The organism is Glutamicibacter sp. TV12E (assembly GCF_052441935.1).
GTDB lineage: Bacteria > Actinomycetota > Actinomycetes > Actinomycetales > Micrococcaceae > Glutamicibacter.
On sequence record NZ_JBQVVF010000001.1, the window covers coordinates 2,055,310 to 2,170,196 of the forward strand.

Sequence of the window (114,887 nt, forward strand, 5' to 3'; positions counted from 1 at the left end):
GAGCACCGGGAAAGGGGAGCGCGGCCAGGTCACCGCCAGCCCCCAATCGCTGTAGGCGGCCTCGTCCAAGGCATCCAGGACCGGGGCAAAGTGCCGGTCCGTGCTGGTGGCGTTGAAGTCGCCGGCGGCAATGATCTTGGCTGAATCATCGGCCTCGACATAGCTGGCCAGCGAGGCGAGCATGGCATCGCGTTCATGATGTCCGGTGGGCCTGGCCGAAGCGGCATGCACCGCGTACAGCCGCACGTCGCCATGCTCGGTACTGACATCAACACGCAAGGCGCGATTCCAGCCCAGCCCCAGGTCCAGTGGCTGTGCATTCTTCAATGGGTAGGCGCTCCATACACCCACGGTGCTGACCATGTACCGGTAAGGGTGGGTTTCGGACAGCTCCTGGCTGATCTGCTCTTCCTGGCCCTGCCCGATCTCCTGCAGAGTGATGACCTGCGCCCCGGAAGCGGCCAGTTCCCGGGCCGCTTGCAACCCCGCCGACTCGTGGACATTTTGCGTGGCCACTTCTAGCGAGGCTTGCGGCGCGTACTTTGCATGCGGAATGAAGCTGCTGCCAAAAAGCACCGACCACACCACTACGGGAACCAGCAATCCGATGAAGCTGGCTCGTCCGCGCACCACCAGGGCGATGACCAGCAACACGGGGATCCCCAAGCCTGCCCAGGGCGCAAGATTGTCCACGACCAGGCCAAGGCCCAGGATGTCGGGGACCTGCTGATGGAATACCATCAGCCCTGCCAGCGCTAAGCAAAGCAGGACAAAGAAGACCCTCGCGATAATCAGCGGGGCCGAAAGGCGTTGGTGCGATGCATGAGACATAGGACTTAAACAGTGGCACAAAATACTGTGGGAATCGTAATTTTCAGCTGGAGAAGTGCCCCGGCGATTCCCCATAGTCACTACGATGGAAATAGCGCGCCGAGGATGCCGCGATCATGCACCTGCCTAGAATTGAGAACTGAATGACTGCCTACCTATCCGGCGGAAAATTATTATTGGCGATCCTCGCTCTGGCCATGGGCGGCTTCGGCATCGGCGTTACCGAATTTTCGATGATGGGCCTGCTCCAGGAAGGCGCCCTAGACCTCGACGTCAGCAACTCGCAGATGGGGCTGATGATCAGCGCCTACGCCATTGGCGTGGTGGTCGGCGCTCCGGTGCTCACCGCGATGGCTGCCAAGATCCCGCGCAAGCGCGCGGTGCAGCTCCTGATCCTCTTTTTTACCCTCGCGAACCTCTCCTCGGCCTTCGCTCCCGACTACAACACCATGCTGATCACCCGCTTCCTTGCCGGGCTGCCCCATGGCGCGTACTTCGGACTGGCCGGCGTGCTGGCTGGAAGCCTGGTGCCTGGAACCATGCGTGGCCGCGCTATTGCTTGGGTGATGCTCGGGCTCTCGGTGGCCAACGTCGGCGGCGTCCCGCTGGTCACCATGCTCGGCCAGCAGGCCGGCTGGCGATCCATGTTCTACATCGTCGCGTTCATCGGCCTGGCCACCGCGGTACTGATCACCCTGTTCGTTCCGTGGCGCAAGGCTGAACCAGGTGCCAGCATCCGACGCGAACTCACCGCGCTGAAAAGCCCGCAGGTGTGGCTGGCCATGGCCACCGGCATCGTCGGCTTCGGCGGGTTCTTCGCGGTGTATTCGTACATCTCGCCAACGCTGACCGAGGAGTCCGGCCTGAAGATCACACTCGTCCCGATCGCCCTGGCCCTGTATGGGCTGGGCATGGTGGTTGGTTCGCTGATTGGCGGCCGCCTGGCGGACTGGTCGGTCTTCGGCGCCATCAAGCTCTCAAGCGTTTTGATGGCCGCGACCATGTTGGTTTTCGCGGCTGTGGCCAGCTGGGTGATTCCGACGATGATCATGGTCTTCGTGCTGGGCGCCGTGGGCTCGCTGCTGATTCCGAGCCTGCAGACCCTGCTGATGGACTCGGCTCCGCATGCCCAGTCCTTGGCAGCTTCGTTGAACCACTCGGCGCTGAACGTTGCCAACGCCTTGGGCGCCGCCCTGGGTGCTGCCGTGATTTCGGCTGGTCTTGGCTACCGCGCGCCATCGTTGGTGGGCGCGGGCCTGGCAGTACTGGGTCTGCTGATCGCCATGATTACCCAGGCGCGAGCAAAGAAGGTCGGCTTGCTCGTGGGCCGCGAGGCCATCGCGGCCCACGAGCGCACCGTGATCGACTAGTTTCTAGCCCTGCACGGCGGAGATGTTGAACATCCACACCACGCCGAACTTGTCGCGAAGCTGGCCGAAGGAGTCGCCCCAGGGCGCTTTCTCCAAAGGCACCTCGATGGTGGCGCCGGCCGTCAACGCTTCCCACCACTTGGTTAGAACCGCGTTGTCGGCTTCGTCGGTGGCATCGCTGCTCAGGGCAATCACCCCGTTGCCGCTGACGTTCATCTCCGGGGGAGTGTCTGAAGCCATCAGGTGGATGCCGCGTTCCACGAAGAGTGACGAGTGCATGATCAAATCTGCGGTGGCGGGGTTGCCATCGTTCATGCCTTCTTGGAAGGTCATCATCGATAGCTCGCCGCCGAGTGCTGCGTTGTAGAATTCCATGGCTTCGCGGGCATCACCGGCGAAGCGAAGGTACGGGGTCATTCCAATGGCCATGGGATCGCGCCTTTCACTGACTTCTTGGCGGAGCCGATCGGCTCCGAGATCATTCTTGCATCGCTGAGGGACATTTTGAATAGGCGCGATGTGATCAGCGTCTCCTATAGCCGATTTGGTGTTTTTCCAGGACCTCCGGTAGAGTTTTATCTCGGTTCAGCGGTGGGAATACCAAAGGGACCAGCTCTTTTTGGGGGTATGGCGCAGTTGGTAGCGCGTCTGCATGGCATGCAGAAGGTCAGGGGTTCGAATCCCCTTACCTCCACCAAATGAAATAAAAATCTCCCGGTCATCTGACCGGGAGATTTTTGTATTCCAAGCTGTTCGAGGTTGCGTCGAAGCTTTAATTGAGCTCTTGCCGTGGCCATGATCGTGCAATGACGATTGCCACTTCAGTCTCTAGTTCCGGCCGGCTTCAAGGTCGCCAAAAGCAACGGCGAGCAATTCAAGGATCGTGCGTTCTTGCGCGCCGTCCGGTTCCGCATTGTTCCGCTATTCGGAAGCCTCGGACATTGCCCACGGCCCATTGCCGAGCATGCAAGAAGGGATGCCGAAAATTAAGCGGGAATGGGGCATGTTGCCACCATTCCCTGCACGAATCGGGGCAGAACCGAACCTGCCGAGCACCCTGTCATATCGTGACGCGGCCGTCCGCAGCGTGCATCGTTGGCTGATCGAAGGAGTCACGCCAACAAGTTCGCCACGAATTGATGTTGCAGGGGATTCTCCAACTATCGGTCGTGACGAGCTCGGCTTCGCGAGCGGTGGTATCCGACTGCCACAGATCGACTGCCACTAGGACTGTTCCGCGGATCTGAATGTGCTGCCTCGCCGCTTGAAGAGCTCACGGGCACCTTCGAGCCTTTCAACGAACAGACCCTGGCCTCGCTTTACGCATCGGAACAGGACTATCTCGAAAAGCTCGCAGCGTCGATCAGTGCTGCGTTGGAGGCAGGATTCATCCTGCCTCCTGATGCGGACAAGCTTCGCAAGGAGGCGCCAGAGGCTTACCGGTCGGCTGTCGCCCGCTAGGATGGCGTTTCCTTCGTAGCGGGAATCCAGCGGTAGAAAGCAGACATTCTTGTTCGCTTCCTACCGCTTCTTCTTTGCCGGTTGCATCAAGGTCTAGGCTGGGACTACACCTACCAGTTGGAGTAGCTTATGCCGCGCACCGAAATTGACCTCGACATCCCAGATCTCAGCGGCCGGCGAGCTGTTGTGACCGGCGCCAGCGATGGCGTAGGAATCGGCATCGCAACCCGGCTCGCCGCAGCCGGCGCCCACGTGGTTCTGCCTGTTCGAAATAGGCAAAAGGGCGAATCTGCAATCGGCAAGATCCGCTCGACTGTCCCGGCGGCCAGTCTCGAATTGCAGTCCATGGATCTTGCATCGCTGGATTCTGTTGCTGCCTTTGGCGCCGCCATGAATGAACATGGCTCACCGATCCACATCCTGGTCAATAACGCTGGCGTCATGGCGCCGCCAGATCGTCAAGAGACCAAAGATGGTTTTGAACTTCAGTTTGGAACCAACCACCTAGGCCACGTCGCTCTAGTCGGTCACCTACTGCCATTACTCAAAACGGGTAAGGCTCGCGTGACCTCGCAAGTAAGCATTGCCGCTAATGAGGGATCCATAAATTGGCAGGATTTGAACTGGGAGCGGTCGTACCGCGGACAGCGTGCCTACAGCCAGTCCAAGATTGCTTTGGGGCTCTTCGGGCTGGAACTGGATCGGCAAAGCAAAGCGCACGGGTGGGGGATATCGAGCAATCTTTCTCATCCAGGAGTCGCCCCAACAAACCTGCTGGCGGCTCGTCCTGAGATTGGGCGAAGCGCTGAAACCCCATTCCGCAGAGTGATTCGATTCCTCTCGGAAAAAGGACTAGTTCTGGGAACCGTTGAGACCGCGAAGCTTCCTGCACTCATGGCTGCAGCTGCTCCGGAAACCGCTGGAGGTGAGTTCTTTGGACCGAGCGGATTCCTCCATTTGGGCGGTGGCCCGGCGAAACAACCGTTGTACTCCCGGCTCACTTCGGAACCGGAAGCCCAACGTGTTTGGAAGGTGTCTCAAGAAATGGTTGGAATGGATTTTCAGGTGAACTAGCGTCACCATTGTGCGGATTCTTCATTTTGCATCCGTCGTCGACATCATGCGGGAATGTCTTCAATGTCCGGTGGAATGTCCTGGCCATCAGGCGGACTGCCGCCACTGTCTGGCGGCCGATTGAGCCAATCTTCAAATGTGCGTACCCAGTCGGCTTCACTCATGTGCTGTGGGTAAGGCTTATGCGCAAAACCGGTCGCTGGCGGTGCCGTGGACCGGTACTTGATGCCCATGCCGGTGTTGATCAGCATTGAATGTGGTCCGCTCTTGAGGACGAATTCCTGCCATCCTGGGGTTTCCTTGGCTTGGTTGCACAACTTGCAACGACCGTCGGAATTGATCACGCAGGTATGTCCGCCTAAATAAGCTTGGGTGACATGGTCGATTTCCTCAATCGTTCCGTCGCAGAATGGGGTGCGGCAATGTCTGTCGCGTATTTTGACGAATTTCTTCATTTTCTCCGGGAAGATCCTCGCTTTGGAATCCATCGCGATCAGTTCCTTGTCACCCGGGGCGGTATACAGGCGGATGAGTTCGATGGTGGCTTCCAGCGTTTCAACGAAAGCCGGTGAGCGAGTGGCGGCCATGTCAGCCAGGGTCATGTTGTTCATGATCTCCTGGCCGGCAACCAGCTCACGGGCGTACTGGGGAGCAATGACGCCGTAGCCTTCCAGGTGGGCGGGATTCCTGTCGCCGAGAAAAAGCGTCTTATCTGTCATTACCAAGCCAAGAGTTAGGGTGAGTGGAACCTTGGCCTCGGGGTTGGTGCAGAAACTCGAGAAGTAGTCTGCCTCTATCTGCGCCCGGGTGCGGGAATCGCCCTTTGCTTTGAGGCTGCGAGCCGTGGCTTTCATGTCATTCTTCATGGCGATCCCCGCGCTGATGGGGATACTGCCGTTCACACGCATCATGCCGGTGCGGGAATTAGGCGTGAATTTGACGAAGCGCTTTTCCTCAGCAGATTTCTGTTCCTTGCACTGCTGGTCCGAAGCGTAGGTCAGGGTGAAGTCGTAGACAGCGTCACTGATTTTCCTATTGCCCAGGTTCTCAAACATCTTCGGATTCTTGGCGAAAAGGTCGTCGAATTCTGTTCGGCGTTCTTCCTTGACGGAATGCAGCGGGGTGAGAATAGCCCGAATCTGGGCCTCGGTGAATTCGCCACGGCTATATGCAGCGGCCAGATGTGGAGTGCTTTCGAAGAGGATCCGGCAGTTCTCTAAATACGTTTGGTAGCCATGGGGGTCCGTGCGGCGGGCGAGTGCAACGGCGGCAGCTGCGCCACGGTTGAGCTGACTGCAGGCTTTGCTTCCGGGATGCTTTTCGGAATTGGATTGCACCACGTCAATTTCGAGCTGATGAGAAAGTGCAGCTTGGTGGTAGTTCAATGAGGCCACGGTGGATTCGAGTTCGGAAATGGCTTCGGCGCACTCGAATTTAGTTCCATGTTCTTCAAGGTATGCCAGTCTAGTTTCCAGCGCTCCGATCACGGCATGGATGGTGCCGTGATCTGATGGGTCGGGATGATCCCCCGAGGGGGTTACTATTTCGGACATATTCTCATTTTACGCTGGGTAGTCGAATATGTCTTCGAAAGTTTAATTATGTGTGGATAACTTTTAGAACACGATAAAGTCACACATCAAGTAGTGATTAGCTGGGCATTGATGGCTGAATATCGGCATGGAATGGGCGGTGGATTTTTGGGTCAGAGAACGGCGCGGACCGAAGCTTCGAAACTTGCGATGTGGTCGCGAGCCAGGGTGCTGGCAGTTTCAGGGGCTTGATCGAGGACTGCTTTGAGCAGCGCCTGGTGCTCGGCGATATGCGCGTCGATGCTCGGCAGGCGATCGAGGGTGAGGCACCAGATGCGCGTGGCGAGGTTATCGAGCCGGATGAGGGTCTCTTCCAGGTGGTGGTTGGCGGCGGCCTGGTAGATCAGGCGGTGCACGGCCAGGTCGTTTTCCATGAGGCTGCGCCGGGTCTCGTCGCCGGTGAGATGGGAGATGGTGCGGAGGGTCTGCTCGATTTCGGCCCGGACTGATCCGCCACCCAGCGCGGCGGCTCGATCGGCCGCAAGGGGTTCCAGGGCTAGGCGCACTTCGGTTATGGCGGCGAGCTCGGTGATATCCACGCGCGTGGCGAAGGTTCCCCGGCGCGGGTAGGAATGGACCAGATGGTCGACTTCGAGCCGCTTGAGCGCTTCGCGCAGCGGGGTGCGGCCGATATTGAGCTCCTGGACCAGCTGGGCTTCGTTGATCGGCTCGCCCGGGGCGATATCCAGCATGATCAGGCGGTCGCGCAGTATCTGGTAGGCGCGATCTGAGAGGGATTCGCTCATGGGGACTCCTCCTGCGGTGCGTAGCATCAAAGTAATTTTCGCGTACCCATTGACCGGGTTTCGCTTTCTATCATACAGTGAATCGCAGATTGATATATCAGTTGTCGGCAATTCATACATTGCACGCGGTACTGTCGAAGATTGGAGATTCACTGTGGCTGATCTGCTGCCTGAACACCCGGAGTTCCTGTGGGCGAATCCGGACCCCAAGAAGTCCTACGACGTTGTGATCGTCGGCGGTGGCGGCCACGGCCTGGCTACCGCGTACTTCCTCGCGAAAAACCATGGCATCACCAATGTCGCAGTCCTGGAAAAGGGGTGGCTGGCCGGCGGGAACATGGCCCGCAACACCACCATCATCCGCTCGAACTACCTGTGGGATGAATCGGCCGGCATCTACGAGAAGTCGCTGAAGCTCTGGGAGCAGCTGCCCGAGGACCTGGAATACGACTTCCTGTTCTCCCAGCGCGGCGTGATGAACCTGGCCCACACCCTGGGCGACGTGCGCGAATCGGTGCGCCGCGTGGAGGCGAATAAGCTCAACGGCGTGGACGCCGAATGGCTCGACCCCTCCCAGGTCAAGGAAGCCTGCCCGATCATCAACACCAGCGACAACATCCGCTACCCGGTCATGGGCGCAACCTGGCAGCCACGTGCCGGCATCGCCAAGCACGACCACGTGGCTTGGGCCTTCGCCCGCAAGGCCAACGAGATGGGCGTGGACATCATCCAGAACTGCGAAGTCACCGGCTTCATCAAGGACGGCGAGAAGGTCACCGGCGTGAAGACCACGCGCGGCACCATCAACGCCGGCAAGGTCGCCCTGGCAGGTGCCGGGCACTCCTCGGTGCTGGCCGAAATGGCCGGATTCGAATTGCCGATCCAGTCCCACCCGCTCCAGGCCCTGGTCTCCGAGCTGTTCGAGCCGGTCCACCCGACGGTGGTCATGTCCAACCACATCCACGTCTACGTCTCCCAGGCCCACAAGGGCGAACTGGTGATGGGCGCCGGGATCGACAGCTACAACGGCTACGGCCAGCGTGGCGCTTTCCACGTGATCGAAGAGCAAATGGCCGCGGCCGTGGAGCTCTTCCCGATCTTCGCCCGGGCGCACGTGCTGCGCACCTGGGGCGGCATCGTGGATACCACCCTGGATGCCTCGCCGATCATCTCCAAGACCCCGATCCAGAACCTGTACGTGAACTGCGGCTGGGGCACCGGCGGATTCAAGGGCACCCCGGGCGCCGGCTTCACCCTGGCGCACACGATCGCCCACGACGAGGCGCACCCGCTGAATGCCCCATTCAGCCTGGAGCGCTTCGAAACCGGCCACCTGATCGACGAACACGGCGCCGCAGCCGTCGCACACTAGGAGCAGCCATCATGATGCTAATTGACTGCCCGCACTGCGGGCCACGCAACGAAAACGAATTCAGCTACGGCGGCGAAGCCCACGTGGCCTACCCGGAAAATCCGGCGGAACTCACCGACAAGGAATGGTCCCGCTACCTGTTCTACCGTGGCAATAAAAAAGGCATTTTCGCCGAGCGCTGGGTCCACGCCGGCGGCTGCCGCAAGTGGTTCAACGCCCTGCGCGACACCGTCAGCTACGAATTCCTGGCCGTATACGGCGCCGGCGAGGCGCAACCGCAGATCGACACACTTCAAGGAGGCACCCGATGAGCAAGCCGCAGCGACTACCTGTTGAACTGCGCTCACGCGCCCGGATCGACAGCGATCAGCCTCTGGCCCTGAGCGTCGACGGGCAGCAGCTTTCCGCTTTCCGCGGGGACACCGTCGCCAGCGCCATGCTGGCCAACCAGATCCGCCAGTGCGGCCCATCGCTCTACCTCAAGCGCCCGCGCGGGATCCTTGCCGCTGGCGTGGAAGAGCCCAACGCGCTGATCACCGTGGCCGCCCGCCACAAGGGCGAGGTCAATGAGTCCATGCTGCCTGCCACCACCGTTTCGGTGGCCGAGGGCACATCGGCCAGCCTGCTCTCCGGGCTGGGCGTGCTGGATCCAGGCACCGACTCGGTGTACTACGACCACGTGCATGTGCACACCGATGTCCTGGTGGTTGGCGCAGGACCGGCAGGCTTGGCCGCGGCCCGCGAAGCCTCGCGCTCCGGCGCCCGGGTGATGCTGCTCGATGAGCGGGCCGAGGCCGGCGGCACCCTGCTGGATACCGCCGGCGAGCAGATCGACGGCGTGGATTCCACCGCCTGGATCGAATCGGTGGTCGGAGAACTGGCGCAGGCCGGGGAAACCACCCACCTGCAGCGCACCACGGTCTTCGGCTCCTACGACGCCAACTACCTGGTCGCCGTCCAGCGCCGCACCGCGCACCACGACGGCCCAGCGGCCCCGGGCGTCTCCCGCGAACGCATCTGGCACATCCGTGCCGGCCAGGTGGTGCTGGCCACCGGCGCCCACGAGCGTCCGGTGGTCTTCGAGAACAACGACCGCCCGGGCATCATGCTCGCCGGGGCCGTGCGCAGCTACCTGAACCGCTACGGCGTGCGCGCCGGGCAGAAGATCGCCGTATTCACCACCAATGACTCGGCCTACGAACTGGTCGGCGAACTGGCTGCCTCCGGTTCGGTGGTCGCGGTGATCGATGCGCGCCGCAGCATTTCCGCCGTGGCCGCCCAGGCCGTGGCCGACGGCGTCCAGGTGATCTCCGGATCCGCCGTGGTGGACACCGAGGCCAACGAGTCCGGGGATCTCGCAGCGATTTTCGTGGCCGAGCTGGACGAACAGCGCGAGCTGGGCGAAGTGTCCCGGATCGAGGCCGACGTGCTGGCCGTGGCCGGCGGCTTCAACCCGGTGGTGCACCTGCACTCCCAGCGCCAGGGCAAGCTGAACTGGGACACCGCCATCCACGCCTTCGTGCCTGCTGATGCTGTTGCCAACCAGCACCTGGCCGGTGCGCTGACCGGGCGGCTGGATACCGCCAGCGCCCTGTCCACCGGTGCCGCCACCGGAGCGGCGGCAGCCACCGCCGCCGGCTACAGCACCATCGCCCGCACCCCCGAGGCGCTGCCGGTTGCCGCCGGCGAAACCCGCCCGGTGTGGCTGGTTCCTTCGCGCTTCGGCGACGACGCCGCGAACTACAAGTTCCACTTCGTCGACCTGCAGCGCGACCAAACCGTGGCCGACGTGCTGCGCGCCACCGGGGCAGGCATGCAGTCGGTGGAGCACATCAAGCGGTACACCTCGATCTCCACCGCCAACGACCAGGGCAAGACCAGCGGCGTGGCAGCGATCGGCGTGATCGCCGCGGTGCTGGGCATCGAGAACCCGGCACAGGTGGGCACCACCACCTTCCGCGCCCCCTACACCCCGGTGGCCTTCGCTGCCCTGGCCGGGCGCAACCGCGGGGACCAGCTGGACCCGGCGCGCATCACCGCCATGCACTCCTGGCACCTGTCCCACGGGGCCCAATTCGAGGATGTCGGGCAGTGGAAGCGCGCGTGGTACTACCCGCAGGCCGGGGAGGACATGGAAGCAGCGGTCTACCGCGAAGCCAAGGCCGTGCGCGAATCGGTCGGCATGCTCGATGCGACCACGCTGGGCAAGATCGAAATCCGCGGGGCGGATGCGGCCGAGTTCCTGAACCGCATCTACACCAACGGCTACACCAAGCTGAAGGTCGGCATGGGCCGCTACGGCGTGATGTGCAAGGCCGATGGCATGATCTTCGACGACGGCGTGACCCTGCGCCTGGCCGAAGACCGCTTCCTGATGCACACCACCACCGGAAATGCGGCCACCGTGCTGGATTGGCTGGAGGAGTGGCTGCAGACCGAATGGCCTGAGCTGGATGTCGTGTGCACCTCGGTGACCGAGCAGCTGGCCACCGTGGCCGTGGTGGGACCGCGCTCGCGCGAAGTGATCGCCAAGGTCGCCTCCTCGGTGGACGTGTCCAACGAGGCCTTCAAGTTCATGGCCTTCCAGGACGTGGTGCTGGATTCCGGGATCGAAGCGCGCATCTCGCGCATTTCCTTCTCCGGCGAGCTGGCCTTCGAAATCGCGATCCCGGCCTGGCACGGGCTGAAGGTCTGGGAGGATGTTTTTGCCGCCGGGCAGGAATTCAACATCACCCCGTACGGCACCGAAACCATGCACGTGCTGCGCGCCGAGAAGGGCTTCATCATCGTCGGCCAGGATACCGACGGCACGGTGACCCCGCAGGATGCCGGCATGGACTGGGTCGTCTCCAAGGTCAAGGACTTTGTGGGCTCCCGCTCCTACTCCCGTGTCGACAACCAGCGCGAAGACCGCAAGCACCTGGTCTCGGTCTTGCCGGTGGACAAGTCCTTGCATCTGCCAGAAGGCGCCGCGCTGGTCGCGGTGGAAGAACTTGGCGCCGAGGGCATCACCCCGATGGAAGGCTGGGTGACCAGCTCGTACAATTCGCCGGCCCTGGGCCGGACCTTCGGCTTGGCGCTGATCAAGAATGGGCGCAACCGCATTGGTGAAACCCTGCGCACCCCGATCAACGGCCAGCTGGCCGAGGTCACCATCGCAGAAACCGTCCTCTTTGACCCGGAAGGAAGCCGTCGAGATGGCTAGCAACACCTTGATTGAAGCCCGCCGTTCGCCCGCCGCGCACCTGCAGCAGCTGATGGCCGAGGCCAGTGTCGCCGGGGGATTGAACCTGGGCGAAGTCGCCTTCACCACCCAGGTCTCGGTGCGCTGCGCACCGGGCAGCGCCGGCTACGGCGCGCTGGCCGAGGCCACCGGCGTGGGCCTGCCGGAAAAGGTCGGCCAGGTCGCCGGCGAAGCAGGCAGCGTGGGCGTGCTGTGGCTGGGACCGGATGAGTTCCTGGTGACCGCGCCGGAAGATGCCGCCCTGGCATCCAAGCTGGAGGCAGCCCTGGGCCAGGAGCCGGGGCAGGTCGTTGACCTCTCGGCCAACCGCAGCGTGCTCGAGCTCTCCGGAGCCAACGCGCCGCTAGTGCTGCGCAAGAGCTGCCCGGCAGATCTGCACCCGCGCAGCTTCGCGGTGAACCAGGCGATCACCACCTCGCTGGCCGGCATTCCGGTGCTGCTGTGGCGCACCGGCGAGGAAAGCTGGCGGATCATGCCGCGCGCCTCCTTCACCGAGCACACCGTGCACTGGATGATCGACGCGATGCTGGAATTCGCTTCGGACCCGGTGGACTAGGACTGATCGCCCAGCGCCCGATAGGTGCGCTGGGCATCCACCGAGACCACCGTGTCCAGGCCGCGCAGCTGCGCGGCCACCTGCTCGCTGCCCTCGCCAATTATCTGGCCCAGGGCGGCGAGCACTTGCTTAACCCGCAAGCCGTGGGCCTGCAGCTCATCGACGATGTCCTCGGGCTGGACATTGTCCACCAGGGTGATCACGTAGATGTGCACTTGGGTGCTGGACATGCCGCTAGCCTTCCGCGCTGGCCGGGGCCTGGGCCAGCCCGGCTCCTGCGTCCGCGGCGGGCAGCTGCACGTCGCGGGACTCGGCCACCAGCTTGTCCCACAGTTCCTGGGCGCGCAGCCCGGTGGATTCTGCCAGCAGGGCGGCTACGCCGGCCACATGCGGGGTGGCCATGGACGTGCCGCTGATGGTGTTGTAGCGCTGGGTGCCGGGCCACGAGGAGTAGACATCAACTCCGGGGCCGGCGATATCCACCTCGCCGCCCTCGGCGGCCAGCGCCTGCGCCGAGAAGTCGGCCACGGCCAGCTTCGAATCCAGCGCCGCCACCGCCATGATGTACGGGCTGTTGGCCGGGGCGCCGACAAAGCCGGGGTTGCCGGCTGAGCGCTGCGCATTATTGCCGGCTGCCGCAATGATCAGCGAACCCAGTTCCAGGCTGCGCCGCCCGGCGGTGACATAGGGCGGGTGCACGGTTTTCACGTCCGCGCCCAGGGACATCGAGATGATCTCGCACTTGTTTTCCAGCGCCCAGTTGATGCCGGCCAGGATCGTCGAGTCGGATCCCGAGCCATCGGTGCCCAGGACCTTGCCGGCGAAGATATTGGCTTGGCTGGCGACCCCGTAGCCCGGTCCTTGTTCCGGGGTGCGCGGTCCGCAGGAACTGCCGATGCAGTGCGTTCCATGGCCGTGGCCGTCGCTGGCGTCTTCGCCTTCGACAAAGGACTTGGCGGTGATGGTTCGCCCGGCGAAGTCAGGGTGGGCGGCATCAAAGCCGGTGTCCAGCACCGCCACATTGATGCCCCGGCCTGTGAAGGAGCTCAAATCCGCGCCTACCGCCTGCAGTCCCCAGGTGAACTGCTCCGTGTCCGCGTAGGAATCCTTGGCGCCGGCTTCGGGCAGGATCCGGTAGACCAGTTCCGGCACGACTGCCGGGGGCAAGTGGTGCCCGATGCAGCGCTGGCGGAAGTCCTCGAGCTGATCGGCGTTGCTGGTGACTACCGCGATGCCCAGGGCCGGGTAGTACTCGCTGATCGAATATTCCTGTTCGCGCAAGAGCTGCGGAACTTCCTGTTCGCGTGCCTGGGCGGCGATGCCGGCAGTGGCGGCATCGGGTGCATCGGGTGCATCGAAGATGAGCACAAAACGGCCGGGAACTTCGGTGGCTGCCGTGCCGGGTGAGTGGGTGCTGAACATGGCGGGCTCCTTGATGATTCGGGGACGCTGCCCTTGCGGGTACTTCGCACTGTACAAGGGGCCCGGGACAATTAACCATGCCCGAGCAAAAACTCCAGCAAGCTTTTACCTGGCGCCGCCCAGCGGCGTGCGGGAGTATCGCGCCAGGGAATTCCCAACCCGTCAGATGATGACTACAATCAGAAGTGAGTTTAGTCATCGTTTATTGCTGGAGGAACATCAATGCCTGTGGTGCCCCAACCCGCCGGGCGGCGCGAGCGCAACAAGCAGGAAAAGCTCGAGCGCATTACCCAAGCCGCCAGCGAGCTTTTTGCCCGGTACGGTGTCGATGAGGTCACCACGCAGCAAATAGCCGAAGCCGCCGATATCGGAACCGGCACGCTGTTCCTCTATGCCAAGACCAAGGGCGAACTGCTGCTGCTGGTGCAGAACATCCACTACGCGCAAGCATTGGAGCGAGGAGTGCAGGCCGCGGCCGCCACCACGAAGACCCTGGACGGGCTGATGGCGCTGCTGGAGCCGATCGTGGAATGCAATCGGGTCCACACCGAGAATGGCCGCACCTACCTGCGGGAAATGGTGTTCGGCGATCCCAGCGAGCCGCACCATGGAGAAGCACTGGAGATTGTTGCGCAAACACAGCAGGCCGTGGCCGGCCTGCTGTGCGAACGCGAAAACCTGGATGAGACCGCCGCGGCCACCTTGGCCCAGGTCGTCTCGTCGATCATGTTCCTGTCCATGGCCGCATCCGCCAATGCTCCAGCTGCGGTCGGGGAAATTCTGCAGGGCATCCGGGCTCAGATTGAAGCGATCCTGCCTGGCTAATCAGCCGGCGAGGAATTCCGCGGCCCGAGGGGCGAACTGTTCCCAGTACTGGAAAACTCCGCCATGCCCCGAATCCGGGTAGATGATCAGCTCGGAGCCCTTGATCCGCTGGTGCAGATCCACCGAGAGTATCGAGGGGACCATTCGATCCCGGTCCCCATTGGCGATCAATGCGGCCCCGGTGAACACCGAAAGATCCGAGGGGGCAGAGCGGCCATAGCGCACGATGGCCTTCAGCTGCGTGCGAAGGGCCTTGAGGCTGACCTTGGCATCGCGATTTTCGGTGCGCTCATTAATGCGCTGGATGAAGTCTTTTGCCTCCCGTTTCCCGGACCGGTTGCGCTCAAAAAACAGGAATTCCTTCGGGTCCGCGCGGGCAATGGCCGAGCGGAGAATATCCAGGCAGGACACTGCCGCAACCTTGTCGATATTGCGGCCGCCGCGAGGCCCTGTTCCCGTGAGCACCAGTTTGCGCACCAGCTTCGGGTGCTTGACGATCAGATCCTGGACGATGAATCCACCCATTGAAAAGGCGAAAGCGTCAATCTGCCCGTATCCCAGTGCCCGGATGAACTCATAGGCATCATCGGCCGCGGCCTCGATGGACCCGGGCACGCGGCCCGAAGAGGCCCCGACGCCACGCTGGTCGAAGGCAATCACATGGCGGTGCTGGGCGATGGCCTCAACGATTCGTGGATCCCAATTGTCCAGATTGGCGGCCAGATGGACAAAGAACACCACTGGAATCCCACCCCGGGGCCCGAGCTCGCGGTAGGCGAAGCGCACGCCATTGGCAGTCGCAAAGCTGGTTGGGGCTTCGGCATAGGGGCTAGGCACCGGTGATCACCGCTTTTCCCCGGAAACCGCCCTGGGCCAGCGCGCTTATGGCCTGTGGCGCTTGACTGAAGCCAAAAGTCTTGCCCACGACCGGACGCAATACCGAGGAATCAACGAGTTGGGCGATCTCGCGCAGCTGTTCTCCGCTGGCATCCATGAAGAGGAATTCGTAGCCCACCCCGAGCTTCTTGGCCTGCTTGCGGATCTTGGCGCTCATCGCGGCAATGGCCAATCGAGCGAGGGGATTCATCCCCGCCTTGCGGGCAAATGCCGGATCCGGCGGACCGGTGATGCCCACGGCCTTGCCGCCCGGAGCCAGGATGCGCAGCGACTTTTCCAGGTTCTCGCCGCCGAGGCTGTCGAGGACCAGGTCAAATCCCGACAGTTCCTTTTCGAAGTCCTCGCTGCGGTAGTCGATCACCTGATCGGCGCCCAGCTCTTGCAGGAATTGGGCATTTTTTGCCGAAGCGGTGGTGGCCACGTGGGCGCCGAGGTGCTTGGCAAGCTGGATGGCGATGGTTCCCACTCCGCCGGCCCCGGCATGGATCAGGACCTTCTGGCCCGGCTGGACCTTGCCGCGCACCACGAGCGCCTGCCACGCGGTCAGGGCGACCAGGGGGAGCGAGGCGGCCTCGGTGGCGCTGAGGGTGGCCGGCGCCAGGGCGACATCATCCTGGTGGATCGCAATGCGCTCGGCAAAGGTGCCGATGCGGTGATCGCGCGGGCGGGCATAGACCAGGTCGCCGGCCTTGAACCCAATGACCTTGGAGCCGACCTCCAGCACCGTTCCGGCGGCATCGTGGCCCAGGATGAAGGAGGGCTTGTAGGGCAAGATGGCCTTGAATTCGCCGTCGCGGATCTTCTCGTCGAGCTGGTTCACTCCGGCGGCCAGAACTTTCACGAGGACATCGTTCTCGCCCACGCCAGGCTCGGCGACCTCCGCCAGCTGCAGTGGTTCCCTGTACTTCCGGACAACAAAAGCTTTCATCGGCTGATCTCCTGAGAAATTGGTGACTCAAGTCAATTATGAGTGTACTCAGATATCTAAGTCAAGCGTGGTTCCGGCCACGTTCCTCCACGGATGGTGAACGGCGCAAAAGCTGCTTGCCAAAGATGGCCCCGGGGTGTGAGTATCAGAGGACAGGTACTGCCCATTGGCCGTGGACCAAAGCAAAGGGGTGTTCTCTTGGCTGAAGAATCGATCGTTGTCCTGGGTGCCGGGCTTGCCGGCGCCACGACCGTCACCGAGCTGCGCGACCAGGGATTTGCCGGGCCGATTACGCTGATTGGTGACGAACCCGACCTGCCCTATGAGCGCCCGCCGCTATCCAAGGGGTTCCTGCAAGGCAACGAGGAGCCGGCAGGCTTCACGGTGCATGATGCCAACTGGTACCAGGAGCACAACATCACCCTGCGGCTGGGTGTGGCAGCCATCAGCATCGAGACCGCCCGGCGCCAGGTGCTGCTCGCCGATGGCAGCTTTGTGGATTACGATCGGCTGGTTCTGGCTACCGGATCGCGGGCAAATCTCGGCGGCGATGCGCCCCTTGCCGGCTACGACCTGCCCGGGGTGCACACCCTGCGCAAGCTTTCCGATGCGAAGTCGCTGCGTGCCCAAATCACCGACGGGGCACGGGTCTCCGTTGTGGGTTCGGGGTGGATCGGCATGGAAGTTGCCGCCAGCGCCCGCCAGCTCGGGGCGCGGGTGACCGTCTATTCCTCCTCCAAGGTTCCGCTGGCTTCGGTGTTCGGCGAGCGCTTCGGCCACCACCTGCTGGAGCTGCATCAGCGCCACGGGGTTGATGTGCGCACCGCCAAGGTCCAGGGCATCGAGCAGGTGGACGGGCACCTGCAGGTGCTCTCCGATGCCGGTTCCTCGCGGGCCGATGTGGTCCTGCTGGCCATCGGCGCTGTGCCCAATGTGCAGCTGGCTGAAACGGCGGGGCTCGAAGTGGACCAGGCGGTGCTGGTGGACGCCTCGCTGCGCAGCAGCGACCCCCGGATCCTAGCCATTGGGGATATCGCACAGGCCGCCCATTCGGTTTTGGGCCGGCGGGTGCGGGTGGAGCATTGGGACAATGCCATTCGCCAGGGCAAGCTGGCGGCAGCCACCTTGCTGGGCCAGGAGAAGTCCTATGACTGGCTGCCCTACTTCTTCACAGACCAGTTCGATCTGGGCATGGAATATGTGGGGTACAGCGATCCCGGGGACGAGACGGTGATCCGCGGGGATGTCGAGAGCGGGGAGTTTCTGGTGTTCTGGCAAAACGGGCAGAAGATCACCGCGGCCGCCAATGTGAATATTTGGGATGTCAATGATGGCCTGCGGGAATTGGTGGGGCGGGAAATCCCGGCCGAGCGCCTGGCCGACCCGCGGATCGAGCTCGCTGACCTGTAATGCCGGCGAAGAGAAGGGGGAGGTGCGGCTGATGAGCACCGTTGTGGTGGGTGTTGAATTGGGTATGCCGTCGGGGGTGCTGGTCACCGCCGCGGAGCTAGCCCGTGATCTGAAGGCCCGGTTGATCTGCGTTCACGCGCAAAGCGGCCGATATGTGACCGAGAAGCTCGCCGAAGGGGACCTGCTGGACTCCGCCGATCCGGTCGGCGAGGACTTGGCGTGGGAGTTGTCGCTGTCGATTACCGGCACGAGCTTCGAAAGCTATGCCGTGGCAGGGGACCCCGCCAAGGTTCTGGCCGCGGTGGCGGAACAGCAGGAGGCGCGGATAATTGTGGTGGGCACCCGGCGTTCGGGATTGCGCCAGAAGGTCGCAGAACTGCTGGATGGCTCCATTGCGCTGGCACTGGCCCAGAAGCAGCAGCGTCCGGTGCTTGTGGTTCCGCTGCTCGGTTCGCACTAGCTCTCGAAGTACAGGTGCGCGTGGGCGGCGCAGCCCGGGTTGAACAGCGCCTGGCAGTGCGGGCAACAGGAGGCGCTGCGATACTCGTTGACGGTCAGTTCGCTGTGGCAGACGCCGCAAAGCACCGCGGGCTGGTCGAATAATTGCGCTGGCCACGGTTGGGCCTGGTGGCCGGCCAATTCGGCATGGCACAGGTGGCACGGGAAGTAGGTGCCGCAGCAGAAGTGCTTTAGCGCAATCACGTCGCGCAGCTGGTGGTAGTGCGCGCAGCGGGTTTGCCCGTCCATCTGCACGCCGCGCAATTTCACGCCTATATCCATGGAGCCTCCTGCCGAATCTGTCGGGCTTGTGCAAAAAAGCACGCCGAATGTGCACAATCTGTGTCCCACTATGCACCGTTTCGGCTATCTTTGGCGATGTGATCCGCGCCATACTCGCTGTTGAAGTCTAGTTCCAACGGGGCAACTAGCAAGGGCGGAAGGAACCCACTGTGGTCAGTGAAACCTCATCAAAGTCCGAGCGCAAGGGATTGCGCAGGGTCGTTGCGGCCTCCATGGCCGGCACCGTCGTCGAATGGTACGAGTTCTTCCTCTATGCCACCGCTGCCACCCTGGTTTTCAACAAGATCTTCTTCCCGGATAACGGCAACGACCTGGATAACATCATCAAGGCCTTCCTGACCTACGCGGTAGGCTTCATCGCCCGGCCGATCGGCGGCATCGTCTTTGGCCACTTCGGCGACAAGTACGGGCGCAAGCACCTGCTGCAGGTGGCCATCGTGCTGGTCGGCGCCACCACCTTCCTCATGGGCTGCCTGCCCACCTTCAACTCCATCGGCTATGCGGCACCGATCCTGCTGATCGTCCTGCGCTTCGCCCAGGGTTTCGCCGTCGGCGGCGAATGGGGCGGCGCGGTGCTGCTGGTGGCCGAGCATGCGCCGAACAAGGAACGCGGCTTCTGGGCCTCATGGCCGCAGGCGGCGGTGCCGGTGGGCAACCTGCTGGCCACGATCGTCCTGCTGGTGCTGTCCTCGGCACTGAGCAACGAGGCCTTCCTGGCCTGGGGCTGGCGCGTGGGCTTCTGGCTCTCGGTCGTGATCGTGATTGTTGGCTACTACATCCGCACCCGCGTTTCCGATGCTCCGATCTTCAAGGAGGCCAAGGCGGAGCTGGAACAGAATGCCGCCGCCGGATATGGCGTCAAGGAAGTCTTCAAGCGCTACCCGCGCGGCGTCTTCACCGCGATGGGCCTGCGCTTTGGCGAGAACATCATGTACTACATGGTGGTGACCTTCTCCATTACCTACATGGCCACGCAGCTGAAGATGGATACCTCCACGATTCTCGGGCTGATGCTGATCGCCCACGTGATCCACGCGATCCTGGTTCCGCTGGTGGGCCGGTTTACCGATACCCGCGGACGCCGCCCGGTCTATGGCACGGGCGTGATACTCATGATGATCTGGGGCGTGGTGGCCTTCCCGCTGTTCAACACCGCCAACCACGCGATCATCTTGTCCACCATCGTGCTCGGCCTGGCGGTGCACGCCCTGATGTATGCCGGCCAGCCGGCGATCATGGCCGAGATGTTCCCGACCCGGATGCGCTACTCGGGCGTATCGCTGGGCTACCAGGTCACCTCGATCGTGGCCGGTTCCATGGCACCGATCATTGCCACCTGGCTATTGAAGGTCTATGGCTCGTGGGTGCCGGTGGCTGGCTACATTGTCTTCGCGGCGCTTCTCACCCTGGTAGCCGTGTACTTCATGAAGGAAACCAAGGGCGCCGATTTGGGCGCGATCGATGAGGCGGACCGCTTGGCTACAGATGGCGAAGTGGAAGCGGCAAAGCATCTGAAGATGCAGAAATAGCCTTTCTTGCGCTAATTGGCTCGCAGCAGTGCCCGCTCGGAAATGACGCCGCACAGCAAAAGAGTCTGGCAGGCAAGCAAGACCGGCACATATCGCGCGAATCCACCGGAACCATCCAACAGCCAGCTTGCCGCAAGGTACATGACGATCGCGACCGTGAGGTGCAGGGCCAAGGAGAGCAGCCGTTGTCGTTTTGTCGCGCCCTGCCATGCAGGGATCTGGCCGGTTTCGGAATCATCGGCGCTGTTGGCCAGTCCAAGGAATTTCAGCAACATGCTCCTGCTTTCGGCCGCTTAGTCATGAGGTTGTTCTATTTCGAGCTTAGCGAGATCATGATCGAAATCGAATCCTACTTTTGGATGAGGCCCTCGATGAGCTCGGAGCACAATGTGCACGGGCGGCCATGGCTGCGGACTGCCTCAGCGAAGCCATAGAATCGTCGCCTGAGACCGCAACACCATGAGGGAGCTTTCATGCAACCGTGCAGACTGCATATTGTCGGTGGCAGCGGGAGCGGAACCACCACACTGGGCCGTTCCATCGCCGATGCCTGGTCTGTTCCCCATGCGGATTCGGACGATTACTTCTGGGTGCCTACCGACCCGCCCTACACGCAGCAGCGAAACCCTGCCAGAAGGGTGGAATTGATGCTGGAGATTTTTGCGCGGCGTTCGGCCTGGGTGCTTTCCGGCGCGATGAGCGGCTGGGGAGACAGGATCCTGCAACGATGCGATGCCGTGGTGTTCTTGACGCTCAGCGCACCAGAACGCTTGCAGCGCATCAAGCAGCGAGAAATCATCCGAAGAGCCGGCGAGGAGATCAATACCGGGGCTTTTGGCGAATTCCTGGCCTGGGCCAGCAATTATGATGATCCAGAATTCAGCGGGCGCAGCCGCGCACGGCACGAAGCTTGGCTGAAAACCTTGGATCGACCGGTGCTGCGCCTGGACAGCACGAGCAACGTGCAAGAGCTGCGTGACGCGGTGCTTAACTGGGAACCTGGTTGCCGAAGGGGAGTATGAACCAATCCCCATTAGCCGCCGCATCATTCAGAGCCCGCACGGTCGCCTGAACCGCCTTGCTGCGCAGCGCCTCCTCGCGGCCCACGAGCCAATATTCGGAGAGGTAGCTGAACTGGTCATGCAAGACCGGAATCAGATTCGGATAGTGCTTGGACAGGAAGACCGGGAGCAGCCCGAGCCCCGCATGGTTCATCGTTGCCGCGTACTGGACCGCAATGCTGGTCGAAGAAATCGCACGGTGCATCGGCGGCAGGTGGCTGGTCGCCTCGTCCAGCTTATCCACGGTCAATGCCGTATCAATGTAGTAATTCAAGCTGTGGCCTGCCAGCTCCGACAGCTGGTGTGGGGTTCCGTGGGCTTGAAGATATTCGGCCGTGGCGTAAAGCCGCAATTCATAATCCATGAGCTTGGTGGAGGCTGCCTTGCGCACGCTGGGCTGCCCGATGACAATCTCCAAATCCATGCCGGTGCGCGTCTGCCGGGCGCGGGTGGTTTCCGAGACAATTTCGAACACCAGCTGCGGGTGCTTTGCCTGCAGCTTCGCCAAGGCGGGCGCCGCCAGATGCGCGCTGAAGGCATCGGGCGCTGCCAGCCGCACATGCCCGGCCAACGTGGGGGAATCCTCCTCGGTGCTGATGGCGGCCACCGCCTGCTCGATGGCTTCGGCACTGGCCATGGCCCGGCGGCCCAAATCCGTCAGCTCCCAGCCATTGGGGGTATGCGCCAAGAGGTGGCCGCCCATGGCCTTTTGCAATGCGTCGATGCGCCGGGAGATCGTCGAGTGGTTCACCCCGAGAACCGTTGCAGCCGCGGTGTACCGGCCCAAGCGGGCCACGGTGAGCAAGGCAATCAGGGATTCAAGATGGCGGTAATCGATCTGGCGGTCCATGGAACCAGTCTGCCATGTGCGCTGGCGCACACCGCACTTGCGCAATTGGCATGCTTCGAACCATTGAGCGCCCGGCATCCAGGAACCTACGCTGGCCCCAGAAGACAAAACTCGATGGCGAGGGGAAAACCGATGAGCAGCTACGCATGGATCGGGCTGGGCAATATGGGCGGGCCAATGACCGCCAACTTGGTGTCGGCCGGGCACACAGTGAAAGGCTTTGATCTCAGCGAACAAGCCTGCGTCGCGGCAGAGCTGGGAGGGGTTCAGATCGCCGGATCCATCGCTGAGGCCATGGAGGGTGTCGATGCGGTCTTCACCATGCTGCCCAAGGGCGAGCATGTGCGCGCGGTTTATGAGGGCGAAGCAGGGATCTGGGCCCACGCGACGGACCAGATGCTGCTGATTGATTCTTCCACCGTGGACATCGAAACCTCCCGGTACATCCACGAAGGCTCGGCGCAGCGCGGACTGGGCTTTGTGGACGCCCCGGTGTCCGGCGGAATTTCGGGTGCCGAGGCAGGAACCCTCGCGTTCATGCTGGGCGGGGAGGCGCAGCTCATGGAGCGAGCCACCGGCTACATAGCCCCGATGAGCGGACGGACCATCGTCGCCGGGGCCGCCAGCATGGGCATTGCCGCCAAGATCTGCAACAACATGATGCTCTTCATCGACTTGATGGCCAGCGCCGAGGGATCGCAACTGGCTGAAAAGCTCGGCCTGGATCCCAAGGTGTTCTGGGAGATCGCCTCGGTTTCCTCGGGGCGGTCCTGGGCCCAGCAGACCTGGTACCCGGTCCCGGACATCATCGACACCGCCGCGGCCAACAACAATTTCGAGGCCACCTTCCGCACGGATCTGGCGCGCAAGGACGTGGGCCTGGCCCTGGACGCGGGCGAAAGCACCGGAGTGCGCCTGCCTGCGGCAACCTTGGCCAGGGACCATTTTGATGAGCTGATTGCCCAGGGGCTGGGGGCCAAGGACTGCTCGCTGATCGTCAAGAACCTGCTGCCCGATGAGCCGGTGCGCGGCTGGAACCCGCAGCAGGAGAGCTGAGCATGAAGCCGATCCGGGCCGCGGTCCTCGAACAGCACGGTAACCAGCGCCCCTATGCCGAGCACCGGCCGCTGGCCCTGCGCGAGCTGCAGCTTGACGAGCCAGGGCCCGGCGAGGTGCTCGTGCGGATTACCGCGGCAGGACTGTGCCACTCCGATTTATCGGTGATTGACGGGAACCGGCCGCGGCCGGTGCCCATGGTCCTGGGCCATGAATCGGCAGGCATTGTGGAGCAAGCCGGGCACGGGGTGGATCTTGCCGTGGGGCAACAGGTCATCTCCGTGTTCCTGCCACGCTGCGAAAAGTGCGCTGCCTGTGCCACCGGAGGCAAGCTGCCGTGCACCGCCGGAACCGAAGCCAATACGGCAGGATCGCTGCTTTCCGGCGCTCGCCGGCTGCGCATGGATGGCCAGTCGGTCCACCATCATCTGGGGGTATCGGCCTTCGCTGACTATGCGGTGATGGATGCGCGCAGCCTGGTGGCCGTCGGCAGCGACGTGCCGCCGGAAGTTGCTGCTGTGCTGGGCTGCGCTGTGCTCACCGGTGGCGGTGCCCTGCGCAATGCCGCCGGTGCCAGCGGGTCCGAGGATGTGGCCATCGTCGGGCTCGGCGGAGTGGGCATGGCCGCCTTGCTGGTGGCCGTAGGGCAACGCACCACTGGCAGGATCCTGGCCATCGACGCCAATGAGGACAAGCTGGCCGTGGCCCTTGAACTGGGCGCCGACGCGGCCTGCACACCGCAAGATCTGGCTGGTCGCAGCGCAGAAATTGTCATAGAAGCCGCCGGGCACCCACGGGCCTTTGAAACTGCCCTGGCTGCCACGGCCGCGGGCGGAACGCTGGTGACCGTCGGGCTGCCGGCGCCCGGGGCAATGAGCGCTATCGAGCCGCTGTCCCTGACTGCGGGTTCGCGCACCATCGTCGGCAGCTATATGGGTTCGGCCCTGCCAGCGAACGACATTCCCTACTATGAGAGCCTCTGGCGGGCGGGCAGGCTCCCGGTGCAGAAGCTGGTGCGCACCCGGCCGTTGGAACAGATCAACGAGGCGCTGGACGAACTGGCCGAAGGACGCTCGGTGCGCCAGGTGCTGCTGCCGTGACTAGTAGAATCGAGGGGTGACTGATTCGACCGCCGGCCCACGGGCACTGGCAACTCTGACCGATATCCGGGTGTTCGACTACCTGTGTGCCGCTCCGGCCACACGCACCCAGATTTCCGCGGACCTGGGAATTTCCAAGCCCACGGCATCCCAGGCGATCTCCCGCCTGCAGGAGAACGGACTGGCGATCGCCATTGACCGTCCGGCTGAGACCAAGCGCGGCCGAACCCCCGAGCGCTACGCGCTGTGCAGCGAGTACGGGCATGTGCTGGCCTTGTGCCTGCAAGCCGAATCCCTGCAGGTTCGGGCCACCGATCTATCGGGAACGATCCTGGTTGATCGCCTCTACCCGTTGACCCCGCACAGCAGCGCCGGGGAAGTGGAAAAGATGGCGGCCACCGAAATTGCCCGGGTGCGCAAGCAGCTGCGCTCGCCGTTGCTGGCCGCCGCGGTCAGCCAGGCCGCACCGGTGTTGCGCGAGGATGCAGAACGCGTGGTTCCCACCGTGATTTTCCCTGCATCCGGCGCCAACTTGGCCGGGCTGTTTGATGCCAGCGTTCCGGTGGTCTTGGATAACGACGTGAACTGGATGGCGGTTGCCGAGGCCGAAAGCACCGATGGATCGTTGATGATGCTGTACATCGGAGCGGGTTTGGGGGCCGGGCTTGTCATCGACGGAAAACTTCACCGCGGACGCCATGGCACGGCCGGCGAGCTGGAGAACCAGCTGCTGGGAGAGAAGAACCTGCGCGAGGTACTGGGCGAAGTGGGCATGTTCCAGACCCGCATTCTCTGGGAGCGACTGGCAGACCAGCGAACGTGGCCGGCGTTCTTGAAGCCCTTGAGCCAGGTGCTCGCAAATCTGGTGGGGTTTGTCGATCCGCAGCAACTGGTTGTCACCGGCCCGGCAGTGACCGAGGAATTATGCGCGGCGCTGGCTGAAGAGGTCAATGGCAGATTGCTGGTGCCAGTGACCGTGCGCCCCTCATCCCTTGGAGTGCAATCGGCCGCCCACGGCGCGGTGGCCGGTGCCCGGGACATCGCCTTGGAAAATCTTTGGGAAAACTACCGGGAACGTTGACCAAACGCCGGAAGCTATATATCGTAAAGAGTCCTTAAAATTTCTTTGCAACGTTGGGGAGAATCCTGATGGCATCATCTGCCGCACCGGCATCCAAGTCGCAGTTCGCTGCCATCGGCCTTGACATGGGCGGATCATCGATCAAGTACGCCTTGGTCGGAACCGACGGAAAACTTGTCGAAAGCACACTGAACAAGGCGATCACCCCAGAAGGCGCGCATCCTGAGGCTGTCGCCGGAGTCATGGCGCAGATTGTCCGCGACCTGCAAGAGGCCACTGGCGAGGATCTGGCGAGCATCCCTGCTGGGGTTGCCGTGCCCGGAATCGTGATCGACGGAGTGGTGCATTCGGCCGCGAATATCGACAAGGCCTGGATCGGCTTGGATGCCACCGCCATGTTCAGCAAGGTGCTGGACCGCGAGGTCTACCTGCTTAATGACGCTGACGCTGCCGGCATGGCAGAGGTGTACGCTGGCGCCGGCTCCAAGGACGGTGCGCCGCTGAAAGGCAGCACCCTGCTGCTGACCCTGGGCACCGGAATCGGTTCGGCCTTCTTCCGCGACGGGGTGCTCTTCCCCAACGTGGAATTCGGGCACCTGGAGATCGACGGATTCGATGCAGAAAGCAAAGCCGCCGCACGCGTAATGCGCGAAGAAGACTTGAGCTGGGACGAGTACATCGCCCGCTTGCAGCGCTACCTTTCCCACGTGGAATTCCTGTGCAGCCCTGACTTGATTGTCATCGGCGGCGCAATCTCCGAGGACCACGAGCACTTCTTGCCTAAGCTGGACTTGCGAGCAAAGCTCGTTCCCGCAGAATTCAACAACGCCGCCGGGGTGCTGGGCGCCGCGCAACGCGCCATGCATCCGGGCAATTAGGAACCACATGCATACGATTGACCCGAACGCCCAGATCAAACTCGTTGCCGTCGACATGGATGGCACCTTTTTGGACGGTGACGGTCAAATCCCCGATGAGGCTTGGGGCGTGATCGACCAGCTGCAGACCCGTGGCATCAAGTTCGTGCCTGCATCCGGACGGCAGTTCGCCACCTTGCGTGAGCAATTCGCCCAGCTCGGAGAGATCGCCATCATCGCCGAAAACGGCACCGTGGTCATGGATGGGGAGACCGAAATCTACTCCAACATCATTGATCGCGCTTTAGTGAACTCGGTGATCGAGACCGTGCGGCAGCAGGACGCGCTGGATGCCGGACTGGTGCTGTGCGGTCGCCGCACGGCCTACGTGGAGCGCCAGGACCAGAAGTTCGCCGACGCTGTCGCGCCGTACTACCGTGCGGTGCAGGTGGTTCAGAACCTCAATGACGTTGAGGACGAGATCATCAAGATGGCCGTGAACGTGGGCACCAGCAAGGTCCAGGAAATGGCGGCCGCGCTCGATGTCCCTCTGCAGGTGGTCATCTCCGGAAGCCACTGGGTGGATGCCATGAACCACGGGGTGCACAAGGGACTGGCACTAGGCGCCCTGCAAAGGGAACTGGGCATCAGCGATGACGAAACTGTGGTGTTTGGCGACTATCCCAATGATCTGGAAATGATCAAGGCTGCCACCTATTCCTTCGCCATGGCCAATGCCCATCCCGAGGTGGCAGCCGCAGCGAACTTCACTGCGCCGGCTAACACCGAATACGGTGTCCTGCAGGTGCTGCGCGCCTACCTCGATGGGCGTACGCAGCTCTAGCAGGCAGCGGATTTCCGGCCGGCTACCGGGCCAGGTAGTGACCCAGCCCGGCCAAGGCGGCACGCACCCCGGTGGCCAAGGAGAGCTCGTAGTCCGGCAGGAAGAAGGGCGAGTGGTTGACCGGCGGAGCGTCTTCTCGGGCGAGAAACCCGCCAAAGAACCAGTACACGTAGGGAACCGAGATCTCGTCGCCCAGCGCACCGAAATCCTCCGAACCCATCGCCGCAGGCAGGTCTGAGACCTGTTCGCCACCCAGTTCATCGATGAGCGCCTGCCTGACGCGCTGCGTATGCTCGGGGTTGTTGTGCAGCTTGGGGAAGGAATTCAGGGCTTCGATTTCCGGCTCCGGGGCGTTGGATGCGGCTGCTTCGGCCTGCACGATGCGCTTGACCCCGTCCAGGATCTGCGCGCGGGTCGGCTCGTCGAAGGTCCGGATGTTCAGCGTGAATTCCGCCCGGTCCGGAATGATGTTCTCCTTCAGCCCGGCATGGAAGGACCCGCAGGTGAGCACCGCTGGACTCTGCGGGTGCAATTCACGCGATACCAGGGTCTGCAGGCGCGTGATGGTGTGGGCGCCCTGGACGATCGGATCAATCGAGTCCTGCGGCTGGGAGCCGTGGGACTGCTTGCCATGCAGCGTGACCTTCAATGAATCGGCCATGGCCATGGCCGGGCCGCTGGTGAGCCCGATGGATCCGGCGGCGAATGGGAAGACATGCTGCCCGAGGATGATGGAGGGCATCGGGGCCTTGTCCCAGAGCCCGTCATCGAGCATGGCTCTGGCTCCGGCGCTGGTTTCCTCTCCCGGCTGGAAGATCCAGACGATGGTTCCGCCCCATGCCGCAGTCTGCTCGGCCAGCCGGGCGGCTGCGGTGAGGGCCGCGGTGACGTGGGTGTCATGGCCGCAGCCATGCATCACAGGCACATCGGTGCCGTCGGCAAGTTGGCCGCGTGCCGTCGAGGCGTAGTCGGCCCCCGTATCCTCGGCAATTGGCAGGCCGTCGGTGTCGGCACGGAAAGCGACCACCGGGCCTTCGCCATTGCGCTGGATGCCGACCACTCCGGTTCCTCCGCAGAGGAAGTTTTCGATGCCCAGGGCATCGAGCTGCTGGCCGATATAAGCGGCCGTCTGGTGCTCCTGCATGGACAGCTCCGGATGGGCATGCAGGTGGCGGTACATCTGGTGCATGAGCCCGGCTTCTTCGTCGGTCAGGACGGTGCGCAGGGCGGCGGGGTGTTCAGTAGTCATGGTGATTCCTCTTAGTCGGCAGCTGGGGCGTGGACGGCGTTGCGGTCGCGTACGATCCACGACACGATGATGGAGAAGAGCACAACCAGCGCCGTGCCAAACAGGGCAAGGGATGGAACCAGCGGAATCACCACGAAGTACATGAGCAGCGACAGGGCAATGGCGACGATGGTTGGACGGACCTGCTTCATGGCGACGATGGCCTGGACCAGCACTGCTCCCATCAAGGAGGGCAGGATGTAAAGGCGGGCGACTTCGATCATCTCGGCGGGGATGATCGAGACCAGCCATGATCCGAAGATGCCGACGAAGACCAGGAGGCTGGTCAGGTGGACGGTAGCCGCGCCACCGATGGCCATCACCGAGGCCAGGTCGCCGCGCCGGGTGCCGGGCTTGGCGTCGATGGCCGACTGGGCCACGATGGCCGCGGGCAGCAGCTTGTTGGAGATATTGCCGATCATGAAGGCCTGGTACATCGCGGCCGAGCCCAGGATCGGGAAGTAGGTCAGCGGCTCGACGAACCAGAAGATCCCGAAGGTGGCCGCGACAGCGGCGAAGGCCACCCAGATCATCGAAGGGCTGATATCGAGTCCTGCGAAGAAGACCAGGTAGATCGGGCCGAGCAGCGAGAAGACCAGGCCTGCGGCCATGGTCAGCGAGCCGTAGCGCGTGGTCTGCTGCTCGAAGCGGGCCATCGAGGCATCCGCTTGGGTCATTGCTGGAGAGCTCATGGGTTCTGTCCTTTCAATTCCGCTATGCGGTGTGCATCAGGTAGCCGGCTGCGATCGAAATCAGGATCGCGAAACCCAGGGCCCATTCCTTGAGCCATTTGGCGTTGAGCACCTTGGCGAGGAAGAGGAACAAGGCCATGGAGGTGGCCGATATCAGCACCAGCGTCATATGGATGCTGGATTTGGGGATCTCGGCGATGGTCAGCATGCTGAATGCCCCGAGCAGGGCCGCAGTAGGAATCAAGGCCATGGCCGCAGGGTTGCGCTTGGCCAGGGTCTTTCCGCCGCGCTTCAGGATCGGGGTCAGCAGCAGGGTGCATAGCATCCACATGCCGCCCGAGAGGCTCATGGCCATGAAGGCCACGGCGAAGACCTGCTGGGTGTAGGTATCCCCGCCGAGCATGGAGCCCATGGATTGGGCGGCCAGATTGGCGCTGGCCGTTTCCGTGGAAGCGGAGCCGATCAGCCCGATGCGCACGAGCACCGCAGGGGTGCCGAACAAGGCCAGCAGCGCGATGGCCACCAGTACCACCGAGAGCGAGGGGCCGATCGAGGCGACGGCGCCGGCGCGAAAGGCCTCCTTGACTTCGCGCACCGGCATGTCGATATGGGGAGCCGCGGCCTTGGCGGCCCGGACGTAGAGGATGGTCTGGATGAAGATCACGGCGAACACGCCCAGTGCGCAAAACCATAGGAAGGGGCTGTTGGCGATGGCCCAGATGTCCGTCGAGCCTGGATCGCCGGCCGAAAGCGGGAAGTGCATCGGAACTCCTTTGATGTGGACCAGCATGGTGTGATGCAGGTCTCGTTTGATACAAGAGTCCTCCTGAAAAACGACAATGGCAAGGAATGCCGGATCTGGCCATAGATCTGGCCAAATCCTCCAAAATGGTGAGTTTCCATGGGAACTATTCCATTTGCGGTCACGAAGGGCGGAGGATTGTGACACATGTCGCACCATAGTCATCCGCCAGAAAGGCACTGCCATGAATGAGATCCAGCAACTGAGCGCCACTGAGCTGACCGCCAAGATCCGCAGCCGCGAGCTCTCGGCCCGCGAAGCGCTGGAGAGCCACATCCAGGCCATCGATGAAGTGAACAGCCAGATCAATGCGGTGGTCATCAAGGATTTCGAGCGCGCTCGGATTAAGGCGGCAGAGGCCGACGAAGCCACGGCGAGAAATGAGCCGACCGGCGTGCTCCACGGGTTGCCCATGACGCACAAGGACACTTTCAACACTGCCGGCCTGCTCTCCACCCAGGGATCGCTGGCCTTGAAGGACAACGTCCCCGACCGCGACGACCTGCAGATCGCCCGCCTGGCATCTGCGGGAGCGATCAGAAGCGGCAAGACCAATGTCCCGGAATTCGGAGCCGGATCGCACACCTTCAACGAGCTCTTCGGCACAACGACCAATCCCTACGCGGTGGACCGTTCCGCCGGAGGCTCCTCGGGCGGCGTAGCCGCCGCGGTCGCCGCCCGGATCCAGCCGTTGGGCGATGGCTCGGATATGGGCGGTTCGCTGCGCATCCCGGCCAGCTTCTGCAATGTCATCGGTTTCCGGCCCTCCTACGGAGTAATTCCCCTGGAGGCCAAGGGAAATGCCTACTCATGGCTGGCCCGCTCCGGCCCGATCGCCCGGACGGTGGAAGATATTGCGCTGTTCATGCGCGCCAGCGCGGGAGATGACAGGCTCCCGACCCCGAACACGCTGGCCGCCAGCGACTTCGGAACTCCAGTACCTGATCTTCGCGGGGTCCGGATCGGCTACAGCTTCGACTTCGGGATCGGCGTCCCGGTGGAGCCAGAGGTGATCGAGGTCCTGCAGCGCCAACTCTCGGTCTTCGAGGCTGCCGGCGCCATCCTGGAAGAAGCAAGCATCGATTTCGCAGATGCCGACGAGGTCTTCGGAAATACCCGGGCCTTCGATTTCGCCACCAATCTGGGCGGCCTGGTGCGCAGCCACGGCGCGCTGATCAAGCCGGAAGTCCTCTGGAACGTCAAGAAGGGAATGGACCTTGACGGTCCGGCCATGATTTCAACCGTGGCGGCCCGCACCCGGCTGGAGCACGCGGTGCAGGGCTTCTTCTCGCGCTTCGATTTGTTCCTCTCCCCGGCGACGCAGGTGCTGCCTTTCGACGCCACGCAGCGCTGGCCTGAGCAAATCGCGGGTACCCAGGCCGAAACCTATCTGGACTGGATGCGCTCGGCCTGCCTGCTCTCGGCCACCAGCCTGCCGGTCATCGCCATGCCTGGCGGCTTCACCGAATCCGGGCTCCCGGTGGGATGGCAGCTGGCGGCCAACCACTACCAGGACGTCCAGCTTCTGAATTGGGCGGCCGGCTACGAGCAGATGACCCGTTTTGCCGACCAGGCGCCGGCCCTGGCCACGGATCCGGCCTCGGTGGCAGCCAGTCCCGTCAAGACCGCCAGCGCTTGAGCCGCTAACTGCTGGGCCCGGCAGAGTATGATGTGAGCACTGCTCCGGCGCACCTGGCGCTGGAGGCCAGGGCTGCAGTATCCGCAGCCTGAGCTTGGCTCGCGCGGGCGCCGCCAAAAGACCAGCAGAGGGGAACGGATGACAGAACTGAGCACTGTGCAGCGCCGCATCATTGCCGCCCTCCAGGTTGATGGCCGGGCCACGTGGCGGAAAATTTCAGCAGCACTGGATTTGCCTGAGCGCTCGGTCGCCCGCCACGGGGCGTGGCTCCTGGAACAGGGCCTGGTGACCGTGGCAGCGATTCGCCACCGCGAGCATTCGCTGCTGATCGCTTGCACTTGTGCACCGGGGACCGGCCGAATTGCCAGTGAATCATTGTCTACCCGGCCGGATACCAGTTTCTCCTACCAGGTCACCGGCAGGGAGGACCTCGTCGTTGAAATGCACTACAGCGGCGACGTGACCGAGATGCTCTCCGTGGAATTGCCAGCGACCCCCGGGGTCGCCTCGATCGTGGTTTATCCGGTCTTGAAATACTTCAAGACCATTCGCGGGTGGCGCCTGGGTTCGCTCAAGCCTGCCGAAGAGCAGGCCCTGCAAGCCAGCCCGGATATCACCACGTGGCGCATCGAGCCTGATCTCACAGCGAAGGACGAGCAGATCATCTCCGCCTTGCAGGAGGACGGGAGGGCCAGCTACGAATCAATTGCCCGCCGGGTGGCGATGAGCGAGACCAGCGTTGCACGGAGGATCGATTGGCTGCTCTCAACGGGCCAGATCGCCATCCGCGCCGTGGTGGAACCCCTGGCCGTGGGACTTCCGGTCGAGGCCTTGCTCTGGGTATCCACGGCACCGTCCCAAGTGGAGAAATTGGGCCAGCGTCTGGCGCTGCGCCCGGAAGTGCGTTATGCGGCGGCGGTGGCTGGAGACTGCCAGCTGGTGGTCGACGTGACAGTTGCCAGCCAGGCCGAGCTCTATGAATTCATCTCCCACAGCTCGTGGGGCGACTCGATGCTGCAGGTGAAGACCTCGCTGGTGGTGAGCGCCCGGAAACGCGGCGGACGCTTGATCAGCGGCTAGTGCGATGGCCATGCTGCTGCGTCGGGACACCAGGAATTCAACTGGGATCCAGTTTTCCTGCGACTGGTATTCACCGTGGCGGAGGAATGGGTGAATGCCGGATGAATCTTAGGCATGGCCGCAATCAAACTGCGTAACATGCTGATTTTGGCCCTGCTACTGCCCGGTAGTGACATACTCTCGCCGTACTGGGTGCGCTGAAAACGACCCAGGAGGTTAACAACCAGTTAACCATGCAGGGTGAAAGGAATACCGGCAACCGTGAGCAAGAGGTTGACCTACGGGAAGAACCAAGCCGTCGCCACTCCGGAAAGCGCATGGCGAAAACGCAAAGACGCGTGGGAGCACCTCGGCTACATGCTGAGCGAGATTTCCTCGGAACATCAAGATGAGCCCGGCCGCAAGGAACATGAATTGGAAGCTGGCCGGCTGCTGGGCCTCTTGGCTTCCATTGAACCCTATTGGGCTAACCCGGGACTGGACTATTTCAACGATGTAGCCGGGCTCATGTCCACCGGCCGTTACGCCGATGCCATGCAGCTGGTCTACCAGGCCAACCAGTCGTTCAGGACTATTACCCAGTATATGGATCTGGACGGCCAAGACAGCGTCCGGACAGACCCCGAAGACCTGGGCGGCGGTGCTGCGGGCGGAGCCAAACCCCATGTGCCAATGGTGGAGATCCTCCTTCTGGATAATGGGCCGACCGATGAAATTGGGCAATTCACCGAAGAACTGGCAGCACAACGCCAACGTACCGATCCATTCCACTACAACTTCATTGTGGTGCCCAGCGTCGAAGATGCCCTCGCTGCCGTCTTGATCAATCCAAGCATCCAGGGCGTGGTACTCACCGCGCGCTTTGAACTGGTCACCCGACGCAGGCTCTCATCGACGCTGCATAAATTCATTGTGAACCGCACCGCCGGCTACTTCGAATCCACCCGGCAGATCCAGCGCCTGCTGGATCTGGAAGAGATCATGGATAAATTGCATCCGCAGATTCCGGTGTACCTGATGGCCGGTGTCGCATTGGAATCCATTGCCCATGAGATCACAGGGCGGTTCCGTCGCATCTTCTCGCGCAATGACGGCATGGATTTGCACTTGTCGATCATCGCCGAGGTGACCGAGCGGTATCACACACCGTTTTTCAATGCCCTGCAGAAGTACGCCAAGCGGCCTGGCGGAGTATTCCACGCCATGCCTATATCTCGAGCGGGATCGGTGCAGAATTCGCCGTGGGCCCGCGACCTCGTTGATTTCTACGGCAAGAACCTGCTGCTGGCAGAAACCTCCGCGACCTCCGGAGGCCTGGACTCGTTGCTGGATCCGCAGAGCTCGATCAAGAAAGCCCATGAATTGGCGGCTCGTGCCTTTGGCAGCCACCGCACCTACTTCGTTACCAATGGAACCTCGACGGCCAACAAGATCGTTCACCAATCGATTCTGGCTCCAGGCGACATTGTCTTGGTGGACCGCAACTGCCACAAGTCCCACCACTATTCACTAGTGCTCGCCGGGGCCCACGTGAGCTACCTTGAAGCCTACCCGCTGAACGAGCACTCCATGTATGGAGCCGTGCCACTGCGGGACATCAAAGCCCGGCTGCTGCAATTGAGGCGCGAAGGACTGCTGCACAAGGTCAAGATGGTGACCCTGACCAACTGCACCTTCGACGGCATCATCTACGACCCGCGCAGGGTCATGGAAGAGTGCCTGGCCATCAAACCAGACCTTGTCTTCCTATGGGATGAAGCGTGGTTTGCCTTCGCCAGCTTCCATCCGGTCTACCGGCAGCGCACCGCCATGAGCGTTGCCAAGGTGCTGGAAGAGGACATGGAAACGCAGGAGTACCGGCAGCGCCATGCCCGGCAAGCCAAGGACCTGCCAGCGCCTGGCACCAGCGACCGGCCAGAAAATGATGAGGCATGGCTGAACACGCGTTTGATTCCTGATCCTGAACAGGTTCGCTTGCGCGTGTACTCCACCCAATCCACGCACAAGACGCTGACCTCGCTGCGCCAGGGATCCATGATCCACGTCTTTGACCAGGACTTCGCGATGCGCAATCTCAACGCCTTCCGCGAGGCCTACATGACCCACACCTCGACCTCGCCGAACTATCAGATCTTGGCGTCACTGGATATCGGCCGGCGCCAGGCTGAACTGGAAGGCTATGCCCTGGTGCAGCGTCAGGTGGACTTGGCGCAGTCCATCTGCCGGGCCATGGGCCGAAACACTTTGCTGGGCAAGTATTTCCGGATCCTGGATTCCAGGGATCTGATTCCCGACGAGTACCGCTGCTCTACCAGCGCGACGCCCGTTCGCGACGGACTGGCCGCGTGGGATGAGGCCTGGCAAAACGACGAGTTCGTGGTGGATCCTTCGCGATTGACCTTGGACATCAGCAGGACCGGGGTGGACGGGGATACCTTCAAGCACCAGTACCTGATGGACGGTCATTCCATCCAGGTCAACAAGACCAGCCGCACCTCGGTACTGTTGATGACCAATATCGGAACAACCCGTTCCGCCGTGGCGCACCTGATTGAAGTCCTGGTCAAAATCGCCGAGGAGCTGGAACGGAAAAAGCGTCTTGACGGGCGAGTGCTGGCCATGGGTAAGACTGCCGATCAGCATCAAGTCTGCCTTCCGGACTTCAGTTTCTTCGCGCCGGAATTCGATACCGGGGGCGGCAGCGGCGATCTGCGCAAGGCCTACTACCTGACCTATCAGGACCCGGCGACGCACTTCCTGTCTTCGGCACAGATCCGCACAAGGATTATCGCGGGGGAGCAGATCGTTTCGGCCGTGTTCGTCACTCCCTATCCGCCAGGATTCCCGGTGCTGGTGCCAGGCCAGGTAGTCACCTTGAACATCCTGGATTACATGGACCGGCTGGATACGCGCGAGATCCATGGGTATCACCAGGATCTCGGCTATCAGGTGTTTACCCATGAATCCCTGGCAGACCTGTAGCCGGAGGCAAATTCGGCAGCCAGGTTGAAACCGAAAAATGCCCCCACAGTGTGGGCGCATTTTTCGGTTTGGAGATTTGGCCGTTATTCGTGCGTTGCCAGATAGTTGGAGACGGCTTCAAAAGCCCTGATGGTAGGGAAGAGCTTGGACGCATCCTGCGGCAAGGGCCAGCTCGACAGCTTCACGGCCACCAATTTCGTTGCCGGATCCATGTAGATCATCTGGCCATGGATTCCCAAGGCCACCGCGGCATTGGTGGCAGGGTTGGGAAACCAGATCTGGTTGCGATATCGGCCGCCAGGCATCATGTTGTCGGTGGGGGATAGGGCGAAGGCCTGTTGCTGCAGCGGGTCCGCAGTGAAGGTGTCGGCCAGCCAGTTTTCGGAAACGACCTGTTTTCCGGTCAAGGCCCTGCCGCCGTTGACGTACACATGCCCGAAGCGCGCGAGGTCGCGAAGCGTGGCATTAAAACCGCCATCGAACATTCCGGTTCCGAATTGGTCCACGCCCATGACCAGGTCCTGCTGTGCTCCAATTTTTGACCAGATGCTCTCCGAGAGCAGTTCCTGCATCGGCGCACCACCAGCAGATTCCAGCACCCAGCCCAGAACATCAGTTTCACAAGAGCGGTACTCGAAAGCGCCACCGTGCGCCGACTTGGCCTGCAAGGTCCGCAAGAATTCGTACATGCCGATGGGGCCGACAGTTCCGTGGGCGGGTGCCCAGCCGATGGCCTCTTCGAGCAACCGGACTTCCGCGCCCGGGTCCAGGTACTCTTCCGAGAATTTGATGCCCGAGCGCATATCCAAAATGTCGCGCACCCGTGCTCCGGCATAGCCGCTGGTAGCCAGCGCTGGCACGTAGGTGGTGACTTCCTGCTCGGGATCCAGCCGCCCCGCATCAATCAGTGCACCTGCCAAGGTGCCGACCAGGGTCTTGCTCACGGACATCAGCAAATGATCGGTCAGCGAGGTCATGGTGTTGTAGTACTTTTCCCAGAGAATCCTGCCGTTGTGCATGATCAGCACCGCGTCGGTATTGGTCGCGTGCATCACCCCGCGCACGGTCAGCGCCGGGTCGGTAATGCTGGCCTTGGCTACTTCCAGCTTTCCCATTTTTTCTTCGGCCAAATGCAGCTTCACAATCGGACCGTCACCGCGGGAGACCTTCACGGTGGGGTGGATGCGGGCAATGTTCTGGAAAGAGCGCTTGATGTTCTGCGGGTACTGCCAGGTGGCAATGTTCAGCGCAGTGCTGGAGTTACCGGAGGCGTTGGCCGACTGTGGCGCGGCGGCATCGGTGGCCTCAGTTGCCATGCTCTGCCGTTGGAACGTCAATGCCCTTGTACTGGGAGCGGATCGAGGCGATGAAGTGCTTGGCATCAATGCTGAGCTTGGTTTTCTTCTTGCCTTCGTACTGAAGTTTGGCCTTGGTGACCAGGACCCCAAGGTCGGCCCCTTTCCAGCGATAGTCTTCTACGCCGTAAATGCGCAGGAAGAATGCTTCTTTATGCGATTGCAGCTGGTGCCAGTCCAGCGCGGCGCGGGAGAACTGCAGCTTGCCTCGTGAATCAAGGAAGTATTTTCCCGTGCGCGGTGCATGGGTAATGTACTGGAGAATGTCATCGGTTTCCTTGATGATCATGTGGCTCCAGATATCGGCCCCGCTCATCTCTTCCCAGCGCGCGTTGATCTCATCAACATCCAAGTCGAATTCAATATCCAAGAATTCAAGGAGGTGGAAGAGGAACAGCGGGACATCCGCATAGGCGCCGGCAGTGACGTTGGTAATGGCGCTGGCACCGGAGATTCGCGGGTTCAGCTCGCCGAGGTATACCTCGTCCGTATCGGTATCAACGAGTACATCAACCTCGAAGAATCCGCGGTAGCCCGCGCTCTGCAGGCCGTTGCCCACCTTGCGGACCAGATCGATGGTGCGCGAGCGCTGCGAATCGGTGAGCACATCGGGGTGCATCTCGTTGCCGCACCAGCCACCCTTGTACGGGGTCAATTCCTTGTAGCCGGCGAGTTCGGTCAGGATCGGCCCCACCACGGTCCCGCAGCCGGTGAGCACTGCTTCCACGGCAACCGGCTGGTTGTTAATCCGCTTCATGACCTTCAGCTCTTCGCCGATGATGTTCTTGGAGTGCTGCTTCCACTGCTGCTTGGAATCAATGAAGAACGTGGTCTTGCCCGAGTCGCCATATGGGGTTTGAACTACCAGGTCATCGCCGAGTCCGGCTTCATCGGCCAACTCCATGAGCTCTTCGTAGCTAGATGCTGTGCCCAGGACGTTGGGAACCGAAGGAGCACCTGCGGCGTTGCCAAGCTTGGTGGTGACAATCTTTGAATCAAGTTCCTCGCGCAGGGCGGCAGAAGGCAGGATCAGGTCGTAGCCGAGTTCTTCGCAGATCGCTTCGGTGTCTTCGTCGAAGAACACCATGGCGATCTTGGGGCGTGGCCCGCCGGGGGTGCACTGGGAGTCGATGTATTCGCGAACCTCGGGGTTTTCCAGAAGCCAGTTGTTGATTTCCTCAGCGCTTTGGAATTCGATGTAGGGCTTCTCAGCTGGCGTGAAAACCCGGGGATGGTGGCCATCCCAACCGTCGTAGTAGGTGATGTAGCTGAATTTGCGGACCCACCGGTCCAGTCCCAGCAGATTGACCGGGGTAGCACCGAGGAAAAAAATCGGAGTCTTGTTGGTGCGGAAGAAATGGCGCACTTCGCTCATGTTCTTCAGCTTGCGTTCAAAGGGCAGGACCCTGGAGGAGATCTCCTCAGGCAATTCCTGATTGTAGGCGGCATCAACTGCGACGTTGGCGCTCAGATGATCTGTAGCGGTGCGCGCCTTATGGCGCAGTTTGTCCAAATCGCTTGGCTTGGGCATGCGGGGACGAGAAGCCGGGGCGTGGGCTTCAAGGATATTGGCCATGATGTGTTGCTGTCCTTTGAAACTGTCTGAAGGAGGGGCGATGGCACGAGAGAATGCGTGACAGTTTCATGCTCAAGTCCCATCGTGAGCAACAGTGGCTTTTGCCGTGAACACGCGGTGAACATTGGCCCCGGATCTTCGTCTTTGACCTATGACTAGGAGAAAGATAAAAATACGGGGCCAATAAGCATGCAACGTTACCGACTATTTCGAGAGTCTAGCCAGCGATGGTGGCAGCGAAATCCGTTTCCTGGAATTCAAATCCCGCCTGGTCCAGAACCTCGCTGGTGACCTTTCGCCCGGTCAATGCGACGCGCGCATTCGAACCCATGACGGCCGCGCCGATCTTGGGCAGTACCGAGCCGGTGGGCAGCCCCGGCAGTCCTGCGACTGAACGCAGTGCAGCCATGACCTGGGCATTGCGCAAGGGCACGGGGCTGGTTCCATGAACCAAGCCTGCGGGAATCTTCGGTGATTCAAATCCGAGCATGCAACGAATCAGGCGCAGCCAATCCTGCAAGCCAATCCAGCTGAACCACTGCCGGCCGTTGCCCATCGGTCCGCCCAGGCCGGTATTCACCAGCATGTTCAGCGGACCGAGCAAGGGGGCATCAGGATGCATCACCAGCGAGGTGCGCAGGATGTAGCGCTGCTCGGCGTTCACCTCGGCCTCATTAAAGGCTTGCTCCCATGCCGAAGCGACGCCGGTCATTTCCGGAAGCGCACGGTGGTCGCTGGGGATGGGGCTGGACTCGGTCAGCTCGGCTTCGCCGGCATCGCCAAAGATCGCTGTGGTGCTCGACTGGATCCAGGTGGCAAGCTTCGGCGCCGAGGCTGCGGCCTGCGCCAGGGTCTGGGTGGAGGTCACTCGCGAGTCGGTGAGGGCTGCGATGTTTGCCGGGGAGTTGCGTTTGTCCACGCGTTCGCCGGCCAAGTTGATCAGGTGAACCGGGTGATCGCTGCGCAGCACGCCGGTCCAAGGTCCTTGGTGCACGCCGTCCCAGATGAATTGTTCGGCAGGGAAATCGGCCTCCGCCTTGCGGGTAAGCACCGCTACGGACATGCCTCGGCAGACCAGATCGGCGGCGAGGTTGCGGCCAAGGAATCCGCGGCCGCCGGAAATGACGATCTGGGCATCGCGCTTGCGGTGCGCGGTGGGCGCAACGATCTTGTAGAGGCGTGCCGCTGCCACGGCGAAGTCCTTGCACAGGGCATTGGCCACGGTGAATTTAAAGGCTGCGGTGCCCGGACCGGAGAGGCGAACGGTGAAGTGCACCAGGCAGCCATTCTCATCTTCTTCGACCTGCCAACGCAGGGTCATTTCGCCTGCCGGCTGCGGCTGGGTGAACTCGACCATTCGGGTTTGATGGTTGCGCCGGGTGATGGTTCCGGACGGTGCGGTGCTCCGGTGCAGGGAGCCAAACAGCTTGCCAGGTGGCAGGAGATCTACCTTGGTGCCAACTCCGCGCTGGTCGTCATGGACGACAAAGCCCTCGAAGCTTTTCATCCACAGGCCGGTTTGGGACAGGTTGCCGACGATGGAGTAGACGGCTTTGGGATCTGCGGCCAGGAACTGGGTTTCGGTGCGCTGCCAGTGGGTGAATTTATTCTGGGTGCTCATCGTGAAAGTTCCTTCCAGCTCGGGACATCGGGCATAGCTCAAGGCTACTGCGCCCGGGACAGTTAATCAGGTGCGACATCAAGGCCCGCGGGGTATGAAAAAAGCTTCCCGCAGCTGCGCACCTTTACGGTTTGCAGCTGCGGGAAGCTTGATCAGTGGATTCCTAGGCGGTGACCTTCGAACCGACTTCCTTTTCCATCTCGGTGAATTCCGCATCGATGGTTGGGTTTGGCCGGAAGGTGGCTCGGGAGACCAGCCAGGCGACCAGCAGGGCAACGATGAAACCAGGAACGATTTCATACATGGCCGAGGACAGCGGCTTGATGTTTCCCCAAATGAAGACAACTATGGCACCGGAAACCATGCCGGCGAATCCGCCAACAGCAGTCAGCTTGCGCCAGTACAGCGACAACAGGACGATCGGGCCGAAGGCGGCGCCGAAGCCTGCCCAGGCGAAGGACACGAGCTCCAAGATGGAAGAGTTCGGATTCAGTGCCAGTACTGCGGCAATGATAGCCACGAGCAGCACGCCGGAACGCCCAAGGTTAACCAGTGCCTTCGGCGAGGCCTTGCGACCGGTGATGTTGTACAGATCTTCTACCAGTGCCGAGGAGCAAACAATCAGCTGAGATGACATGGTGGACATGATCGCTGCCAAAACAGCGGCGAGCACCAGGCCGGCAATCAGCGGGTGGAAGAAGGTCTGGCTCAGCAGCAAGAAGACGGTTTCGCTGCTGGACTTGTCCAGCGGCTTGTCAGCGAAGTACGCGACGCCAATGAATGCGGTAAGGATGGCGCCCAAGGTAGTCAGGAACATCCAGCCAATGCCGATGCGGCGGGCAGTTTTTGCCTCGCCGGGGGTGCGCAAGGCCATGAAGCGCACGATGATGTGCGGCTGGCCGAAGTAGCCCAGGCCCCACGCGGCAGTTGAGAAGATGGCCACTGCCGCCAGGATCGCGCTGTTGTCGTTGAATGAAGAGAACAGGTTGAAAGCATCCGGGTTCAGGGTGGTGATCTTGGTGCCGATGTCCCCGATGTTGCCCATGTTGATCACGGCGACAATTGGGACAGAGATCAGGGCAAGGAACATCAGGACACCCTGGACCATGTCTGTCAGCGATGCGCCGAGGAAGCCGCCAAAGAGGGTGTAGAGCAAGGTAATGATGGCGACGAAGAACATCCCCGAGAGATAGGGCCAGCCGAAGGATGCGTCGAAGAACTTGCCGGCAGCCACCATGCCCGAAGAGACATAGAACGTGAAGAACACCAGGATGATCACGGCGGAACCGATGCGCAGAAGGTGCGCTTTGTCCTTCAGCCGCTTCTCGAAGAAGCTGGGAATGGTGATCGCGTTCTCGGAGATGGCGGTGTAGGAACGTAGTCGCGGAGCGACATACTTCCAGTTCAGCCAGGCACCGATGAGCAGGCCGATGGCGATCCATGCCTCATGCAGGCCGCCCAGATAGATGGCGCCAGGAAGGCCCATGAGCAGCCAGCCGGACATGTCGGAGGCACCGGCAGAGAGCGCGGCAACCCAGGGTTTCAGGCCGCGGTCGGCCAGCATGTAGTCGTCGATATTGTTGGTTCGGCGATACGCCACATAGCCGATGCCAAGCATGGCGGCCATGTAAATCGCAATCGCAATCATCTGGAAAGTCTGGTCGGACATAGTTCCTCATTACCGTTGCTGTCCCGGATCGCTGGGGTGATCCGGAACGCGGATTCAAGTGGTGCGAGTCACCACTATGACACGAATTGCGCAGTTTGTCGCAAGTGCCTAAAAATTCAGAAAGGTTGGTTTTCCTAATCGACCGTATCGAAGTCTTTGGGTGTAGCCAAAATTACGGAGTCGTCTGCATCACTCATTCCCGGCTGTGCGTGCAGCATGTTGCGCACCGCCTGAATCCCCGGTGACTTGGTAGAAGAATGCCGCATTGCCGTGAAGATGGTGCGCGCCGGAGCGCCGGGCAAATCCACGGTGCGCAAGGCGCTGTGGTTGGAGCGAAGCACTAGATCCGGGAGCATCGCCACGGCATTTCCGGTCTGGACCAGTTCCACGTGGGCCTGCAGATCGGCGGTCTCGTAGCGCAGGTCCGGTTCGAAGCCCGCCAGCCGGCAAGCCTGCAGGGCCCAATGCCGGCTGGCCGCCCCATCTGGTTCCACCACCCAGGGCAAGGTGGCAGCATGCTCCAGCAGGGTGACCCGGTCGAATTCCTCGTTGCCTGCGGCTCCACGCACCGGAAGGGCCAGACGGATGGGATCGTGGGTGAGCATGCGGCGGTCAAGGCTGGCGTAGTGCGGGGCCGAATGGCCTGAATATTGTTCGGCAACCACGAGGTCAAAGCTGCGGCTGCTCGTTTCCTGCAGCGCGTCGGCCGGCTCCTGCTGGCTCATTTCCACCCGGAGTTCCGGGTATTTTTCGCGCAATTCCCGCAAAACCGGCGGCATCAGGGCGAGCATCGCGGTCTGGAAGACGGCCAGCCTCACGGTGCCAGCAACCGTGGACATGGTGCCAGCCAAATCCGCTTCGGCCTGCTCCATGGCTTCGAGCAGGGTTTCGGTGTGGGCGACCAGCAGTTGGGCCTGGGCGGTGAGCTTCAGGGTGCGCCCGGTACGGCGCAACAAGGGCACCCCGGCTTCTGCCTCCAGCTGGCTTAGTTGCTGGGAAACCGAGGAGGGGGAGTACCTCAGCGAGTCGGCAACTTCGGCAATGGTTCCGCGGATGCTGAGCTCTCGGAGCAGCCGCAATCGTCGCAATTCAAGCACCGGTTTTCCGCCGTTCCTGTGGGTTGGATGTGATGCGTCTCAATACATTAGCAAACCCGAACAAATATCTTCGGTTTTGTTCGCTTTTGCTTAACGCAACTTGGGGTCATACTCGAATTTGCACACAGCTTTTTCCGCGGGGATCACCGCGCAGAAAGCCATAACGACATTAGCGTTCGGTGCCGAACCCAGACTGAACAACTTTGCATCGAAGGGACCAATAAGTGTCTTCAATCTCCACCCAGCACACCGTGCCGGCAGCAGTTGATGCTGCGGGCAACCCGCTTACCTCTCCGGCAGATGTCGCCGAAGATGTCATCGCGTTGGTGCGCCGCTGGCTCACCGAGGCTTCCAGCTATCCTGTTGATGCCGCGGCAGCCCGACTGGCCGGTGTGCTCAAGGATCCCAACGGCTTGGACTTCACCGTGGGATTTGTCGACGGAGTCATCCGTCCCGAAGACCTGCGTGTTGCCGCCGCCAACCTCAAGCAGCTGGCCCCGAAGGTTCCAAGCTTCCTTCCGTGGTACATGCGCAAGGCCGTGGGCCTGGGCGGAGTCATGGCACCGGTTCTGCCACAGGTTGTCGTCCCGATCGCGCGCAAGGTCTTGCGCGAGATGGTGGGCCACCTGATCATCGACGCCTCCGAAGCGAAGCTCGGCGGCGCGATCAAGAAGATCAAGCGCGAAGGCGTCAACCTGAACGTCAACCTCCTGGGTGAGGCCATCCTCGGCGAGGGCGAGGCCGCCCGCCGACTGGAAGGCACCACCACGCTGCTGGCCCGCGATGATGTGGACTACGTCTCCATCAAGGTGTCCTCCACCGTCGCCCCGCACAACCACTGGGCTTTCGATGAAGCAGTGGAGCACATTGTCGAGAAGCTCAGCCCGCTCTACGAGCTGGCCGCCAGCAGCCCCAAGAAGAAGTTCATCAACCTGGACATGGAAGAGTACAAGGACCTGGAGCTGACCATTGCGGTCTTCACCCAGATTCTCTCCAAGCCCGAGTTCAAGGATTTGCCGGCCGGCATTGTGCTGCAGGCCTACCTTCCTGACGCGCTGTCCGCCATGATCGAATTGCAGGAATTCACCGCAGCCCGCGTGGCCGACGGCGGAGCGCCGATCAAGGTCCGCGTGGTCAAGGGCGCAAACCTGCCAATGGAGACCATGGAAGCCGACATCCACGGCTGGCCGCTGGCTACCTGGCACAGCAAGCAGGACTCGGACACCAGCTACAAGTCCGTGCTGGAATATGCCCTGCGCCCCGAGCATGTGAAGAACGTGCGCATCGGCGTCGCCGGACACAACCTCTTCGACGTGGCGCTGGCCTGGCTGCTGGCCAAGGCCCGCAACGTCACCGACGGCATCGAATTCGAAATGCTCTTGGGCATGGCCACCGGCCAGGCCGAAGCAGTGCGCCGCGAAGTCGGCTCGCTATTGCTGTACACCCCGGTGGTGCACCCGCAGGAATTCGATGTGGCTATCGCCTACCTGATCCGCCGCCTGGAAGAAGGCGCCAGCCAGGACAACTTCATGTCCGCCGTCTTCGAGCTGTCCAAGAACGAGCAGCTCTTCGAACGCGAGAAGAACCGTTTCCTCGCTTCCCTGGAAGCGCTGACCAACAAGGTCCCTGCCCCGCACCGCATCCAGAACCGCCAGGTTCAAGATCCAGAACTCGCGGCCCGCATTGAGGGATTCGCCGATGGCTCCACGGAATTCTTCAACACCCCGGACACCGATCCGGACCTGATGCAGAACCGCACCTGGGGACGAGAGATCCTGGCCAAGATGGAAGCCTCGGCACTGGGCAAGGATCTGGTGAAGGCCAACACCATCAACGCCGCCGGCGAACTGGATGAAGCCATCGCCATGGGCGTGGATGCTTCGCAGGCGTGGCAGGCGATGGGCTCGGCGCAGCGCGCAGAGATCCTGCACCGCGCCGGACTGCTCTTCGAGGAACGCCGCGCCACCCTGCTGGAAGTTCTGGGTTCCGAATGCGGAAAGACCATCGACCAGGGAGACGTGGAAATCTCCGAGGCCATCGACTTCGCCCACTACTACTCGCAGCTGGGCCGCGAACTCGATGAGGTTGACGGCGCAAAGTACGTGCCATCGAAGCTGACCGTGGTCACCCCGCCATGGAACTTCCCGATGGCCATCCCGGCCGGTTCCACCCTCTCGGCTTTGGCCGCAGGCTCGGCCGTGATCATCAAGCCGGCAACCCAGGCTGCTCGCGTCGGATCGGTCATGGTGCAGTGCCTCTGGGATGCAGGTGTTCCCAAGGATGTTCTGCAGCTGGTATTCGTGGGCGATCGCACCCTGGGCCAGCAGCTGGTCTCCGATGAGCGTGTTGACCGGTTGATCCTCACCGGTGGCTACGAAACTGCTGAGCTCTTCCGCTCCTTCCGCAAGGACCTGCCGCTGCTGGCCGAGACTTCGGGCAAGAACGCCATCATCGTCACCCCGCACGCCGACCTTGATCTGGCAGCCCGCGACGTGGTGCAGTCTGCCTTCGGCCACGCCGGTCAGAAGTGCTCGGCCGCCTCGCTGGTCGTTCTGGTGGGCACTGTGGCTGACTCGCGCCGCTTCAACAACCAGCTGATCGATGCGGTGAAGTCGCTGAAGGTCGGCTACCCATGGAATCCCGAGTCCCAGATGGGCCCATTGATTGGCGAGCCAGGCGCAAAGCTCAAGCGCGGCTTGACCACCCTGGGTGAGGGCGAGCGTTGGGCCATCGAGCCGAAGCAGCTCGACGATTCGGGCAAGCTCTACTCGCCAGGCGTGCGCTACGGCGTGCAGCGTGGCAGCGAGTACCACAAGACCGAATACTTCGGTCCGATCCTGGGCGTGATGACAGCTGCGACGCTGGAAGAAGCAGTAGAGATCGTCAACGAGGTGGACTACGGATTGACCTCGGGCCTGCACTCGTTGGACCGCGGCGAAATGGCCTACTGGCTGGATAACATCCAGGCTGGCAACGTTTACGTCAACCGCGGCATCACCGGCGCGATCGTTCAGCGTCAGCCATTTGGCGGCTGGAAGAAGTCGGCCATTGGCGCTGGCACCAAGGCCGGCGGCCCGAACTACCTGATTGGCATGGGCAGCTGGGTTGATGCACCGGTCAAGGACACCGCAGCACTGTCTCGTTTCGACGAGCGGTTGCTGGGTGCAGCGCAGCTTGATGAATCGCAGGCGCAGTGGCTGACCTCGGCCCTGGGCAGCGACAAGTTCTGGTGGAACACCGAATTCAATCAGGCCAAGGACCGTTCGGGATTGATCTCGGAGCGCAACGTCTTCCGCTATTGCTCGGTGGATGTCACTGTCCGCTTCGAGCAGGAGACCAGCGGCTATGGCTTGGCTGAGGCCTTGCGCGTGGTTGCTGCCGGTGTGGCCGCTGGTTCGCGTGTCCGCTTGTCCCTGGATGCTGAGCTTCCACGTGAACTTCGCACCCTGCTGGCCGAGAACTCGGTCACCGTGGTCCGCGAAAGCGCCGACCAGTTCGCAGCCCACGCAGCCAAACTGGCTGCGAAGACCGGCCCGGACTCGGCCGCCCGCATCCGCTTGATTGGCGGATCGGTGAAGGTCGTCGCCGAAGCCACCGATGGCAAGCCGGATGTTGCCATCTACGCTTCGCCGGTGACTGCTGCCGGTCGGGTGGAGTTGCTGCCGTTCCTGCATGAGCAGGCAGTGTCCATCACCGCCCACCGCTTTGGTACTCCTAACCACCTGAGCGACGGACTGGTCTAGTCTCCATCTCAAGCTGATGCAGCCAGCATTTCTTATATAAGGAATGCTGGCTGCATTGCTGTTCCCTGGAGAACTAGTTCTTGGGTTTCTTGTATTTGCGGATCAGGAAGTCCGCCACAGCGGATAAAAGCGCAGGAATAATGTAACGGCCCAATGTTGCCAGGACAAAGGCAGACAGCGAGCCGTGCTCTGAGGTAATGGCGGCCTGCGCAACAAGACCCATCCCGATGGCCGAAACAAGGCCGGTGATCCACCCGGCGAGTGAACGCGAACGCAATACAAACCAGCCGGCCAAAGCCATGACCGGCAGCAATAGGCCCCAGACCATGAAGTATCCGGAGTACTGGCCGGTGAAGTCCAGTGCCGACACCATGAACCAGTCGCCGTATTCGACGGTATCGATCACCGGTAGTTTCAGCACGACGTCCAGGATCTGCGCGAGCAGCACCAATGCCATGGCAAAGATCTTGGTGTCCCTGCTTCCGGGCAGGAACCACAGGCTGGCGACAGCGAGGCAGCGGGTGGCCCACAGCGCTACGATGATCAGCAGGCTTCCGCCGGTGATGTAGTGGGCGGTTGCCAACATGGTGGAGCCCGCGATGCAGACGGTTAAGAGAAGCCATACGCCAATGAGTCGGGCAGGCAATTGCAACAGTGGTTTTTCTTCGCTCACTGGGTCAAGTCTAGTAATAGTGGCTGTGTGCCCGCTTGGTTGGGTATTTTGGCCTATTCAAAGGGGGCGAATCGGTAGCTGGATAGAATAGAGCATGGCTCGCGCATTCACATTGGTACAGCTCCGTTATTTCATTGAAATCGCCAGACTCGAAAACATGCGGGCTGCCGCAAGCGCGCTGAACGTATCGCAATCCACGCTTTCTTCTTCTCTGAGCCAGTTGGAGCATGATCTAGGCGCGCAGCTATTCCTTCGATTGCCGAACCGCGCGTTGAAGCTGTCCGAAGATGGCAAGCGGCTGGTGGCAAGAGCAAGGATCCTCCTAGAGGATGCCGAAACCCTTCAAACATCGTTGAGCGGTACCGATGACCAAGTTGGAGGCAAGCTGCGGGTCGGCATTTTTGCGCCTCTCGCCCCGTTCATCGCACCGAGGCTGCTGAGCAATTTCCGAGAACAGTATCCCAAAATTGAACTGCAATTTGTAGAAGGCGAACAGCAGCAGATTCTCGAGGCTTTGGGCAAAGGCGAATGCGAAATAGCGTTGATGTACGACTTGGGTGTGAGCGCGGAGTTTTCGATGGAATCCGTAGAACGATTGGGTGCGCACATCATCGTCGCAGAGAATCACCGCCTAGCTCAGCGCAAGGAACCAATTTCATTCTCCGAGCTTGTTGACGAGCCGCTGGTGCTGCTTGATCAGGCGCATTCACGAGAGTACTTTCTGAAACTCTTTTCGTCACTTGATCTGGAACCGAACGTTGCGTATTGGGTATCAGGGTACGAAACAGTGAGATCCTATGTGGCCATGGGGTTGGGCTATTCCATTCTGAATAGAAGGATGTCGCACAACCTGACTTACACAGGTTTCTCGGTAGTGCCATTGCCCATTGCAGATCCAGTAGTCCCGATTTCCGTGGTGGTCGCTCATGTCAAGGAAATGCCAATAACGCGCAAGGCAAGGGTATTTGCCGAGCTTGCCCGCGAAATCTTGAACGATAGATAAATTCTAATCGTTTTTATCGATCAACCTAATAAGAGATTTGCGTTGGACGGATAAGCGCCTGATCGCAGAAAGTGGACTACTAAGAGAACGGGCGAAACGTCTGCCCCCTTCACTGAGTAGTACTTTCCTGAAGTGTTCACGTCACTAATTCCGAAAAAAGGAAATCTCATGACCGTGAGTAATACCGAATCGAAAACCGTCGAGTCTCTGCAAGAGACGAAAATGAAGCGTCGGGTGCTCGCCGGGGGTAGCGTCGGCCAGTTCATCGAGTTTTACGACTTCACGCTGTACGGTTTGTCAGCGGTAACGCTGTCAGCCCTCTTCTTTCCGTCACAGAATACCCTTGCTGGCCTATTGGCCACTTTCGCGACTTTTGGAGTTGCTTTCTTCGTCCGTCCACTTGGTGGACTCTTCTTCGGAGTACTCGGCGACAAAGTCGGACGTCGCAAAGTCCTCTTCATTACCCTGCTGACTATCGGCCTAGCCACGTTTAGCATCGGCTTGCTCCCTACCTTCGGCCAGATCGGTGTACTGGCACCGATACTGCTCGTACTCTGCAGGCTCATCCAGGGGTTCTCAGCAGGCGGCGAATCTGTCGGCGCACCAGCATTTGTTTTCGAACATGCTCCGGTTAACCGCAGGGGCTTCTGGCTCAACATCACTTTGGCTGCAACCGCGTTGCCGTCAGTGGTTGGAGGCACACTGATCCTGGTGCTCTCCAGCACTATGGACAGCGAGAATTTCCAGGAATATGGATGGCGCATCCCATTCCTGCTGGCTTTGCCACTGGCAATGTTCGGATTGTGGATCAGAGCTAAGACCGAAGAATCCGAAGCGTTCCAAGAGGTGCTCAAAAAGAGCGAGCACAAGGAATACAGCCCTTTGCAGCAGACCTTCGCGGAAAACAAGCTGCGCATGCTCCAGGTTATTTTCGTCATGGCACTGACGGCCATGGGCTTTTACTTCCTTTCAGGTTATTTCGTTTCCTATGTACAAGTGACCGGCAACCTCAGCCTAGAGAAGTCTCTGGCAGCTAATGCTTTGGCCATGGCAAGCTATGCGGTGCTCCTGCCGATCGGCGGCCGCTTGGGCGATCGTTTCGGACGCAAGCCCATGCTGATCGCTGGTTCAGCTGCCTTGCTATTACTCAGTGTTCCTTGCTTCATGCTGGTCACCAGTGGTTCCCTTGGCTTGGCCATTCTTGGACAACTTATCTTCGTCGTTCCAATGTGCATTTACGGTGGCGGTTGCTACACCTTCTTCGTCGAAATCTTCACCACGAAGACGCGCTACACGTCATCGGCCATTAGCTACAACGTCGCATACGCCATTTTTGGTGGCACTGCTCCGTTCGTGGGCACCTGGCTGGTATCGGCAACTGGAATTTCGATGTTCCCGGGTTTCTACATGGCTGCAGCAGCCTTGATCGTTCTGTGCCTGCTGGTATTTACCCCGGTACCGGAAACGCATCCCTTGCACGGTGCCAAAGTATCGCTGAAGACGACCGACTAAATTCCACGCCGAGCTTTTTCCCTGAAAGGAAATGACCTTGAATCAAGGATTTCTCACCGACTTCCACCACGTTGCAGAATTCGGGGCAACGGATCGCAACGGAGTCGATAGGCAAGCCGCAACCCCGGAAGACAGGTTGAGCCGCGACTGGTTCGCTGAGTTCGCAAAGAACGAAGGGTGGGAGCTACGAGTCGACAGCATCGGGAACATGTTCGCCCTCATCGAATCCAACCCGGGTGCGCCACACGTTCTTCTCGGGTCCCACTTGGATTCGCAACCGCTGGGCGGACGATTCGATGGCGCCTACGGTGTTATCGCCGGATTACATGCAGCCAAGAACATCAAACGACGTCTGGATGATGAAGGGCTGGTTCCGGAGTTCAACTTGGGTGTTGTGAACTGGTTCAACGAGGAAGGCGGACGATTTGCCCCCTCAATCATGGGATCCTCTGTCTTCGTCGGATCAATGGATGAAGCAGAAATGCTCAAAGTGAAAGACCTTGAAGGCACCACTGTTGCGCAAGCGCTGGAATCAATTGGGTATCTTGGGAAGGGCCAGCGGCCGGAGGTCGCGGGCTACGCGGAAATACACATCGAGCAAGGACGAATCCTTGAACGCGAGCAGATCAATATCGGCGCCGTAGATTATTCGTGGCATACGCAAAAGCTGGATATTGAAGTACTCGGCGAGCAGTCACACACCGGAGCGACAGCTATGGCAGATCGGCACGACGCTCTTGTCGCTGCCAGCAAAGTCATTCTCAAAGTTCACGATGTTGCTGCGAATTTTTCTGAGGGAAGCATCGTATCTTCAGTGGGGCGCATGACGCTTGAACCGAACTCACCGATAGTTGTTGCCCGTAGAGTTCACCTCATAGCCGACCTACGAGCGGAAACCAAGCATGATGTCCTTGAAGCCAGACGCATTTTGATCGAGCAAATTGCCGCTATTGGCGAAGAACATGAAATCAGGATCAACGTTCAGGACTTCGACGTCAGGGAGATCCAGTACTACCCGGTGGAAGGCCTGGAACTCGCGGAAAAATCGGCCGCAAATCTGGGAAAAAGCATTCGCAGGATTCGGACCATGGCTGGCCATGATTCAGTGGCAATGAATCGGATTGTGCCTACCGTCATGTTGTTCATTCCTTCCATCGACGGTGTGAGCCACTGTGAACGTGAATTCTCGACGGACGAAGATATGCTTCATGGTTTGGATGTCTTGACCGACGTTGGCTGGGAGATGAGCTTCGGTGCATTGAAGGAAAACGCCTTGCAGGAGCGCAGCAAGGATGAATATGCACAGGGCGTGACAGCATGAATGAACCGTTAGCGCTTCTTTCCGCTACTGAGCAATTACTCGCTTTCCGCGAGGGGTCTATTACCCCGACAGAGGTGCTAGAAGACCAACTGGAAAATTGCGCAGCTGATATTGCCTTGGCCGACAACCGAGTTAACGCGTTGACCGAAATTTTCTGGGATGACTCCAGAGCGCAAGCCAAAGCAGCGACTGAAAGCTACGCGAGAGCGCGCTTGACAGGTGACTTTGGCGCTTTGCCGCCGTTGCTTGGCCTGAGCGTTGCTGCCAAGGAAAAACACGCAGTCAAAGGGAAGTCCTTGTCCCTAGGGCTACTGTCCCATCAAGATGTCGTTTCGGATACTGACCATCCCATTATCGAACGGTTGCGGGCCGCTGGGGCAATAATTCATGCGCGAACCACGAGCCCGGAATTCAGTTGTGCTACGGTCACTCACTCACCGATGTGGGGAGTCACCCGTAATCCGTGGAATCGCCAAACTTCACCAGGCGGTTCATCCGGAGGCGCTGGTGCGTCATTGGCAGCTGGCTTCACCACTCTTGCGACGGCTTCGGATATCGCTGGCTCAACGAGAATTCCAGCGGCATTTACAGGAACAGTCGGGTATAAGGCTCCTTATGGACGTATTCCGGGCGTTGGTGAGCTTGCGTCAGACCGCTATCGTGGCGATGGACCGATGGGGCGTACCGTAGCTGATGTCATGCTGATGGCTGCCACGATAAGCGGAACGCATGCCGCGGATGCCAACTCCTGGGGCCCATCTGGAATTCCTATCGAGGTTGGCGAGCTCCAAACTTCGCAGTTGCGCATCGGCTTCAGTTGCAATTTAGGTGATTACCCAGTAGCTGAATCCGTGCTAGCTGCTTTTGACGAACTGGTTGAGAACCTCAAGAACTCCGGTTTCAATCTGCTCGAAGTTCAACTGCCATGGTCTACTGGGCAAATACGCGAAACTACATTTGCCCACTTTGGGCATATTCTTGCCCCGGCGATGGTTGAAGCGATCGGTAATTCCAGCAAGCCCCGTGCCGCCTACACAGATCAGTTCATCAGCGATGCTCTGGACCAGGCACGTTCGGTACCGCTGTTGGAATCCTTACGGAAAGATGCTCTTCTCAATTCGCAGCTCACTGAGGCCATGAGCGAAGTCGACATTCTGCTTTGCCCGACAAACGCAGTTGATTATCTATCGGCGGAGGGGAACTACCTTCATGGCATTGACGTGTCTGGAAAACATCTGACGCACTATTGGGAGGGGCACATGACCAGCCCATTCAATGTGGCTAATCATCGGCCAGCCTTGAATATTCCGTGCGGAATTGGCCGCGACAACGTTCCGGTTGGTGTCCAAATTGTTGGCCAGCCGTGGGACGAGAAGACGGTTTTTGAAGCGGCATTGATTCTAGAGCGGCTAATCGGGTTCCGAACGAATACGAGGTACCCAGAATTGGCTAATTTCGGCTAGGCTCTCGTCCCCGCTGTTCTGAAGTGGTCTGGGCTCCGGCAATAAATCTTATGGTTCTAGACTTCCAGCTTCATTGCCTTGCGCAGAGTCAGGGAACCACCGGTGTGCATCACTGCCCGGCGATAGATTTTCTCTGCAAAGAGCAATACTGCCCAGCAGGTGGCCAAGAGGATGACCAATGAAAGGATTGGCTCCCACAGGGCAACCTCGCCGGATAACAACCGGATGGGCATGGCTACGGAGGAGGCGATAGGAACGTAGGAGGCCGCAACCAAGAAGCCGTCCTTGGCGTACAGACCGATGAACAGCACCGCAATGAGAACGGTGACCACTGGGCCGCTGGATTGCTGCAGGTCTTCGGTTCTCGTTGCCAACGATCCAAGTGCGGCCCAGATGCCGGCCAAGACCAGGAATCCGCCAAAGAAGAAGACCACAAACCATCCGGCAACCTGGGAAACAACACCGAGGAACGGGATCTCCAAGGGCGACAGATACGCCGCCAGCAGCCCAACGCTGAGGAAGACCAAGAGCTGGATCATCGCCAGAATGACATTTCCAACGATTTTTCCGGCCAACAATTGGCGTAGCTGGATGGTGCTGGCAAGGATCTCCACCACGCGGTTCTGTTTCTCTTCGATCACGGAGTTGGCGATAGGCATGCCGAAGAGCAACGCGGCCATGTAGAAAAGGAAGGAAAAGAGGAATCCCATGGCCTTGACCATTGAATTCCGGCCGGCATCACCTTGAAGCTGGGACACCGTCAAGGCATCTGCAGAAGGCAGGCTCGCAGCATCCAGCCCTGCGGATGAAAGGACCTGCTCAGTAAGCATAGTGTCGACACCGTCGGCAACTAGTTGACGAAGCTGATCATCAACTTCGTCCAAGCCGGTCAGCGAATAGGCTTGCCCATCATTGCGGCTGGACAGCATCGCGTCTAGGTCGCCATCGCTAAGTTGTTGCCGTGCTTCTTGTACGGTGGATTGGGCAATACGCAGCGAGACATCGTCCGGTTTGTCTTTCTGGACTTGGGTGAGCACTTGATAGCTGGACTCGTCGGTAGCTGTTACCGAGAATTCTGTACCACGGCTGCCGAGAACGCTGGAGACGACAATCGATCCGATGATGATTACCAATGTGCCGATGGTGCTGATGATGAAGGCCTTGTCACGTAGTTTCGTTTCAACTTCCCGCAGTGCGACGATCAGCCAGGCAGGGGTCGTGGTTTTCATCGGATGATCTCCCGGTAGATGTCGGCCAGGGACGGACGATAGATGGAGAACTCGTTTACCGATCCGCGCTCCATAGCCTGTGACAGCACCCGCTGTGCGGCGGCTTCGGACTCGAAATTAACCAGCGCGTCTGGGCCGGAAATATCGATAACGGTGACCCCTGGTTCGTTGCGCAGCCAGCCGGTATCTGAGCCCAAAGAAATGCGGTGGCGCGAAGCCTGCGAAGTGCGCAGGTCATCGGCCGACGAGTTGGCGAGAATCTTGCCCTGCTGGATGATCACGAGGTGGTCGACCAGCACATCCAGCAAATCCAGTTGATGCGATGAGAAGAGAACAGGAACTCCTCGTGAAGCGTAGTCTCGCAGGATCGAGCTCATGGCATCCACGGCGAGGGGATCAAGCCCGCTGAATGGCTCATCCAGAACCAGCACGTCTGGTTCATGCAAGAGCGAAGCAGCCACCTGAACCCGCTGCTGATTGCCCAATGACAGCGACTCCAGCTTGGCTTTTGCCCGCGACTCCAGCCCGAACCGCGTCAAGAGCTCCATCGCTCGCGAACGGGCGGTGGTTCTTCCTAATCCGTGGAGCTGGCCTAAATACACCAGTTGATCAATTACGGGTTGTTTTGGATACAGGCCTCGTTCTTCGGGCATGTATCCGAAATTCGGTCGTATATCCGACGATAATTCAACGCCATTGAGAGTGACCGTCCCCGTGTTGGTTGCCAGCAAGCCCATGATGATGCGCATGGTGGTGGTTTTTCCAGCACCGTTGGCACCAACGAATCCGGTTAGGGCCCCGCCTGGCACGGTGAAGCTCACATCTTCAAGCACCTGATGGTTCGAGAATGATCGTGAGACGTTATGCAACTCAAGCATGATTTCCCCTGCCCAATATTCTTTGTACTCATCAGCTTAGGAAAGCAGTCAGGCTAAGTGATCGATCTGAAGGTTCAAACTATTGGATGAGTCCTGCTCGATGCGCAAATAGAACCCCTTGGACCCGGTCGCGCAGGCCGAGCTTGGCCAGCACGTTGGAGAGATGGGTCTTAACCGTGGCTTCGGATAGCCACAGCGTGGCGGCTATTTCCTGATTGTTTTTGCCCTTGGCTAGTTCGCCGAGAACCTGAAGTTCTCGTTCGGTAAGTTCCTTCAACCGTCCAGACTCGGGACTTGAAGAATGTCCGGCCGCGTCATTGGCCTTGGGCGTCCGTCCTCTGACTAGCTTCAGAGTGACCTCGGGGGAGAGCAACCCATTGCCGGCAGCCACCTGATGCACCGCATTGATGAGCATCTCTGGCTCGCTGTTTTTCAACAGGAATCCGCTGGCTCCGGCATCCATGGCATCGAATAGATAATCGTCGCGATTGAAGGTCGTCAGAACGATGACCTTGGTGTCGGTATGGCCGATGATCTTAGCCGTTGCATCGATGCCATCCAACAGCGGCATTTGTATGTCCATGAGTGCCAAAGTCGGATTCAGCGATTGGACCATCTCAACCCCTGCTACGCCATTCATCGCCGTGCCGACCACCTCGATGCGCTCGTCTGTTTCAAGTATCAGTTTGAGAGAAGAGACGATCAACGGCTGGTCATCACAAATCACCACAGAAATCTTGCTCATGGCACCACCCCTGCGTCTGTTGATGTGACTACTCGAAGCCTGGCGCGAGTACGCCAACCGCGCGGAATACGCGGTCCGATTTCCACCAGACCATGGTGCAAATTCGCGCGTTCTCGAATTCCTCGCAAGCCGAATCCGGTGCCGGAGGAATCAGGACGTGGACGCCCGTCATCGGTCACTTCGACTTCAACCCAGGTGCCCCCTTCGTCGGAGCCTGAGCGCATAGACAGCGTGGCAGTATGCGCGGTGGAATGACGACGCACGTTAGCAAGTGCTTCACCACTGATGCGGTAAAGGGCAAGTGAAAGGCCCGCGGGCAGGCCAGCGATGAAGCCCGGTTCGTGTTCATCGCGCGAGAGATTCACCGTCAGTCCGTGAAGCTCGTTAGCGGTGACCAGCTCGTCAATTCGCGCCATGGATGGTTCCGGGTTCCGGATTCCGTCTGCGGATTCTGGAGCAGGATCATTTCTGTCGTTTTCACGCAGCACTCCGAGCAGCGAGCGGGTTTCCTGCACGGCGCTGCGTGCCGAGGTTTCGATGCCACGCATGAGCTCCAGGGATTTATCCGGGTCGCGGTCATGCACCAGTCGTGCAGCAGAGGCCTGCACTCCCACCGAAGCGATGTGGTGGGCAATGACATCATGCAGTTCGCGGGCGATGCGCAGCCGCTCCTCGTTGACCGCTCGATCAGCCAGCTGCTGTGCCTGGTTGGCGATGCGCTGGGCCTGTTCTCTGACGATTTCGTTGGAGTAGGCATTGGACCAGCTGATCAGGCCGAGGAAAATCGCGCCACCGAAATACATCAGGTTCATCAGGAAGCTGTAGAGGGAATAGGCAATTTCAACCGGCAGCAGTCCCGCGGGATCTTCGACCATTCTCATTCCGGTCGCCGCATACAGGTCCGAGGTGAAGAGCGAAACGACAATCCATACGGCCATGGCCAGAAGCACTACGGTCAAGGATGCCCAGAGGGCTCGGCGATTCCGCGTCCAGGTCACTGCGGTATAGAGGCCAAGGAAGTAGGCCAGTTGTGCGCAGAGCTGCATGCCGACCGTATAGGTTTCCGAAGTGCCGCTGGCAATGAAAGCGACGGAACTGACAAGCATCATTGGAATGGGCCAACGCCGGCGGAACATCAGGGGAAGGATCAACGCAGCCAAGATGAGGAAGGCGAGCGGCCGCTGAACTGCATCCTGCTTTTCGGTCAACGAGAGGACAAGCTCTTGCATCAGCAACGCAAAAAGCAGGAAAGCCAGCGCGAGTACCGCATCCCTGCGCAGGCCTTTGGCGTCCGGCGCCGGGCGCTCCCAGTCGGCCGGCGGCAATGAGGGAAGGCGCCGGTGCAATATATCGGGAAGTCTGCGCATCGAAATCCTAGGCGGAGTTAAACAGATCTAGCACTTTGACCCTACCGTGTTGCCCTGTTGCAGGCATGATCCGCAAGACTTACGCCAAAGGTCGAGGGGAATGCGCCAGTGGGCTAGGCAGAAATGTTACCGAGCGGTAATGTGATGGTATGCACATGATCTTCCGAATCCTCATGATCTTTTTGAACAGCAAAAAAGCCACCAGACTCTCCATGTTCGACACCAGTTCGGTGAATATGCGAGCCACCCTGACCGATATCGACTTCGCCGGCCATATTAATAACGGGATGTACTTCTCGATCTTCGACTTGGGCCGGTTTGATCTCATGTTTCGATCCGGCGTCTGGGACATCATGCGCAAGAACAAATGGACCCCGGTGGTGCAGACCGAAACCATCACCTTCCGCAAATCAGTTAGCCTGGGCGCCAAATTCTCTCAAGAGACTCGGCTGCTGGGGCTGGATGACAAGTGCATCTACTTTGAACAGCGCATCGTCGTCAAGGGCGAGATCTATGCCCGCGCCTATATCGCCACCCGCATGACGTCTAAAAAGGGCGCCGTTTCGAATGATGAGATACTGGCTGCGGTGGGACTCGAAGTTCCTGAAGATCGCGTGGTGCCGGAGTGGATTCACCAGTGGCGCGAGCAGGGAGCCCTGCCAGGCTCGCGCAAGCCTGCGCCTCACAACTGGATCCACTAGAACCTAGGCGCCTTTGGCGGCGTCGACAAACTGGGCAATCAGCGCAGGATCTTTGACACCTCGTGAGGATTCGACCCCCGAGGAGACATCGGCTCCTGTTGCCTCGGAGAGCGCCAAAGCCTCGACGACGTTCTGCGGATTCAGCCCGCCAGCCACCAGCCAGCGGCGACCGGCTGCCAGTTCGCGAACCGCAGCATAATCCCAGCTCTTGCCGCTGCCGGGAACAGAAGCATCAATGAGCAAGAGGTCCTCGCCCCAATCGGAAAACTCCTCTGCGTTTGCATCGCTGCGGACTGCGCGGATGACCTTGAGACCCGCAGCATGGGCAAGATTCACATCTTCGGCAGAACGCTGGCCATGCAGCTGGACCCAGCCCACCGCAGCATCCGTGGCCCGCTGGAGCACCGTTGGCAGATCCTCCGTGTGGAAAACGGCAACGGTGGCGATGCCTTCTGGGACGAGGGAAACCAGCTGTGCGGCCTGTTGCACAGCCACCTCTCGGGGGCTCGCCGTGAGCACGAAGCCAATAGCATCGGCGCCGTGCTGGACCGCGACTTGGACATCCTGAGCGGTAGACAGCCCGCAGACCTTTACGAAGGGCAAGCGATCACTCACGAGGCGCTCGATTCCGCGAGGTGCACCGGGGTATATCCGCCAGGAGCATTGGCCCGGATGGCCACCAGTTCACGGGCGTGTTCCCACAAACGCTGGTCTTCGGCGCTGACTGGAACCCATGGCTTCACCGGTACCGCGGTGCCGGTCTCGTCGCGAGTCACCATCACGGTCAGGCAGTAGGTGGTCAGGTTCATTTCCCGGGTCTTCGGGTCGCCCGAACGCACATGCACCGCAATGTGCATGCCCTTGTTGCCGGTGTAGACCAGCCGCGCTTCGACTTCCACCAGATGGCCGATGAGCAGTGGCCGGTAGAAACGAATGCCACCGGAGAAGACCGCAACAGTTTCCTGCTGGCAGTATCGCGCCGCGCACAGCTCCGCGGCCTCATCGATCCACTTCATCACCATGCCACCGTGCACCTTGCCGCCCCAGTTCACATCGGTAGGCGAAGCCATGAAACGCAGGGTCACGCGTTCAGCGGTGCCTTCATCGGTGTACTGCTGGTCCTTCATCGAGGCAACAATTTGTTCACGGATATCGATGCGCGCCAAAGCGTTCTCGCGCAGTTCGATTTCCCGCGGCGTTCCAGGCATGAAGCCGGGAACCGGAGTTGGCTTGCCGTCGTCACCGACGGCAACAAAAATCACCAGGCAGTTGCTGGATGCCACCGGGCGCAATTCACGAGGGTCTTGGAAGGACACTTCGGTATGGATATGCATGGAGCTGCTACCGGTATAAACCACCGATGCGGTGACTTCCACCAGGTCGCCCGAATGGATAGGGTCTGCAAAATGTATGTTGCCCACGTACGCGGTAACGCAATAGCTGGAAGACCAACCCACGGCGGCCGCATAGGCTGCCTTGTCAACCCATTCAAGAACGGTGCCTGCAGGAACGATCCCGGTGACATCTACGTCAGTCGGGGCCGCGAGGAATCGCAGGGTGACGGAATGGGGGCGCTGTTTCAGCTCCGAAGTGCTCATGCCTTACAGTTTCGCCTACTTTCCGCGCCACCGGCAATGTGTGACAAGCGCTCCGCAAGGCAGGACCGGATCTGTCCTAGGATAGTGATGTGCGTAGGGTCTTTGGAATTTTTTCGGCAGCAACTGCAATCGTGGTGGCGCTCAGCCTCATTGCCGCCGCTGGAACCGCGGGGTTTGTGGTCCTGCTGGGCCAGGGCTTTGACCGGCTGCACACCGGCTCATCATTAGACGCCCAATGGTATATCGGCGTGGCCGGTGAACTGCTGGCTTTGCTCATCGCAACCTTCTTGATCCCCGTCGTGATCTCCCATGACAGCCAAGCACTGACTAGCTTTCAACGTTCCAAATTGCTCAAGCACTACCTCTCCATTGGCCCTTTGGCCGTACGCCGTGTCGGCGAAGGGGAGCTGGTGCACGCAGCCATGGATTCGGTGGAACGATCTGTGAAGTATCGTTCGAGTTTTATTGGGCCAGCCAGTGCCGCCGTGGTCACCCCGGTATTGATCCTGATTTTCATCGCGTTCTTTGTCGACCCGCTCAGCGCGATACTCCTCGTGATTCCCACAGCCTTGGTTCCGGTGATCGTACTTGGATTTCAACGCCGTTTCGGTTCAGCCAATGGACAATACCGCAGGGCCCAAGGCATCCTCTCGGCCACCTTCTTGGATGCGTTGCGCTCATTGAACATGCTAAAACTCAACGGTGGCAGTGACTGGATGGGCCAGGCCATTAATGCGGCCACTGAGCAGGTGCGTCAACAGGTCATGAAATTGTTGGCCCGAAACCAGCTGATCCTTCTGGTCATTGATTCCAGTTTTGCCGTGCTGCTGTTGGCCAGCGCCTCGCTGCTGGCGTGGTGGCGTGCGGGCAGCGGGGCCATCCCCCCGGGTTCTGCCATAACGCTTGTCATCTTGAGCTACCTGATGCTGGCGCCAGTCAACTATGTAGGCAGCTTCTTCTACATCGGGATGACCGGGAAAGCGGCGGAGAAAAAACTGGCCGAAATTGAAGACATTTCAATGCATCCGTCCATGGCCAACCCGCTGCGGGTGAACCTCGCTGGCAACGGATTATTCATTGAGCATCTGTGCGCCAGCTATAGCGGCAGCGACCTTGCCTTGGACGACATCAATCTGCGATTCCCCGCAGGTTCCCGCACAGCTGTCATTGGGGCGTCGGGCAGCGGCAAGAGCACTTTGATCCGCGTGCTCCAAGGGCAACTCGAATCCACCTCGGGGACAATCCATGATGGGCGCCAGCCCATGGGACCAGCCACTCTCAAGGCCAACAGTGCCGTCGTTGAACAACAGGCCACGCTCTTTGGCGTGAGCCTGCGCGAAAACCTGCAACTGGCAGCCCCAGCCGCCACGGACAGCCAGCTGCTCGCTGCCATCAAGCAGGTTGGAATGGATACCTGGCTCGCAGCACAACCGCAGGGCCTCGACCAGCAGCTTGGCGAGGGTGGCGCCCGGCTCTCTGGAGGGCAAGCCCAGCGCCTGTCTCTGGCCCGCGCATTGCTAGCCGACCGGCCGATTCTGCTGCTTGATGAACCCACCAGCGCACTGGACGTGCACAGCGAAGCCGGCATCATCCAGACCCTACGTGAACTGGACCCATCCACCACGATCATCACCGTCACCCATCGTTTGGGATTACTGGCCGATTATGACCTTGTGGTGGTCATGGACCACGGACGAGTGATTCAAGCAGGCCCGCGCCAAGAGCTCCTTGTGCAAGAAGGGTATCTCAAGAACGCCATTCAAAATCTGAACCAGCGCACCGCAATGCTGCAATCCAGCGGCCTGAATCCACTTGAGGAGGGGCAAGCATGAATAGCGAAAGGAAGCACACGGCTGCCACCATCTTCTGGCTGATTGGAACCACCAAAGATCTGCTGGCGCCACTGGCGCTGGCCAGCATCTTCTCCTGCCTGACCAGGTTGATTTCACTTGGCATCTATGTCCTGGCAGGCGCTGGGCTGGTCAAAATCCTCGACTTGCAGGATCTCGTGGCGTTGCAGTTCCTGGACTCGGGAGGGATGGCTGGACTCATCATTATTCTGGGCCTGGCCAAAGGCGTACTGCGCTATTTGGAACAATATGTCGGCCACCGGGTTGCCTTCCTCTCCCTGGCACGCCTGCGCCGCCGAATGTATGCCGCCTTCGAACACCAAGCACCCTTTAGCGCAGCCACCAAGAATTCTGGAAGCCTCCTAGCGCGAGCCACGAGCGATATCGACAAGGTCGAAGTATTCTTTGCCCACACACTGCCGCCCGCGGTGTCAGCGGTAGTGGTCAGTGCCGTAGCCACGTGGGCAACATGGACCCAGTTTGGAGAGCAGCCAGCGCTGATTGTGCTTGGCGCATACCTGCTCATTGGTGTCATTATCCCCGTCTTTGGCGTGCGCACCCTGCGTTCTGATGCAACTATCATCGCCGAGGCCCGCGGTGTGCAAAACCAGCTACTCGCCGAATCCCTGGCCGGTGTAGAGGTTCTTCATGGCTTCCACGCTGGCAACAAGACCATGCAACGGCTACGCGACAGCACCAGCGAAGCGGGCACCGCTGCGCTGAGCACGGGAAAGATCACGGCTGTCCGAGCTGCCCTGACCCAGATGATCATGTGGGGCACCCTGCTTGCGCTGTTCATTGTCCTTAGCATCCAGGGGCAACTGGGTGCGCTGGTGATTCTGTCTTGTGCACTCGTCCCTTCATTCGAAGCAGTCCGCGCCGTAGATGGATTCATCCTCGGGTTGCAGGATTCGCTGGCAAGCGCTCGGCGGCTGCACGCCACAGCTACCCGCAAGCCGCAGGTCACCGACCCTGCCCGTCCCGAGGCGTTGCCGGAAACCGGTGAGCTATTAATCCAGGGGCTCGGGATCAGCTACGGTTCGAGCAGCGTGGTGCAGGGTGCAGATCTGGCTATGCGCCCCGGCGAAGCTGTGGCTCTGGTTGGTGCCAGCGGTTCAGGAAAATCTTCAGTCGCCTCAGCGCTGGTGCGTGCACTGGAATACACCGGCACCATCAGCTTTGGCGGTGTCGACATCACCGCGGCGAGCCTTGAAGAACTGCGCAGCAGGGTCATCCTCGTCTCACAGGAGGCGCTGACCGTGCGCGGCACCGTGCGCGATAACCTGTTGTTGGGTATGAAGGAGATCAACGACGACCAGCTGCTGGCAGTGCTGGAAGAATTGGGCCTGGGGACTTGGCTAGCCCAGCAAAAGTCTGGTCTCGACACTCGGCTCGGTGACCGCGGCGCACGAGTATCGGGCGGGCAACGCCAGCGCTTGGCGCTGGCCCGCGCGCTGATCCGCGAACCAGCTGTCCTGATCCTGGACGAATCGACCAGCGCACTGGATGCCGCCACCGAGCAACGTGTGCTGGGGGCAGTTGAACGCCGCCGCCAACAGGGAATGGCCGTGGTGATGATCAGCCACCGCCTCGCCACAGTCGGGCAGGCACAGCTGATCGTGGTCCTTGATGAAGGCGTTGTTGCCGAACGCGGCAATGCCGCCGAACTGCTGGCCCAAGAAGATTCGCTCTTCTCCCAGATGGCCATGCGCGAGGTGGACCGGATCTTGCCGGGCTAAATGCCTGACAAGTGGGCACTGGGCTACTAGGCTCGCATCATGATGCGAAGTGTGGTTCTCCTGTTCCTCGGCGTGCTCGCTACCGGGTTTGTCGTCACCGCTATCTTGGCTAGTACTTCTGGCGGCTGGGTCTGGTGGATCTTGGTGGCTCTGACCGGACTGCTGGTTCTGCTGGGAGTTCATGATCTTGTGCAGAAAAAGCATGCAATTCTGCGCAACTTCCCGATTGTCGGGCATGCACGTTATCTCTTTGAATTCATCCGCCCGGAAATCCAGCAGTACTTCATCGAACGAAACACCGATGGCAAGCCCTTTGACCGCGACACCCGTTCCCTGGTCTACGCGCGGGCCAAGGGCGCCGACAGCCACAAGGCCTTTGGCACCGAACGCAATGTGAATAGCGTGGGCCACGAATACCTGTTGCACTCTGCCGCTCCGGTGGCACCGCCAACCAGCCAATTTCGCGTCAAGGTCGGCTCCAGCCAATGTACCCAGCCCTATGAGATTTCACTGATGAATATCTCCTCCATGAGCTTTGGCTCATTGTCGGCCAACGCCGTCCTGGCAATGAACAAGGGCGCAGAAATGGGCGAGTTCGTCCACGAAACAGGTGAAGGCGGACTGACCAAATACCACCTGGAATACGGGGCGGATCTGTTCTGGGAAATCGGCTCAGGCTACTTTGGCTGCCGCACACCGGAAGGCCGATTCAATCCCGAGACGTTCGCCGCGAAGGCCCAACACGAGAACGTCAAAGGCATCACCATCAAGCTATCCCAGGGGGCCAAGCCGGGGTTGGGTGGCGTGTTGCCGGCTGCCAAGGTCACCTCGGAAATCTCCGAAGCCCGTGATGTGCCGATGGGCATCGACTGCATTTCGCCGGCGAGCCACGCCGAGTTTTCCACCCCGCGCGAGTTGATGCACTTTGTTGCGAAATTGCGCGAGCTCAGCGGCGGCAAGCCGGTGGGCATCAAATTCTGCGTGGGGTCTCGTACGGACGTGATGGCTATGTGCAAGGGCATGCTGGAGACCGGAATTCTCGTTGACTTCATCACCGTGGACGGGGCCGAAGGCGGAACCGGGGCAGCGCCGCTGGAGTACGAGGACCATGTGGGGGCGCCTCTAACCGAGGGGCTGATGCTGCTGCACAATACCTTGGTGGGGGCTGGGCTGCGCGATGAAATCCGTGTGGCGGCGGCAGGCAAAGTCGCCAACGGATCCGACATCATCAAACGGCTCATCCAGGGCGCGGACTTCACGTTCTCGGCGCGCTCCATGATGATGGCCACTGGGTGCATTCAAGCGCAGCAATGCCATACGAACCATTGCCCGGTAGGCGTGGCCACCCAGAACAAGCGGCTGATGCGTGCCTTGGATGTCGAGGACAAGGGGCACCGCGTCTATAACTACCACCGCTTGACGGTGACCGAATGCGCGCAAATCATGGCGTCCATGGGACTGAGCAGCCCAACCCAGCTGAATACGAGAATGCTCCGTCGACGCGTGAACCTGCAGTCCACCCGCTCCTACGCCACGCTCTTCCACTGGCTGCGCCCCGGTGAACTACTGGAGGACGCCCCAGGTTCGTGGAAAGAGGATTGGGACGAAGCCGATGCCGACCACTTCGGCGAGCACGCGCCGTTGCACTTTGAGGTACCCCAGGGCGTCGGCATCGAACCCGCCACGGTGCGCGAACCCCAAGATGCGGTCAGCGCACCTCGCATCGAGCCCAAGGATTCTGCAAAGGTCCGCCCGGTGCATGCTGATGTCACCCGTCCCGAAGGCAAGCCCGGCGCAGATAGCTAGTCCCGCGAGCCCTCTGCCAACAACCGCAATCCGTGTTGATCAACTTCGCTTATGAAGGCAGGCGACCATTGCGGTTTGCGGTCTTTGTCGATCACCTGCGCACGGATGCCTTCGGCAAGATCAGGCTGGTGCATCAAGTGGCGGGCCACGCGCAATTCCCGGTCCAGCGCCGAGCGGAGGTCTTGATCGACGCGTGCCTGGCGCACCGTGTAGAACGCCGAGCTCACGCTGGAGGGCGAGTTGGCCAAGAGTAATTGGGTCGCCTGCCGTGCTGCCGGGTGCACCATCTGCTCCAGCCGTTCGAGCACCTCTTGCGGGCTATCGGCGCTGAAGGCGTGATCCACCCAGCCCTGGCTCAGTTCCAAGGCATGGGATTCAGGGGCACCATGCAGTACCTCGATGGCCGAGATGATTTCTGCGGAGGACAGCCCCACCAGCTCGTCGAGCTCGTCCAGGATATTCTCCGCGAAGGAATCGGTGACCACGACATCAGCAAACCCGAGGTAGACCGCATCGGCGCCGGTAAAGGACGCTGCGCTCATGGCGAAGTACTCGCCAAAATGCCCGGGAGCGTTAGCCAGCAAATGTGTTCCACCCACATCGGGGGTATAACCGATTTTCGCTTCTGGCATGCCCATGGTGGCGCTGGAAGTCGCCAAGCGCACCGGTGCATGGGAAGCCAGGCCCACACCGCCGCCCATGGTGATGCCGTGAGCCAAGCTGATCAGTGGTTTGGGATAGCTGGAGATCAGGTAATCCAGATCGAACTCCATGGCCAGCAGGTCGATGAATTCCTGATGGCTTCCGGTGGTGATGGCGCGATGGAAATCGGCAATATCGCCGCCGGCGCAGAAGGCCCGCTCGCCGCGACCGGTCAGCAGGACCAGGGAAATCGAGGAATCCTCGGCCCATGCAGCCAGCACGCGGGTCAGTTCGGTGAGCATCTGCAGAGTCAGCGCGTTCAGCTTGGCCGGCCGATCCAGCTGGATGTGGCCGATGGGGCCATAGATATGGGAAACAACATTCGTTGCCGTGCCGGCTGGCGCGCGACGAGATTCCACGGTTGACTCCTCGTAGATGATCGGGCACCTGTGGTGCCGGTGGAACGGGCGAGAACTACTGGGCCAGGATTTGGGCCAGGCGGTCCAAGACCAGTGCGGCTTTCGGCTTCTTCGAGTTCTCTGGCTTCAACGCGAAGATGGAACGGGCCAGGCGGATTTCAGGGGCATCGACAATGCGGATGCCCTTGGGGGCATTGGCCATGGCCAGGTCTGGGACCAGTGCCGCACCGAGTCCCGAGGAGACCAAGCTCAGCGAGGCGTTGAAGTCGTCGCAGTAGGCCGCCACCTGGGGATGGATGTTGTACGAGGAGAACAGCCGGGAAATCAATGTCGCATCCGAGGTGCCCGGGTGGTGGAAGATCCAAGGCCACTCTGCCAGCTGGTCTACGGTGAGCTGGGAATCGTCGGCAATGGGCCATGAAGCAGGGATCACCACGCGGAACTGGTCGTCACCCAGCCAGGTGCGTTCCAGCGAGGCCGGCCAGGACAGCCCGCCGGGTCCTACCTGGAAGATCAGGGCCAGATCGAGATCGCCACCGGTGCCCAGGCCGGCGACGGTCTGTTGCGGTTCGCCGATCCACAAGCGCAGGTTGACGCCCAGGGAGGCCCAATCTGGGGCTTTGAGAATTTGCGGCAGCGCATAGGTTGCCAGCGAAGGGAAGATGCCCAGCTTGATTTCTTCAAGATCGGTGGCATCGGTAGAGATCGTGGCGACATCGGCCATAAGAGCGTCAAGGTCGGTCAGCACGCGCTTTGCGTGGCGGACCATGCGCATGGCTCCCGGGGTGGGGGTGATCGAACGGGCGCCGCGGACGAACAAGGTAGTCCCGGTGCTGCGTTCCAGCGCTGTCATCTGCTGGGATACAGCACTGGCCGTGTAGCCGAGGCGTGTTGCGGCCGTGGCAAAGGAACGATGCGCGACTACTTCGAGCAGGGTGCGCAGGTGAACTGGATTAATCACTTCTAAAGTCTATGGCCTTTAGCCCAAGATTTGCTTAGCCGCGACGCTAGTCTTCGTCCTCTGGTTCAAACCGCTCGTCTTCACCGTCTTCCGAATCATCGCTGGGGAATTCATTATCCAGATCTTCTTCGGTTTCCAGATCGTCATCATAGAGGTATTGGCGCTGGGCCAGCGGATCATGATTGCGCATGGTCTCCGGCATATCGCTGGAGCCCTCGTAGGCCTGTGAATCACGGCCATCATCTGGCTCATAGATGTCGTTGCCGAATTCCGGCGCGAACTCTGTCGGTTCAAATTCCCTGCTCATGACGTACTCCTTCGCTGATACGAGGGACCCGCCAGGAAGTCGGGGGATTCTCCTCGTGACTTCTCGTAGCACCAGCGTAGGACCGTATAACCCGAAACGAAAGTCTTGTTTTATCGGTCAGAGAGTGAATGACTTACTTAATGATCGTGTTCGGAATAGTGCTCCAGCAGCGGAGAGGCACGATAGGCCAAATGCGTGTGCAACGCGAAGGTGGTTTCCGAACGAGTGACGCCCTTGATGCGCAAAATTTGACGCAGTGCAGACTGCAGCTGGTGCGTGTCGGTGGCGATCAGCCGGACCCAGGCATCGCCGCGCCCGGAGGTCTCGTGGATTTCCAGGACATTGGGGATCTGCCGCAGCGCGGTGATCACCGTATCGAGGTCCCGGTGATTAACTTCCAGGGTGACAAAGGCGAGCACGTCGTAGCCCAGCTTGGCGAGGTCGATGTCCCGTCCGCCATCACGCAGAATTTCCGAACGCTGCAGCCGGCGCAACCTTGACTGTGCCGTGTTGCGGGCAATGCCAACCTCATCAGCTAGTTCGGAGATCTGGATGCGCGGATCCTTGATGAGGGCAAGCAATACTTTGAGGTCTACGTCGTCTAATCGCACTATATGCTCACTCCAGGCGCTCGCGAAGGCCACTATTTTGACCAAACTGCTCAAATCCTAGCAAGAATTCACTCGGCTTGCTTTGAAAGCAGGGATATTAGTGAAAGAACGATCTGTTGCAGTAGACAAACTCAAGCAGAACGCTCAACTCACCGGTGGGGCAGCGAGTGGCTCCACCGGTAAAAATCTTTCAGGACGATCCTGGACGCCAAGGCCTCAACTAATTTGATACCGGGAGTGAACTTGTCAGTTATCAGCGAACTGCGCATGCAACCCATGCGGCAGCGCTCCCTATCCTGGAATCCCGGATTAACCACACGGCTGGTTATCACGGTAGCGGTCAGTTTCCTGCTGTTGGTTGGCGCCAATCTGGCCACCCCGCTGTATCCGGCACTGCAGGCAGAACTGCACCTTGGCGCAATGGGAACGACCATCGCCTTCGCCAGCTACGTCTGCTCGCTGATGTTCTTCTTGTGCACCGTGGGCCACTGGTCCGATCACATCGGCCGCCGTGCCGCCCTGGTGATCGCAGTGCTCGTATCCCTGGCCGGAACCTTCGTTTTCGGTTCGGCTTCCAGCCTCCTTGAGCTGTGCATCGGTCGCGGACTGCAAGGAGCCGGTGTCGCCCTGGCAACTGGTGCCAGTGCCGCCGCGCTGCGCGAGCTGCTGCCATCCAAGCCTGAGTGGGCATCGCGCTTCACCCTGCTGGCTTCTTCCGGCGGCGTGGCCTTCGGCCCGGTTCTGGGCGGCTTGCTGGCTGACCTTCCAGGTGGGCGCAGCACCGTGTTCATGCTCCAGGCGGTGCTCCTGGTGCTGGTGATGATTCCGCTGAGCACACTCCAAGCCCGGCCGGCAATCGCCATGGCTGAACGCGGCCAGCGCGGCAAGGCGCTGGCGCCTCGGCGCTTGGGCATTCCCAGCACCGCGCGGTCCCAATTCTGGCTGGCCGCTATGGTGGGCTTCTTGAGCTTCGCAATCTTCGGATTTGTGCTCTCGCTCGCTCCGGGATACTTTGCGCAAGCCTTTGACCTGGATGGGCTGTGGATCATCGGGCTGATAGCCGGGCTGCCTTTGGGCGTCTCGGCGCTCTCGCAGGTGGTGGTGCGTGGCGGCGCAAAACTCTTGCCCGCAGGTTTGGGCCTGATGGCAGTATCAACCGTCTTGCTGGCGGCAGCCGCTGAACACAAATTGTTGTTCCTCGCATTGCTGGCCTTGGTGATTCTTGGCCTGGGCCAGGGAATGAGTTTCCGAACGGCCTTTGGCCGGGCAGTGGATGCCGTTAGCGACCGGCAGCATGCCCAGACGGTGTCAACCATTTACCTGGTGACCTACCTTGGCAGCGCAGTTCCGGTGATTGCCCTGGGCTGGGCTGTGGGAGTCTTCGGCCAAGAAGCCAGCATTCTGGTCTTTGCCATCTGCTGCTCGGTGCTGGCTGCCGGCTTGGGACTGTGGGCTATCGCTTCACAGCGCACCAAAAACTAGCCTTAAAGCACTGTGTCCCGGCAAATTGCCGGGACACAGTACTTTAACGACCTACTTGGCTGCGGCCAGCGCGCTGGCTTTAGCCGTGATCATGACCGAGTCCAGCCGATCTTGCTCTTCAGTGGGGTAATGGATCGTAATCAGTTCATCTGCCTGAGCGGCTGTGGCGAAGTGCCGAAGGTAGTCTGCCACCTGCTCACCGGTGCCCACTGCCGTGTATCGCATCATGTCGAGGATTTGCTCCGCCTGGGGAGTGTCCATGAGCATATCTACTTCTGCTTCAGTGAAGTCTTTCTTGGCATTGCGCCCCAGGAAGCTGGCCACGCGGTGACGCTTGGCAACGTTCAGCACTTCATGGGCCTTCTCGGCGGTTTCCGCTGCGGCTACACCGACCCCAGCGATGACGTAAGGCTCGGCCAGCTGGGCCGATGGGGTGAACTCCTCGCGGTAGACACGGATCGCTTGATGCAGCGCCGCAGGAGCGAAGTGGGAGGCGAAGGAGTATGGCAGGCCCAGCTGGGCGGCGAGCTTTGCGCCAAATAGCGAGGATCCCAGGATGTACAGGGGGACGTTGGTCCCTGCGCCCGGGGTTGCCTGCACCGTGGGAATGCGCGACTCGCCAGCCAGGTAAGCCTGGAGCTCCAGAACATCATGGGGGAAGGAATCGGCGGCCGAAGGCTCGCGGCGCAGTGCGCGCAACGTGGTCATGTCGGTGCCCGGCGCACGCCCCAGGCCCAAATCGATGCGATCCCCGTAGATGGAGGCCAAGGTGCCGAACTGTTCAGCAATCACCAAAGGAGAGTGGTTGGGCAGCATGACGCCACCTGAACCCAGTCGAATGGTTTTTGTGTGATGGGCTACGTGGCTGATGACCAGCGAGGTGGCGCTGGAGGCGATGGTCGGCATGTTGTGGTGCTCGGCATACCAGACCCGTTCGTAGCCATGGCGTTCAGCGGTTTGCGCCAGTCGGACGGAGGACTTGAAAGAGTCGGAAATACTTTGCCCGGGTGCGACCGGGGCAAGATCCAGAATAGAAAGCTTCACCTTTAATGTAACCAGCGTGTGTAATAAAGTATTCCGGGAAGTGACTGCCTCAATATAAAAAGATGGCCACCCACTGGGTGACCATCTTTTGAAAAGTCAGGCGTTAGCCAAAGACCTTCTTTAGAGAGCGCGGATGTCTGCAGCCTGCAGACCCTTTGGACCCTCTACAACTTCGAACTCGACCTTCTGGCCTTCGTCCAGGGTGCGGAAGCCCTGGGTCTGGATGGCGGAGAAGTGAGCGAAGACATCTGGGTCTCCGCTGTCTGGAGCGATGAAGCCGAAGCCCTTTTCAGCGTTGAACCACTTTACGATTCCGGTTGCCATATTACTTTTTGGTCCTTTCAGACGTTTCTCGCCAGTTTTATTGGCGAGCTTGGTTGTAATCTACGCAAGTGCTGCAACCCGTGGGGACAGCTATTGTTGCGAAGCAGCCAAGTCATTCACTTCACGTCTAGAAGGGGGCTCGCGTCAACCGAGGTGGTTCGACATTCACATACTTCTAACGGGTACTTCGCGAATTACTTTGGAACTACTCTGCCTAGCCTACGTGTTTGCCGTCAACAATTGAACAACTTTGAACCAATTAATCAAAAATTTGGGTAAGTGGTTCGTTGAGTTCACCGAATTGCCGGTTTGATGACGCGCAATACGAGAACTGCAGCCACCAATGACAACAGGCTGGCGATACTCGAGGTGAGTAATACGCCGTGGTCGAAGGCCTGCGCAGCAGACTCAATGAGCGCTTGCGCGTCGCTGCCATTCAGGGACGAAGCCACCTGGTGCGCCCCGCCGAGTGTTTCGCCGGCCAGTTCGGTTTGCTCCGGGCTCAGCGAACCGGGCACGAGCAGCTTCGAGGAATATACGGAATTCAAGATGGTGCCCAGCACTGCCACGCCCAAGACCGAACCAATCTCATACGCTGTCTCCGAAATTGCCGATGCGGCCCCGGCCTTGGAAGCGGGAACAGCCGCCAAGGTCATGTCGTTGGACAGGGTCTCGGTCATGCCGATGCCGGTTCCCAGCAACGCGAACGCCACCATGAGCAGGACGGCATTGGATCCCTCGCCAGCCACCATGACCAGCAAATAGGCAATGGCCGAGAAAACCAGGCCCACGGCCATGATGTTCGGTGATCCGAAGCGGCGGGAGAGGGCGACGGCGACCAGCCCGAAGAGCATGGTGAGCACCAGCCCCGGAGTCATCCACAGCCCCGCTTCAATCGGGCTCAGGCCGGCGATCAGCTGCAGGTGCTGGGAGACGAAGTAGATGAAACCGACCAGCGAGAACACTCCGATGAGGTTAACCATCAAGGCTCCGGAAAAAGGGGCGTTCTTGAACAGACGCACGTCGAGCATCGGAGATTCTTGCTTCAGCTGGCGGCGCACGAAGGCCACACCGCAAATTACAGCCACGCCCACCGCAGCCACCAGGACAAACCATGGCGCGGTGGTGAAGGACTTAATAGCGTAGGTGAAGGGCAACAAGGCGAAAATGATCAGCACAATTGACAGCGGATCAACGCGTCCCGGATTCGGGTCCTTGGATTCGGGTACCAGGATCAGGCCACCGATCAGCAATGGCAAGAGCATTGGCACGGCCATCAGGAAAACTGATCCCCACCAGAAGTGCTCCAGCAGCAGGCCGCCGACAATCGGGCCCAGGACCGCGCCACCGGAGAATGCCGCCGCCCAAACCGCGACGGCAGCACGGCGTTCGGTGGCGTCCGGGAAGATGGTGCGGATCAGCGACAGGGTTGCCGGCATGAGCATTGCGCCAAAGATGCCGAGCAGTGCGCGGGCTGCCACCAGCTGTTCGGCATTGGTGGCAAAGGCCGCGACGGCCGAGACCAGAGCGAATCCTGTGGCACCAATCAATAGCAGCCGGCGCCGGCCGATGCGGTCGCCAAAAGAACCCATTGGAACCAAAAGGCCAGCCAGGACCAGCGGATAAATATCGATGATCCACAGCAGCTGGTTGCCGCTGGGGGAGAGCGCGGCGGTAATGGCGGGTACTGCGAATGACAGGACGGTGTTGTCCACGGAAATGAGCAGGACCGGGAAGATGAGAACAGCTAACGCCGCCCAGCGGCGCGGCTTGCTGAGAACCGTGGCGCGTTCGGAGATGTTTGAGCTCATGGCTTTCACCCTTTGGGGTTTCGTGATTGGACGGTGGAGATGACCACTCCAGTTAACTGTACCGTCCGGACGGTATAGTTACAATCGGCGATAAGGTTAAATCGCTCACCACCCAATAGAACGGAGAACCATGGCCCGCCCACCAGCTGCACGCGGCAAAGTGCTGGACGCCTATATTGCGCTGCTATGCGAAGAAGGGGAGCGCGCGGCGACGCTGGATGCCACCGCGGCTCGTGCCGGAGTTTCCAAAGGGGGACTGCTTTACCACTTCGCTTCCAAAGATGCACTGGCAAAAGCCGTTATCGAAGAGGCTGAAGTGCATATAGCTCGAGACGTGGAAGCCATGAGCAGCGCGGAGGAAGGCGGGGCCGCCTACTTCATCCGCACGAGCGCCGAAGTGGACACGGAACTAGACCGTCATCTGGTCGCCCTGCACCGATTGGCTCAGGCAGGAGTCGTGAATGCCACCGAGAAAATTGAAAGCACCAACGAACGCTGGTACCGGAGCATTCTCGATGACGTCGGCAGCAAGGACCTGGCTCATTTGGTCATGCTCACCGGTGAAGGGCTCTATGCTGAACTCTCGCTTCCGGGCACGTGGTACCAGCGTAATTTTGATGGTGAGCTCGATCGGTTACTACAGTTGGTCTCAACACTAAAAAAGTTGGGAAATCTCAACGAACACTGAGCAGAAAGACTTCAATGGCGAAAGACAGCGTTGCTACCTCCATACGCTCACGGATAGGGGCTCTACTTGGCATCCTGCTGCTGGCCCTATCGCTGCGCGCCGCTGTTGTCTCGGTGTCACCGCTGCTGGCCCGCATTGAAGCCGACATTCCCTTCACCGAATTCACCACGGGATTGCTGGCCATGCTGGCACCGATCGCCTTTGCGATTTTCGGCTTGCTCACCCCGAAGCTGATCAAATCCTTCGGCTTGGAAAAGACGCTGATCATTTCGCTGGCGCTGGCTGTGGTAGGCCAGCTGGCCCGTGTCTTCATGCCCGAGGTGTACTCATTCCTGGCGCTGTCGATTGTCACACTTGCCGGCTACGGCATGGGCAACGTGGTTCTGCCGCCGCTGGTGAAGAAATATTTCCCAGAACGAATCGGACTGGTCACCAGCGGCTATGTCACGATGCTGGCCATCGGAACCTGGATGGCGCCGCAATTCTCAGTCCCGATGGCCAACCTGAGCAACTGGAAAATCTCCATCGGTTCCTGGGCGCTGCTCTCCAGCCTCGTGCTGATCCCGTGGATGGTGCAGCTCTTTGCTGATCGTGGCGTCACGCGTCCGGAACACTCGGTCAATGCGAGCGGGGCTGCGCACCCCATTGCCAAGATCAATCCATGGAAATCCAAAGTTGCCTGGGGCCTTGCCATCTACCTTGCCGGCAACTCAGCTCAAACCTACGTGTACTTCACCTGGTTGCCGCCGTACCTGCAGAATCGTGGCCTCGACGAATTGACCGCAGGAAATATGCTGGCCCTGTTTGCCATCCTCGGCCTGCCAGTAAGCCTGCTGGTTCCACTGTGGGTTCCCCGGCTGAAAAACCCGATTATCGCGGTGCTGATTTTCACTGCCTGCTGGATCATCGGACACCTGGGCATCTTCCTGTCGCCAACCCGCAACACTGCCCTGTGGGTTTGCGCCGCCGGACTGGGCCAGGGAACGTTTGCCATTGCCTTGCTGATGATGAACCTGCGTTCACGCACCACCTACGGTTCGGGCGTGCTCTCGGGCTTTGCCCAGGGCCTGGGCTACGCCGGGGCGGCCATTGTGCCGATGCTCTTTGGCCTGGTGCAGAAGGCCACGGATTCATGGGGTGCCGCATTCTCAATGCTCGCGGGCTGTGTTGTTGTGATGCTCATCGGTGCGGTGATCATCAACCCGCCACGCACTATCGAAGACGATTCCCCGAGCACCGAAGATCTGGGCAAGCTCGAGCGCATCGACTGAGAAGCAAGAAGCATCCGCAGCTGCCCACCTAGAAGTGTCGTTGGGGACCATCCGGTGCCGGAGGATTCTGATGGGCACGGTGCCAGTGGCCGGCAGCCAGCGGAACCGACCAGCCAAAACGCAGCGACGCCACACGAATCAGGAACGCCAACGCCGCGATCGCTGCACCCACCGGAACGCTCATGGATCCCAGATGCCACGCAATGGCCGTGAGCCCAGATCCCACCATGGCAGCCAGCGCGTAGATATCGCGCGGATTGAAGAGGTCTGGAGTCACATTGGAAATGACGTCTCGCAGCAGTCCGCCGCCAACGCTGGTGATCACGCCCAGCAACACTGCCGTCACCGGATTGAACTGATGCTCCAGGGCCTTCAACGTCCCAGTCACGCAAAACAGGCCCAGTCCGGCAGCATCAAAAAGCTGAACCAGGCGGTGCAGCTTCTGAACGGCGGGCGTGAACGCATAGACGCACAGTGCGGCCAAGACCGGAGGTACAAAATAGATCGGGTGTTCAAAGGTTGCCGGCGACTGATTGAGAATCACGTCGCGGACCAGCCCTCCGCCCAAGCCGCACACGCCACCTAGGAAGGCCGATCCCAAAATATCGAATCCCCTGCGGGCGGCCATCAAGGATCCAGCCACGGCAAAGAAGAAAATACCGACGAGTTCAATCAGGATGTACATTCCAGTGCCTCAAGCGGGGTGGGCGACGTGTGGTCAATGAACAATTATTACCCGAAGTGCCGATCAGCAAAGAATCTTGGCGATCTTGACCAGGGTGTTGTGGTTCCGGGTAGTCAGAACCCGTAGCTTGGCCTGGGCCTGAACCAGTTTCGCCACTGGATCGGTAGTACTGGTTCCCTTGGATGCGATCCACTGCACTGCACGACCCGTGACCAAGAAGTCGCGCGGATCACCCAGTGCCTGGATGGCCTGCCCCAGCTCCTGGGCATCCTGCACGCTATGGCACAAGGTGAGATAACCATGATGCTGCTCCACGGGTTCGGGCAACGGCAGCCCGAATGGCCCAGCCAAGTCCTCGATTTCCTCTTGGGTGAAAACGAGGGTAGGGATGTCTCGGAGATAGTACGCGCGCAAAAGGTCATTGCACCGGCCTTGGATCATCAACGGATCCGGGATGTCGGAGGCGAGCACCACGTTGCCGCTAGCCAGCAGCGTCTTGACGTCGCTGAACCCACCGTCCTGAAGCAGGAGCGCGAGGTCTTTCATCAGCACCTTGACGCCGCCAACATTCACGCCTCGTAGGAACACGGCATATTTGCTCATCGTTTTATCCCAGCTCGTCGGAATCATACTTTGGGAGGGTCGTTCTGCAACCCAAAGATCGCTAGGATCAAGAATATGCCTATGCACTTACCTTATGGATCCTGGCCCTCATCAATCACGGCTCAAGACGTTGCAGCGGGGACTAAACCATTAGGCGGTGCCTGCTTCTTCAAAGACCACGTCATTGTCCAAGAAGGGCGCCCCGCAGAAGGCGGCCGGATCACGCTGGTGGAATACGGCACCGATGGCCAACACGGCAAGGAACTGGTCAATGCACCGTATAACGTCCGCTCACGGGTTCACGAATATGGCGGCTCCAGCTGGATGCTGGACGAATCGGGAGCCGGCAAGATCATCTTCTCCAACTTTGCCGACCAACGCGTGTACACGGTGGGCATTGGCGAGCATCAACCGGTGCCGTTGACCCCGGCCAGCACGGTCGAGGGCGACCCGCAACTGCGCTTTGCAGAATTCACCCGCGGCCCCGAGGGCAGCATCCTTGCCATCATGGAAGACCTTCGCGGCGAGCCCGTGCGCCATATCGTGCAAATCCCGCTCGATGGCAGTGCGGGGGAAGAGCTCTCCAATATTAGGATCCTGAGCGTACCTGCACGATTTGTGGCTTCCCCGCGGCTCAGCCCCAATGGCCAGAAGCTGTCCTGGATCAGCTGGGAGCATCCGAACATGCCTTGGGATTCCACCTATTTGCACCTGGCTGGATTCACCGAAACCGGACTGCTGGAGAGCGAAGTGATTGCCGGCGGAGCAGAAGAATCTGTCATGCAGCCCGAATGGCTGGACGATGACCGGCTGGCATTCATCTCCGATGCCAGCGGCTGGTGGAACCCCTATGTGTACCAAAACGGTTCTTCGCGCACCACTCGCCTTGTTGACCGCCCGGCAGAATTCGCCGGACCCTTATGGCAGGTCGGGACCAGCTGGTACCTGGTCGAAAATCAACATACCCTGTTGTGCTCCTACGGGACAGGAACCACGTCCCTGGCCCGTGTGCATTCGGACACCGGGGGATTAGACGATCTTGAACTGCCCTTCACCCGTGTCCGGCCCTTTGCCGTCAACGATGACTGGCTGTTGGCCGGAACCTCATCGATGACCCATGGTGAAGAGATCACCCTGATCAACCTCGAATCCTTGGAACACCACGCGGTGACCCGGTCCATGGAGAACTTGCCAGAAGCAGGGATGCTGCCATCTGTTGAAGAATTCCAATGCAAGAACCTTGCCGGACAGTCGGTGCACGCATTGCTCTATCGTCCAGCCCAAGACGGCATGGCCGGGATGGACGGTGAACTGCCACCCTTCGTCACCTTTGTCCACGGCGGACCAACTAGCCAGGCCTCGGCGACTTTGAGTGCAGCGGTGGCCTATTACACCTCGCGTGGCATTGGCGTGGTGGACGTGAACTACGGTGGCTCGACGGGATATGGCCGTGAATACCGCAACCGATTGCGTGGAGCATGGGGCGTTGTTGACGTTTCTGATACGGTCGCCGTAATCCATGCCTTGGTCGGACAAAAGATTGCTGACCCGGCACGCATTGGCATCGAAGGCGGAAGCGCCGGGGGATGGACCGTACTGTGCGCATTGACCTTCTCGGATGTTTTTACCGCTGGCATCAGCCGGTATGGCGTTTCCGATTTGGTGGGGCTGGTTCAAGACACGCACGACTTCGAATCCCAGTACATGTTCTCGTTGGTCGGCCCATATCCGGAGGCAGCGGATCTCTACGAGAAGCGCGCGCCGATCAACCACGTTTCAAAGATCTCCTGCCCGGTTTTGCTCCTGCAGGGTGATGAAGACAAAGTGGTTCCGCCAGCTCAGTCGCAGGTGGTCGCTGATGCGCTCGCCGAACGAGGCATCGCTCATGCGTACATCCTTTTTGAAGGCGAACAGCATGGCTTCAGAAAGTCTGAAAATATTGTGCGGGCGCTGGAAAGCTCGTTGGCCTTCTACTCGCAAATCTTTGATTTCGAGGCTGACGTTCCAGCCATCGAATTATCCTAGACGCGGGCGCTGTGGAGAACTACAGCTCGGTGTCGGGCTCCTGCCAGGAAGTGCGCAAGCGGTCCATTTCGCGGCGATCCTTCTTGGTGGGGCGCCCGGCACCGCGTTCGCGCACCGGAACCTGCGGTATGACGACACGTTCTCGGGGTGGCGTATGGTCCAAGTAGCACTTGGTGGCCACGGGAGCTGAAACGCGCTTGGAAAGCAGGCCCGTGATTTCAAGGTCACGGTCAAATCCATCTTTGCGCACACGGACGCGGTCACCTGCAACGACAGTCTGCGAAGCCTTGACCGGGTCGCCGTTTAAACGCACGTGACCTGCGCGGCACGCAGCCGTCGCTGCGGATCGTGTTTTGTAAATTCGCACGGACCACAACCAGGCATCGAGTCTGACTTTGCCGCTGGTGGGAATCTCAACCATGAGAAAAGTCTAGAACACCGGCATAGTGGCCAGGGCGCAGTCAGTTGCCTTCAGCTGCAGCGTTGTCGCAAGCTTCCTTGAGCCGGTCCTGCAAAGCGACAGGAGCCTGGTCACCGGAATCAGCGAGGTCGTTAAGTACCTGGACCATCTCTTCGGGCAGTCCGCCGCCATCCACTGATTTCACGATGGAAGACAAGACGCGCAGCTCGCTGGAGTCAATGGTGCCATCCTGTATTGGAGCGCAGGCCTGGCGAACAATCTCCTTGCTAGCGGCATCAGTGAGCTGATTGGCTGCGCTCGACGCAGTGTCCTGGACAACGGAGCATCCGGCGCTGAGAACCACCACCGATGTGATGGCAAACAGTGTTGCTGTCTTACGAACTTTAACTTTCCCCATGGAACTAAATCCTAACCATTAATGTTGAATTTCTGCTGAATGCCAACCGAGTCGATCATCTGAACTTTGCAGCCAGTGAGGCACAATGGATCGGTGAGCAGCGAGCAGAAGAACACCAGCAATGACCGTGCCATCCAAGAGCGAATTGTCGCCCAGCTGGCTCAGGAGCTATCCATTGAATCCACGGTCGCCGTCTGGCAGATCAAGGCAGCCGTAGAACTACTCGATTCGGGATCAACGGTTCCGTTCATTGCCCGCTATCGCAAAGAAGCAACCGGCATGCTCAGCGACAGCCAATTGCGTTTGCTCGAAGAACGCCTGCGCTACCTGCGTGAATTGGAAGATCGCCGCGCCACAATCCTCGAAGCGATCAATGACTCCGGCAAGCTGACCGAGCAGCTGTCAGCCACGATTGCCGCGGCCACCACTAAAGCTGAACTTGAAGACATTTACCTGCCGTTCAAGTCCAAGCGTCGCACCAAGGCGCAGATTGCCCGCGAAGCAGGCTTGGAACCGTTGGCGGACTTGTTGCTTTCCACCCCGGACACCGATCCGCTGCAGGCTGCCGCCGGATACCTCAATGCAGAGGCAGGATTCGCTACTGAAGCGGATGTTCTTTCTGGTGCACGTTCCATCGTGACCGAACGAGTCTCCCAAGATGTGGTGCTCGCAAGCGAACTTCGTGAACGCCTTTGGAACAAGGGCAAGATCAGTGCCAGTGTTTCCAACACTGCCACCGCAGAAGGCCAGGGGAAATACTCCGACTACTTGGACTATGTTGCGAACTTGGACCGACTGCCTTCGCACCGGGTCTTGGCGCTCTTGCGAGGTGAACGCGAGGGTGTCCTGAACCTCCAGCTGGCTGAAGCAGATCCGCGTGACGAGGATGCTCTGGCCCAGGCACGCCAGGGTTTCGAAAATGCCATAACCGCATCATTGGGCCTGAACGTACCACCGGGTGCGGCCACGGCGTCCTGGATTTCCCAAACCGTTCGCTTGACTTGGAAGGCCCGTTTGCTCACGCGCTTCGAGTCAGACCTGCGTTCACGGCTGTTTGAAGCAGCGGAAGACGAATCCGTTAAGATCTTTGCGGCGAATCTTCGCGACGTCCTATTGGCAGCACCAGCGGGAAACAAGGCCGTTCTGGGATTGGATCCGGGCCTGCGTACAGGTGTGAAGGTTGCGGTAGTCGACCTCACTGGAAAGTCTGTTGAGACAGCCACGATCTACCCGCATGCACCTGCCAAGAAGTGGGACGAGTCGGTGGCCACCTTGGCCCGGCTGGCGAAGAAGCATGGCACAACCCTGATTGCGGTAGGCAACGGAACAGCAGGTCGTGAAACCGATCGATTGGCAGCTGAAGTCATCAAGGTGCTTGGCGGCTCCGGGATCAGCAAGGTGATCGTTTCCGAGGCTGGAGCATCTGTCTATTCCGCCTCCGAGCTGGCCAGCCAGGAGCTGCCCGGAATGGATGTTTCCCTGCGCGGAGCGGTGTCGATTGCACGCCGCCTCCAAGATCCGCTGGCGGAGCTGGTCAAGATTGATCCGAAGTCCATTGGCGTCGGACAGTACCAGCATGATGTCACGGCGTCGAAGTTAGATCGTGCGTTGGATGCTGTGGTTGAGGACTGTGTGAACGCGGTGGGCGTTGACGTGAACACGGCATCGCCAGCGTTGCTGTCGCGGGTTGCTGGAGTTGGACCGCTGTTGAGCCGGAATATTGTTGACCACCGAAATGCCAATGGTCCGTTTGCCACGCGCAAGGACCTGCTGAAGGTGCCACGTTTGGGCGCGAAGGCATTTGAACAGTGCGCCGGCTTCTTGCGTATCACCGGAGGCAAGGAAATGCTGGATGCATCTTCGGTGCACCCGGAAGCTTATGCATTGGCCAAGACTCTGCAGCAAACCGCCGAGGAGCAGGGCCGCAGGCTGGAAGAGCTGAAGCCCCAGGACTTTGTGACCGAGCAATTCGGGGAGCCCACCATTCGAGATGTGATTTCTGAATTGCGTCGTCCAGCTCGAGATCCTCGTGGCGAGTTTGTCACGGCCTCGCTGAAGGAAGGCGTTGAAACCATCAGCGACGTCAAGCCGGGAATGATTCTGGAAGGCACCGTATCCAACGTCGCTGCATTTGGCGCCTTCGTTGACTTGGGCGTTCATCAGGACGGACTCATTCACGTCTCGGCGATGAGCACCAAGTTCATTTCTGATCCGCGCGAAGTGGTCAGTTCCGGGCAGATCGTCAAGGTAAAGGTCCTGGAAGTCGATACGTCACGCAAACGCATTTCACTAACCCTGCGTCTGGATGATGAATTGCCGGTGGCCGGTGAATCGGCCAAAGTTGCTGCCCCGCGAGAGCGTCGGCACGCAGGCGGCGGCGCTTCTGGCGCTCGCAATGGGCAGAATCGCAGCGGCCAAAACCGCAGGCAGGGGAATCAAGAACCTGAATCTGCGGCATCGGGCAATACTGCGATGGCAGAAGCGCTGCGTCGTGCTGGGCTGAACCGGTAATTAAGCTGGCTTCGGTTTACCTAACCTTTTTTAGCATCGGCTAGGTTAACCTGCTGTCAACGTGGGGTGATTCCCTAATTCAAGTTGGACTAAGTGTGTCCAAACTTCGGTGACAAGTTGGCAAAAGAGTCCTAGTCTAAAGACATGGATCTTACAGGAAAACTGGCAGAAGCCTTCAGCACCCAGGTAACTCTCGAACTAACCGCAGCGACGGTGTACCGTCAGCTGGCAGTTGAAATGGACGTCATGAGCCTTCCCGGCATTGCTGGCTGGTTCCGTGCGCAAGCTGGCGAGGAAATCGTCCACGCGGAAAAGTTCATCACGCACATGACCGATCGTTCAGCTCACCCGAAGATTGGCGAGCAGCCAGCGCCAGAAGTGAATGTCAAGAACGTCGCCGACGCTTTTGCCGCTTCGCTGGCTCATGAGCAGAAAGTCTCCGAAGCAATTCGCGAACTGTACCGACTGGCTCAGACCGAAGGCGACATCGACTCTTTGCCATTGCTGCACTGGTTTATCGACGAGCAGATTGAGGAAGAAGCAACCGTCTCTGAAATTCTGGATCGCGTGAAGCTAATTGGCAACGATGGAAGTGGCCTCCTGCGTCTGGATGCAGAGCTCGGTTCGCGTTCTTCCGGCGACTAGCGGACTAAGAAGCACGCATCTTCTAAAAATGGAATAAACTTAGGGAAGCAACCGTTGGTTGCTTCCCTAAGTTTTCATTTGAGGTGGTCGTGAACCAAGTGGGCTTACCACAAAAATCGGCTTTGACGTCGTCAGTAGCACTTACGCATCGGACGACTGCCTCGCTCAAACTGCGCAAAGGCGCAGGTCGGCACTATGTTGTTCAGAGCAATCTTGCCCACGGTACCGAACTTGCCCTCATCGAAGTCAAAGGCTCATGGGCTCATGTCTTTGTTCACGCAACCTACGGTTGGCTGCCGGAGATTTACCTGGAGCCAATTCCTGAGGTTTTTGATGAACCGGTCGTTGCCGACGAAGACGACGAGTATGCAGAACCTGTGCTCTCGCGTTATTCACTGATTGAGGCCACTCATGTCACCACGGCCACTCTGAACTTGCGCAAGGGCAGCGGGACCGGTTACCCGGTTCTCAAGGTCATTGACCAGGGAAGCAAGGTACGTTCCATGCTTCAGCAAGGTCTATGGTCGCAGGTTCAGGCAGGCAAGCTTTTAGGCTGGGTTCCCAGCATGTATTTGCAGGAGATCCCTTCGCGACCTGCCAAGGGCGGTTTGATCGCCGTACCCAATCAGCGGGCGCTCACCACAATTCGTCTTAATGCCCGTCGCGGACCGGGCGACCACTACTCGCTCGTACGTATTCTTCCTGCGGACACTGCAGTTGTTATCGTGGCGCGTCAGGGTGCTTGGCGCCGGATTGATCGCGATGGCGAAGAAATGTGGATCCCCGCCAGCCAGCTGCGTACGGTGTATTAAGCGATTTTGAGATCAGCCGACGTAACGAGGCCCGCTTCGGCCGCAATGACTGCCAACTGAACGCGATTTGAAACGCTGAGCTCGTCCATGACGCGGGCAAGGTGAAGCTTGACCGACCCTTCGGAGATATGGGCAAGACGCGAAATTTGAGCGTTGGTCAGGCCGGCCGCAACGTGGCGGACTAATCCGCGATCCCGGTCTCCCAGTTCACGGAATGCCTCTTGATGAATTGAGCGGCGAGTCACGCGCGAGGGCGGCTCCCAACCATCGGTTGGTGCTGCAAAAAGCTGGTAGCCCGCAACAAGCATTCGCAGTGCGCAAGGCAATTCTGAGCTAATTGAGCTCTTGGAAATGAGAGCAGCACTACCGGCATCGTAGGCCTGGGCGAGTTCGCTGCGCTTGTAGCGCGCAGCCATGACGGCGACTTTGGTTTTTGGCGTTGCTTCAGTTATCTCGCGAATGGCGCTGTACAGGTCCTGGCCTTCTAACGTCGACTCGAGCAGGATGACGTCTGGCTTCTGTTCGAGCGCACCAGTGACGGCGTCCCCCAGAGTGTCTGTGACTTTTTCTAGATCGAAGTCCTCCGTGGTGGATAGAACTGCGGATATGCCCGCGCGCGAGAAATAATCACTATCGGCCAGATGAACGCGAATGCGCGACATTCAAGAAACCTCGTCCTCAACAGAGCTACAAACCTGGTCGGAAACCCCAACCGTACCCCTGCTTAGCTAGTTGTCTGCAGGTGAGCCCAGTTTATAACCAGTTAGCCAACTTGTTTTGCTTGATAGGTAACAATTTGACAACAATCAGGAAGATTCGAATAGGAACCTTTGGTAAATTCATAGGTCAAGTCCGGTATCAACGTGAATTCATACAAAAATTAGATAATAAATTACTGGCCGGTATGACCTGAAAGCTAACAAAAATGGCCGTTTGGTCAAAAATTTTGACCTGAGTATGCCAAGAAATAGCTGAAAGAACCCTGTGAGTAGATGGGCCCCTTCCGTAGAGTCAAATAGGGACTTTAACAAGGGTTTCAAGATCACAACCAACTTTTGGAGGACATTGATGCAAACACATAATTTGCCACCATCGAATGGAACCGGCCGCCGCACGGCACGGCGCGTACTTTCTGGCGCGGTAGTGGCCAGCCTGTTCGTGGCGCCGACCGTGACAGCCGCGTATGCCGCACCGACCGATGACTCCGAGGCTCTTGGACGAGTTCTCGATCTAAATCTTCTAGACATTCCTGTTGCGGATGCGGGGTTCGCGTTCGCGGGTAATCCGAGCTCACCAGATGCAAAGCATAACCCGCTGAATGTTGAGGCATTGGGAGCCTTGAACCTGAACCTGGGTTCGGGACTAAGCGCACTCCCGCTCATAAATGCCGATGGGTCAGGACTTCTGACACTGGGCGAAGCCGGATTGCTAAGTTCGTATGCTGAAGCATCTAGCTCAACAAGCGCAAAATCAGCAGCTGGTGCGGTTAGTTCGGATGGAACGATCGCAGTCGATTCCTCGAACTCTGGCGCGATGACTGCAAATGTTGATCTGACTAAACTTTTGGATCAACTGCAGGTCAGCGGGCTAACCGATCAGCTTGTAGATGAAGCATCATTGGAAATCGGCGCCCTCGGTTCCAAGGCCGACAAGACTGACGGTACTCTGTCGACTGACTACTTAGTTGCTGGTGCCACTGCAACCGTTAGTAGCCCTGCTGTTGGCGGGCTGACCAGTTCGCTGGGAACTGTCGTTGATGGTCTGGGCACTACGCTCAACACGGCTCTGTCCTCTGATGGTGTGCTTGGCACTATCACTTCGGGGCTTGACGCAATCGATATTGATTTGCGCCCGCTGGCCCGCATTGGTGTCACTGATTCCACGGTTGCGCTCAATGGCGTAGACGCTGCTCTGCAGCAAGTCAAGGATGACATCCTCACGGGTGTTATTACCTCGGATACCGGCTTGGTGAGCATCGATCTCGGTACGGGCGACATAAGCGTTGATCTGTCTAAGATCACCACCGGTGGGCTCAACGGCAAGCCGGCCAACTATGAAGTGTTAAGCGCCACGGCTGTTCAAGAAATCGCAGACGAGATTACTCTCGCGCTGTCGAACTTGGTCACTGATCTTCGCGATAGCCTTGTTGCTTCACTTGATCAGATTGACATTGTCGTCAACCTCGGACTGGAAGCTAGCTTGCTCCTTCCACTCGCCGACGGTACGGCGACGGTGGAAGGCAGTGTTGCCAGCTTCCTGGGGTTGGTACCAGAAGAACCAACTACCAACGTTGACTTGACACTGGCCGGCTTGGATCTAGGCTCGCTGATCACCCCATTGACCACCGGTGTTGTAAGTGTAGTTGGCGATGCATTGGGTACCGTAGTGAACCCAGTTATCGACGGATTGCCAGGAGTCATTACAGGCGTAGTTGATGGCGTTACTGATCCTCTGGAACCCGTTATCGAGGGTGTGCTTAACGAAATCGTTGAGATTACCGTCAACGAGCAGGGAACCACGGTAATTGACGATCCAAATAGCGATCCTGACTCCACTGAGGAGGGTGACTTTGTCACTGCCTTGTCAGTAGAGCTATTGCCAGCAATGGGCGAGGCTGCTAACAAGGTATCCTTCGCCCGCTCGGAAGTCCGCGCAGCGGACGAAGCGCCAACTGAAGCCCCCGTGGTCATTGAGACACCGACCGATGGACAGGAATTTACCGAGGGTGATCCTGTCGATGTTTCCGGTACGGCAGAGCCAGGTAAGACCATTACTGTGACTCTCGACGGCGACGATGCAGCGGCTCAGGAAGTCATTGTTGGCGACGACGGCAAGTGGACGGCTACGTTTGAGGGTCTGACCGAAGGTCCTCATACTGCCGTTGCCACCGATGGCGACGACGACGAAGAGTCTACAGACGAAGTTTCATTCACGGTCGTTGTTTCGAACACTGATGTGAACACTGCGGAGAACACTGATGTGAACACTGCGGAGAACACTGATGTGAACACTGCGGAGAACACTGATGTGAACACTGCGGAGAACACTGATGTGAACACTGATGCGAACACCGACGTGAACACTGATGCGAACACTGATGTGAACACTGCGGAGAACACCGACGTGAACACTGCGGAGAACACCGACGTGAACACCGACGTGAACACTGATGCGAACACCGACGTGAACACTGCGGAGAACACCGACGTGAACACCGACGTGAACACTGATGCGAACACCGACGTGAACACTGATGCGAACACTGCGGAGAACACCGACGTGAACACCGACGTGAACACTGATGCGAACACTGATGCGAACACCGACGTGAACACTGCGGAGAACACCGACGTGAACACTGCGGAGAACACCGACGTGAACACTGCGGAGAACACCGACGTGAACACCGACGTGAACACTGCGGAGAACACCGACGTGAACACTGCGGAGAACACCGACGTGAACACTGCGGAGAACACCGACGTGAACACTGCGGAGAACACTGATGTGAACACCGACGTGAACACTGCGGAGAACACCGATGCGAACACCGACGTGAACACTGCGGAGAACACCGACGTGAACACTGCGGAGAACACCGACGTGAACACTGATGTGAACACTGCGGAGAACACCGACGTGAACACTGATGTGAACACTGCGGAGAACACCGACGTGAACACTGCGGAGAACACCGACGTGAACACTGCGGAGAACACCGACGTGAACACTGCGGAGAACACCGACGTGAACACTGCGGAGAACACTGATGTGAACACCGACGTGAACACTGCGGAGAACACTGATGTGAACACCGACGTGAACACTGCGGAGAACACCGACGTGAACACTGATGTGAACACCGACGTGAACACTGCGGAGAACACTGATGTGAACACCGACGTGAACACTGCGGAGAACACTGATGTGAACACCGACGTGAACACTGATGTGAACACTGCGGAGAACACCGACGTGAACACTTCAGATAACACTGATGACAACACGGCAGATAACACGGAACATCCGATCGTGAACGTGCTGCCTGACAGCGTTACGGAAGGGGACGAGATTACCGTAATTGGTGACAAGTTCACTCCAGACGGTAACGTCAAGATCACCATCCGCGACTCGAATGGCGACGAGACTCCTATTCACCAGGATGACGTCATCGTTGACGAGAATGGTCACTTTGACTACAAGTTTGATACCGATGGATTGCCAGAAGGTATCTACATGGTCGAGGTTCAGGACGAAGAAACTGGAAAGACTTATACCGAGTACTTCCAGGTAAATGCTGAAGACGCCGTTGAGAACGAAGTTCACATCGATATCACTCCGAACCGCATTATAAAGGGTGAAATCGGAACCGTTACCGGCAAGGAATTCACTTCAAACGGCGAAGTTAAGATCGAGCAGAGCCCGCTAGGCGCGACCACCTTGGCCCAAGCAAAGGCATTCGCTGCTTCTCTTCCTGAGGGCGTGTCCGCTGACGATAAGGGAGATATTAGTTTCGAGGTCGATTCATCTGACCTCGAACTCGGAAACTACCTGATCGTAGCGACTGATGTGAAGACGAATGCGTATGCGTTTACTACCTTCACCGTTGTCGCCGATGACTCGACTGACGTGAATACTGCGGACAACACTGCGGACAACACTGACGCAAACACGGATGCGAACACTGACGCAAACACGGATGCGAACACTGACGCAAACACGGATGCGAACACTGACGCAAACACGGATGCGAACACTGACGCAAACACGGATGCGAACACTGACGCAAACACGGATGCGAACACTGACGCAAACACGGATGCGAACACTGACGCAAACACGGATGCGAACACTGACGCAAACACGGATGCGAACACTGACGCAAACACGGATGCGAACACTGACGCAAACACGGATGCGAACACTGACGCAAACACGGATGCGAACACTGACGCAAACACGGATGCGAACACTGACGCAAACACGGATGCGAACACTGACGCAAACACGGATGCGAACACTGACGCAAACACGGATGCGAACACTGACGCAAACACGGATGCGAACACTGACGCAAACACGGATGCGAACACTGACGCAAACACGGATGCGAACACTGACGCAAACACGGATGCGAACACTGACGCAAACACGGATGCGAACACTGACGCGGACAATTCGGATGCAAATTCCGATGACTCTAAGGAATCGCAAAAAGACAATTCCAAGAATGGTGGCCTTGCGGACACCGGTTCTAACGGAGCGCTCTGGATTGGTGTGGGTGCACTCGCACTTGTTCTCATCGGAGCTGGTGTGACTGTGATAGCTCGAAAGCGTTCAGCTTAGTCAATAGCAAGCTGTAGTTAGAAGTAGGAGGGGCATCAATTGATGCCCCTCCCATTTCGCGTTCAAGTCGTGATTGCAATTATTCACCGGCATTGAGGAATCGGAGACAATAGCCTGATGAGGCAACATAAAACTAGACCCAAACTGTTCACGGTGTTGGTACTTTTAATTGCAGGCGCGGCAGCATTGGGACATATTGGTGCGACATTGGCCTTCACTGGACCTTCCACCCCAATTAAGTCGTCATTGCAACCTGGATTGAATCGTTATTTTCTTGGGCCGCTAGATCAAGGGTGGAGTCTTTTTGCGCCCGGTCCGTATTCGCAAGATGAGTACTTTACGATGCGTGCTTGCCTATCGAGTGCGGAAATTTGCGCACAAGGAAGCAAGAAAGGCGCGAAATTCACGGAATGGCGCGACGTCACCGCCGAGGAGATGAAAAGCCGCGCCGGTAACATGTTCGCTAACCGTGAGTCTAAACAGTCAAAGTCGATACATGGAAGGCTTTGGAGTGCCGCATCGGATTTGAGTACAAGCGCACGTGAACAAATCGCAAAACCGTTCATTCAAGGAACTCCAGTATTCGGAATGGATCTCAGTTCGTCACAGGCGAGGAAAGAATACTCAGCTACAGAATTGAGTAATCTTCGAGCTTACAAGCGAATGGAGGACACGGCCGTCGGCTTCGCATCTCTCTATGCGATTGAGCAGTGGGGTGGAGCGTCAATGGTTGAAATTAAACTCAGGCGTGAACCAATCGTTCCTTTCGCTCAGCGAAACAACGATGAAGCTACAACGAAGTCTCGTGAAACATATATCGGATGGCGAGATACCAAAGAATTCAGTAAAGCGGCGGTGTCGGCATGGAGCTAAATCAGAGGGCGGTCAATGCTCCGTCCATCCGAAATTGGATGGTAAAAAATAGAGATTTTGGTTCGAAATTTCTCGCCTCGATCTACAGCTGGTTTACCGAAAACCGCCATGCTGCATATGGCTTGGCCGTTATGCGCATGGCATCAGGCCTTTTTATCTTGGGTTGGCTAGTGGTAAATGTTCCCGTCGCCTCCAAGATTTGGGGTCCAGGATCGGAATATCTAGAACCATACCGCTCGGTACTTGGATACAAGTGGCCATTGGATATTCTGCGTGATGCTGGTCTTGGCTTCTTTGTCTTTTGGTATGTGGTTGCCGTAGTTTTAGCGATTGCCTTTGTAGTCGGATGGAAGACCCGTTTTGTCACTCCACTCTTTTTCATTTTCTACACGGCCATAAATGCTCAAAACACACCTGTTTCTGATGGTGGAAACTACTTCATCCGAATCATGCTGATTTATCTGATCTTTGCAGATCTATCAAAGCACTGGTCGGTCGATTCTTGGATGCGTAAGCGCGCTGCAAAAAGTAAAAGAGAATTCGAAGCCGTTACGGTGCTTCATAATTTAGCGTTGTGCCTAATAGTGGCTCAGCTTTGTATGGTCTATTTAGAAGCCGGTCTATACAAAGTTCAGGGTAGTTTGTGGCAGAATGGCACCGCCATGTATTACCCGGTCAATTCTGAAGCTTATGGTGTCTTTCCATGGCTCAGCGACCTCATCACTGCGAACTCTTGGGTAGTTGCGCTGATTACCTACGTAACTGTGGTGGCACAAATTGCGTTCCCATTCATGCTGTTCCATAAGATCAGCAGGAGGATTGCGCTGATCGTGATTCTTGGGATGCATATCGGTATCGCCGTAGTTATGGGACTCCCGTTTTTCTCGGGCATCATGGCATCCGCGGACGCTGTCCTTGTCTCCAGCGGCACTTGGTTAACTATTCAGGGATGGCTAGCCACACAATGGCGTGAAAAGTTCCTTCGTAGGAATCCATCTGAAGGTACCTCAGAACCAGAAGATGAATTTACCGACAGGCCGGAAAAGGCATCTTCTACCGCTTAAACGAATAAGTCGGGGCGAACCATGCAAGTTCATGGTTCGCCCCGACTTTCATAGGCACATTGGCGGCTGCCAATGCATGAATTATTCGCCCACGTAGAACAGGCGCTTGTTTACGAACTCATCCATGCCCAGTGGGCCGAGCTCGCGTCCGAAGCCAGAGCGCTTCACACCACCGAACGGCATTTCAGCACCTTCAGCTGCGGCGATGTTGACATTGCTCATGCCAACCTGCAGCTTCTGGGCGACTTTGGCAGCGCGTTCTGCATCGGTGGAGTGCACTGAACCGCCCAAGCCGTAGATGGTGTCGTTGGCGAGCTCCGCAGCTTCCTCGTCGCTGGCTACCTTATAGACTACGGCTACTGGGCCGAAGAGCTCTTCGTAGAAGGCGCGCATCTCCTTGGTGACACCGGTCAGCACGGCAGGGGAGTAGTAGGCCGCAGGACCTTCGTGCAGCACGCCGCCGGCGTGCAGGGTCGCTCCCTTGGAGACTGCATCCTGCACCTGGGCGTGGAGGTCCTCGGCTGCCTTGCGCGACGACATTGGCGCGAAGGTCCCTTCCAGCTCTGCCATTGGATCCCCGGCCTCCAGGCCTTCTGCGCGCTTGGTCAGCTCGGCGACGAAGTCGTCATAGATGTCTTCCATGACGATCATGCGTTTGTTCGAGTTGCAGGCCTGGCCCGTATTATCGATGCGGAATCCCCACGCGGTGTCAACGATGCCAGGTACGTCATCCGAATCCAGGACAACGAATGGATCCGAGCCGCCAAGTTCCAGCACGGCCTTCTTCAGGTTCCGGCCCGCTTGCTCGCCGATGATGGCGCCAGCGCGCTCCGAACCGGTCAAGGAAACGCCCTGGATGCGGGAATCAGCGATGATGGTGGAGATCTGGTCGTGCGTTGCAAAGACGTTGTTGTAGACGCCTGCCGGGACGCCGGCCTCGTCCATGATTTCCTGAATGGCCAATGCCGAGCGAGGGCAGGACTCGGCGTGTTTCAGGATGATGGTATTGCCCAGCATCAGGTTTGGCGCCGCGAAGCGCGCTACCTGGTAGAGAGGGAAGTTCCACGGCATGATGCCCAGAAGGGCGCCAACCGGAAGCTTCTGCACGACGGCCTTGCCGCCGGAGAACGACTTGATTTCCTGGTCCGCGGCCAGGGAAGGTCCCTCGGTGGCGAAGTACTCGAAGATGTCCTTGCAGTATTCTGCCTCGCCGACTGCCTCGGAGAGCGGCTTGCCCATTTCAGTGGTCATGATTTTGCCAAGCTCTTCAGCACGCTCGGCGAAGAGGGCTGCAACCCTGGAAACGATCTTCGCGCGCTCGGTGATGTCAACGTTCTGCCATGACTCGTAGGCAGACTGGGCCGAGCTCAGGGCCTGCTCGACTTGCTCGTCGGTGGCGGCGGCGAATTCTTCAACAACTTCACCGGTGGCCGGGTTCAAGACCTTGTAGGTTGGGGCGCTCATCAATGCTCCTGTCGTTTGTGCAGATTGGTCAGCGTAAGCCAGTTCCTTGACGCTATCGAACTTAACACAATAAATGAATGTAATTCACTTCATTGCGCGTCTACGTCGAGCTTATCCCCAGAATTGCGTTTGAGCCAGTATGGAGAAGCAATATTCATCGGCGGAAAACAGGCCACGCATCCAAGCAAAAGCAAAGCCGTGGTCTCCCCAAGTGAACACGGGGAAACCACGGCTATCGACTATGGCTCCAATGGGCCGTTTTCAAGTCATATTGCTAGCTGATTGCTGAAGCGCGCCACCAATCGATACCGGCATCGCCTTGCGCGATATCGGCAATCTTCGATAGCTCTGTTTGGCTGAATTCCAGGTTGTTCAAAGCACCCAAATTTTCGTCCAGCTGCTTGGTGGAAGAAGCGCCAATGAGCACCGACGTTGCCGCGCCGTCACGAAGCAGCCATGCCAAAGCCATCTGTGCCAGGGATTGGCCTCGCTGCTGGGCCACCTCGTTCAGGCTTCGGACCTTGGCCATATTCTCTTCTGTCAGTTGGCTTTCAAGTGAGCGGCGACCTCCTTGGCGCTCAACATCAGTGGTCGACAGGTACTTGTCGGTCAGCAGGCCCTGGGCCAACGGCGTGAACGCAATGGTGCCCATGCGTTCTTTCTCCAGGGTTTGCAGCAAGCCATGTTCAACCCAAGGGTTGAGGATGTTGTAAGAAGGCTGGTGAATGACCAGCGGAGTTCCCAAATCATTGGCGATGGCCTTGGCCTCGGCGGTGCGTTCTGCAGAGTAGGAAGAAATGCCAACATAGGTGGCCTTGCCTTGGCGCACCAGGGTATCCAGGGCCCCTATGGTCTCCTCCAATGGAGTCTTGGGATCAAAGCGATGCGAGTAGAAGATGTCCACATAATCCAAGCCCATTTTTTCTAGCGACGCATCGCACGATGCAAGCAAATACTTGCGAGAACCGAAGGTTCCGTACGGGCCCGGCCACATGTCGTAGCCAGCCTTGGACGAAATCACCAATTCATTGCGGTAAGGCTTGAAGTCCTTGCGCATCATGCGCCCAAAGTTCTCTTCGGCAGAACCCGCAGGTGGGCCGTAGTTGTTGGCCAGGTCGAAGTGGTTGATGCCGTTGTCAAACGCATGGCGGAGAATTTCTCGCTGGCTGTCGAAGGGCCGGTTGTCTCCGAAGTTCCACCATAATCCCAAGGACAACGGGGGCAGTCGCAAGCCTGAATCGCCAACGCGGCGGTAGCCGTAGTGTTCGTAGCGATCGGCCGCTGCAGTGTAGGGGCGGTGCAATTCCTTGATGGATGGCATTCGTTCGTATTCCACGAGACACCTTTCTATCAGCAGCAATGCTGGCTGGGTGGAGGGCAAAGGGCTTCCACCTCAGAATATGCCAGAAGGCGACTCGTCCAACATGTTGTCGGGACAAATCTGCTATGTGCGTAACGTTGCGGCAACGGCGTGGATAGGAATCTGATCAGACGAAATTAAATGAAGAACCGATCCGTCAGGCCAAGGAGGTAACGCCTGTGCGGATCGGTTCTTCTAGATCACTCGCACCTTGAGAAGGTATTAACCACACTAGGAGCCGAGTCTTGAAACAAGCTGAGTGCGACGTGTGTGGTCACCTAGGAAGTTGATGCCTAGTAATTCGACGGTGGGTCAGAAGCAGGGAAGGATTCATCTTCCCATTCTTCGACAAGCTCTTCGTCATGCTGGTCATGAAGCTTTTTCTCTTCGTCGGGATCTACCGGCTGCCCGTTGGCTGCTTGTGCATTCATGATCTTCCCCCCTTTGATTTTGGTCCAGACCACTTTTGTTGGCGGTGGCCTTTTTGCGTACTTTCAGTCTTCACCTATTAATTGGCGTTGTCGATAGGTTTGAGGCAACTCAGATTTCCCCTTCCCCATGGATAGGGGATTTAATCGAAAGCATGCCGATGATCAATAATCCTGTCGATGGTTCCAACATCTTCTTTGACGATGACGGAGCAGACGGGGAACCAATTCTCTTCCTGCACGGCTCAGCTTTATCCCGCTCCATTTGGCGCGGTCTGGGCTACACCAAGGCACTTGGCGAAGACCATCGGACCATCCGCATGGATTTACGCGGTCATGGCAAATCAGCCAAGTCGCATGACGTCGCCGACTACACCATGGAGAAGGTCGTCAGTGACATCCAAGCAGTCTTGCGCCATCTGGGTCTTGAAAAGGTGCATATTGTTGGGTACTCATTTGGTGCCCGCACCGGCCTGCACCTGGCCATGAAGCATCCGGAGCAAGTGATCTCATTGATCATGCTCGGCGGCACTTTTGAAATCACGCCTGGTGAAATCGGCAAACTCTTCTTTCCCGGATATCTGGAAGTGTTGCGCCGTGGGGATATCGAAGGGTTCGTCAGCGGCCAGGAGACCGACGGAAAACTGGATCCTGCAACTAGGCTGGCTTTCAAATCAAATGATCCGCTGGCCTTGGCCGCGTACTACGAGGCCGCTGAGACGCTCCAGAATATTGCTCTTGCAGACTTGGCCAAAATCGGGATCCCAACCTTGCTGCTGATCGGCACGCGTGATCAACCTCGATTTGACCAGAACAAGATTATGGTTCGCACGTTGCCCAACGCTCGAATGGTGGCCTTGCCCGGACGAACACATGGCAGCACCCTGTATCCCATCGAGCCAGTCATTACCGCCATCCGCTCCTTCTGGTCCGGACGCCAAGCATGAGCGGCAGCTCTTTTGATCTAGAGCGGGTTGCCCGCGGACTTGCGTTCGGGCCCATTCGGGATGACCTGTACAGCGCGCTCCTATCGGATCCTTCTGGCCCTCTGGTAATTCAAGCGCCGCCGGGATCGGGCAAAACCACCATTGTTCCGCCGACGGTGAGCAATGCACTGCGGGAAGCTGGGCTGACTGGAAAAATAATCGTTACCCAGCCACGCCGCGTGGCAGCCCGCGCCGCTGCCCGGAGGCTTGCCCACTTGGATGGGTCAGCGCTCGGCGAGCACGTCGGTTTTGCGGTTCGCGGAGAACGCAAGAGTTCCGCAACAACCCAGGTGGAATTTGTCACCGCAGGTTTGATGCTGCCCCGTTTGCTGGCCGATCCGGATTTGGCGGGGGTCAGCGCCGTCATCATTGATGAAGTCCACGAACGGTCCATCGATACCGATCTGCTGCTGGCAATGGTCAAGCAAGTCAATGAACTTCGAGATGATCTTTGCCTTGTTCTGATGAGCGCGACGCTGCACGCCCAGGAACTTGCCGATTTCCTTTCGACTGAAAAACCAGCGAGGGTGTTCAGCGCCCAAACCGCGCAGTTCGATGTCGAGGAGATTTTCGAGAGCTACTCATCAGCCAGAGTCACTGAATTCGGTATCAAAGATGACTACTTGCGACATGTCGCGGCCGTTAGCGTGCAGCATTCGGCGAGAGCCAATGCTGCCAGCAAGCATCCGGTGGACACCTTGGTATTTGTGCCGGGCGTGCGTGAAGTCGAACGCGTCTGCGCCCAGATTTCAGCCAATGGTGTCACCGCATTGGCACTGCATTCGCAAATCTCTTCGGCCGAGCAAGACGCGATTCTGAATGAACCTGAGGCAGGCAGTTCGCCGCGAATTATTGTTTCAACTTCCATTGCCGAATCCTCGCTGACAGTACCTCGGGTCCACCTCGTGGTCGACGCTGGCTATGCCCGGGAACCGCGTCGGGATACGTCCCGCGGAATGTCCGGGCTTGTCACAGTCGTAGCAAGTCGTGCCACAGCCACCCAGCGTGCTGGCCGTGCTGGCCGACTGGGACCCGGCCAAGTCGTGCGCACCCTTGACCCCAAGTCCTTCGCCGCGGCACCAGCCTATTCCACCCCGGAAATCCGCACCGGTGATCTAGTTTCGGCAGGTCTTGCCCTGGCAGCGTGGGGAACGCCTCGGGGAGAGGGCCTGGAGTTGTGGGAGGTTCCCCCTGCCGCGGCCATGGGCAGCGACGAGCTGGTGCTCAAAAGCCTTGGCGCCGTTGACAGTTCGGGACGCATTACCTCGATGGGCGAGCAAATGGTCAGGATCCCCACCGATCCCAGGGCCGCGCGAGCCTTGCTGGAGGGCGCGCCCTTGTTCGGCTCGCTGCCGGCGGCCGAAGCTGTGGCATTGCTGGCCAGCTCCGAGCGCATCGCCAGCGCAGATCTGCAAGAACTGCTGGTTTCGATTCGAAGGGCATCCCATCCGGGCCACCGCGCCTGGAAACATGAGGCAGCGCGCATGGAACGACTGGTGGAGGCGAAGACTCGCGGCAAGCAAGGACAACCTGCTCCAGCCACTGCTTCGTCGGCCGAGGCATTGTCAGCCATCAGCGCACTGGCCTACCCGCAATGGGTTGCCCGCAAAGTTGGGCACGATGAGTACCTGCTTGCTTCAGGAACAAGAGCTGTTCTTCCTCGGGGGAGCCACTTGGCACATGAGGAGTATTTGGCCGTGGTCGAAGTGGCGCGGACCGGGACCAAGGCAACGATCAGGCGAGCGACGGGTATCGAGCTGACTACGGTCCTTGAGTTGCTTCCGCAAATGCGCGAGAGCAAAGAAACTGCCGAAATCATCGACGGCAAAATCAGTGCTCGCAAGGTAGAACGATTCGGCGCCATTGAACTATCCACGCGTCCCATCAAGGCAACCGAGGAATTGGGAATGCAGGCGGTCCAGTTCGCTGTGCAAGAGCAGGGGCTGGCGTTTTTCGGTGAGCAGGAAGGTTTTGATGCCCTGCGCCGCCGCATGGCAGTGGCCTACCGGTTGCTTGGCGAACCGTTCTGCGCGGTTGATGATGAGTCCCTGATAGCACGGGCCGATGAATGGCTGCAACCTATCCTGCGCCAGATAGCTCACGGCAAAAACGCTGCCAAAGCCGATGTGCATTCGGCCTTGCGCACCCTGCTTCCGTGGGAGCATGCGCACGATTTTGAATCGTTGGTGCCGCAACGCCTGGAAGTGCCGTCAGGGTCCAAGATCCGCGTCTCCTATCCACCCGTGGGCGAGAGCGGTCCGGCTGTGGTGGCCGTCAAACTTCAAGAGTGTTTTGGCCTGGACCAATCTCCGCGACTGGTGCGCGAGAAGCTGCCGGTGCAGTTCCATCTGTTGTCCCCAGGGGGCCACCCGCTGGCAGTTACCGAAGACATTGCCAGCTTCTTTAATGGCCCCTACGCTCAAGTTCGTTCTGAAATGCGCGGACGTTATCCGAAGCATCCCTGGCCAGAGAATCCTTGGGGGCATGTGGCCACGGCAAAAACGAAGAACCGGCTCAACGGTCAATAGCCGCACATGAATGTCGGGCTGCTAACACGGACAGCACCCCGACATCTTGCTAGTGACACTGGATTGCTTATGCGAAAGCGGAGAACCCCGTGATCTCGCGCCCCATGATCAGGGCCTGGACCGTCTCGGTTCCTTCATAGGTGTGAATAGCTTCTACGTCAGCAAAGTGGCGGGCGACGCGGTTGCTGGTGAGAATGCCGTTGCCTCCCAACAGGTCGCGGGCATTGGAGGCAATGGTTCGTGCCGTGCGAGTGGCCGTGTACTTGGCCAGCGAAGCCTGTGGCCCGGTGAGCTCAGCGGCGGTCTCGCGCTTGGTCGCTTGCATGACCAATACCTGAATGGTTGCAAGTTCGGATTGCATGCGTGCCAAGCGCTCCTGGACAATCTGGCTGGCAGCCAACGGACGGCCGAACTGCACTCGCTGTTTTGCGTAGTTCACCGCTGACTCGTAGCAAGCGGTGGCATGGCCGACAGCGGACCACGCGACACCAAGACGCGTAGCGAACAGCACTCGGGACGTGTCCTTGAAGCTCGTGGCATCCGGCAGCACATCTTCGTCGGGGACGAAAACATTCTCCATTCGGATATGTGCCTGCCAGATAGCACGCAGCGACAGCTTGTTTTGGATGGTGGTGGCGTTGTACCCCTCGGCGTCCTGATGGACGGCGAACCCGCGAACCTTGCCCTCATCGTCACGAGCCCAAACGATGGAGATGCCGCCGATAGAGCCGTTGCCAATCCATTTCTTCTCACCGCTGATCCGGTACCCACCTTCGACTTTTGTCGCACGAGTTTCCAATGACACCGAGTCAGACCCGTGGGTTGGCTCGGTCAGTGCAAAGGCGCCAGGCAGGTCGCCGGACAGCATCGGCATGGCGTATTTTTGGATCTGTTCCTCATTGCCGCAGAAGAGCACCGAGCGCAGCGCCAACCCGCCCTGCACTCCAACGATGGTGGCCACGGAACCATCGCCACGTGCCATTTCCATGTTGACCAGCCCGGCTGCCAGTGGACTCATTTTTTCGTGGGAGTCCAGATTCATTCCGTCACGCAGCAGGTCCGCTTCGCCGAGCTTCTTGATCAGATGCAGGGGGTAGTCGGCCTTGTCCCAATATTCGTGGATGTCCTTTTTGACTTCTTCTATGACAAACTTGCGTGCCTTGGCGCGCCAGGCGAGGTCTGCTGCATTTATATCGGCAAAGATTCCGGTGGGGTCAATATTGACGTCTTCTGCCCAGAGATCGTACTCCGGTTCAACAACACCGGCGGGAAATTCCAAACCGGTCGACTTCTCTGTCATCTCAGACGCTCCAAATTGGCTAGAGTTAAAGCTTTTAACTCCAGCCTAATGAAACGCAGTGTCATGTCAAGAAACTACGTTTCACCATCTGTGGTTGATTATTTGCTGTGTTCTTTCAGCGCCGCCGAAACTGCCTGCAGAATGGACTGCTCGTCGAAACCTGGATCAATCACCGAAACAATGACCGTAGGCGTTGGGGAAGCGTCGGTCGTGCCCGTATTTTCGCCACCCAGCAGGTCAGCAAAGCGTTCAAGGAATAGCCGAACATCATGAGCCAGCTTGCTTCGGTCGGTGCTGGCCGGATCCTTGATCCACGTGCGCAGGTGATCATTGTGGATGGCCACCAGGCCGGCGCTAACTCCGAGGCACAAGGATTTTTCCGGTGCGGTGTTGGCCAAATCGCGACGGACCAGAAAATCGTAGAATGCGCGCTCGTACCGATGAGTTGAGACGAGCTCTCGTTCTCGTAGCGACGGGACAGAAGAAAGCAGCCTGTGCCGAAGCCGAGCACCTTCGGGGTTGACCGTGTACTGATCAAATACGACATGGGCCGCGTCAATCAAAGTCGAGATCGCGTCGACAGATGATGCCGCCAGCGTAGTCTGAACGTGGGCGATGATCATTTCTTGATCGGCAAAAACCATATTCTCTTTTGAGCCGAATCTGCGGAAGAACGTGGAACGCGAGATCCCCGCAGCCGCTGCCAGCTCATCGACGCTGGTGGTGTCGAAGCCTTGGGAAATGAGCAGATCAAGTGCGGCCGGTGGTACAGCGGAAGAAGCGATCATGATTCACGAATTTAGCACGATTCTCAATCTCTGATTCTTGAAGGGAGCCAAGCGCGCCGCTGAAATGATTGTGAAGTCCCACAGCCATGACTACGCTGAACAGCAGGGCGTTCTTTTCCAGAACGCGTATTTACTATTGGAAAGAAAAGTGAGGGCCCATGGGAATCTCGATCGCAAACGCCGCACTCCGATTAGTCAGCGGCGCATTCATTCTCAACAGCGGCATTAACAAGCTGCGCATTGATGAAGCCAGCGCGGCCGGGTTGCAGCAGATGGCGTCCAATGGTGTGCCGCAGATGGCGGAACTCGAACCTGCGGTATTCGGCAAAGTTCTATCCATTTCGGAAATCTCGCTGGGCAGTGCCCTGCTTTTGCCGTTGGTCCCTTCGCGCTTGGCAGGAATCGGTCTGGGCGCCTTCTCCGCGGTGCTGCTGTCTTCTTACCTGCGCACTCCCGGTATGACCGAGTCTGATGGCGTACGTCCAACTGCTGATGGCACCGCCTTGGCCAAGGATGTGTGGCTGGCCGGTATTGCTGTGGCTTTGATTTTTGGCCGCCGGGCAGCAAAGAAGATCAAAAAAGAAAAGTAATCTTTGCGCCGTTGCCCAGTCCGGTGTACAGGCGGAAGTAGATTGTTTCTGAAGACTGAGGTTTTCAGGGTTCAAATTTGGATGACAAGCTAAGAGGAGAACCAATGGGTTTCTTAGATGATGCAAAGAAGAAGCTGGGCGAAGCAGTCGAGAACGCCAAGGAGTTCGCCGGCGACGCCACCGAAAACATCAAGGGCTTTGCCGCTGATGCGCAGGAGAAAATCGGCGAGAAAGTCGATGAGTTCAAGAACGGCGACAGCAACGATGGTCCTTCAGACCAGGCATAAATAGTTAGCAAGAAAACCCCGGCTTGCCAGCGGAATTCCACTGGCAAGCCGGGGTTCTCTTGTATCCAGAACGGCAACGAAATTGTTGTCAGGACTTCTTGCCGGGGGTCAAGAAAGCCACCACAATCACGGCAGCTACGGCAGCGAACCCTGGCAGCAGCAGTGCTTGGCCCAAACCGACCGAGGTTGCTTCCATCAGTGTTGCAGGATCCTTCGTGGAAGCCTTTTCGATCTGAGCTTGAACGCGTGAATCCATCATCGCGGCGATCAGCGCCGAACCGAGCACGGAGCCGATCTGGCGAGTGGTGTTATAGATACCGGATCCGGCCCCGGCATCACGCGGAGTCAGGTCTCGGGTAGCGGCTAGCGAAAGCGAAGGCCAGATCATGGCCGAGCCAACGCCCTGCACAGCTGATGGAATCAGCAGGGTCCACAGAGCGATGTCTGCGTGCATCATGTAGGCGTAAACCACGGTTGCTCCGCCAAAGAGCAGGAAGCCAGGTACTGCCAAAATTCTCGGACTGAGCTTGTTGACCATCTTGCCCAGGCGAGGTGCGATGAAAATGCCCACCACTGCCATCGGCGAAATCATCAGCGCTGATTCCGTAGGAGTCAAGCCGCGGACGTTCTGCAAGAAGAAGACCATCGGCAGGCTGATGGTTGCGATGGTCAGGCCCATGAATGCAATGGCCACATTGGAGAGCGTAAAATTGCGTACCAAGAACAAGCGCAACGGAACCAGCGGTTCAGAATTCGTCTTGCCCTGCCACCAAACGAACACGGCCAGCAGCAGTACGCCGGCGATGATCAAGTGCCACGAAGAAATCGGGCCAACGAAGGGTTCCCAATTGGTCGAGTCGCCTTCCTGGATGCCAAAGACCAGGCAGAACATCGCCACTGCTGACAGGGCAACTCCGATCCAGTCAAAGGAGTGCGCCTGAGGTTCCAGGCGCGGAACAAATTTGAAGACCATCACCAAGCTGAGAACGGCGATGGGCAGATTGATGAAGAAGATCCATTCCCAGCCCACCGAGTCCACCAGCAAGCCGCCGGCAATCGGGCCAATCAGTGAGGCGATACCGGCAACCGCACCCCACAACCCCATGGCTGCGCCTCGGTGCTGGTACGGGAACAAGCGGGTAATCATGGTCATCGCCTGAGGCGAGATCATTGAGGCGCCCAGTCCCTGGACCGCGCGGGCGGCAATCAGCGATCCAAGGGAATCCGAGAGGCCGCACCAGAGCGAGGCGAGGGAGAAGATGGCCATACCGATGAGGTAGATGTTGCGCGGGCCAAACCGGTCGCCCAAGCGGCCGGTGACCAGCAGCGGAACGGCAAAGGTGAGCAGATAGGCGCTATTGACCCAGAGGATGCCAGAGATATCTGCATCTAGCGAGGCCATGATGGAGGGCATGGCCGTGGACACAATGGTGGTGTCCAAAAGGATCATGAAGAACCCGATGACTAGTGCCCAGAGGGCACGCCAAGCGGCTTTCTTATCAAAGTCAGTGGTGGGATTCGCAGTTTCAGGCACTGGACAAGGCTAGTACCTGATTGGCAGAAGTGGAATGGATAGTGAGCCTATGAACGGGTAATCAGTCGAAACTCACATTGCCGGAAATGCGGGTTTCAACATCTCCACTGACCCAGACACCTTTTTCTGTGGCTTCGATATGCAAGATGGCGCTGCGGCCAACGCGGGTTCCCTGGCGCACGGTATAGCGTTGCGGGGCGTACCCGGATTGGGTCAGCCAGATTCCAAAAGCCGCATTGAGCGAGCCGGTAGCCGGGTCCTCTGACACCGCTTCGCCAGCGACGAAGGCTCGTACCTCGAAGTCGGCCGGCGGTTGCATCACTACGGAACCGAAGCGCTCTTCGGAACGCTCCAGGTCTGAGGAATCCAAGGGGCGCAATTCTTCCCGCGTTCCCGAGACACGGGGCAAAACTGAGCCTCGCGGCTGCCACACACCATGGGCAACGCTGGAAGCCGTATAGGGGCCGATGACGCCAACCTCCAGTCCCTGAAGTGCCTCGTAGTCTGGTTCGATGCCCAGAACAACGTCTGCGTCGCGCAGGACCAAGCCAGCAGGATGCGGGCCGTTGACCAGCCATTGGTGGTCAACCACGTCATCTTCGTGGATTCCTAGTCCGCTGATAGCCCACTGGAGGACATCTGGCTCCAGCGGACCGGTGCGCGTCAGCGGGGGAGCGAGGAACGCCAGCCGGCGGGAATGACTGTCGGTGCATTCGCGTTCGACCCGAACCGGAATGAGCCCTGCCCCGCATTCCTGGATCAAATGTCCGGCAGGTCCCGGCGCCCCACCGGATTCCAGCCATGCATGGGCGGCACCAAGCGTCGGGTGGCCGGCAAAGGAAAGCTCCGTGCTCGGCGTGAAAATGCGGATGGCATAGTCGGCCTCTTCATGGGATGGCTCGACGAAGAATACGGTCTCGGACAAATTCATCCACTGGGCGAAGTGCTGCATCTGGTTATCAGTCAGGCTGTCAGCGTTGAATACGACTCCGAGCCCATTGCCGTTGAACGCAGTGGGCGCAAAAACATCAACCTGCTGATAAGCAAATGTTCGGCTCATACTTAGCATGGTGGCACATTAACCATCAGGTTGATCGGGTGTTACGTGAAGGGACTCATAAAACGTCATTAACCTCTCTCGCCCTTGCTGGCCGGCGCGAGTGCCATCCTTTTTTCAATCATCGTAGCTATTCGACTGTGATCAAGACCGCCCGGATACGCTGGGTTCCGTAGGCTGCGGAAAGGGGTTGCACAGCATTTATTTAGTGCCATATGACATCCTTTAAACATGTCACCTACCCCCGTTGAACCTCTGGACGAGACCGTCGAGGAAGTCATCAGCGTTTCAAGCGTCCTCCCCGCATCGTTGCAATTCTGGGCTGTTCTCCTGGCCGGCGCAGTGGTTGCCGCTATCTTGGCTTTTGTTTTCAGCGCGATTGCCCGCCGCATCCTCAAGCGCATTGGCGTGGATGAAGCTGATGTGAAGGCCACCCGCTTTCCATTCTTCGGTCTGATTACTTCCATCGTTGCCAAGTCAGCCTTTGCGCTCTTCTATCGAGATCGTGACTGGTACAACCCGTGGCAATTCGTCATTCTGATCATCCTGGTGACGTTCTTGACCTGGTTCATCGTCAAGCTGGTTCTCGTCATTGAGGCAGGCATGATGTCCCGTTTCGAATCGAAATTCGGACCCGGACGCCGACTAGCCAAGGTGCAGACCCAGGTGGGCTTGATGCGCCGTGTGCTCATCGCGGTGCTCTGCATCTTGGCCGTAGCCGCCGTCCTGCTGACAATTGAACAAGTGCGAGCACTAGGCGCCGGACTGCTGGCCTCGGCAGGACTGGCCTCGGTAGTTGTTGGTTTGGCCGTTCAATCCACCCTCGCGAACGTCTTCGCAGGGTTGCAGGTTGCCTTCACCGATTCCATCCGTGTGGATGACACCGTGGTGGTTGAAAACGAGCGCGGCACTGTCGAAGAGATTACTTTGTCCTATGTGGTGGTCCTGTTGCTCGATGGCCGCCGAATGATCTTGCCTTCCACATACTTCACCACGACGCCGTTTGAGAACTGGTCACGGCGCAGCACCGAGATTTCGGGCAATGTGGCACTGCAGCTGAAGCTCAACGCGCCAATCGAATACCTGCGCCAGCGCAGCACGGAACTACTTGAGTCCTCGGACCTATGGGACGGGCGCGACAATGAGCTGCTGGTGACCGACGCGCAAAACGGTCTGCAAACCGTGACCGTTTACCTTTCAGCGCGCAATGCTGGAGACCTGTGGGGCCTGCGCAATATGATTCGCGAAAAATTATTGGCGGAGTTGCTCGATAGCTATCCCGAATGCTTGCCTGATCCGAGAATCGTTCCAACGACCCCGGCCTAAGCCTCGAATAATGGCCAAGAAACCAAGAGATCCTTGGAAGCCACCATTGAACTGGCTCCCAAAGACCTATTGCGTAGTGCAGTAATTACAGGCGCAGGGCCGCCGGGCCGTAATCGTTGTAGCGTTCCTGCCGGGCTGTCGCCTCGCGCAATGCGGAAATTAAGGCTTCAGCCTTATCGATCAGATCTTGAATCAGATCATCATCCCGTTCGACCCACAGGTACTCGGGTACCGCGCGCACTGGTACGAAGTCCTGGTGCTCTTCCCAGACGAATAGGGTTCGCTCGGCACCGATGACGTGCTGCTGCCAGAGGATTTGGCGCAAGTAGTTCTTGGGGATCTTCTTGAACGGCTTGTTGGTGGTCTTGATTTCCGCCAAAACCGGAGCGCCTGACGCATCGAAGCCCAGGCCGTCCGGGGTAGCTAAATGTAGCTTGGAGTTTTGGGCGTGAAACAACTGTGATGAAGGGAAGATATTAAAATTCTCCTGCACCCAGGCCGCGATGACTGGTTCGCGTTTGCGCCCGTGATCTGTGTAGGTGTTGCCGGAGAATCCATTGCCGTAGAGCTTGTCCCAGGCCGCGTTCTTGATGGACTTCTCGGTGGATAGCTTGGCGACGTCGGTTGCCGTAATACCTTGAGCGCGTGCCCTGAGCCATTCAATGCGGTTGGCTGAATCAGCTAAGACACGCTGGAAACACTCATGTTCAACGCCAGGCACAGTTATCACTTGATCTATTCTTCCCCATGATTGCCGGAGAACCGTGCATCTCGGGGCTTCAAATCACGTGAGACTAGTCGCTGGCGCGTGCAATCGCAGCCAAAAGCTGAGGCAGCGTGGGTGTATCGCTGGCTCTGAATTTTTCCGTGTTGCCTTGCATCAACCTGATTACCGGAGTGCTGGTGATGCCCAATTCCTCGCCGCGCTGGACTTGCTCCACAACATTGATTTCTTCCACCTGCAAATCCGGCAACAGCGTCTGGGCGCGTGCCACGGTTTGCCGCGTGCGAATGCACGGTGCACAGAACGGCTGCGTATACAGTTCCAATTTCATGGGCAGTTTCAAGAACTCCTGGGGTACTGGTTCGTGGCGCCGACGCTCCTACCGGAGGATGAGCCTGACAAAGCGCGACTTCGCCCTGCGCGCCGATGTGCGCAGAGCTCAATATTGAAAACATGGAATCATGCTTGAAAATTCCATTGGCCATCCACCCGTACTCCTTGCCCAGAACCTTTGCCGGAGCTTTGGCTCAACCACCGCACTGAACCGCGTCAATCTCGAAATCTCCCTCGGGGAATCATTGGCGATCATGGGTCCGTCCGGATCCGGAAAATCAACATTGCTGCATGCCTTGGCCGGCATTGAGCTGCCCGACTCGGGAAGCCTGATGCTCAACCTGCCCGGGCAACAGCCAGTGGACATCCAGGAGCTCGCGGATAAGGCGCGAACCAAGCTGCGCCGGCAGTCCTTCGGATTCGTTTTCCAATCCGGCCTGCTGATCCCGGAACTCACGGCCGAAGAAAACGTGGCCATGGCCCTGATGATCAATGGCTCCCCCCGAGCTGCCGCCGTCGCACAGGCAGGACAGGCGCTCGTGGCCCTGGGGCTGGCCGGCATGGAGCAACGGCGAATTGGGCAGCTCTCTGGCGGACAGATGCAACGTGTAGCTATCGCCCGCGCACAGGTCACCGGCGCCATGGTCGTATTCGCCGACGAGCCCACCGGCGCCTTGGATTCCGCAACGGGTACCGAGGTGCTTGAGACCTTGCTGGAGTGCACAGTAGGCCAGGGCAAGTCGCTGGTTATGGTCACCCATGACCCTTCTGTTGCTGCACAGTGCGATCGCGTCGTAAAACTGCACGACGGGCAATTGATCAGCGACAGCCGACGCGGCACCAGCGCATTAGGCGGGGATGTTCGATGAGCATTCTGCACCTTGCCTGGTTGCTCGGGCGTCCGGCTAAAACCCGTTTGGCCCCGCAAATCCTAACCGTAAGCGCCTATGCCTTGGTCAGCGCAATTTTGCTGATCGTCTTGGGCGGCGCCTATTCCTTTACCAGTTTTGAAGTTGAGGCACAGGGTGCCTACCTGCCTTTGGCCGGGCTTGCCGTGGTGCTGCTCGTGGTGCCGCTGATGGTGCTCGGCTCCGCGGCGGCCCGCCTTTCGGCACGAGCCAATGACCGGGCGCTGTCCTCGCTGCGCCTGCTTGGTGCTACCGGCTCGCAGATCAGCCTGGTAGCCATTGTGCAGGCCGCCGGTACTGCCCTGGCGGGAGCGCTCGCCGGTGTCGTGCTATACCTGGCCTGTGCGCCGTTGGCATCGTTGATTCCGTTCCAGGGGGCACCCATCGGAGCAGCGATCTACCTGCCCGTGTGGGTATTGGCGGTTGCAGTAGTCGCAGTCGTCGTGCTTTCTGCGGTGAGCGCGGCTGCAGGTTTGCGCAAGCTGATGATCACCCCCTTGGCGGTGGCCACGCGCCGCAGCGCTCCGGTGCCCAGCTGGATTCGGGCCGTGGCCACCGTGGGCGGAATTATCCTGCTGTGCCTGCTCTTCTCGAATCTCGGGGCCGTGGCGCAGAGCTTCGCGGTGATTCTGGGGGCGATTGTCGGCGGCTTCGGGTTCGGCCTCCTGGTGCTGAATCTCGTGGGGCCTTACCTGGTCTCCAAGGTCGGACAGGTCAAATTGAGGAAAGCCGATACGCCGGCGCAGTTGCTGGCCGCCCGGATGATCCTGGAGAACCCAGCCGAATCCTGGCGCCAGGTTTCCGGCGTCGCGATGGCCTCCTTCGTTGCGGTCGTGGGCGGAAGCGGAGCAGCGATGATGAAGCTCTCCCCGGCCCAGGAAGCCAGCGAGAACTGGTACGACTATTTGCCCGGGGATATCCTGACCGGCGTCCTGGTGACCCTGGCGATAACCTTTATCTGCGTGGCGGCGTCCTCGGCCATTGCGCAGAGCGCCGGCACCTTGGACCGTGCCGAGCTCTACTCCGGATTGCATCGGCTGGGCATGCCGTGGAGCACCATGAACGCGGCGCGAACCAAGTCCCTGATGATTCCGGCACTGGCGGCGTCCCTCGCCTTTGCCATCGCTTCAACCCTGCTGGTCTTTCCCCTGGCCGGAATGGCTGTGCTACTCAGCCCGTTGACCGTGATTACCGTCATTGCCGCCGTGCTGCTTGGGTTGGCGCTGGTGCGGGTGTCGATCTCCGTGGCAGATCCGGCTCGATTGCTGGCCGGCAGGGACTGAATCCTGTGGCCAGCGGGGAAAGCCACCCGGCTTGTGTGGCTATCTTCACTTCCGGGTCGGTGATTAGACACGTTTCGTGTTGCGTATTGATGGGCCTAGCGCGTATTGTGGCATAGGGCTCGGATAGGTAAACCTAACCTATCTACGCCAACATGTTTACAGAACCTCGCATAGTCTGGAATCACCGACCCATGAATATTTCACGTCGCGCCGGGATCTTCGCCGCGTCCACCGCAATCCTCGCTCTGAGCCTGACCGCTTGCGGTTCGGCAAGCAACTCCGCAGATTCTTCGGCGGATGCGTCGGCCACCTCTGCAGGCGACTTCACCCCGGTCACCATCAAGAACATCTATGGTGAGACCAAAATCGACAAGGCTCCGCAGCGCGTCGCAACGATCTCATGGGTCAACGCCGACACCCTGCTGGCCCTGGACACCGTTCCAGTGGGCATGGACACCGACGCCTACGGCCAGAACGAGAACAACTCCACCGAGTGGAAGGACGAGGCGCTCGCAAAGCTGGACGCTTCCATTGGTTCCGAGAAGGCTCCGGTGCAGTTTGCTACCGGTGACGATCCGGACTACACGGCTATCGCCAAGACCAAGCCAGACGTCATCTTCGCCCCGTATTCGGGCTTGAAGAAAGAGCAGTACGAAAAGCTGCAGGAAATCGCTCCGGTTGTTGGCCCGATTGAGCCGAATTACCTGACCAGCTGGCAGGACGTGACCGAAGCCGCCGGCCAGATGCTGGGCAAGGAAGAAGAAGCCGACGCGCTGATCGAGAAAGTTGAAGGCGACCTGGCCAAGGTCGGCGAAGAGCATCCGGTATTGAAGGACAGCACCTTCATCGCAGCCGACCTCTCCGCTCCGGATACCGCTTATGTCTACTCGCAGGGCGACACCCGCCCGCGCTTCCTCGAGGCTCTGGGCATGAAGCAGGCCGACTATGTCCAGAAGAACGCCGCAAAGGACACCTTCTTCTTCACCGTTTCACCTGAAAAAGTCAACGAGTGGGATTCGGATATCGTCTTCGCTTCGGCAGTAGCCGGAAACACCACCAAGGACATTGTGAAGTCCCAGGCGTTGTATGGCCAGATTCCGGCCGTGAAGAACGATGCCCTGGCGCTGCCAGGCACCGATGAAGCAACTTTGGCCATTTCAGCAGCTTCGCCGCTGTCCCTTGAATGGTCCTTGGACAAGGTAGTTCCAAAAATCGTGAAGGCTGCTGAAAACGCAGCAGCCGCAAAGTAGCGGCTAGCGATTCGACGCTAGATAGTGCAACTGCGCTTCCAACGATCGGCTAGCCGCGCCCACCAGGCGCGGATCCAGGCCGGGGTAGACGAACTCCAGCAAGTCAGCTGGTGTGGCGTCCGCCCCGGCCTTGCCGAGTTTCTGCAGGGCGGCGCGCACTTGGTCCAGCCGGGACTCCCGGTGCTCAACGTAGGCACGCAGCAGCTGATGCGAGGTTCCTTGCTGCTGCCCGTGCGCCGGATGCAGGGGCATGTCCGGCAAATCCAGCAGCTTGTTCAGCGAAGCGAGATAATCGGCCAGCGATCCATCTGGATGCTCCAAGATGGTGGTGCCCCGGCCCAGGACAGTATCGCCGGTGAACAGATGCGAGTCCTGCATCGTGAAGCATACCGAGTCCGAGGTGTGGCCAGGGGTGAAATGAACCTGGATGTCCACCCCGGCAGCGCTGATCGCCTCATGGTCTTCCAGCACGGCGGCGTCGCGGCAGAATTCAGCCAGCTTCGCGCGGACCGGCGCCCCGGTCAGCTGGCGCAAGCGATCGATCCCACCGGTATGGTCCGCATGGCGATGGGTGACCAGCACCAGCTGGATATCGAATTGAGCCAGCGCCTGCAAATGCGCTTCAAGCTCGGGCCCCGGGTCGATGAGCACCACCGGGGTGCCCGGCGTCAACGCCTGGGATGCCGGGTCGAAGAGCAAATAGGAATTAGTCCCATCCAGCGTCATTTCCGAGGGATTATCGGCCGTGAGCAGGCTGATGCCAGGAGCAATAACGGTGGGCGAGGAAAGATGTGCCATAGCAATGAGTGTAGGAACCAATGACCGCGACTGAAAGAACGACGCGCCAAGCGCAGGAGCACACCGGGCCCCGATTGCCCCGGAAAGTCGGTGCCTTCCTGATCCTCGGAGCGCTGCTGGCAGTGGCCATAGCCGCTTCGCTGCTCTTCGGCGCCCGGTCGGTGTCGTTGGGCACCGCCAGCGATGCCCTATGGCATTTTGACCCGAACAACGGGGACCAAGGCGTGGTGGCCTCGCGCTTTGCCCGCACCGTCGGGGCGATTGTGGTCGGGGCGGCGCTTGGCCTGGCCGGTGCTGGACTCCAGGGGCTGACCCGAAACCCGCTGGCCGACACCGGAATCCTCGGGTTGAACGCCGGTTCTTCCATGAGCGTGGTCGTGGCCATCGCATTTTTGGGCGTCAGCTCATTGGCCGGCATCATGCTGGCAGCTTTTATTGGCGCGGCCGTGGTGATGACCCTGGTGTACCTGGTGGCCAGTGTAGGCCGCGAAGGGGCCACCCCGATCAAGCTCGCCTTGGGCGGCGCGGCCCTGGCAGTGGGCGTTGGGGCCATGACCAACGCGATCCTGATGGTCTCTGATTCCACCTTGGACCGCTTCCGCAAATGGCAAATCGGATCATTGTCCAGCACCCCCATCGACACCTTCCTCGGGGCGATACCGATGGTGGCCCTCGGCGCGCTGATCCTGCTGTCCACCGCGCGGGTTTCCAATGCGGTCTCCATGGGGGATGACACCGCCACCGCCCTGGGCTTCAACCTGGGCCGCGCCCGCCTGCTCGGATCGATCGGCGTGGTCATCCTGGCCGGCACCGCTACCGCGGTGGCCGGGCCGATCGCCTTTGTCGGCCTGATGATCCCGCATGCGGTTCGCTTGCTGGTGGGCTCCGATTACCGCTGGCTGATGCCCGGCAGCCTGCTGGCCGGTCCGGTGCTGCTTTTGGCCGCTGATACCGTGGGACGGGTGATCGCGCCGCCGAGTGAAATCCAGGTGGGCGTGATGTGCGCGATGATCGGCGGGCCGCTGTTTATCCTGATGATGCGCAGCGGCATGAAGTCGGTGAGCCTGTGAGCACGAAAGAAATGACAAGAGCAGCTATGAGCCAGCCAACCGCAGAAGAATCCGGGCCGGTGCCGCAAGGCGTGCCGGCCAAGGCCGCGGTGCGACGGAACTTGGCGCGCCGCACCGCCGTGTGGATGGCCTTGGCCATGGTGCTCGCCATCATCGCCTACCTGTTCTGGGGCAGGGATCGATTGCCTGCGGCCGAAGTCCTGCAGGTGCTGGGCGGGCAGAAAGTCCCCGGCACCAGCTTCATCATCATGTCCGACAGGCTTCCGCGCGTTGCGGTCGGCGCCTTGGCGGGAGCCGGGCTGGGCATCTCCGGCGCCCTCTTCCAGCGCTGGCTGGGCAACCCGCTGGCCAGCCCGGACGTCATCGGCGTTGGCTATGGCGCATCGGCCGCCGCGGTCCTGGCCATGATCACCCTGGGCTATAACGACTGGAAGCTCAACGCCTTCGCGTTGGCCGGCGGTCTGGTTGTCGCCGCGCTGATCTATTGGCTTTCGGCCTCGGGCAAGCGCACCGGGCCTCGGCTGATCCTGGCCGGCCTGGCCATCGGCGCGATGCTCCAGGCCCTGATCCAGTACCTGCTGACCCGGGCGCAGGTGAATACCGCCAGCGATGTGATGCACTGGCTGACCGGATCGCTCTCCTCCAGCAACTGGCACAGCGCCCTGGTCCTCCTGATCAGCCTCGGGGCGATCGGCGTGATCCTGCTGCCCTTCGTCGTGCGCCAGCTGAAGATGCTGGAGCTGGGCGAAGACTCGGCGGCCGCCTTGGGCGTGAACGTGGGCCGGGCACGGATACTGCTCGTGGTTGTTGCCGTGGCCATGGGTGCCTTGCCTATTGCCATCACTGGCCCGCTGGCCTTTGTGGCCTTCCTGGCCGGGCCGATCAGCGCGGCGCTGAGCCGCGGGCCGATCCACATCCCCCTGGCGGGATTGACCGGGGCTGCCCTGGTCGTCGTTGCCAACTTTTTTGCCGCGAACTTGTTCGCAGATCTTGCACTGCCGGTAGGTGTCATCACCGGCGCATTCGGCGCACCCTTCCTGATTTGGATCCTGGTGCGCGCCAACTCAACCGGAAGCGGGGCATAACCCATGGCCACTTTGCAGGCTAGCGATCTGACCTTGGCCTATGACAAGGTCACCATCGTCGACGAGCTGTCCTTGGATATTCCTACCGGGCAGGTGAGCATCGTGGTGGGCGCCAATGGCTGCGGCAAGTCCACGCTGCTGCGTGCCCTGTCCCGGCTGCTCAAGCCATCGGGTGGCCAGGTGCTGCTGGACGGGGCGGATATCCACTCGAAGCCGGCCAAGGTTGTCGCCAAGACCCTGGGGCTGCTGCCGCAGTCGCCGACCGCGCCGGATGGGATTACCGCCCGCGAGCTGATCAGCCGTGGACGCTACCCGCACCAGGGGCTTTTCAAGCGCTTCTCCGCAGAGGATGAAGCGGCGGTGAATCGTGCGATGGAGCTGACCGGCACCATCGAGCTGGCCGACCGCGCGGTGGATGAGCTCTCCGGCGGACAGCGCCAGCGCGTCTGGATCGCCATGGCCCTGGCCCAGGAAACCGACCTGCTGCTGCTCGATGAGCCCACGACCTTCCTGGACGTGGCCCACCAGCTGGAAGTGCTGGACGTGGTCAGCGAATTGAACCGCAGCCGCGGCATCACCGTGGTCATCGTGCTGCACGATTTGAACCTGGCAGCCCGGTACGCCGACTACCTGGTGGCCCTGCGCCATGGCAAGATCTACGCTGCCGGCCACCCCAATGAAGTGGTCACCGAAAAGACCGTCAAGGATGTCTTCGGCATGCCCAGCCGGGTGATCCCGGACCCGGTAGGTGGCACCCCGCTGGTCTTGCCCATCGGACGGCACCGGGTGCTGCGCACCGAACAGGTGCTGGCCTCCAAGGGCATTTTCCGCAGCGAGCCACAGGCGCTGGAGCCCGAAGCCGCGGCGCAGGGTGGAAACGAGGATGTCGCCGAGGCCACGGCGCTGGATCACCGTCCGGCCTACGAGCATGTCCCGACCCTGGCTTTTGACACCACGGTGATCAACCGGCAGGAACTCTCGCCTTCCTTCCGCCGGCTGACCGTCAGCGGCAAGGACCTGGACTATTTCGGGACCAACAGCCACCCATTGGATATGCGCATCAAGCTGTTGCTGCCTCCGGCTGGCGGAACGGCCCTGACCGATGAAATCGCCTCGATGCGCCCGCAGGCCATGACCAGCCCAGCGGAACAAGAAGGCTGGTACAAGCGCTGGCTGTCCATTGATCCCGATACCCGCGGCTACATGCGAACCTATACGGTCCGGGCCTTCCGCGAGGCCGGCCACCGCGACAACCAGGGGCTGACCGCGGAACTGGATATCGACTTCGTGATGCACGGGCGCGTGGTGGATGGAAAGCTGCAAGGCGGCCCGGCCACCGAATTCGGCGACCGCGCGCAGGTCGGAGACCAGCTGCTGTTGCTGGGCCCGAACAAGTTCCTGAACGACGCGAGCTACGGCGGCATCGAATTCCGTCCGGGCGAAGCGCGGCGAATCGTGCTGGCTGGCGACGAAACCGCAGCCCCGGCGATCTGCGCCATTCTCGAATCCCTGCCGTCGAATGTCACCGGTCATGCGCTCATTGAGGTGCCCGAGACCACCGACATCCTGGGTACTTCGACCCGTTCGGGTGTTTCGGTGCAGTGGCTGACTCGTGGCAGCCACGCCCATGGCGAGCTGTTGCGCAATGCCTTGAGCCAGGTGGTGGCGATTCCTGCAGCAGGAGTGGTGCATACCAATGCCGAGCCGGAGGACATCGATGTGGACTCGCAGATCTTGTGGGAGACCGGGCAGGCCAACAAGGCGCCGTTCTATGCATGGGTCGCCGGCGAAGCTGGAACAGTGAAGGAAATGCGCCGCTACCTCGTCCGCGAAGCTGGCATCGACCGCAAGCAGGTGGCGTTCATGGGCTACTGGCGCCACGGCAAGACCGAGAACTGACAACTAATTCTGCGTCAGCGCAGAGCCAGGGCCACGGCTCGGATACCCACGCAGTGGTTATCCGGGCCGTGGCCCGTTAATGCGAAGTTCAGTGTGCGGCCCCTGGCTCCTTGCACGCCAAGCGCGCCGGCCGCGGATTGTCCCGGTCGAGGATTTCAAGCAGCCTCGTCAGTTCTTCGCGGTCCGGCGGCGAAAGCTTTTCGAAGTATCCCTCCATGCTTTCCCTGCGAAGCCGGGACATCTCGCCCAGCTGTGCACGGCCACTGGGACTTAATGCGATCAGCGTTGCGCGGCGATCTGCAGGATCCGGGGTGCGGATCACCAGCTGCTTGGCCTCCAACTGGTCGACTACCTCGGTGGTGGAGCGCGCTGCGATATGCAGCCGCTCGGCAAGCTGAGAATTGCGCAAACCCTCGGACTCGGCATGCCCCAGCAGGGACAGCACCCGTGACTGGTGCGGGGTGATTCCCAAGGGGATCAACCCTTCCCTCCAGCGGCCTCGAATAACGCGCGAAGCGCGGAGGAAAAGATCTGCCAAGTCAGGCTTGGACTCTTCGTTCAGCATGGTTCCAAGAATAGTGTGTTCTTCAGAACAATTTCAAGATGGAACCACATAGTGAGGTTACCTCTGTTATTCTTTGGGGAAGTGAATGATGAAGGAGGGTCTATGAGCGTGAATTCAATGCCCGGACATCCCGGTGGGCCGGCCGGCGGAGGGCGAATGAAAAATGCCGTCCAGGACAAGCAATGGCTGGCCGAGCATCCGGTATCCCTTCAGCGCGTAGCAGCACTGTTCCACCCGCATCTGGGAGCTGTCCTTGCTGTGGTGCTGCTGATTGCAGCCTCGTCCATCATTGGCCTGGCACAGCCCTTCATTGTCCGAGAGCTGATAGATGTCGCGGTTCCCCAGTCCAATATCCGCCTCTTGGTGCTAGGCGCAGGGGGGCTGGTAGCGATTGCCCTGGCCACCGCGGTGCTGGAGGTTTTGCAGACCTGGCGAGCCACCCTGATGGGGCAGCGCGTGATGCACCAGTTGCGAACCGGGCTCTTCACGCACCTGCAAAAGCAATCACTGGGATTTTTCACCAGCTCGCGATCCGGCGATGTGCAATCCCGGCTGATCAATGACGTAGGGCAGATGCAGTCGGTGATCACCAACTCGGCAACGAGCATCGCCTCGAACTTGACCACCGTGGTGGCTACGGCCGTGGCCATGGTGGCAATTTCCTGGAAGCTGAGCCTGATTTCGCTGGTTGTCTTCCCGCCGGCCATCTTGCTGGCCAAGCAAACCGCGAAACTGCGTCGAGCGGTCACCGGCAAGCGCCAGCGCGAGATGTCGAACCTGGCATCTCTCATTGAAGAGCGCCTGAGCATTTCCGGCGTTCGCCTCTCCAAGATCATGGGCACCGGTCCCGCGGATGCTCAGGCATTCGCAGGTTCCAGCCACAGGCTCATTGATCTTGAAATGAAAAGCGCACTAGCTGGACGCTGGCGCATGGCCACCATGAGCATCATCTTCGCAGCCATTCCAGCGGCGCTCTATTTGGCTGCTGGCCTGCCGGTGACCGGTGATGGCATGAGCATCGGAACGCTGGTGGCCTTCACGGGACTGCAAGCAGGGATCTTCCGCCCGGTCATGGGGCTCATGCAGCTCTCGGTGCAGTGGGTATCCGCGATGGCGCTGTTCAGCCGCGTCTTCGAATACCTGGATGCGGATCAAGAACTCCCGGTGGCCGCTGAGCCAAAGGCTGTGGAGCCCGAGCGAATGAGCGGCGAGGTTCAGCTGCGTGATGTGAGTTTCCGCTATCCGGAGGCGCATAAGCCAACCCTGGACCGGCTGAATCTGACACTCAAGGCTGGCACCATGACGGCGGTGGTGGGAACTACTGGCTCGGGAAAGTCGACGCTCGGCTCCCTAATGCCGCGGCTGCTTGATCCAACCTCCGGGCAGGTGCTGCTTGATGGGGTGGACCTGAGGGAATACGACCCGCAGGGCATCGCCCGTGCAGTTTCCGTTGTTGCCCAGGAAAGCTACTTGTTGCACGATACCGTCCGGGCCAACCTGTTGTGGGCTGCGCCGGAGGCGACCGAGGAGCAGTTGTGGCATGCCCTGGAGGCAGCGCAGATTGCCGAGCTGATTCGCAGCTTGCCCCTGGGTATTGAGACCGAAGTGGGGCAGCGGGGCCACCGGTTCTCCGGAGGCGAGCAGCAGCGCCTGGCCATCGCCCGCACCATGCTGCGCGAACCCAAGGTCCTGGTGCTGGACGAAGCGACCAGCGCGTTGGATACGGTCACCGAGGCCTTGGTCCAGCAGGCATTGGACGAGCTGGCGGCGGGTCGAACCACGTTGCTGATTGCCCACCGGTTGAGCACGGTGATGCGTGCGGATCATATTGTGGTGCTTGATGAGGGGAAGATCGCAGAGGCCGGAACCTTTGACGAACTGGTGTCCCTCGGTGGGCGTTTCGCCCGCTTGGTCCAGAGTAGCGAGCTGGCCTCGCGGGCAGGCTAGCAGCTGGAGTCCTTGAGCCCCTGCTGCTCGATCGATTCAAGAATCTTGGGCAATGCGGTCTCCAGGGCGCGGCGTTCGTCGGCGTCCAGCGAATCAAAG

At 59.5% G+C, this 114,887-nt stretch carries 102 protein-coding genes and 1 tRNA gene (2 of these 103 only partly in view); 53 read left to right on the forward strand and 50 right to left on the reverse strand.

What is annotated here, in order from left to right:
* Positions 1-831: the 5' portion of an endonuclease/exonuclease/phosphatase family protein gene (locus tag ACT7DV_RS09640; protein ID WP_444662140.1), read on the reverse strand. Its footprint begins 117 nt before the window's first position; only the first 831 of its 948 coding nucleotides appear in the window; the start codon lies at positions 829-831; its stop codon lies off the left edge, out of view.
* A gap of 143 nt (positions 832-974) precedes the next feature.
* Here ACT7DV_RS09640 and ACT7DV_RS09645 point away from each other — a divergent pair, with 143 nt between their 5' ends.
* The gene (locus ACT7DV_RS09645) at positions 975-2,201 is read left to right on the forward strand and encodes an MFS transporter (protein WP_444662142.1); all 1,227 of its coding nucleotides are present in this window, start codon (positions 975-977) and stop codon (positions 2,199-2,201) included.
* 3 nt (positions 2,202-2,204) lie between these two features.
* On the opposite strand, the gene ACT7DV_RS09650 is transcribed toward ACT7DV_RS09645, so the two are convergent.
* Positions 2,205-2,630: a VOC family protein gene (locus ACT7DV_RS09650; protein WP_444662143.1), complete on the reverse strand. Its 426-nt coding sequence runs from the start codon at positions 2,628-2,630 to the stop codon at positions 2,205-2,207.
* Between the two features lie 192 nt (positions 2,631-2,822).
* On the opposite strand from ACT7DV_RS09650, the gene ACT7DV_RS09655 reads away from it, so the two are divergent.
* From ACT7DV_RS09655 to ACT7DV_RS09670, 4 genes are all read left to right on the forward strand, one after another.
* Positions 2,823-2,898 (forward strand) — tRNA-Ala (locus ACT7DV_RS09655).
* A 306-nt stretch (positions 2,899-3,204) separates the two neighbouring features.
* Positions 3,205-3,429 (forward strand): alpha/beta hydrolase domain-containing protein, encoded by a 225-nt coding sequence (locus ACT7DV_RS09660; protein ID WP_444662145.1) that lies wholly within the window; start codon positions 3,205-3,207, stop codon positions 3,427-3,429.
* Positions 3,430-3,431: 2 nt separating this feature from the next.
* Entirely contained in the window at positions 3,432-3,662 is a 231-nt protein-coding gene (locus ACT7DV_RS09665; protein ID WP_444664828.1) for an alpha/beta hydrolase domain-containing protein, read from the forward strand.
* A gap of 129 nt (positions 3,663-3,791) precedes the next feature.
* The gene (locus tag ACT7DV_RS09670; RefSeq protein ID WP_444662147.1) at positions 3,792-4,736 is read left to right on the forward strand and encodes an SDR family oxidoreductase; all 945 of its coding nucleotides are present in this window, start codon (positions 3,792-3,794) and stop codon (positions 4,734-4,736) included.
* Positions 4,737-4,780: 44 nt separating this feature from the next.
* Here the strand turns inward: ACT7DV_RS09670 and ACT7DV_RS09675 are convergent, their stop codons facing one another.
* Entirely contained in the window at positions 4,781-6,121 is a 1,341-nt protein-coding gene (locus ACT7DV_RS09675) for a DUF222 domain-containing protein (RefSeq protein ID WP_444662148.1), read from the reverse strand.
* A gap of 320 nt (positions 6,122-6,441) precedes the next feature.
* The gene (locus ACT7DV_RS09680) at positions 6,442-7,074 is read right to left on the reverse strand and encodes a GntR family transcriptional regulator (RefSeq protein ID WP_444662150.1); all 633 of its coding nucleotides are present in this window, start codon (positions 7,072-7,074) and stop codon (positions 6,442-6,444) included.
* Between the two features lie 154 nt (positions 7,075-7,228).
* On the opposite strand from ACT7DV_RS09680, the gene ACT7DV_RS09685 reads away from it, so the two are divergent.
* From ACT7DV_RS09685 to ACT7DV_RS09700, 4 genes are read left to right on the forward strand one after another with little or no spacing between them, the layout of a single operon-like run.
* Positions 7,229-8,446 carry a sarcosine oxidase subunit beta family protein gene (locus ACT7DV_RS09685; RefSeq protein ID WP_060702540.1) on the forward strand — a complete coding sequence of 406 codons (1,218 nt, stop codon included), beginning with the start codon at positions 7,229-7,231 and terminating at the stop codon, positions 8,444-8,446.
* A gap of 11 nt (positions 8,447-8,457) precedes the next feature.
* Positions 8,458-8,757 (forward strand): sarcosine oxidase subunit delta, encoded by a 300-nt coding sequence (locus ACT7DV_RS09690; protein WP_058256911.1) that lies wholly within the window; start codon positions 8,458-8,460, stop codon positions 8,755-8,757.
* Positions 8,754-11,651, forward strand: coding sequence for a sarcosine oxidase subunit alpha family protein (locus ACT7DV_RS09695; protein ID WP_444662152.1), 2,898 nt, complete (start codon positions 8,754-8,756; stop codon positions 11,649-11,651). Before ACT7DV_RS09690 ends, ACT7DV_RS09695 begins: the two co-directional genes overlap by 4 nt.
* Positions 11,644-12,246: a sarcosine oxidase subunit gamma gene (locus ACT7DV_RS09700; protein ID WP_444662154.1), complete on the forward strand. Its 603-nt coding sequence runs from the start codon at positions 11,644-11,646 to the stop codon at positions 12,244-12,246. The genes ACT7DV_RS09695 and ACT7DV_RS09700 overlap by 8 nt, the downstream gene beginning before the upstream one ends.
* Here the strand turns inward: ACT7DV_RS09700 and ACT7DV_RS09705 are convergent.
* A complete protein-coding gene (locus tag ACT7DV_RS09705; RefSeq protein ID WP_444662156.1) occupies positions 12,243-12,476 on the reverse strand; it encodes a hypothetical protein in 234 nt (77 codons plus the stop codon). The genes ACT7DV_RS09700 and ACT7DV_RS09705 overlap by 4 nt on opposite strands.
* Positions 12,477-12,480: 4 nt before the next feature.
* Entirely contained in the window at positions 12,481-13,668 is a 1,188-nt protein-coding gene (locus tag ACT7DV_RS09710; RefSeq protein WP_444662158.1) for a S8 family serine peptidase, read from the reverse strand.
* Positions 13,669-13,890: 222 nt separating this feature from the next.
* Here ACT7DV_RS09710 and ACT7DV_RS09715 point away from each other — a divergent pair, with 222 nt between their 5' ends.
* Positions 13,891-14,493, forward strand: a complete 603-nt coding sequence (locus ACT7DV_RS09715) for a TetR/AcrR family transcriptional regulator (protein ID WP_444662159.1) — start codon at positions 13,891-13,893, stop codon at positions 14,491-14,493.
* Here ACT7DV_RS09715 and ACT7DV_RS09720 read toward each other — a convergent pair whose 3' ends face one another.
* Both ACT7DV_RS09720 and ACT7DV_RS09725 read right to left on the reverse strand, forming a co-directional pair.
* Positions 14,494-15,330 (reverse strand): alpha/beta fold hydrolase, encoded by an 837-nt coding sequence (locus tag ACT7DV_RS09720; RefSeq protein WP_444662161.1) that lies wholly within the window; start codon positions 15,328-15,330, stop codon positions 14,494-14,496.
* Entirely contained in the window at positions 15,323-16,318 is a 996-nt protein-coding gene (locus ACT7DV_RS09725) for an NADP-dependent oxidoreductase (RefSeq protein ID WP_444662162.1), read from the reverse strand. The genes ACT7DV_RS09720 and ACT7DV_RS09725 overlap by 8 nt, the downstream gene beginning before the upstream one ends.
* Before the next feature lie 198 nt (positions 16,319-16,516).
* Between ACT7DV_RS09725 and ACT7DV_RS09730 the strand changes: the two genes are divergently transcribed.
* Positions 16,517-17,728: an NAD(P)/FAD-dependent oxidoreductase gene (locus ACT7DV_RS09730; protein ID WP_444662164.1), complete on the forward strand. Its 1,212-nt coding sequence runs from the start codon at positions 16,517-16,519 to the stop codon at positions 17,726-17,728.
* Positions 17,729-17,759: 31 nt separating this feature from the next.
* Positions 17,760-18,188: a universal stress protein gene (locus ACT7DV_RS09735; protein ID WP_444662166.1), complete on the forward strand. Its 429-nt coding sequence runs from the start codon at positions 17,760-17,762 to the stop codon at positions 18,186-18,188.
* Here the strand turns inward: ACT7DV_RS09735 and ACT7DV_RS09740 are convergent.
* Complete coding sequence (locus tag ACT7DV_RS09740; protein ID WP_444662168.1) at positions 18,185-18,508, reverse strand: CHY zinc finger protein; 324 nt, start codon at positions 18,506-18,508, stop codon at positions 18,185-18,187. The genes ACT7DV_RS09735 and ACT7DV_RS09740 overlap by 4 nt on opposite strands.
* Before the next feature lie 170 nt (positions 18,509-18,678).
* Between ACT7DV_RS09740 and ACT7DV_RS09745 the strand changes: the two genes are divergently transcribed.
* Positions 18,679-20,058: an MFS transporter gene (locus tag ACT7DV_RS09745; protein WP_444662170.1), complete on the forward strand. Its 1,380-nt coding sequence runs from the start codon at positions 18,679-18,681 to the stop codon at positions 20,056-20,058.
* Positions 20,059-20,069: 11 nt separating this feature from the next.
* Here the strand turns inward: ACT7DV_RS09745 and ACT7DV_RS09750 are convergent, their stop codons facing one another.
* On the reverse strand, positions 20,070-20,333 hold the full coding sequence (locus ACT7DV_RS09750; RefSeq protein ID WP_444662171.1) for a hypothetical protein: 264 nt from the start codon (positions 20,331-20,333) through the stop codon (positions 20,070-20,072).
* Positions 20,334-20,531: 198 nt separating this feature from the next.
* Between ACT7DV_RS09750 and ACT7DV_RS09755 the strand changes: the two genes are divergently transcribed.
* Positions 20,532-21,080 carry a hypothetical protein gene (locus tag ACT7DV_RS09755; protein ID WP_444662173.1) on the forward strand — a complete coding sequence of 183 codons (549 nt, stop codon included), beginning with the start codon at positions 20,532-20,534 and terminating at the stop codon, positions 21,078-21,080.
* Here the strand turns inward: ACT7DV_RS09755 and ACT7DV_RS09760 are convergent.
* Positions 21,046-21,969 carry a LysR family transcriptional regulator gene (locus tag ACT7DV_RS09760; protein WP_444662174.1) on the reverse strand — a complete coding sequence of 308 codons (924 nt, stop codon included), beginning with the start codon at positions 21,967-21,969 and terminating at the stop codon, positions 21,046-21,048. The genes ACT7DV_RS09755 and ACT7DV_RS09760 overlap by 35 nt on opposite strands.
* A 132-nt stretch (positions 21,970-22,101) precedes the next feature.
* Between ACT7DV_RS09760 and mmsB the strand changes: the two genes are divergently transcribed.
* The 5 genes from mmsB (at position 22,102) to ACT7DV_RS09785 (ending at position 26,907) form a co-directional block, all read left to right on the forward strand.
* Positions 22,102-23,025 (forward strand): 3-hydroxyisobutyrate dehydrogenase, encoded by a 924-nt coding sequence (gene mmsB, locus ACT7DV_RS09765; protein ID WP_444662176.1) that lies wholly within the window; start codon positions 22,102-22,104, stop codon positions 23,023-23,025.
* Positions 23,026-23,027: 2 nt separating this feature from the next.
* Positions 23,028-24,125 carry an alcohol dehydrogenase catalytic domain-containing protein gene (locus ACT7DV_RS09770; protein ID WP_444662178.1) on the forward strand — a complete coding sequence of 366 codons (1,098 nt, stop codon included), beginning with the start codon at positions 23,028-23,030 and terminating at the stop codon, positions 24,123-24,125.
* 16 nt (positions 24,126-24,141) lie between these two features.
* Positions 24,142-25,206: an ROK family transcriptional regulator gene (locus ACT7DV_RS09775; RefSeq protein ID WP_444662179.1), complete on the forward strand. Its 1,065-nt coding sequence runs from the start codon at positions 24,142-24,144 to the stop codon at positions 25,204-25,206.
* Positions 25,207-25,274: 68 nt separating this feature from the next.
* Complete coding sequence (gene ppgK / locus ACT7DV_RS09780) at positions 25,275-26,084, forward strand: polyphosphate--glucose phosphotransferase (protein ID WP_444662181.1); 810 nt, start codon at positions 25,275-25,277, stop codon at positions 26,082-26,084.
* 7 nt (positions 26,085-26,091) lie between these two features.
* Entirely contained in the window at positions 26,092-26,907 is an 816-nt protein-coding gene (locus ACT7DV_RS09785) for a Cof-type HAD-IIB family hydrolase (RefSeq protein ID WP_444662183.1), read from the forward strand.
* 22 nt (positions 26,908-26,929) lie between these two features.
* On the opposite strand, the gene ACT7DV_RS09790 is transcribed toward ACT7DV_RS09785, so the two are convergent.
* From ACT7DV_RS09790 to ACT7DV_RS09800, 3 genes are read right to left on the reverse strand one after another with little or no spacing between them, the layout of a single operon-like run.
* Entirely contained in the window at positions 26,930-28,156 is a 1,227-nt protein-coding gene (locus tag ACT7DV_RS09790) for an amidohydrolase (RefSeq protein ID WP_444662185.1), read from the reverse strand.
* Positions 28,157-28,167: 11 nt separating this feature from the next.
* Positions 28,168-28,887: a hypothetical protein gene (locus tag ACT7DV_RS09795; protein ID WP_444662187.1), complete on the reverse strand. Its 720-nt coding sequence runs from the start codon at positions 28,885-28,887 to the stop codon at positions 28,168-28,170.
* A 22-nt stretch (positions 28,888-28,909) separates the two neighbouring features.
* Positions 28,910-29,650 carry a DUF5058 family protein gene (locus ACT7DV_RS09800; RefSeq protein ID WP_444662188.1) on the reverse strand — a complete coding sequence of 247 codons (741 nt, stop codon included), beginning with the start codon at positions 29,648-29,650 and terminating at the stop codon, positions 28,910-28,912.
* Positions 29,651-29,873: 223 nt separating this feature from the next.
* Between ACT7DV_RS09800 and ACT7DV_RS09805 the strand changes: the two genes are divergently transcribed.
* From ACT7DV_RS09805 to ACT7DV_RS09815, 3 genes are all read left to right on the forward strand, one after another.
* The gene (locus ACT7DV_RS09805) at positions 29,874-31,328 is read left to right on the forward strand and encodes an amidase (RefSeq protein ID WP_444662190.1); all 1,455 of its coding nucleotides are present in this window, start codon (positions 29,874-29,876) and stop codon (positions 31,326-31,328) included.
* A 138-nt stretch (positions 31,329-31,466) separates the two neighbouring features.
* On the forward strand, positions 31,467-32,408 hold the full coding sequence (locus ACT7DV_RS09810; RefSeq protein ID WP_061954059.1) for an Lrp/AsnC family transcriptional regulator: 942 nt from the start codon (positions 31,467-31,469) through the stop codon (positions 32,406-32,408).
* Between the two features lie 261 nt (positions 32,409-32,669).
* Positions 32,670-35,390, forward strand: a complete 2,721-nt coding sequence (locus ACT7DV_RS09815; protein WP_444662192.1) for an aminotransferase class I/II-fold pyridoxal phosphate-dependent enzyme — start codon at positions 32,670-32,672, stop codon at positions 35,388-35,390.
* An 83-nt stretch (positions 35,391-35,473) separates the two neighbouring features.
* Here the strand turns inward: ACT7DV_RS09815 and ACT7DV_RS09820 are convergent, their stop codons facing one another.
* The 5 genes from ACT7DV_RS09820 to ACT7DV_RS09840 form a co-directional block, all read right to left on the reverse strand.
* Positions 35,474-36,706, reverse strand: a complete 1,233-nt coding sequence (locus ACT7DV_RS09820) for a serine hydrolase domain-containing protein (RefSeq protein ID WP_444662194.1) — start codon at positions 36,704-36,706, stop codon at positions 35,474-35,476.
* Entirely contained in the window at positions 36,696-38,321 is a 1,626-nt protein-coding gene (locus tag ACT7DV_RS09825; protein WP_444662196.1) for a biotin carboxylase, read from the reverse strand. The genes ACT7DV_RS09820 and ACT7DV_RS09825 overlap by 11 nt, the downstream gene beginning before the upstream one ends.
* Before the next feature lie 217 nt (positions 38,322-38,538).
* On the reverse strand, positions 38,539-39,942 hold the full coding sequence (locus ACT7DV_RS09830) for an NAD-dependent epimerase/dehydratase family protein (protein WP_444662198.1): 1,404 nt from the start codon (positions 39,940-39,942) through the stop codon (positions 38,539-38,541).
* Positions 39,943-40,105: 163 nt separating this feature from the next.
* The gene (gene putP, locus ACT7DV_RS09835) at positions 40,106-41,611 is read right to left on the reverse strand and encodes a sodium/proline symporter PutP (protein WP_444662199.1); all 1,506 of its coding nucleotides are present in this window, start codon (positions 41,609-41,611) and stop codon (positions 40,106-40,108) included.
* Positions 41,612-41,745: 134 nt separating this feature from the next.
* Positions 41,746-42,708 carry a LysR family transcriptional regulator gene (locus ACT7DV_RS09840; protein WP_444662201.1) on the reverse strand — a complete coding sequence of 321 codons (963 nt, stop codon included), beginning with the start codon at positions 42,706-42,708 and terminating at the stop codon, positions 41,746-41,748.
* A 224-nt stretch (positions 42,709-42,932) separates the two neighbouring features.
* Here ACT7DV_RS09840 and ACT7DV_RS09845 point away from each other — a divergent pair, with 224 nt between their 5' ends.
* Positions 42,933-46,451: a proline dehydrogenase family protein gene (locus ACT7DV_RS09845; protein ID WP_444662202.1), complete on the forward strand. Its 3,519-nt coding sequence runs from the start codon at positions 42,933-42,935 to the stop codon at positions 46,449-46,451.
* Between the two features lie 73 nt (positions 46,452-46,524).
* Here ACT7DV_RS09845 and ACT7DV_RS09850 read toward each other — a convergent pair whose 3' ends face one another.
* Positions 46,525-47,124: a hypothetical protein gene (locus ACT7DV_RS09850; protein ID WP_444662204.1), complete on the reverse strand. Its 600-nt coding sequence runs from the start codon at positions 47,122-47,124 to the stop codon at positions 46,525-46,527.
* 94 nt (positions 47,125-47,218) lie between these two features.
* Between ACT7DV_RS09850 and ACT7DV_RS09855 the strand changes: the two genes are divergently transcribed.
* The 4 genes from ACT7DV_RS09855 (at position 47,219) to ACT7DV_RS09870 (ending at position 52,423) form a co-directional block, all read left to right on the forward strand.
* Positions 47,219-48,127, forward strand: a complete 909-nt coding sequence (locus tag ACT7DV_RS09855) for a LysR substrate-binding domain-containing protein (protein WP_444662206.1) — start codon at positions 47,219-47,221, stop codon at positions 48,125-48,127.
* A 174-nt stretch (positions 48,128-48,301) separates the two neighbouring features.
* Positions 48,302-49,639: an MFS transporter gene (locus tag ACT7DV_RS09860; protein WP_444662208.1), complete on the forward strand. Its 1,338-nt coding sequence runs from the start codon at positions 48,302-48,304 to the stop codon at positions 49,637-49,639.
* Between the two features lie 31 nt (positions 49,640-49,670).
* Positions 49,671-50,960: a M20 family metallo-hydrolase gene (locus ACT7DV_RS09865; protein WP_444662209.1), complete on the forward strand. Its 1,290-nt coding sequence runs from the start codon at positions 49,671-49,673 to the stop codon at positions 50,958-50,960.
* Positions 50,957-52,423 (forward strand): amidase, encoded by a 1,467-nt coding sequence (locus ACT7DV_RS09870; protein ID WP_444662211.1) that lies wholly within the window; start codon positions 50,957-50,959, stop codon positions 52,421-52,423. Before ACT7DV_RS09865 ends, ACT7DV_RS09870 begins: the two co-directional genes overlap by 4 nt.
* Positions 52,424-52,479: 56 nt before the next feature.
* On the opposite strand, the gene ACT7DV_RS09875 is transcribed toward ACT7DV_RS09870, so the two are convergent.
* The 4 genes from ACT7DV_RS09875 to ACT7DV_RS09890 form a co-directional block, all read right to left on the reverse strand.
* Complete coding sequence (locus tag ACT7DV_RS09875) at positions 52,480-53,652, reverse strand: ABC transporter permease (protein WP_444662213.1); 1,173 nt, start codon at positions 53,650-53,652, stop codon at positions 52,480-52,482.
* Positions 53,649-54,530, reverse strand: a complete 882-nt coding sequence (locus tag ACT7DV_RS09880) for an ABC transporter ATP-binding protein (protein ID WP_444662214.1) — start codon at positions 54,528-54,530, stop codon at positions 53,649-53,651. Before ACT7DV_RS09880 ends, ACT7DV_RS09875 begins: the two co-directional genes overlap by 4 nt.
* Positions 54,531-54,609: 79 nt before the next feature.
* Positions 54,610-55,275 (reverse strand): response regulator, encoded by a 666-nt coding sequence (locus tag ACT7DV_RS09885; RefSeq protein WP_444662216.1) that lies wholly within the window; start codon positions 55,273-55,275, stop codon positions 54,610-54,612.
* Complete coding sequence (locus tag ACT7DV_RS09890; RefSeq protein ID WP_444662218.1) at positions 55,272-56,642, reverse strand: sensor histidine kinase; 1,371 nt, start codon at positions 56,640-56,642, stop codon at positions 55,272-55,274. The genes ACT7DV_RS09885 and ACT7DV_RS09890 overlap by 4 nt, the downstream gene beginning before the upstream one ends.
* A 149-nt stretch (positions 56,643-56,791) precedes the next feature.
* Between ACT7DV_RS09890 and ACT7DV_RS09895 the strand changes: the two genes are divergently transcribed.
* Positions 56,792-57,343, forward strand: coding sequence for an acyl-CoA thioesterase (locus tag ACT7DV_RS09895; RefSeq protein WP_444662220.1), 552 nt, complete (start codon positions 56,792-56,794; stop codon positions 57,341-57,343).
* A 3-nt stretch (positions 57,344-57,346) separates the two neighbouring features.
* On the opposite strand, the gene ACT7DV_RS09900 is transcribed toward ACT7DV_RS09895, so the two are convergent.
* Positions 57,347-57,958: a phosphoribosylanthranilate isomerase gene (locus tag ACT7DV_RS09900; RefSeq protein WP_444662222.1), complete on the reverse strand. Its 612-nt coding sequence runs from the start codon at positions 57,956-57,958 to the stop codon at positions 57,347-57,349.
* Positions 57,955-58,941, reverse strand: a complete 987-nt coding sequence (locus ACT7DV_RS09905) for an acyl-CoA thioesterase (RefSeq protein ID WP_444662224.1) — start codon at positions 58,939-58,941, stop codon at positions 57,955-57,957. The genes ACT7DV_RS09900 and ACT7DV_RS09905 overlap by 4 nt, the downstream gene beginning before the upstream one ends.
* Positions 58,942-59,030: 89 nt before the next feature.
* Here ACT7DV_RS09905 and ACT7DV_RS09910 point away from each other — a divergent pair, with 89 nt between their 5' ends.
* Genes ACT7DV_RS09910 through ACT7DV_RS09920 form a run of 3 tightly spaced genes read left to right on the forward strand, consistent with a single transcriptional unit; the run spans position 59,031 to position 64,336 of the window.
* Positions 59,031-60,773, forward strand: a complete 1,743-nt coding sequence (locus ACT7DV_RS09910; RefSeq protein ID WP_444662226.1) for an ABC transporter ATP-binding protein/permease — start codon at positions 59,031-59,033, stop codon at positions 60,771-60,773.
* The gene (locus tag ACT7DV_RS09915; protein ID WP_444662228.1) at positions 60,770-62,530 is read left to right on the forward strand and encodes an amino acid ABC transporter ATP-binding/permease protein; all 1,761 of its coding nucleotides are present in this window, start codon (positions 60,770-60,772) and stop codon (positions 62,528-62,530) included. Before ACT7DV_RS09910 ends, ACT7DV_RS09915 begins: the two co-directional genes overlap by 4 nt.
* A 39-nt stretch (positions 62,531-62,569) precedes the next feature.
* Entirely contained in the window at positions 62,570-64,336 is a 1,767-nt protein-coding gene (locus tag ACT7DV_RS09920) for an FMN-binding glutamate synthase family protein (RefSeq protein ID WP_444662230.1), read from the forward strand.
* Here the strand turns inward: ACT7DV_RS09920 and ACT7DV_RS09925 are convergent.
* From ACT7DV_RS09925 to ACT7DV_RS09940, 4 genes are all read right to left on the reverse strand, one after another.
* Entirely contained in the window at positions 64,333-65,397 is a 1,065-nt protein-coding gene (locus ACT7DV_RS09925) for an enoyl-CoA hydratase/isomerase family protein (RefSeq protein WP_444662232.1), read from the reverse strand. The genes ACT7DV_RS09920 and ACT7DV_RS09925 overlap by 4 nt on opposite strands.
* 55 nt (positions 65,398-65,452) lie before the next feature.
* A complete protein-coding gene (locus ACT7DV_RS09930) occupies positions 65,453-66,358 on the reverse strand; it encodes a LysR family transcriptional regulator (protein ID WP_444662234.1) in 906 nt (301 codons plus the stop codon).
* A 46-nt stretch (positions 66,359-66,404) separates the two neighbouring features.
* Positions 66,405-66,665 (reverse strand): hypothetical protein, encoded by a 261-nt coding sequence (locus ACT7DV_RS09935; RefSeq protein WP_444662236.1) that lies wholly within the window; start codon positions 66,663-66,665, stop codon positions 66,405-66,407.
* Positions 66,666-66,802: 137 nt separating this feature from the next.
* Positions 66,803-67,276, reverse strand: coding sequence for an Lrp/AsnC family transcriptional regulator (locus tag ACT7DV_RS09940; protein ID WP_171920380.1), 474 nt, complete (start codon positions 67,274-67,276; stop codon positions 66,803-66,805).
* A 237-nt stretch (positions 67,277-67,513) separates the two neighbouring features.
* Here ACT7DV_RS09940 and ACT7DV_RS09945 point away from each other — a divergent pair, with 237 nt between their 5' ends.
* On the forward strand, positions 67,514-68,758 hold the full coding sequence (locus ACT7DV_RS09945; protein WP_444662238.1) for an MFS transporter: 1,245 nt from the start codon (positions 67,514-67,516) through the stop codon (positions 68,756-68,758).
* A gap of 51 nt (positions 68,759-68,809) precedes the next feature.
* Here the strand turns inward: ACT7DV_RS09945 and ACT7DV_RS09950 are convergent, their stop codons facing one another.
* The 3 genes from ACT7DV_RS09950 to ACT7DV_RS09960 form a co-directional block, all read right to left on the reverse strand.
* A complete protein-coding gene (locus tag ACT7DV_RS09950; protein ID WP_444662239.1) occupies positions 68,810-69,802 on the reverse strand; it encodes an LLM class flavin-dependent oxidoreductase in 993 nt (330 codons plus the stop codon).
* A gap of 120 nt (positions 69,803-69,922) precedes the next feature.
* Positions 69,923-70,126, reverse strand: a complete 204-nt coding sequence (locus tag ACT7DV_RS09955; protein WP_013349999.1) for a cold-shock protein — start codon at positions 70,124-70,126, stop codon at positions 69,923-69,925.
* Between the two features lie 293 nt (positions 70,127-70,419).
* On the reverse strand, positions 70,420-71,937 hold the full coding sequence (locus ACT7DV_RS09960) for an MFS transporter (RefSeq protein WP_444662241.1): 1,518 nt from the start codon (positions 71,935-71,937) through the stop codon (positions 70,420-70,422).
* 130 nt (positions 71,938-72,067) lie between these two features.
* Between ACT7DV_RS09960 and ACT7DV_RS09965 the strand changes: the two genes are divergently transcribed.
* Positions 72,068-72,625 carry a TetR/AcrR family transcriptional regulator gene (locus ACT7DV_RS09965; protein ID WP_444662243.1) on the forward strand — a complete coding sequence of 186 codons (558 nt, stop codon included), beginning with the start codon at positions 72,068-72,070 and terminating at the stop codon, positions 72,623-72,625.
* 14 nt (positions 72,626-72,639) lie between these two features.
* The gene (locus ACT7DV_RS09970; protein ID WP_444662244.1) at positions 72,640-73,896 is read left to right on the forward strand and encodes an MFS transporter; all 1,257 of its coding nucleotides are present in this window, start codon (positions 72,640-72,642) and stop codon (positions 73,894-73,896) included.
* 28 nt (positions 73,897-73,924) lie between these two features.
* Here ACT7DV_RS09970 and ACT7DV_RS09975 read toward each other — a convergent pair whose 3' ends face one another.
* On the reverse strand, positions 73,925-74,581 hold the full coding sequence (locus ACT7DV_RS09975; RefSeq protein ID WP_444662246.1) for a trimeric intracellular cation channel family protein: 657 nt from the start codon (positions 74,579-74,581) through the stop codon (positions 73,925-73,927).
* Between the two features lie 63 nt (positions 74,582-74,644).
* The gene (locus ACT7DV_RS09980; RefSeq protein ID WP_444662247.1) at positions 74,645-75,184 is read right to left on the reverse strand and encodes a DUF1697 domain-containing protein; all 540 of its coding nucleotides are present in this window, start codon (positions 75,182-75,184) and stop codon (positions 74,645-74,647) included.
* A gap of 75 nt (positions 75,185-75,259) precedes the next feature.
* Here ACT7DV_RS09980 and ACT7DV_RS09985 point away from each other — a divergent pair, with 75 nt between their 5' ends.
* A complete protein-coding gene (locus tag ACT7DV_RS09985; protein ID WP_444662249.1) occupies positions 75,260-77,209 on the forward strand; it encodes a S9 family peptidase in 1,950 nt (649 codons plus the stop codon).
* 19 nt (positions 77,210-77,228) lie between these two features.
* Here the strand turns inward: ACT7DV_RS09985 and ACT7DV_RS09990 are convergent, their stop codons facing one another.
* Together ACT7DV_RS09990 and ACT7DV_RS09995 are read right to left on the reverse strand one after the other, a co-directional pair.
* Positions 77,229-77,630 (reverse strand): RNA-binding S4 domain-containing protein, encoded by a 402-nt coding sequence (locus tag ACT7DV_RS09990; protein ID WP_171919640.1) that lies wholly within the window; start codon positions 77,628-77,630, stop codon positions 77,229-77,231.
* A 40-nt stretch (positions 77,631-77,670) separates the two neighbouring features.
* A complete protein-coding gene (locus ACT7DV_RS09995; RefSeq protein WP_444662251.1) occupies positions 77,671-78,027 on the reverse strand; it encodes a hypothetical protein in 357 nt (118 codons plus the stop codon).
* Positions 78,028-78,120: 93 nt separating this feature from the next.
* Here ACT7DV_RS09995 and ACT7DV_RS10000 point away from each other — a divergent pair, with 93 nt between their 5' ends.
* From ACT7DV_RS10000 to ACT7DV_RS10010, 3 genes are all read left to right on the forward strand, one after another.
* Complete coding sequence (locus tag ACT7DV_RS10000) at positions 78,121-80,538, forward strand: Tex family protein (protein ID WP_444662253.1); 2,418 nt, start codon at positions 78,121-78,123, stop codon at positions 80,536-80,538.
* Positions 80,539-80,682: 144 nt separating this feature from the next.
* Positions 80,683-81,183: a ferritin gene (locus tag ACT7DV_RS10005; protein WP_060702490.1), complete on the forward strand. Its 501-nt coding sequence runs from the start codon at positions 80,683-80,685 to the stop codon at positions 81,181-81,183.
* A 122-nt stretch (positions 81,184-81,305) separates the two neighbouring features.
* Positions 81,306-81,995: an SH3 domain-containing protein gene (locus tag ACT7DV_RS10010; RefSeq protein WP_444662255.1), complete on the forward strand. Its 690-nt coding sequence runs from the start codon at positions 81,306-81,308 to the stop codon at positions 81,993-81,995.
* Here ACT7DV_RS10010 and ACT7DV_RS10015 read toward each other — a convergent pair.
* Entirely contained in the window at positions 81,992-82,657 is a 666-nt protein-coding gene (locus ACT7DV_RS10015; protein WP_444662256.1) for a response regulator transcription factor, read from the reverse strand. The two genes, ACT7DV_RS10010 and ACT7DV_RS10015, sit on opposite strands and share 4 nt — an antisense overlap.
* Positions 82,658-83,063: 406 nt before the next feature.
* On the opposite strand from ACT7DV_RS10015, the gene ACT7DV_RS10020 reads away from it, so the two are divergent.
* The 3 genes from ACT7DV_RS10020 (at position 83,064) to ACT7DV_RS10030 (ending at position 89,278) form a co-directional block, all read left to right on the forward strand.
* On the forward strand, positions 83,064-87,341 hold the full coding sequence (locus ACT7DV_RS10020) for a choice-of-anchor G family protein (protein ID WP_444662258.1): 4,278 nt from the start codon (positions 83,064-83,066) through the stop codon (positions 87,339-87,341).
* Between the two features lie 117 nt (positions 87,342-87,458).
* Positions 87,459-88,214, forward strand: a complete 756-nt coding sequence (locus ACT7DV_RS10025) for a DUF5819 family protein (protein WP_444662259.1) — start codon at positions 87,459-87,461, stop codon at positions 88,212-88,214.
* Positions 88,205-89,278 carry an HTTM domain-containing protein gene (locus ACT7DV_RS10030; protein ID WP_444662261.1) on the forward strand — a complete coding sequence of 358 codons (1,074 nt, stop codon included), beginning with the start codon at positions 88,205-88,207 and terminating at the stop codon, positions 89,276-89,278. The genes ACT7DV_RS10025 and ACT7DV_RS10030 overlap by 10 nt, the downstream gene beginning before the upstream one ends.
* 81 nt (positions 89,279-89,359) lie before the next feature.
* On the opposite strand, the gene ACT7DV_RS10035 is transcribed toward ACT7DV_RS10030, so the two are convergent.
* The 3 genes from ACT7DV_RS10035 to ACT7DV_RS10045 form a co-directional block, all read right to left on the reverse strand.
* Complete coding sequence (locus ACT7DV_RS10035) at positions 89,360-90,742, reverse strand: NAD-dependent succinate-semialdehyde dehydrogenase (protein ID WP_444662262.1); 1,383 nt, start codon at positions 90,740-90,742, stop codon at positions 89,360-89,362.
* Between the two features lie 274 nt (positions 90,743-91,016).
* Positions 91,017-92,063 (reverse strand): L-glyceraldehyde 3-phosphate reductase, encoded by a 1,047-nt coding sequence (gene mgrA / locus ACT7DV_RS10040; protein ID WP_444664829.1) that lies wholly within the window; start codon positions 92,061-92,063, stop codon positions 91,017-91,019.
* Between the two features lie 332 nt (positions 92,064-92,395).
* Entirely contained in the window at positions 92,396-92,533 is a 138-nt protein-coding gene (locus tag ACT7DV_RS10045; protein WP_444662264.1) for a hypothetical protein, read from the reverse strand.
* A 158-nt stretch (positions 92,534-92,691) separates the two neighbouring features.
* Between ACT7DV_RS10045 and ACT7DV_RS10050 the strand changes: the two genes are divergently transcribed.
* Together ACT7DV_RS10050 and hrpB are read left to right on the forward strand one after the other, a co-directional pair.
* A complete protein-coding gene (locus ACT7DV_RS10050) occupies positions 92,692-93,477 on the forward strand; it encodes an alpha/beta fold hydrolase (protein ID WP_444662266.1) in 786 nt (261 codons plus the stop codon).
* Positions 93,474-96,044: an ATP-dependent helicase HrpB gene (hrpB, locus tag ACT7DV_RS10055; RefSeq protein ID WP_444662268.1), complete on the forward strand. Its 2,571-nt coding sequence runs from the start codon at positions 93,474-93,476 to the stop codon at positions 96,042-96,044. The genes ACT7DV_RS10050 and hrpB overlap by 4 nt, the downstream gene beginning before the upstream one ends.
* Before the next feature lie 67 nt (positions 96,045-96,111).
* Here hrpB and ACT7DV_RS10060 read toward each other — a convergent pair whose 3' ends face one another.
* Both ACT7DV_RS10060 and ACT7DV_RS10065 read right to left on the reverse strand, forming a co-directional pair.
* Positions 96,112-97,344 (reverse strand): acyl-CoA dehydrogenase family protein, encoded by a 1,233-nt coding sequence (locus ACT7DV_RS10060; RefSeq protein WP_444662269.1) that lies wholly within the window; start codon positions 97,342-97,344, stop codon positions 96,112-96,114.
* Positions 97,345-97,442: 98 nt separating this feature from the next.
* Positions 97,443-98,132: a TetR family transcriptional regulator gene (locus ACT7DV_RS10065; RefSeq protein WP_444662270.1), complete on the reverse strand. Its 690-nt coding sequence runs from the start codon at positions 98,130-98,132 to the stop codon at positions 97,443-97,445.
* Positions 98,133-98,290: 158 nt separating this feature from the next.
* Here ACT7DV_RS10065 and ACT7DV_RS10070 point away from each other — a divergent pair, with 158 nt between their 5' ends.
* On the forward strand, positions 98,291-98,722 hold the full coding sequence (locus tag ACT7DV_RS10070) for a hypothetical protein (RefSeq protein WP_444662272.1): 432 nt from the start codon (positions 98,291-98,293) through the stop codon (positions 98,720-98,722).
* Between the two features lie 104 nt (positions 98,723-98,826).
* Positions 98,827-99,009: a hypothetical protein gene (locus ACT7DV_RS10075; RefSeq protein WP_444662274.1), complete on the forward strand. Its 183-nt coding sequence runs from the start codon at positions 98,827-98,829 to the stop codon at positions 99,007-99,009.
* 88 nt (positions 99,010-99,097) lie between these two features.
* On the opposite strand, the gene ACT7DV_RS10080 is transcribed toward ACT7DV_RS10075, so the two are convergent.
* Both ACT7DV_RS10080 and ACT7DV_RS10085 read right to left on the reverse strand, forming a co-directional pair.
* Positions 99,098-100,543 (reverse strand): DHA2 family efflux MFS transporter permease subunit, encoded by a 1,446-nt coding sequence (locus tag ACT7DV_RS10080; RefSeq protein WP_444662275.1) that lies wholly within the window; start codon positions 100,541-100,543, stop codon positions 99,098-99,100.
* A gap of 61 nt (positions 100,544-100,604) precedes the next feature.
* Positions 100,605-101,603, reverse strand: a complete 999-nt coding sequence (locus ACT7DV_RS10085; protein WP_444662277.1) for a PhzF family phenazine biosynthesis protein — start codon at positions 101,601-101,603, stop codon at positions 100,605-100,607.
* Positions 101,604-101,831: 228 nt separating this feature from the next.
* Here ACT7DV_RS10085 and ACT7DV_RS10090 point away from each other — a divergent pair, with 228 nt between their 5' ends.
* Entirely contained in the window at positions 101,832-102,926 is a 1,095-nt protein-coding gene (locus ACT7DV_RS10090; RefSeq protein WP_444662279.1) for a mechanosensitive ion channel domain-containing protein, read from the forward strand.
* A gap of 85 nt (positions 102,927-103,011) precedes the next feature.
* On the opposite strand, the gene ACT7DV_RS10095 is transcribed toward ACT7DV_RS10090, so the two are convergent.
* Together ACT7DV_RS10095 and ACT7DV_RS10100 are read right to left on the reverse strand one after the other, a co-directional pair.
* Positions 103,012-103,656, reverse strand: coding sequence for a YqaJ viral recombinase family protein (locus ACT7DV_RS10095; RefSeq protein WP_236995193.1), 645 nt, complete (start codon positions 103,654-103,656; stop codon positions 103,012-103,014).
* 64 nt (positions 103,657-103,720) lie between these two features.
* Entirely contained in the window at positions 103,721-103,981 is a 261-nt protein-coding gene (locus ACT7DV_RS10100; RefSeq protein ID WP_444662282.1) for a glutaredoxin family protein, read from the reverse strand.
* A 130-nt stretch (positions 103,982-104,111) separates the two neighbouring features.
* On the opposite strand from ACT7DV_RS10100, the gene ACT7DV_RS10105 reads away from it, so the two are divergent.
* The 3 genes from ACT7DV_RS10105 (at position 104,112) to ACT7DV_RS10115 (ending at position 107,424) form a co-directional block, all read left to right on the forward strand.
* A complete protein-coding gene (locus ACT7DV_RS10105; protein WP_444662283.1) occupies positions 104,112-104,852 on the forward strand; it encodes an ABC transporter ATP-binding protein in 741 nt (246 codons plus the stop codon).
* Positions 104,849-106,174, forward strand: a complete 1,326-nt coding sequence (locus ACT7DV_RS10110; RefSeq protein WP_444662285.1) for an FtsX-like permease family protein — start codon at positions 104,849-104,851, stop codon at positions 106,172-106,174. Before ACT7DV_RS10105 ends, ACT7DV_RS10110 begins: the two co-directional genes overlap by 4 nt.
* A 191-nt stretch (positions 106,175-106,365) precedes the next feature.
* Positions 106,366-107,424, forward strand: coding sequence for an ABC transporter substrate-binding protein (locus tag ACT7DV_RS10115; protein WP_444662287.1), 1,059 nt, complete (start codon positions 106,366-106,368; stop codon positions 107,422-107,424).
* A 3-nt stretch (positions 107,425-107,427) separates the two neighbouring features.
* Here ACT7DV_RS10115 and ACT7DV_RS10120 read toward each other — a convergent pair whose 3' ends face one another.
* Positions 107,428-108,222, reverse strand: a complete 795-nt coding sequence (locus ACT7DV_RS10120; protein WP_444662289.1) for an MBL fold metallo-hydrolase — start codon at positions 108,220-108,222, stop codon at positions 107,428-107,430.
* A 20-nt stretch (positions 108,223-108,242) separates the two neighbouring features.
* Between ACT7DV_RS10120 and ACT7DV_RS10125 the strand changes: the two genes are divergently transcribed.
* From ACT7DV_RS10125 to ACT7DV_RS10135, 3 genes are read left to right on the forward strand one after another with little or no spacing between them, the layout of a single operon-like run.
* Entirely contained in the window at positions 108,243-109,292 is a 1,050-nt protein-coding gene (locus tag ACT7DV_RS10125; RefSeq protein WP_444662291.1) for a FecCD family ABC transporter permease, read from the forward strand.
* A 26-nt stretch (positions 109,293-109,318) separates the two neighbouring features.
* Positions 109,319-110,377: a FecCD family ABC transporter permease gene (locus tag ACT7DV_RS10130; protein ID WP_444662293.1), complete on the forward strand. Its 1,059-nt coding sequence runs from the start codon at positions 109,319-109,321 to the stop codon at positions 110,375-110,377.
* Between the two features lie 3 nt (positions 110,378-110,380).
* Entirely contained in the window at positions 110,381-112,276 is a 1,896-nt protein-coding gene (locus tag ACT7DV_RS10135; RefSeq protein ID WP_444662295.1) for an SIP domain-containing protein, read from the forward strand.
* Positions 112,277-112,364: 88 nt separating this feature from the next.
* Here the strand turns inward: ACT7DV_RS10135 and ACT7DV_RS10140 are convergent, their stop codons facing one another.
* Positions 112,365-112,841 (reverse strand): MarR family winged helix-turn-helix transcriptional regulator, encoded by a 477-nt coding sequence (locus ACT7DV_RS10140; RefSeq protein ID WP_444662297.1) that lies wholly within the window; start codon positions 112,839-112,841, stop codon positions 112,365-112,367.
* A gap of 102 nt (positions 112,842-112,943) precedes the next feature.
* On the opposite strand from ACT7DV_RS10140, the gene ACT7DV_RS10145 reads away from it, so the two are divergent.
* Entirely contained in the window at positions 112,944-114,788 is a 1,845-nt protein-coding gene (locus ACT7DV_RS10145; protein WP_444662299.1) for an ABC transporter ATP-binding protein, read from the forward strand.
* On the opposite strand, the gene ACT7DV_RS10150 is transcribed toward ACT7DV_RS10145, so the two are convergent.
* A protein-coding gene (locus ACT7DV_RS10150; RefSeq protein WP_444662300.1) for a MarR family winged helix-turn-helix transcriptional regulator crosses the window boundary here: on the reverse strand, positions 114,785-114,887 show its 3' end. It continues 383 nt past the right edge of the window; the window shows 103 of its 486 coding nt (coding positions 384-486); the start codon falls outside the window, past its right edge; it ends in the stop codon at positions 114,785-114,787. The genes ACT7DV_RS10145 and ACT7DV_RS10150 overlap by 4 nt on opposite strands.

Coding starts and splice junctions, on each gene's coding strand:
- ACT7DV_RS09880 (WP_444662214.1), bottom strand. CDS start 54,530: ATGCTTGAGTTGCATAACGTCTCACGATCATTCTCGAACCATCAGGTG.
- ACT7DV_RS10030 (WP_444662261.1), top strand. CDS start 88,205: ATGGAGCTAAATCAGAGGGCGGTCAATGCTCCGTCCATCCGAAATTGG.
- ACT7DV_RS09680 (WP_444662150.1), bottom strand. CDS start 7,074: ATGAGCGAATCCCTCTCAGATCGCGCCTACCAGATACTGCGCGACCGC.
- ACT7DV_RS10145 (WP_444662299.1), top strand. CDS start 112,944: ATGAGCGTGAATTCAATGCCCGGACATCCCGGTGGGCCGGCCGGCGGA.
- ACT7DV_RS09735 (WP_444662166.1), top strand. CDS start 17,760: ATGAGCACCGTTGTGGTGGGTGTTGAATTGGGTATGCCGTCGGGGGTG.
- ACT7DV_RS09710 (WP_444662158.1), bottom strand. CDS start 13,668: ATGTTCAGCACCCACTCACCCGGCACGGCAGCCACCGAAGTTCCCGGC.
- ACT7DV_RS09715 (WP_444662159.1), top strand. CDS start 13,891: ATGCCTGTGGTGCCCCAACCCGCCGGGCGGCGCGAGCGCAACAAGCAG.
- ACT7DV_RS09795 (WP_444662187.1), bottom strand. CDS start 28,887: ATGAGCTCTCCAGCAATGACCCAAGCGGATGCCTCGATGGCCCGCTTC.
- ACT7DV_RS10050 (WP_444662266.1), top strand. CDS start 92,692: ATGATCAATAATCCTGTCGATGGTTCCAACATCTTCTTTGACGATGAC.
- ACT7DV_RS09790 (WP_444662185.1), bottom strand. CDS start 28,156: ATGACTACTGAACACCCCGCCGCCCTGCGCACCGTCCTGACCGACGAA.
- ACT7DV_RS09870 (WP_444662211.1), top strand. CDS start 50,957: ATGAATGAACCGTTAGCGCTTCTTTCCGCTACTGAGCAATTACTCGCT.
- mgrA (WP_444664829.1), bottom strand. CDS start 92,063: ATGCCATCCATCAAGGAATTGCACCGCCCCTACACTGCAGCGGCCGAT.
- ACT7DV_RS09700 (WP_444662154.1), top strand. CDS start 11,644: ATGGCTAGCAACACCTTGATTGAAGCCCGCCGTTCGCCCGCCGCGCAC.
- ACT7DV_RS09965 (WP_444662243.1), top strand. CDS start 72,068: ATGGCCCGCCCACCAGCTGCACGCGGCAAAGTGCTGGACGCCTATATT.
- ACT7DV_RS10045 (WP_444662264.1), bottom strand. CDS start 92,533: ATGAATGCACAAGCAGCCAACGGGCAGCCGGTAGATCCCGACGAAGAG.
- ACT7DV_RS09785 (WP_444662183.1), top strand. CDS start 26,092: ATGCATACGATTGACCCGAACGCCCAGATCAAACTCGTTGCCGTCGAC.
- ACT7DV_RS10065 (WP_444662270.1), bottom strand. CDS start 98,132: ATGATCGCTTCTTCCGCTGTACCACCGGCCGCACTTGATCTGCTCATT.
- ACT7DV_RS09770 (WP_444662178.1), top strand. CDS start 23,028: ATGAAGCCGATCCGGGCCGCGGTCCTCGAACAGCACGGTAACCAGCGC.
- ACT7DV_RS09740 (WP_444662168.1), bottom strand. CDS start 18,508: ATGGATATAGGCGTGAAATTGCGCGGCGTGCAGATGGACGGGCAAACC.
- ACT7DV_RS10135 (WP_444662295.1), top strand. CDS start 110,381: ATGGCCACTTTGCAGGCTAGCGATCTGACCTTGGCCTATGACAAGGTC.
- ACT7DV_RS09890 (WP_444662218.1), bottom strand. CDS start 56,642: ATGCGCAGACTTCCCGATATATTGCACCGGCGCCTTCCCTCATTGCCG.
- ACT7DV_RS10090 (WP_444662279.1), top strand. CDS start 101,832: ATGTCACCTACCCCCGTTGAACCTCTGGACGAGACCGTCGAGGAAGTC.
- ACT7DV_RS09695 (WP_444662152.1), top strand. CDS start 8,754: ATGAGCAAGCCGCAGCGACTACCTGTTGAACTGCGCTCACGCGCCCGG.
- ACT7DV_RS10060 (WP_444662269.1), bottom strand. CDS start 97,344: ATGACAGAGAAGTCGACCGGTTTGGAATTTCCCGCCGGTGTTGTTGAA.
- ACT7DV_RS09920 (WP_444662230.1), top strand. CDS start 62,570: ATGATGCGAAGTGTGGTTCTCCTGTTCCTCGGCGTGCTCGCTACCGGG.
- ACT7DV_RS09830 (WP_444662198.1), bottom strand. CDS start 39,942: ATGAGCACCCAGAATAAATTCACCCACTGGCAGCGCACCGAAACCCAG.
- ppgK (WP_444662181.1), top strand. CDS start 25,275: ATGGCATCATCTGCCGCACCGGCATCCAAGTCGCAGTTCGCTGCCATC.
- ACT7DV_RS09970 (WP_444662244.1), top strand. CDS start 72,640: ATGGCGAAAGACAGCGTTGCTACCTCCATACGCTCACGGATAGGGGCT.
- ACT7DV_RS09895 (WP_444662220.1), top strand. CDS start 56,792: ATGCACATGATCTTCCGAATCCTCATGATCTTTTTGAACAGCAAAAAA.
- ACT7DV_RS09980 (WP_444662247.1), bottom strand. CDS start 75,184: ATGAGCAAATATGCCGTGTTCCTACGAGGCGTGAATGTTGGCGGCGTC.
- ACT7DV_RS09725 (WP_444662162.1), bottom strand. CDS start 16,318: ATGAAAGCTTTTGTTGTCCGGAAGTACAGGGAACCACTGCAGCTGGCG.
- ACT7DV_RS10115 (WP_444662287.1), top strand. CDS start 106,366: ATGAATATTTCACGTCGCGCCGGGATCTTCGCCGCGTCCACCGCAATC.
- hrpB (WP_444662268.1), top strand. CDS start 93,474: ATGAGCGGCAGCTCTTTTGATCTAGAGCGGGTTGCCCGCGGACTTGCG.
- ACT7DV_RS09820 (WP_444662194.1), bottom strand. CDS start 36,706: ATGGCAACTGAGGCCACCGATGCCGCCGCGCCACAGTCGGCCAACGCC.
- ACT7DV_RS10100 (WP_444662282.1), bottom strand. CDS start 103,981: ATGAAATTGGAACTGTATACGCAGCCGTTCTGTGCACCGTGCATTCGC.
- ACT7DV_RS09975 (WP_444662246.1), bottom strand. CDS start 74,581: ATGTACATCCTGATTGAACTCGTCGGTATTTTCTTCTTTGCCGTGGCT.
- ACT7DV_RS10105 (WP_444662283.1), top strand. CDS start 104,112: ATGCTTGAAAATTCCATTGGCCATCCACCCGTACTCCTTGCCCAGAAC.
- ACT7DV_RS09755 (WP_444662173.1), top strand. CDS start 20,532: ATGCAACCGTGCAGACTGCATATTGTCGGTGGCAGCGGGAGCGGAACC.
- ACT7DV_RS09660 (WP_444662145.1), top strand. CDS start 3,205: ATGTTGCCACCATTCCCTGCACGAATCGGGGCAGAACCGAACCTGCCG.
- ACT7DV_RS09875 (WP_444662213.1), bottom strand. CDS start 53,652: ATGAAAACCACGACCCCTGCCTGGCTGATCGTCGCACTGCGGGAAGTT.
- ACT7DV_RS09995 (WP_444662251.1), bottom strand. CDS start 78,027: ATGGGGAAAGTTAAAGTTCGTAAGACAGCAACACTGTTTGCCATCACA.
- ACT7DV_RS10140 (WP_444662297.1), bottom strand. CDS start 112,841: ATGCTGAACGAAGAGTCCAAGCCTGACTTGGCAGATCTTTTCCTCCGC.
- ACT7DV_RS09645 (WP_444662142.1), top strand. CDS start 975: ATGACTGCCTACCTATCCGGCGGAAAATTATTATTGGCGATCCTCGCT.
- ACT7DV_RS10085 (WP_444662277.1), bottom strand. CDS start 101,603: ATGAGCCGAACATTTGCTTATCAGCAGGTTGATGTTTTTGCGCCCACT.
- ACT7DV_RS10005 (WP_060702490.1), top strand. CDS start 80,683: ATGGATCTTACAGGAAAACTGGCAGAAGCCTTCAGCACCCAGGTAACT.
- ACT7DV_RS09810 (WP_061954059.1), top strand. CDS start 31,467: ATGACAGAACTGAGCACTGTGCAGCGCCGCATCATTGCCGCCCTCCAG.
- ACT7DV_RS09915 (WP_444662228.1), top strand. CDS start 60,770: ATGAATAGCGAAAGGAAGCACACGGCTGCCACCATCTTCTGGCTGATT.
- ACT7DV_RS09865 (WP_444662209.1), top strand. CDS start 49,671: ATGACCTTGAATCAAGGATTTCTCACCGACTTCCACCACGTTGCAGAA.
- ACT7DV_RS10070 (WP_444662272.1), top strand. CDS start 98,291: ATGGGAATCTCGATCGCAAACGCCGCACTCCGATTAGTCAGCGGCGCA.
- ACT7DV_RS10025 (WP_444662259.1), top strand. CDS start 87,459: ATGAGGCAACATAAAACTAGACCCAAACTGTTCACGGTGTTGGTACTT.
- ACT7DV_RS10015 (WP_444662256.1), bottom strand. CDS start 82,657: ATGTCGCGCATTCGCGTTCATCTGGCCGATAGTGATTATTTCTCGCGC.
- ACT7DV_RS10130 (WP_444662293.1), top strand. CDS start 109,319: ATGAGCCAGCCAACCGCAGAAGAATCCGGGCCGGTGCCGCAAGGCGTG.
- ACT7DV_RS09855 (WP_444662206.1), top strand. CDS start 47,219: ATGGCTCGCGCATTCACATTGGTACAGCTCCGTTATTTCATTGAAATC.
- ACT7DV_RS10125 (WP_444662291.1), top strand. CDS start 108,243: ATGACCGCGACTGAAAGAACGACGCGCCAAGCGCAGGAGCACACCGGG.
- ACT7DV_RS10035 (WP_444662262.1), bottom strand. CDS start 90,742: ATGAGCGCCCCAACCTACAAGGTCTTGAACCCGGCCACCGGTGAAGTT.
- ACT7DV_RS09805 (WP_444662190.1), top strand. CDS start 29,874: ATGAATGAGATCCAGCAACTGAGCGCCACTGAGCTGACCGCCAAGATC.
- ACT7DV_RS09905 (WP_444662224.1), bottom strand. CDS start 58,941: ATGAGCACTTCGGAGCTGAAACAGCGCCCCCATTCCGTCACCCTGCGA.
- putP (WP_444662199.1), bottom strand. CDS start 41,611: ATGTCCGACCAGACTTTCCAGATGATTGCGATTGCGATTTACATGGCC.
- ACT7DV_RS09750 (WP_444662171.1), bottom strand. CDS start 20,333: ATGTTGCTGAAATTCCTTGGACTGGCCAACAGCGCCGATGATTCCGAA.
- ACT7DV_RS09955 (WP_013349999.1), bottom strand. CDS start 70,126: ATGGCAACCGGAATCGTAAAGTGGTTCAACGCTGAAAAGGGCTTCGGC.
- ACT7DV_RS09690 (WP_058256911.1), top strand. CDS start 8,458: ATGATGCTAATTGACTGCCCGCACTGCGGGCCACGCAACGAAAACGAA.
- ACT7DV_RS10120 (WP_444662289.1), bottom strand. CDS start 108,222: ATGGCACATCTTTCCTCGCCCACCGTTATTGCTCCTGGCATCAGCCTG.
- ACT7DV_RS09985 (WP_444662249.1), top strand. CDS start 75,260: ATGCCTATGCACTTACCTTATGGATCCTGGCCCTCATCAATCACGGCT.
- ACT7DV_RS09760 (WP_444662174.1), bottom strand. CDS start 21,969: ATGGACCGCCAGATCGATTACCGCCATCTTGAATCCCTGATTGCCTTG.
- mmsB (WP_444662176.1), top strand. CDS start 22,102: ATGAGCAGCTACGCATGGATCGGGCTGGGCAATATGGGCGGGCCAATG.
- ACT7DV_RS09935 (WP_444662236.1), bottom strand. CDS start 66,665: ATGAGCAGGGAATTTGAACCGACAGAGTTCGCGCCGGAATTCGGCAAC.
- ACT7DV_RS09825 (WP_444662196.1), bottom strand. CDS start 38,321: ATGGCCAATATCCTTGAAGCCCACGCCCCGGCTTCTCGTCCCCGCATG.
- ACT7DV_RS09960 (WP_444662241.1), bottom strand. CDS start 71,937: ATGAGCTCAAACATCTCCGAACGCGCCACGGTTCTCAGCAAGCCGCGC.
- ACT7DV_RS10075 (WP_444662274.1), top strand. CDS start 98,827: ATGGGTTTCTTAGATGATGCAAAGAAGAAGCTGGGCGAAGCAGTCGAG.
- ACT7DV_RS09705 (WP_444662156.1), bottom strand. CDS start 12,476: ATGTCCAGCACCCAAGTGCACATCTACGTGATCACCCTGGTGGACAAT.
- ACT7DV_RS09990 (WP_171919640.1), bottom strand. CDS start 77,630: ATGGTTGAGATTCCCACCAGCGGCAAAGTCAGACTCGATGCCTGGTTG.
- ACT7DV_RS09885 (WP_444662216.1), bottom strand. CDS start 55,275: ATGAGCAAGATTTCTGTGGTGATTTGTGATGACCAGCCGTTGATCGTC.
- ACT7DV_RS10110 (WP_444662285.1), top strand. CDS start 104,849: ATGAGCATTCTGCACCTTGCCTGGTTGCTCGGGCGTCCGGCTAAAACC.
- ACT7DV_RS09670 (WP_444662147.1), top strand. CDS start 3,792: ATGCCGCGCACCGAAATTGACCTCGACATCCCAGATCTCAGCGGCCGG.
- ACT7DV_RS09650 (WP_444662143.1), bottom strand. CDS start 2,630: ATGGCCATTGGAATGACCCCGTACCTTCGCTTCGCCGGTGATGCCCGC.
- ACT7DV_RS09800 (WP_444662188.1), bottom strand. CDS start 29,650: ATGCACTTCCCGCTTTCGGCCGGCGATCCAGGCTCGACGGACATCTGG.
- ACT7DV_RS10020 (WP_444662258.1), top strand. CDS start 83,064: ATGCAAACACATAATTTGCCACCATCGAATGGAACCGGCCGCCGCACG.